The 112,978-nt window shown below is 71.5% G+C and carries 103 protein-coding genes, 5 pseudogenes and 1 riboswitch; of the genes and pseudogenes, 53 read left to right on the forward strand and 55 right to left on the reverse strand.

What is annotated here, in order from left to right:
* Positions 1-339 precede the first annotated feature (339 nt).
* On the reverse strand, positions 340-981 hold the full coding sequence (locus ACIQOU_RS31390; protein ID WP_401542205.1) for a DNA-3-methyladenine glycosylase: 642 nt from the start codon (positions 979-981) through the stop codon (positions 340-342).
* A gap of 136 nt (positions 982-1,117) precedes the next feature.
* On the opposite strand from ACIQOU_RS31390, the gene ACIQOU_RS31395 reads away from it, so the two are divergent.
* The 3 genes from ACIQOU_RS31395 (at position 1,118) to ACIQOU_RS31405 (ending at position 3,139) form a co-directional block, all read left to right on the forward strand.
* The gene (locus ACIQOU_RS31395) at positions 1,118-1,900 is read left to right on the forward strand and encodes a sporulation protein (protein WP_401542208.1); all 783 of its coding nucleotides are present in this window, start codon (positions 1,118-1,120) and stop codon (positions 1,898-1,900) included.
* A 43-nt stretch (positions 1,901-1,943) separates the two neighbouring features.
* The gene (locus ACIQOU_RS31400) at positions 1,944-2,483 is read left to right on the forward strand and encodes a YbhB/YbcL family Raf kinase inhibitor-like protein (RefSeq protein ID WP_401542211.1); all 540 of its coding nucleotides are present in this window, start codon (positions 1,944-1,946) and stop codon (positions 2,481-2,483) included.
* A 152-nt stretch (positions 2,484-2,635) separates the two neighbouring features.
* Positions 2,636-3,139: an HNH endonuclease gene (locus ACIQOU_RS31405; protein ID WP_401542214.1), complete on the forward strand. Its 504-nt coding sequence runs from the start codon at positions 2,636-2,638 to the stop codon at positions 3,137-3,139.
* Between the two features lie 60 nt (positions 3,140-3,199).
* Here ACIQOU_RS31405 and ACIQOU_RS31410 read toward each other — a convergent pair whose 3' ends face one another.
* The 3 genes from ACIQOU_RS31410 to ACIQOU_RS31420 all read right to left on the reverse strand — a co-directional run bounded on the left by ACIQOU_RS31410 (position 3,200) and on the right by ACIQOU_RS31420 (position 5,553).
* Positions 3,200-4,147, reverse strand: coding sequence for an SPFH domain-containing protein (locus tag ACIQOU_RS31410; protein ID WP_401542217.1), 948 nt, complete (start codon positions 4,145-4,147; stop codon positions 3,200-3,202).
* Between the two features lie 130 nt (positions 4,148-4,277).
* Positions 4,278-4,706 carry an NfeD family protein gene (locus tag ACIQOU_RS31415; protein ID WP_401542220.1) on the reverse strand — a complete coding sequence of 143 codons (429 nt, stop codon included), beginning with the start codon at positions 4,704-4,706 and terminating at the stop codon, positions 4,278-4,280.
* Between the two features lie 49 nt (positions 4,707-4,755).
* A complete protein-coding gene (locus tag ACIQOU_RS31420) occupies positions 4,756-5,553 on the reverse strand; it encodes an ABC transporter ATP-binding protein (RefSeq protein ID WP_401542223.1) in 798 nt (265 codons plus the stop codon).
* Between the two features lie 136 nt (positions 5,554-5,689).
* On the opposite strand from ACIQOU_RS31420, the gene ACIQOU_RS31425 reads away from it, so the two are divergent.
* Entirely contained in the window at positions 5,690-6,472 is a 783-nt protein-coding gene (locus ACIQOU_RS31425; RefSeq protein ID WP_401542226.1) for a hypothetical protein, read from the forward strand.
* 226 nt (positions 6,473-6,698) lie between these two features.
* Here the strand turns inward: ACIQOU_RS31425 and ACIQOU_RS31430 are convergent, their stop codons facing one another.
* The 4 genes from ACIQOU_RS31430 to ACIQOU_RS31445 form a co-directional block, all read right to left on the reverse strand.
* Positions 6,699-6,938, reverse strand: coding sequence for a chaplin (locus tag ACIQOU_RS31430; RefSeq protein WP_401542228.1), 240 nt, complete (start codon positions 6,936-6,938; stop codon positions 6,699-6,701).
* Positions 6,939-7,119: 181 nt separating this feature from the next.
* Positions 7,120-7,365, reverse strand: a complete 246-nt coding sequence (locus ACIQOU_RS31435; protein WP_401542231.1) for a chaplin — start codon at positions 7,363-7,365, stop codon at positions 7,120-7,122.
* A 166-nt stretch (positions 7,366-7,531) separates the two neighbouring features.
* Positions 7,532-8,173 carry a response regulator gene (locus ACIQOU_RS31440; protein ID WP_401542233.1) on the reverse strand — a complete coding sequence of 214 codons (642 nt, stop codon included), beginning with the start codon at positions 8,171-8,173 and terminating at the stop codon, positions 7,532-7,534.
* The gene (locus ACIQOU_RS31445; protein WP_401542236.1) at positions 8,166-9,311 is read right to left on the reverse strand and encodes a GAF domain-containing sensor histidine kinase; all 1,146 of its coding nucleotides are present in this window, start codon (positions 9,309-9,311) and stop codon (positions 8,166-8,168) included. Before ACIQOU_RS31445 ends, ACIQOU_RS31440 begins: the two co-directional genes overlap by 8 nt.
* Positions 9,312-9,631: 320 nt before the next feature.
* Between ACIQOU_RS31445 and ACIQOU_RS31450 the strand changes: the two genes are divergently transcribed.
* The 3 genes and pseudogenes from ACIQOU_RS31450 (at position 9,632) to ACIQOU_RS31460 (ending at position 12,453) form a co-directional block, all read left to right on the forward strand.
* Entirely contained in the window at positions 9,632-10,324 is a 693-nt protein-coding gene (locus ACIQOU_RS31450) for an SDR family NAD(P)-dependent oxidoreductase (protein WP_401542582.1), read from the forward strand.
* Positions 10,324-11,402 (forward strand): annotated as a pseudogene (locus ACIQOU_RS31455) (S-adenosylmethionine:tRNA ribosyltransferase-isomerase). Before ACIQOU_RS31450 ends, ACIQOU_RS31455 begins: the two are co-directional and overlap by 1 nt.
* A 304-nt stretch (positions 11,403-11,706) precedes the next feature.
* A complete protein-coding gene (locus tag ACIQOU_RS31460; protein WP_401542239.1) occupies positions 11,707-12,453 on the forward strand; it encodes a transglycosylase SLT domain-containing protein in 747 nt (248 codons plus the stop codon).
* Between the two features lie 89 nt (positions 12,454-12,542).
* Here the strand turns inward: ACIQOU_RS31460 and ACIQOU_RS31465 are convergent, their stop codons facing one another.
* Entirely contained in the window at positions 12,543-15,065 is a 2,523-nt protein-coding gene (locus ACIQOU_RS31465) for an FHA domain-containing protein (RefSeq protein WP_401542241.1), read from the reverse strand.
* Positions 15,066-15,551: 486 nt separating this feature from the next.
* On the opposite strand from ACIQOU_RS31465, the gene serB reads away from it, so the two are divergent.
* The gene (gene serB, locus ACIQOU_RS31470) at positions 15,552-16,769 is read left to right on the forward strand and encodes a phosphoserine phosphatase SerB (protein ID WP_401542244.1); all 1,218 of its coding nucleotides are present in this window, start codon (positions 15,552-15,554) and stop codon (positions 16,767-16,769) included.
* A gap of 503 nt (positions 16,770-17,272) precedes the next feature.
* Here the strand turns inward: serB and ACIQOU_RS31475 are convergent.
* The 4 genes from ACIQOU_RS31475 to ACIQOU_RS31490 all read right to left on the reverse strand — a co-directional run bounded on the left by ACIQOU_RS31475 (position 17,273) and on the right by ACIQOU_RS31490 (position 19,863).
* Entirely contained in the window at positions 17,273-17,791 is a 519-nt protein-coding gene (locus tag ACIQOU_RS31475; RefSeq protein WP_401542247.1) for a SixA phosphatase family protein, read from the reverse strand.
* 52 nt (positions 17,792-17,843) lie between these two features.
* Positions 17,844-18,062 (reverse strand): hypothetical protein, encoded by a 219-nt coding sequence (locus ACIQOU_RS31480; protein ID WP_401542249.1) that lies wholly within the window; start codon positions 18,060-18,062, stop codon positions 17,844-17,846.
* A 238-nt stretch (positions 18,063-18,300) separates the two neighbouring features.
* Entirely contained in the window at positions 18,301-18,417 is a 117-nt protein-coding gene (locus ACIQOU_RS31485; RefSeq protein WP_401542252.1) for an SGM_5486 family transporter-associated protein, read from the reverse strand.
* A gap of 48 nt (positions 18,418-18,465) precedes the next feature.
* Entirely contained in the window at positions 18,466-19,863 is a 1,398-nt protein-coding gene (locus ACIQOU_RS31490; RefSeq protein WP_401542255.1) for a CynX/NimT family MFS transporter, read from the reverse strand.
* Positions 19,864-19,933: 70 nt separating this feature from the next.
* On the opposite strand from ACIQOU_RS31490, the gene ACIQOU_RS31495 reads away from it, so the two are divergent.
* Complete coding sequence (locus ACIQOU_RS31495) at positions 19,934-20,623, forward strand: FadR/GntR family transcriptional regulator (RefSeq protein WP_401542257.1); 690 nt, start codon at positions 19,934-19,936, stop codon at positions 20,621-20,623.
* On the opposite strand, the gene ACIQOU_RS31500 is transcribed toward ACIQOU_RS31495, so the two are convergent.
* The 3 genes from ACIQOU_RS31500 to fabG form a co-directional block, all read right to left on the reverse strand.
* The gene (locus ACIQOU_RS31500) at positions 20,604-20,945 is read right to left on the reverse strand and encodes a hypothetical protein (protein WP_401542260.1); all 342 of its coding nucleotides are present in this window, start codon (positions 20,943-20,945) and stop codon (positions 20,604-20,606) included. The genes ACIQOU_RS31495 and ACIQOU_RS31500 overlap by 20 nt on opposite strands.
* 204 nt (positions 20,946-21,149) lie before the next feature.
* Complete coding sequence (gene fabI, locus ACIQOU_RS31505; protein ID WP_401542263.1) at positions 21,150-21,917, reverse strand: enoyl-ACP reductase FabI; 768 nt, start codon at positions 21,915-21,917, stop codon at positions 21,150-21,152.
* Positions 21,918-21,920: 3 nt separating this feature from the next.
* Positions 21,921-22,625, reverse strand: coding sequence for a 3-oxoacyl-[acyl-carrier-protein] reductase (fabG, locus tag ACIQOU_RS31510; protein WP_401542266.1), 705 nt, complete (start codon positions 22,623-22,625; stop codon positions 21,921-21,923).
* A 299-nt stretch (positions 22,626-22,924) separates the two neighbouring features.
* Between fabG and ACIQOU_RS31515 the strand changes: the two genes are divergently transcribed.
* Genes ACIQOU_RS31515 through tyrS form a run of 3 tightly spaced genes read left to right on the forward strand, consistent with a single transcriptional unit; the run spans position 22,925 to position 27,153 of the window.
* A complete protein-coding gene (locus ACIQOU_RS31515; protein ID WP_401542585.1) occupies positions 22,925-24,448 on the forward strand; it encodes a TldD/PmbA family protein in 1,524 nt (507 codons plus the stop codon).
* Positions 24,445-25,839, forward strand: a complete 1,395-nt coding sequence (locus tag ACIQOU_RS31520) for a metallopeptidase TldD-related protein (protein ID WP_401542269.1) — start codon at positions 24,445-24,447, stop codon at positions 25,837-25,839. The genes ACIQOU_RS31515 and ACIQOU_RS31520 overlap by 4 nt, the downstream gene beginning before the upstream one ends.
* Before the next feature lie 45 nt (positions 25,840-25,884).
* Complete coding sequence (tyrS, locus tag ACIQOU_RS31525) at positions 25,885-27,153, forward strand: tyrosine--tRNA ligase (RefSeq protein ID WP_401542271.1); 1,269 nt, start codon at positions 25,885-25,887, stop codon at positions 27,151-27,153.
* A 78-nt stretch (positions 27,154-27,231) separates the two neighbouring features.
* Here tyrS and ACIQOU_RS31530 read toward each other — a convergent pair whose 3' ends face one another.
* Complete coding sequence (locus tag ACIQOU_RS31530) at positions 27,232-27,519, reverse strand: GlsB/YeaQ/YmgE family stress response membrane protein (RefSeq protein WP_401542273.1); 288 nt, start codon at positions 27,517-27,519, stop codon at positions 27,232-27,234.
* Positions 27,520-27,763: 244 nt separating this feature from the next.
* Between ACIQOU_RS31530 and ACIQOU_RS31535 the strand changes: the two genes are divergently transcribed.
* Both ACIQOU_RS31535 and ACIQOU_RS31540 read left to right on the forward strand, forming a co-directional pair.
* Positions 27,764-28,162: a DUF3099 domain-containing protein gene (locus ACIQOU_RS31535; RefSeq protein WP_401542276.1), complete on the forward strand. Its 399-nt coding sequence runs from the start codon at positions 27,764-27,766 to the stop codon at positions 28,160-28,162.
* Between the two features lie 284 nt (positions 28,163-28,446).
* A complete protein-coding gene (locus ACIQOU_RS31540) occupies positions 28,447-28,665 on the forward strand; it encodes a hypothetical protein (RefSeq protein ID WP_401542278.1) in 219 nt (72 codons plus the stop codon).
* Here ACIQOU_RS31540 and moaA read toward each other — a convergent pair whose 3' ends face one another.
* The 3 genes from moaA to ACIQOU_RS31555 all read right to left on the reverse strand — a co-directional run bounded on the left by moaA (position 28,666) and on the right by ACIQOU_RS31555 (position 31,778).
* Complete coding sequence (moaA, locus tag ACIQOU_RS31545; protein ID WP_401542281.1) at positions 28,666-29,655, reverse strand: GTP 3',8-cyclase MoaA; 990 nt, start codon at positions 29,653-29,655, stop codon at positions 28,666-28,668.
* A 150-nt stretch (positions 29,656-29,805) separates the two neighbouring features.
* Positions 29,806-31,425, reverse strand: a complete 1,620-nt coding sequence (locus tag ACIQOU_RS31550; RefSeq protein WP_401542283.1) for a cation acetate symporter — start codon at positions 31,423-31,425, stop codon at positions 29,806-29,808.
* A complete protein-coding gene (locus ACIQOU_RS31555; RefSeq protein WP_401542286.1) occupies positions 31,422-31,778 on the reverse strand; it encodes a DUF485 domain-containing protein in 357 nt (118 codons plus the stop codon). The genes ACIQOU_RS31550 and ACIQOU_RS31555 overlap by 4 nt, the downstream gene beginning before the upstream one ends.
* Before the next feature lie 277 nt (positions 31,779-32,055).
* Between ACIQOU_RS31555 and ACIQOU_RS31560 the strand changes: the two genes are divergently transcribed.
* The 5 genes and pseudogenes from ACIQOU_RS31560 to ACIQOU_RS31580 all read left to right on the forward strand — a co-directional run.
* Positions 32,056-33,606: a S8 family peptidase gene (locus tag ACIQOU_RS31560; RefSeq protein ID WP_401542288.1), complete on the forward strand. Its 1,551-nt coding sequence runs from the start codon at positions 32,056-32,058 to the stop codon at positions 33,604-33,606.
* A 217-nt stretch (positions 33,607-33,823) separates the two neighbouring features.
* Positions 33,824-35,353 carry a S8 family peptidase gene (locus ACIQOU_RS31565; protein WP_401542290.1) on the forward strand — a complete coding sequence of 510 codons (1,530 nt, stop codon included), beginning with the start codon at positions 33,824-33,826 and terminating at the stop codon, positions 35,351-35,353.
* A 133-nt stretch (positions 35,354-35,486) separates the two neighbouring features.
* Positions 35,487-36,305 (forward strand): annotated as a pseudogene (locus tag ACIQOU_RS31570) (CoA transferase); the annotation flags it as partial.
* Between the two features lie 131 nt (positions 36,306-36,436).
* Complete coding sequence (locus ACIQOU_RS31575; protein WP_401542292.1) at positions 36,437-37,102, forward strand: DUF4158 domain-containing protein; 666 nt, start codon at positions 36,437-36,439, stop codon at positions 37,100-37,102.
* A gap of 1,166 nt (positions 37,103-38,268) precedes the next feature.
* Positions 38,269-38,967, forward strand: a pseudogene (locus ACIQOU_RS31580) (Tn3 family transposase); the annotation flags it as partial.
* A gap of 626 nt (positions 38,968-39,593) precedes the next feature.
* On the opposite strand, the gene ACIQOU_RS31585 reads toward ACIQOU_RS31580, so the two are convergent.
* Positions 39,594-40,499: an NADP-dependent oxidoreductase gene (locus ACIQOU_RS31585; RefSeq protein ID WP_401542295.1), complete on the reverse strand. Its 906-nt coding sequence runs from the start codon at positions 40,497-40,499 to the stop codon at positions 39,594-39,596.
* Between the two features lie 360 nt (positions 40,500-40,859).
* Between ACIQOU_RS31585 and ACIQOU_RS31590 the strand changes: the two genes are divergently transcribed.
* The 3 genes and pseudogenes from ACIQOU_RS31590 to ACIQOU_RS31600 all read left to right on the forward strand — a co-directional run.
* The gene (locus ACIQOU_RS31590) at positions 40,860-41,216 is read left to right on the forward strand and encodes a MerR family transcriptional regulator (protein ID WP_401542297.1); all 357 of its coding nucleotides are present in this window, start codon (positions 40,860-40,862) and stop codon (positions 41,214-41,216) included.
* Positions 41,217-41,445: 229 nt separating this feature from the next.
* Positions 41,446-41,745, forward strand: coding sequence for a recombinase family protein (locus ACIQOU_RS31595; RefSeq protein ID WP_401542299.1), 300 nt, complete (start codon positions 41,446-41,448; stop codon positions 41,743-41,745).
* A gap of 358 nt (positions 41,746-42,103) precedes the next feature.
* Positions 42,104-42,763: pseudogene (locus ACIQOU_RS31600) on the forward strand (CoA transferase); the annotation flags it as partial.
* Positions 42,764-42,833: 70 nt separating this feature from the next.
* Here the strand turns inward: ACIQOU_RS31600 and ACIQOU_RS31605 are convergent.
* Entirely contained in the window at positions 42,834-43,880 is a 1,047-nt protein-coding gene (locus ACIQOU_RS31605) for a zinc-dependent alcohol dehydrogenase family protein (protein ID WP_401542587.1), read from the reverse strand.
* Between the two features lie 121 nt (positions 43,881-44,001).
* A complete protein-coding gene (locus tag ACIQOU_RS31610; protein WP_401542302.1) occupies positions 44,002-44,715 on the reverse strand; it encodes a VIT family protein in 714 nt (237 codons plus the stop codon).
* A 259-nt stretch (positions 44,716-44,974) separates the two neighbouring features.
* Between ACIQOU_RS31610 and ACIQOU_RS31615 the strand changes: the two genes are divergently transcribed.
* The 4 genes from ACIQOU_RS31615 to ACIQOU_RS31630 all read left to right on the forward strand — a co-directional run bounded on the left by ACIQOU_RS31615 (position 44,975) and on the right by ACIQOU_RS31630 (position 49,511).
* A complete protein-coding gene (locus ACIQOU_RS31615; RefSeq protein ID WP_401542304.1) occupies positions 44,975-45,958 on the forward strand; it encodes a DEDDh family exonuclease in 984 nt (327 codons plus the stop codon).
* 129 nt (positions 45,959-46,087) lie between these two features.
* Positions 46,088-46,885 carry an SURF1 family protein gene (locus tag ACIQOU_RS31620; protein ID WP_401542306.1) on the forward strand — a complete coding sequence of 266 codons (798 nt, stop codon included), beginning with the start codon at positions 46,088-46,090 and terminating at the stop codon, positions 46,883-46,885.
* Positions 46,886-46,963: 78 nt separating this feature from the next.
* Positions 46,964-48,751, forward strand: a complete 1,788-nt coding sequence (locus tag ACIQOU_RS31625; protein ID WP_401542309.1) for a glycoside hydrolase family 15 protein — start codon at positions 46,964-46,966, stop codon at positions 48,749-48,751.
* Positions 48,752-48,755: 4 nt separating this feature from the next.
* On the forward strand, positions 48,756-49,511 hold the full coding sequence (locus ACIQOU_RS31630) for an SDR family oxidoreductase (protein ID WP_401542312.1): 756 nt from the start codon (positions 48,756-48,758) through the stop codon (positions 49,509-49,511).
* 98 nt (positions 49,512-49,609) lie between these two features.
* Here ACIQOU_RS31630 and amaP read toward each other — a convergent pair whose 3' ends face one another.
* Genes amaP through ACIQOU_RS31655 form a run of 5 tightly spaced genes read right to left on the reverse strand, consistent with a single transcriptional unit; the run spans position 49,610 to position 51,922 of the window.
* A complete protein-coding gene (amaP, locus tag ACIQOU_RS31635) occupies positions 49,610-50,197 on the reverse strand; it encodes an alkaline shock response membrane anchor protein AmaP (RefSeq protein ID WP_401542314.1) in 588 nt (195 codons plus the stop codon).
* Positions 50,194-50,841: a DUF6286 domain-containing protein gene (locus tag ACIQOU_RS31640; RefSeq protein WP_401542317.1), complete on the reverse strand. Its 648-nt coding sequence runs from the start codon at positions 50,839-50,841 to the stop codon at positions 50,194-50,196. Before ACIQOU_RS31640 ends, amaP begins: the two co-directional genes overlap by 4 nt.
* Positions 50,838-51,221, reverse strand: a complete 384-nt coding sequence (locus ACIQOU_RS31645) for an Asp23/Gls24 family envelope stress response protein (protein ID WP_401542319.1) — start codon at positions 51,219-51,221, stop codon at positions 50,838-50,840. The genes ACIQOU_RS31640 and ACIQOU_RS31645 overlap by 4 nt, the downstream gene beginning before the upstream one ends.
* The gene (locus ACIQOU_RS31650; protein WP_401542322.1) at positions 51,218-51,403 is read right to left on the reverse strand and encodes a hypothetical protein; all 186 of its coding nucleotides are present in this window, start codon (positions 51,401-51,403) and stop codon (positions 51,218-51,220) included. The genes ACIQOU_RS31645 and ACIQOU_RS31650 overlap by 4 nt, the downstream gene beginning before the upstream one ends.
* A gap of 30 nt (positions 51,404-51,433) precedes the next feature.
* Entirely contained in the window at positions 51,434-51,922 is a 489-nt protein-coding gene (locus ACIQOU_RS31655) for an Asp23/Gls24 family envelope stress response protein (protein ID WP_401542324.1), read from the reverse strand.
* Positions 51,923-52,008: 86 nt separating this feature from the next.
* Between ACIQOU_RS31655 and ACIQOU_RS31660 the strand changes: the two genes are divergently transcribed.
* The gene (locus tag ACIQOU_RS31660) at positions 52,009-52,728 is read left to right on the forward strand and encodes a nucleopolyhedrovirus P10 family protein (protein ID WP_401542326.1); all 720 of its coding nucleotides are present in this window, start codon (positions 52,009-52,011) and stop codon (positions 52,726-52,728) included.
* Between the two features lie 64 nt (positions 52,729-52,792).
* Here the strand turns inward: ACIQOU_RS31660 and ACIQOU_RS31665 are convergent, their stop codons facing one another.
* The 7 genes from ACIQOU_RS31665 to ACIQOU_RS31695 form a co-directional block, all read right to left on the reverse strand.
* Complete coding sequence (locus ACIQOU_RS31665) at positions 52,793-53,596, reverse strand: enoyl-CoA hydratase/isomerase family protein (RefSeq protein ID WP_401542329.1); 804 nt, start codon at positions 53,594-53,596, stop codon at positions 52,793-52,795.
* Between the two features lie 123 nt (positions 53,597-53,719).
* A complete protein-coding gene (locus ACIQOU_RS31670; protein ID WP_004002281.1) occupies positions 53,720-53,941 on the reverse strand; it encodes a helix-turn-helix domain-containing protein in 222 nt (73 codons plus the stop codon).
* Positions 53,942-54,311: 370 nt separating this feature from the next.
* Positions 54,312-55,910 (reverse strand): ABC-F family ATP-binding cassette domain-containing protein, encoded by a 1,599-nt coding sequence (locus ACIQOU_RS31675; RefSeq protein ID WP_401542332.1) that lies wholly within the window; start codon positions 55,908-55,910, stop codon positions 54,312-54,314.
* Positions 55,911-56,002: 92 nt separating this feature from the next.
* Complete coding sequence (locus tag ACIQOU_RS31680; protein ID WP_401542335.1) at positions 56,003-56,761, reverse strand: hypothetical protein; 759 nt, start codon at positions 56,759-56,761, stop codon at positions 56,003-56,005.
* Positions 56,762-57,076: 315 nt separating this feature from the next.
* On the reverse strand, positions 57,077-58,477 hold the full coding sequence (locus ACIQOU_RS31685) for a hypothetical protein (RefSeq protein ID WP_401542338.1): 1,401 nt from the start codon (positions 58,475-58,477) through the stop codon (positions 57,077-57,079).
* A gap of 181 nt (positions 58,478-58,658) precedes the next feature.
* A complete protein-coding gene (locus ACIQOU_RS31690) occupies positions 58,659-59,786 on the reverse strand; it encodes an alpha/beta hydrolase (protein WP_401542340.1) in 1,128 nt (375 codons plus the stop codon).
* A gap of 586 nt (positions 59,787-60,372) precedes the next feature.
* Entirely contained in the window at positions 60,373-61,230 is an 858-nt protein-coding gene (locus ACIQOU_RS31695) for a class II aldolase/adducin family protein (RefSeq protein ID WP_401542343.1), read from the reverse strand.
* 510 nt (positions 61,231-61,740) lie between these two features.
* On the opposite strand from ACIQOU_RS31695, the gene ACIQOU_RS31700 reads away from it, so the two are divergent.
* From ACIQOU_RS31700 to cobI, 10 genes are all read left to right on the forward strand, one after another.
* Positions 61,741-62,481, forward strand: coding sequence for a lysozyme (locus tag ACIQOU_RS31700; RefSeq protein ID WP_401542346.1), 741 nt, complete (start codon positions 61,741-61,743; stop codon positions 62,479-62,481).
* Between the two features lie 143 nt (positions 62,482-62,624).
* Positions 62,625-63,878 carry an anion permease gene (locus ACIQOU_RS31705; RefSeq protein WP_401542349.1) on the forward strand — a complete coding sequence of 418 codons (1,254 nt, stop codon included), beginning with the start codon at positions 62,625-62,627 and terminating at the stop codon, positions 63,876-63,878.
* Positions 63,879-63,916: 38 nt separating this feature from the next.
* The gene (locus ACIQOU_RS31710; protein WP_401542351.1) at positions 63,917-64,138 is read left to right on the forward strand and encodes a hypothetical protein; all 222 of its coding nucleotides are present in this window, start codon (positions 63,917-63,919) and stop codon (positions 64,136-64,138) included.
* A 162-nt stretch (positions 64,139-64,300) separates the two neighbouring features.
* A riboswitch (cobalamin riboswitch) is annotated at positions 64,301-64,443 on the forward strand.
* Between the two features lie 93 nt (positions 64,444-64,536).
* Complete coding sequence (locus ACIQOU_RS31715) at positions 64,537-65,481, forward strand: cobalamin biosynthesis protein (protein ID WP_401542354.1); 945 nt, start codon at positions 64,537-64,539, stop codon at positions 65,479-65,481.
* Complete coding sequence (locus ACIQOU_RS31720; RefSeq protein WP_401542356.1) at positions 65,478-66,986, forward strand: cobyric acid synthase; 1,509 nt, start codon at positions 65,478-65,480, stop codon at positions 66,984-66,986. Before ACIQOU_RS31715 ends, ACIQOU_RS31720 begins: the two co-directional genes overlap by 4 nt.
* Complete coding sequence (gene cobN, locus ACIQOU_RS31725) at positions 66,983-70,651, forward strand: cobaltochelatase subunit CobN (RefSeq protein ID WP_401542359.1); 3,669 nt, start codon at positions 66,983-66,985, stop codon at positions 70,649-70,651. The genes ACIQOU_RS31720 and cobN overlap by 4 nt, the downstream gene beginning before the upstream one ends.
* Positions 70,648-72,684, forward strand: a complete 2,037-nt coding sequence (locus ACIQOU_RS31730) for a putative cobaltochelatase (RefSeq protein WP_401542362.1) — start codon at positions 70,648-70,650, stop codon at positions 72,682-72,684. The genes cobN and ACIQOU_RS31730 overlap by 4 nt, the downstream gene beginning before the upstream one ends.
* On the forward strand, positions 72,684-73,283 hold the full coding sequence (gene cobO / locus ACIQOU_RS31735; protein WP_401542364.1) for a cob(I)yrinic acid a,c-diamide adenosyltransferase: 600 nt from the start codon (positions 72,684-72,686) through the stop codon (positions 73,281-73,283). Before ACIQOU_RS31730 ends, cobO begins: the two co-directional genes overlap by 1 nt.
* Complete coding sequence (locus ACIQOU_RS31740; RefSeq protein ID WP_401542366.1) at positions 73,277-74,767, forward strand: cobyrinate a,c-diamide synthase; 1,491 nt, start codon at positions 73,277-73,279, stop codon at positions 74,765-74,767. The genes cobO and ACIQOU_RS31740 overlap by 7 nt, the downstream gene beginning before the upstream one ends.
* Positions 74,764-75,495 carry a precorrin-2 C(20)-methyltransferase gene (gene cobI, locus ACIQOU_RS31745; RefSeq protein ID WP_401542369.1) on the forward strand — a complete coding sequence of 244 codons (732 nt, stop codon included), beginning with the start codon at positions 74,764-74,766 and terminating at the stop codon, positions 75,493-75,495. The genes ACIQOU_RS31740 and cobI overlap by 4 nt, the downstream gene beginning before the upstream one ends.
* Positions 75,496-75,512: 17 nt before the next feature.
* On the opposite strand, the gene ACIQOU_RS31750 is transcribed toward cobI, so the two are convergent.
* Positions 75,513-76,241: a ZIP family metal transporter gene (locus tag ACIQOU_RS31750; RefSeq protein ID WP_401542372.1), complete on the reverse strand. Its 729-nt coding sequence runs from the start codon at positions 76,239-76,241 to the stop codon at positions 75,513-75,515.
* 414 nt (positions 76,242-76,655) lie between these two features.
* Here ACIQOU_RS31750 and cobM point away from each other — a divergent pair, with 414 nt between their 5' ends.
* The 6 genes from cobM to cobC are packed head-to-tail and all read left to right on the forward strand — an operon-like array spanning position 76,656 to position 83,027.
* Positions 76,656-77,474, forward strand: a complete 819-nt coding sequence (gene cobM, locus ACIQOU_RS31755; RefSeq protein ID WP_401542374.1) for a precorrin-4 C(11)-methyltransferase — start codon at positions 76,656-76,658, stop codon at positions 77,472-77,474.
* Entirely contained in the window at positions 77,471-78,775 is a 1,305-nt protein-coding gene (cbiE, locus tag ACIQOU_RS31760; protein ID WP_401542376.1) for a precorrin-6y C5,15-methyltransferase (decarboxylating) subunit CbiE, read from the forward strand. The genes cobM and cbiE overlap by 4 nt, the downstream gene beginning before the upstream one ends.
* Positions 78,772-80,454 carry a precorrin-3B C(17)-methyltransferase gene (gene cobJ, locus ACIQOU_RS31765; RefSeq protein WP_401542379.1) on the forward strand — a complete coding sequence of 561 codons (1,683 nt, stop codon included), beginning with the start codon at positions 78,772-78,774 and terminating at the stop codon, positions 80,452-80,454. The genes cbiE and cobJ overlap by 4 nt, the downstream gene beginning before the upstream one ends.
* Positions 80,451-81,038 (forward strand): precorrin-8X methylmutase, encoded by a 588-nt coding sequence (locus tag ACIQOU_RS31770; RefSeq protein ID WP_401542381.1) that lies wholly within the window; start codon positions 80,451-80,453, stop codon positions 81,036-81,038. The genes cobJ and ACIQOU_RS31770 overlap by 4 nt, the downstream gene beginning before the upstream one ends.
* Complete coding sequence (locus tag ACIQOU_RS31775) at positions 81,035-81,967, forward strand: sirohydrochlorin chelatase (protein WP_401542384.1); 933 nt, start codon at positions 81,035-81,037, stop codon at positions 81,965-81,967. Before ACIQOU_RS31770 ends, ACIQOU_RS31775 begins: the two co-directional genes overlap by 4 nt.
* Entirely contained in the window at positions 81,957-83,027 is a 1,071-nt protein-coding gene (cobC, locus tag ACIQOU_RS31780) for an Rv2231c family pyridoxal phosphate-dependent protein CobC (protein WP_401542386.1), read from the forward strand. Before ACIQOU_RS31775 ends, cobC begins: the two co-directional genes overlap by 11 nt.
* Positions 83,028-83,077: 50 nt before the next feature.
* Here cobC and ACIQOU_RS31785 read toward each other — a convergent pair whose 3' ends face one another.
* The 5 genes from ACIQOU_RS31785 to ACIQOU_RS31805 form a co-directional block, all read right to left on the reverse strand.
* The gene (locus ACIQOU_RS31785; RefSeq protein ID WP_401542389.1) at positions 83,078-83,992 is read right to left on the reverse strand and encodes an SCO1860 family LAETG-anchored protein; all 915 of its coding nucleotides are present in this window, start codon (positions 83,990-83,992) and stop codon (positions 83,078-83,080) included.
* Positions 83,993-84,391: 399 nt separating this feature from the next.
* Positions 84,392-85,483 (reverse strand): amidohydrolase family protein, encoded by a 1,092-nt coding sequence (locus ACIQOU_RS31790; protein ID WP_401542391.1) that lies wholly within the window; start codon positions 85,481-85,483, stop codon positions 84,392-84,394.
* A gap of 24 nt (positions 85,484-85,507) precedes the next feature.
* Entirely contained in the window at positions 85,508-86,323 is an 816-nt protein-coding gene (locus tag ACIQOU_RS31795; RefSeq protein ID WP_401542394.1) for an amino acid ABC transporter ATP-binding protein, read from the reverse strand.
* Positions 86,320-87,147 carry an amino acid ABC transporter permease gene (locus tag ACIQOU_RS31800; protein WP_401542396.1) on the reverse strand — a complete coding sequence of 276 codons (828 nt, stop codon included), beginning with the start codon at positions 87,145-87,147 and terminating at the stop codon, positions 86,320-86,322. The genes ACIQOU_RS31795 and ACIQOU_RS31800 overlap by 4 nt, the downstream gene beginning before the upstream one ends.
* On the reverse strand, positions 87,144-88,025 hold the full coding sequence (locus ACIQOU_RS31805) for an ABC transporter substrate-binding protein (protein ID WP_401542399.1): 882 nt from the start codon (positions 88,023-88,025) through the stop codon (positions 87,144-87,146). Before ACIQOU_RS31805 ends, ACIQOU_RS31800 begins: the two co-directional genes overlap by 4 nt.
* Positions 88,026-88,112: 87 nt before the next feature.
* Between ACIQOU_RS31805 and ACIQOU_RS31810 the strand changes: the two genes are divergently transcribed.
* The 6 genes from ACIQOU_RS31810 to thpD all read left to right on the forward strand — a co-directional run bounded on the left by ACIQOU_RS31810 (position 88,113) and on the right by thpD (position 93,273).
* Positions 88,113-89,213, forward strand: a complete 1,101-nt coding sequence (locus ACIQOU_RS31810) for a pyridoxal-phosphate-dependent aminotransferase family protein (RefSeq protein WP_401542402.1) — start codon at positions 88,113-88,115, stop codon at positions 89,211-89,213.
* 43 nt (positions 89,214-89,256) lie between these two features.
* A complete protein-coding gene (locus ACIQOU_RS31815) occupies positions 89,257-89,784 on the forward strand; it encodes a DinB family protein (protein WP_401542405.1) in 528 nt (175 codons plus the stop codon).
* Positions 89,785-90,092: 308 nt separating this feature from the next.
* Positions 90,093-90,599 carry a diaminobutyrate acetyltransferase gene (gene ectA / locus ACIQOU_RS31820; protein ID WP_401542407.1) on the forward strand — a complete coding sequence of 169 codons (507 nt, stop codon included), beginning with the start codon at positions 90,093-90,095 and terminating at the stop codon, positions 90,597-90,599.
* A gap of 61 nt (positions 90,600-90,660) precedes the next feature.
* On the forward strand, positions 90,661-91,932 hold the full coding sequence (gene ectB, locus ACIQOU_RS31825; protein WP_401542410.1) for a diaminobutyrate--2-oxoglutarate transaminase: 1,272 nt from the start codon (positions 90,661-90,663) through the stop codon (positions 91,930-91,932).
* A gap of 42 nt (positions 91,933-91,974) precedes the next feature.
* Positions 91,975-92,379 carry an ectoine synthase gene (locus ACIQOU_RS31830; protein WP_401542413.1) on the forward strand — a complete coding sequence of 135 codons (405 nt, stop codon included), beginning with the start codon at positions 91,975-91,977 and terminating at the stop codon, positions 92,377-92,379.
* Positions 92,380-92,385: 6 nt separating this feature from the next.
* Positions 92,386-93,273: an ectoine hydroxylase gene (gene thpD / locus ACIQOU_RS31835; protein ID WP_401542416.1), complete on the forward strand. Its 888-nt coding sequence runs from the start codon at positions 92,386-92,388 to the stop codon at positions 93,271-93,273.
* Between the two features lie 83 nt (positions 93,274-93,356).
* Here the strand turns inward: thpD and ACIQOU_RS31840 are convergent, their stop codons facing one another.
* From ACIQOU_RS31840 to ACIQOU_RS31850, 3 genes are all read right to left on the reverse strand, one after another.
* Positions 93,357-94,406 carry an aminotransferase class V-fold PLP-dependent enzyme gene (locus tag ACIQOU_RS31840; protein WP_401542418.1) on the reverse strand — a complete coding sequence of 350 codons (1,050 nt, stop codon included), beginning with the start codon at positions 94,404-94,406 and terminating at the stop codon, positions 93,357-93,359.
* A gap of 129 nt (positions 94,407-94,535) precedes the next feature.
* The gene (locus ACIQOU_RS31845; RefSeq protein WP_401542421.1) at positions 94,536-95,255 is read right to left on the reverse strand and encodes a DsbA family oxidoreductase; all 720 of its coding nucleotides are present in this window, start codon (positions 95,253-95,255) and stop codon (positions 94,536-94,538) included.
* Positions 95,256-95,617: 362 nt separating this feature from the next.
* Positions 95,618-97,147: an aldehyde dehydrogenase (NADP(+)) gene (locus tag ACIQOU_RS31850; RefSeq protein WP_401542424.1), complete on the reverse strand. Its 1,530-nt coding sequence runs from the start codon at positions 97,145-97,147 to the stop codon at positions 95,618-95,620.
* A gap of 133 nt (positions 97,148-97,280) precedes the next feature.
* Between ACIQOU_RS31850 and ACIQOU_RS31855 the strand changes: the two genes are divergently transcribed.
* From ACIQOU_RS31855 to ACIQOU_RS31870, 4 genes are all read left to right on the forward strand, one after another.
* Positions 97,281-98,054 (forward strand): IclR family transcriptional regulator, encoded by a 774-nt coding sequence (locus tag ACIQOU_RS31855; protein WP_401542427.1) that lies wholly within the window; start codon positions 97,281-97,283, stop codon positions 98,052-98,054.
* A gap of 126 nt (positions 98,055-98,180) precedes the next feature.
* On the forward strand, positions 98,181-99,641 hold the full coding sequence (locus tag ACIQOU_RS31860) for a peptidoglycan D,D-transpeptidase FtsI family protein (RefSeq protein ID WP_401542430.1): 1,461 nt from the start codon (positions 98,181-98,183) through the stop codon (positions 99,639-99,641).
* A 331-nt stretch (positions 99,642-99,972) separates the two neighbouring features.
* Positions 99,973-100,539, forward strand: a complete 567-nt coding sequence (locus ACIQOU_RS31865) for a SigE family RNA polymerase sigma factor (protein ID WP_401542432.1) — start codon at positions 99,973-99,975, stop codon at positions 100,537-100,539.
* Entirely contained in the window at positions 100,536-101,372 is an 837-nt protein-coding gene (locus ACIQOU_RS31870) for a hypothetical protein (protein ID WP_401542434.1), read from the forward strand. Before ACIQOU_RS31865 ends, ACIQOU_RS31870 begins: the two co-directional genes overlap by 4 nt.
* Positions 101,373-101,423: 51 nt before the next feature.
* Here ACIQOU_RS31870 and ACIQOU_RS31875 read toward each other — a convergent pair whose 3' ends face one another.
* From ACIQOU_RS31875 to ACIQOU_RS31925, 11 genes and pseudogenes are all read right to left on the reverse strand, one after another.
* Positions 101,424-102,221: an HAD family acid phosphatase gene (locus ACIQOU_RS31875; RefSeq protein WP_401542436.1), complete on the reverse strand. Its 798-nt coding sequence runs from the start codon at positions 102,219-102,221 to the stop codon at positions 101,424-101,426.
* A 150-nt stretch (positions 102,222-102,371) separates the two neighbouring features.
* Positions 102,372-103,487, reverse strand: a complete 1,116-nt coding sequence (locus ACIQOU_RS31880; protein ID WP_401542438.1) for a right-handed parallel beta-helix repeat-containing protein — start codon at positions 103,485-103,487, stop codon at positions 102,372-102,374.
* Between the two features lie 41 nt (positions 103,488-103,528).
* Positions 103,529-104,596 (reverse strand): annotated as a pseudogene (locus ACIQOU_RS31885) (pectinesterase family protein).
* A 2-nt stretch (positions 104,597-104,598) separates the two neighbouring features.
* Complete coding sequence (locus tag ACIQOU_RS31890; protein WP_401542441.1) at positions 104,599-105,735, reverse strand: pectinesterase family protein; 1,137 nt, start codon at positions 105,733-105,735, stop codon at positions 104,599-104,601.
* A gap of 102 nt (positions 105,736-105,837) precedes the next feature.
* On the reverse strand, positions 105,838-107,154 hold the full coding sequence (locus ACIQOU_RS31895; protein ID WP_401542443.1) for a polysaccharide lyase family 1 protein: 1,317 nt from the start codon (positions 107,152-107,154) through the stop codon (positions 105,838-105,840).
* 18 nt (positions 107,155-107,172) lie between these two features.
* Positions 107,173-107,970: a rhamnogalacturonan acetylesterase gene (locus ACIQOU_RS31900; RefSeq protein ID WP_401542446.1), complete on the reverse strand. Its 798-nt coding sequence runs from the start codon at positions 107,968-107,970 to the stop codon at positions 107,173-107,175.
* A gap of 124 nt (positions 107,971-108,094) precedes the next feature.
* Positions 108,095-109,432, reverse strand: a complete 1,338-nt coding sequence (locus ACIQOU_RS31905) for an ABC transporter substrate-binding protein (protein WP_401542448.1) — start codon at positions 109,430-109,432, stop codon at positions 108,095-108,097.
* The gene (locus tag ACIQOU_RS31910) at positions 109,344-109,766 is read right to left on the reverse strand and encodes a hypothetical protein (RefSeq protein ID WP_401542451.1); all 423 of its coding nucleotides are present in this window, start codon (positions 109,764-109,766) and stop codon (positions 109,344-109,346) included. The genes ACIQOU_RS31905 and ACIQOU_RS31910 overlap by 89 nt, the downstream gene beginning before the upstream one ends.
* Positions 109,766-111,082 carry a Gfo/Idh/MocA family protein gene (locus ACIQOU_RS31915; RefSeq protein ID WP_401542454.1) on the reverse strand — a complete coding sequence of 439 codons (1,317 nt, stop codon included), beginning with the start codon at positions 111,080-111,082 and terminating at the stop codon, positions 109,766-109,768. Before ACIQOU_RS31915 ends, ACIQOU_RS31910 begins: the two co-directional genes overlap by 1 nt.
* A 32-nt stretch (positions 111,083-111,114) precedes the next feature.
* Complete coding sequence (locus ACIQOU_RS31920) at positions 111,115-112,014, reverse strand: carbohydrate ABC transporter permease (RefSeq protein ID WP_401542457.1); 900 nt, start codon at positions 112,012-112,014, stop codon at positions 111,115-111,117.
* A complete protein-coding gene (locus tag ACIQOU_RS31925; protein ID WP_401542459.1) occupies positions 112,011-112,946 on the reverse strand; it encodes a carbohydrate ABC transporter permease in 936 nt (311 codons plus the stop codon). Before ACIQOU_RS31925 ends, ACIQOU_RS31920 begins: the two co-directional genes overlap by 4 nt.
* Positions 112,947-112,978 lie beyond the last annotated feature (32 nt).

Here is a 112,978-nt window from a genome sequence, read left to right on the forward strand (position 1 = left end):
TGCGTTTCCGACTCTATCAGATCTTTCCGATCCGATTTCCTCGGTGCTTTCCAGGTTCTTCGCTTTCGCGCTTTCCCTTTCCGGCGGTTCCGACTCTATCAGATCCTTTCGGGCCTGATTCCCTGTCGGCGGGGCCTTTCGACATTCACTACGTTAGACGATTCCCTCGGCAGCTCATAATCGAGCCCCCCGGATTCGAATTCAGGCATGCGGGCACACCAAAATTCGACCCCGTCAAAGGGTGTGTCTTCTCGTAGTGGTTTGGCCGCTTCCGGCTGCTGGCGAACGCCGTACCCGGTTCAGCGGCTCGGACTACATTACGCAGCCCCCCAAGGTGCGTCAACTTGGCCGACGCTTCGGCGTATGGGCCCGATAAGGGCTCACCGTCGGGTCGTTGGTGATCCAGAAACGCCAGGGGTGGACGGCGCCCGCGCCGGAGACTCCGGTACGCGGACCGCTGCTCACCTGGTCGGACGGGCCCGGCGTGCCCGCGAGGACCCGCAAGGGGGTGTCGGCGGTGGTGCACGCGTCCGTGCCGTCCAGGGCTCGGTCCACGCCCAGGGCGGTGGCCAGGCGGGCCGGTCCTTTGGCCAGTTCTTTGTCATTCCGGGCCGAGAGCCGACGTTTGCGGGCCAGTTCGGCGCCCTCGATGATCTCGCCGCCCCGGAGCAGGACCCCGCTCGGCCTGCCCTCGGGGCCGCAGACGAAGTTCATGCAGTGCCACATGCCGTAGGTGAAGTAGACGTACACGTGTCCGGGTGGGCCGAACATCACCTTGTTGCGGGGTGTGCGTCCCCGGTAGGCGTGGGAGCCGGGGTCGTTGGGGCCGTCGTAGGCCTCGACCTCGGTGAGGCGGAGGGTGATCGGGCCGTCCGGGGTCGTGCGGACCAGGACACGGCCCAGGAGGTCGGGGGCCACCTCCAGGACGGGGCGGTCGAAGAACTCCCTGGGCAGTGGCATACGGTCCGGGGGCGTGATCATGGCCCGTCAGCGTAGTCCAGGCGCCGGCCGCGACGGATCGTCAAGATTCCGTCACTTCATGGGCACAGGGGCACGGAACCGGACGTGTCCGGATCGCGTTTGTAGGGATCAAGGGTTCACACGCAGAAGGAGAGACATGGCGTTCAAGAAGCTGCTCGCGAGTCTGGGGGCCGGCGGAGCTTCGGTGGAGACCGTACTCACCGAGGTGAACGTCGTTCCGGGCGGTGTCGTCCAGGGTGAGGTGCGGATTCAGGGCGGGTCCGTGAACCAGGACATCGAAGGCCTGTCCGTGGGCCTGCAAGCCAGGGTCGAGGTCGAGAACGGCGACCAGGAGTACAAGCAGGACATCGAGTTCACGAAGGTACGGCTCGGCGGCGCCTTCGAGTTGCAGGCCGGAGCTGTACACGCGGTGCCGTTCGGGCTGGAGATTCCCTGGGAGACGCCGGTCACGACGATCGACGGGCAGTCGCTGCGCGGGATGAACATCGGGGTGACGACCGAGTTGCAGATCGCCCGGGCCGTGGACTCCAGCGACCTCGACCCGATCAACGTGCACCCGATGCCGGCGCAGAAGGCCATCCTGGACGCCTTCATCCAGCTGGGCTTCCGGTTCAAGAGCGCCGACCTGGAGCGCGGTCACATCCGGGGCACGCGGCAGACACTGCCGTTCTACCAGGAGATCGAGTTCTACCCGCCGTCGCAGTACCGCGGGCTGAACCAGGTCGAGTTGAGCTTCGTGGCCGATGAGCACGCCATGGACGTCGTGCTGGAGATGGACAAGAAGCCGGGGCTGTTCAGCGAGGGGAGCGACACCTTCCGGTCGTTCCAGGTGGGGCTGCACGACTTCCACGGGACCGACTGGGCGGCCTACCTCAACCAGTGGCTGTCCGAGGTCGGCAGCAAGCGCAACTGGTTCTAGGCTCGGAACTGCTGATTCCAGTTAACGATCAGGAGGTACCGAGGTGACCGAGCTGAAGCGGCGACCGCTCCCCCATGACTTCCACCCGCCCGTTCCCGCGTTCACGGTGACGAGCGAGGATGTCGCCGAGGGCGGCACGCTCAAGGACGCTCAGGTCTACGCGGCCGGGAACACCTCGCCGCAGCTGCGGTGGGAGGGCTTCCCGCCCGAGACCAAGAGTTTCGCCGTGACCTGCTACGACCCGGACGCCCCGACGGGCAGCGGGTTCTGGCACTGGGTGCTGTTCGACATCCCGGCGTCCGTGACGGAACTGCCGGTCGGTGCGGGCAGCGGCACGTTCGAGGGGCTGCCCGCGGGCGCGATCCAGGCGCGCAACGACTACGGCAGCAAGGACTTCGGCGGTGCGGCCCCGCCGCCCGGCGACGGATCGCACCGTTATGTGTTCACCGTGTACGCCGTGGACGAGGAGAAGCTCGGCCCGGATGCCGACGCCTCGCCCGCGTTCGTCGGATTCAACCTGCGGTTCCACGCGATCGCGCGGGCGCAGTTGATCGGTGAGTACGAGATTCCCGCGGAGGGCTGAGCAAGCCCGACGTTCACGGAACGTTTGCCCGCCTCTGGTCATGGAAGTGATCAGAGGCGGGCATCTTTATTGCGTTGTCCATCTCGGCGCGCCCGTCCAGAGTTGATCCAAGCCCGCCGGGGGTGGGCAGGTGCGCATGGGAGGTGGGCTGGATGCGGGACACGCTGGTTCTGAACGCGAGTTTTGAACCGCTGTCGACGGTCACGTTGAACCGAGCCATTGTTCTGGTGCTCCAGGACAAGGCCGTCGTCGAGCAGGCCCACCCCGAACTGCGGATGCGCGGGGCGGCCGTGGACATACCGGCGCCTCGGGTGATCCGGCTGTGCCGGTACGTCCGGGTGCCGTTTCGCAGACGGGCGCCCTGGTCGCGGCGCGGGGTGCTGGTCAGGGACCGGCACCGGTGCGCGTACTGCGGTCGGCGGGCGACGACCGTGGACCATGTGGTGCCGCGGGCGCAGGGCGGTGCGGACTCGTGGCTGAACACGGTGGCTTCGTGCGCCGAGGACAATCACCGCAAGGCCGACCGGACGCCGGAGCAGGCGGGGATGCCGTTGCTCCGGCCGCCGTTCGAACCGACGCCCGCCGACGCGATGTTGCTGTCGCTCGGGGGCGGGTTCGAGGAGCTGCCCGACTGGTTGGCCCGGGACGCCGCGTAACTCCACGCCCCGCAAGGGCTCCCCGCGCCCCTGGTGAGGGGCGCGGGGTGGGTGATGCGGTCAGTCGATCGCCGGCTTCTCGCGGCGCTCCGTCGACTGCTGCTGGGGGATGTTGCCGCCGCCGTTGCCGCCGAGTCCGCCGAAGTTCCCGAAGGCTCCGGAGAGGCCCTTGAGGGCGTCGCCGATCTCGCTGGGGACGATCCAGAGCTTGTTGGCGTCGCCCTCGGCGATCTTCGGAAGCATCTGGAGGTACTGGTAGCTGAGCAGCTTCTGGTCCGGGTCGCCCGCGTGGATCGCCTCGAACACCGTACGGACGGCCTGGGCCTCACCCTCGGCGCGCAGCGCGGCGGCCTTGGCCTCACCTTCGGCGCGCAGGATCTGCGACTGCTTCTCACCCTCGGCGGTGAGGATCGCGGCCTGCCGGGTACCTTCCGCGGTGAGGATCGCGGCGCGCTTGTCACGGTCGGCGCGCATCTGCTTCTCCATCGAGTCCTGGATGGAGGTCGGCGGCTCGATGGCCTTCAGTTCCACGCGGTTGACGCGGATGCCCCACTTGCCGGTGGCCTCGTCGAGGACGCCGCGCAGGGCCGCGTTGATCTCCTCACGGGAGGTGAGGGTGCGTTCCAGGTCCATGCCGCCGATGATGTTGCGGAGCGTGGTGACCGTGAGCTGCTCGATCGCCTGGATGTAGCTGGCCACCTCGTAGGTGGCGGCCCGCGCGTCGGTCACCTGGTAGTAGATGACGGTGTCGATGTTGACGACCAGGTTGTCCTGGGTGATCACCGGCTGCGGGGGGAACGGCACGACCTGTTCACGCAGGTCGATGCGGTTGCGGATGGTGTCGATGAACGGCACGACGATGTTGAGGCCCGCGTTGAGGGTGCGCGTGTAGCGGCCGAAGCGCTCCACGATCGCCGCGCTGGCCTGTGGGATGACCTGGATGGTCCTGATCAGGGCGATGAAGACCAACACCACCAGAATGATCAGGACGATGATGACCGGTTCCATCGACTTCCCCGTACCCTTCTCCGCTTCGGCGCTTTCGGCAGATCTTATGCCTGATGAAGATCTTGCCGGTCGAGTCTGACAGACCGTCGGGCAACTCGGGTGCCGTTCGGCTCACTTGAGTCCTGCGAGGTCAGATGACGATCGCCGTCGCCCCCTCGATCTCGACCACATCGACTTCCTGGCCTGTTTCGTAGGCACGGTCGACGTCGAGCGCGCGGGCCGACCACACCTCACCGGCGAGTTTGATCCGGCCGCCCGCCCCGTCGACGCGTTCCAGCACGACGGCCTGTCTGCCGCGCAACGCGTCGATGCCGGTGGCGATCTGGGGGCGGTTGCGGTGCCGGTTCGCGATGGGCCGGACGACGGCGATGAGGGCGACGGAGACCACGGCGAAGACGACGACCTGGAGGACCCCTCCGCCACCGAGCCCGGCGACGCCCGCTGCGGCTACGGCGCCCACGGCCAGCATGCCGAACTCCGGCATGGCCGTCACCACGAGCGGGATACCCAGTGCCGCCGCGCCGACGAGCCACCACACCCATGCGTCGATGTCGTTCACGTCGCCCATGGTAGGTCGCCAACTCCCCTTGCGGACAGGGTGCGATGCGTCAGCTCAGGGGCAGACCGCGGGCCGTCCAGCGTTCGCCGACCTGCTCGACGACGAGCGGGAGGCCGAAGCAGAGAGAGAGGTTGCGCGAGGTCAGCTCCAGCTCCAGGGGTCCGGCGGCGAGAACCTTGCCACGACGGATCATCAGAACGTGGGTGAAGCCGGGGGCGATCTCCTCGACGTGGTGGGTGACCATCAGCATCGAGGGGGCGATCGGGTCGCGGGCGAGGCGGCCGAGGCGGCGGACCAGGTCCTCGCGGCCGCCGAGGTCGAGGCCCGCGGCGGGCTCGTCGAGCAGCAGCAGTTCGGGGTCGGTCATCAGGGCGCGGGCGATCAGGACCCGCTTGCGCTCGCCCTCGGAGAGGGTGCCGAACTTCCGGTCGAGGTAGTCGCTCATGCCGAGGCGGTCGAGGAAGGCGCGGGCGCGCTGCTCGTCGATCTCCTCGTAGTCCTCCTGCCAGGTGGCCGTCATGCCGTACGCGGCGGTCAGGACGGTCTCCAGGACGCTCTGGCGCTTGGGGAGTTTGTCGGCCATGTTGAGGCCGGCCATTCCGATGCGGGGGCGCAGTTCGAAGACGTCGGTGCCGGGGCGGCCGAGGGTCTCGCCGAGGATGGTGGCGGTGCCCTTGCTGGGGTAGAGGTAGCTCGACGCGAGGTTGAGGAGGGTGGTCTTGCCGGCGCCGTTCGGGCCGAGGATGACCCAGCGCTCGCCTTCCTTGACCGACCAGGAGACCTGGTCCACCAGAGCCCGGTCCTCGCGGACCACGGATACGTCCTGAAGCTCCAGAACATCGCTCATGAGCGCGTTGTCTCCCCTTAAGTCTGACCGGTTCGGCGTCTCGGCGGTCGCGGGCGCCTGTGGGCGCCGCCCTCGAAGAAATCTACGCCACCGCTCCCCCGGTCCCATCCATCGGTCCGGTCCTTAGTCTGGAGGCATGTTCTCGGAACCACGTTCAGGACGCCTTACGGCGTGGGGAAACGCACTATTGGCCGGACTTGTCTCGCCGGACGACGCCGTCTCGGCGGTCGTCGGTGATGACGCTCTGCATCGGATGGAGGGGCTGCCCGGTGAGCCCGGGTCTGTCGGTCTGACGCTGGCGCTGGGGCGGCTGCGGTCGCTCGGGGTGAGCGGGCTGCGGATGGCGCTGCCGGTGCCCGGGCATCCGCTGGGGCTGAGCGGGCCGCCGGAGTTCAACGCGCGGGCGATGGAGGCGGCGGAGGCCGTGGTCTGTCACGGGGCGGCGCTGGGGCTGGTCCCCGAGGTGTCCGCGGTCGGGCCCGAGGGCGATCTGCATGTCGAGGTCGTCTGGCACTGTCTGCCCGTCCGGGAGGCGCCGCCCGCCGATGTGCCGTCGTTGGGGGAGGCCGAGCGGGAGTTGGCGGAGGCGTTGCGGGACGCGACCGAGGTGCTCTCGCGGCTGGACGTCGCCGGGTCCGGGCCGGTGGCGGAGGCGGCGATCGCCGCGTACCGGGCGCGGGCGGAGCGGGGGCGGGAGGCGTTGGCGCCGGGGTATCCGCCGCGGGCGGCGCGGGTGCTCGAACTGGCGGACCGGGTGGGCACGTTGGTGTCGTTGGCGCGGGAGCACGGGCATGGGGGTGCGGTGAGCGCGGGCGAGATGGCGGCGCGGGTGGTGGCTCTTGCTCCGGTGGAGCGGACGGCTCGGCGGGCTGTTGTCGCCGCGTACAACTCCGTTGTGGAGGAACGGCTACGAGGGTGACGTCCGTCGGGGGAGGCTGCGTGAGTGCAGCGGGCGTCTCCCTGGGGGCTGAAATGAGGCTGGCCTGCGCTTCCTCGCTCGGGTGCAAGGCCCTGTCCTCAAACGCCGGACGGGCTGGTGGGTGGACCCGAAGCAGGGCCCTCGAGGTGGTCCCCCGTTGTCGCGCGCCAAAAAGGCCCCGCCAGTCTTCGTTGACTGGTGGGGCCCCTTGTGCTTCGGGGTGGCGTCAGTGGTTGATGCCGTTGTTGCCGAAGGCGGGGTTCAGGAGGCCGATGACGTTGATGCTGTCGCCGACGACGTTCACCGGGATGTGGACAGGGACCTGGATGGTGTTGCCGGCGACGACACCAGGCGACTTCACGGCCGCGCCGTCGGCACCCGCGTCGGCGACAGCGGCGCCGGCGGAAGCGCCAGCGGCGACGCCGGCGACGGTGAGGGCCACGGCAGCCTTCTTGGCGATGTTCATGGGAAGCGTTCCTCCTGCTGTTATTGCGAGTCCGACCCGGCCGCGGGCCGTGCGCTGAACAACGTGGGAGCGGGAGGGACGGCACGGGGAGGGGGCGCCAACCGTCCGTTCGGATCAGTCGGAGGACAATCGGAGGAAAACCGGACCGGCCTCCCGGGTGGTGCCGGGAGGCCGGTGGTGGTCAGCGGTTGAGGCCCAGGTTGCCGAAGGCCGGGTTCAGCACGCCGATCACGTTCACGCTGTTGCCGACCGCGTTCACCGGCACGGCCACCGGGACCTGGATGACGTTGCCCGAAACGACGCCCGGGGAGCCCTTGGCCTCGCCGCCGGCCCACGAGCCGTCGGTCGCGGAGGCCAGGCCCGCACCGGCGGCGACCAGCCCGCCGGCCACCATCGTCACGGCCGCTGCCTTCTTCAGGTTCTTCACTTCTGCGTCCTCCTAGCGATCGCCGCGACGGTCGCCGCGGCACGCACTGGAGAACGCCCGGGGTCCGGGGAGGTTGCGCCATTCGGGGGACATTCCCACGACGGTATGAATCTCTGCCCCGAGCGGAACCTTTCGGGTGGGCGTGCGCCCGCTGTCGCGCCCCTGGTCAGCCCGCCGCTCCGTGGCGTACCGCCCACAGGGCGGCCTGGGTGCGGTCCGCGAGGTCGAGCTTCATCAGTATGTTCGAGACGTGGGTCTTGACGGTCTTCTCGGAGAGGACGAGGGCGCGGGCGATCTCGCGGTTGGAGCGGCCGTCCGCGATCAGGCAGAGCACCTCGCGCTCCCGTTCGGTGAGCGAACCGGCTCTGCCCTGGCCGGAGTTGGCCTCCTCCTGGGACAGGAGGGCGTCGGCCACCTCGGGCTGGAGCAGGATGTGACCGGCGTGGACGGAGCGGATGGCGCCGGCCAAGGCGTCCGGGTCCACGTCCTTGTAGACGTAACCGGCGGCGCCCGCGCGCAGTGCCGGGACCACCGTGCGCTGTTCGGTGAAGCTGGTGACGATCAGCACGCGCGCGGGGTTGTCCAGCTCGCGCAGTCGGCGCAGGGCCTCGACGCCGTCCATGCCGGGCATCTTGACGTCCATGAGGACGACGTCCGGTTTCAGTTCCTCGGCGCGGGCGACTCCTTCCGCGCCGTCGGCCGCCTCGCCGACGACCTCTATGTCGTCCTGTACTTCGAGGAAGGTGCGCAGGCCCCGGCGGACCACCTGATGGTCGTCGACCAGCAGCACCCTGATCGCTTCAGCCACCGGGCACCTCCATCTCGATCGTGGTGCCCTTGCCGGGCTCCGATTGCACGGTCAGTGTGCCGCCGACGCCACTGGCCCGGTCCCGCATGGAGACCAGGCCCAGATGGCGTCCGGCGCGGCGGGTGGTGTCCGGGTCGAAGCCCTTGCCGTCGTCGGTGACGCGCAGCACGGCTCCCCCGCCGCTGCGGCCGACGGTGACGTCGACGTGGTCGGCCCCGGAGTGCCGCAGGGCGTTGTGCAGGGCTTCCTGGGCGACCCGCAGGAGGGCTTCCTCCTGGGCTGCGGGCAGGGCGCGGAAGCCGGTGCTGGTGAACGTCACGCGCGCGCTGTGGGCGCGGTCGAGGACGTGGATCTGGGTGCGCAGGGTGGCGAGGAGGCCGTCCTCGTCGAGGGCTGCGGGGCGCAACTCGACGACGGCGGCGCGTAGTTCGTCGGCGGCTTCGGCGGCGAGGGCGGCGACCTGCTGGAGTTCGCCCTTGGCGCGGGCGGGGTCGCGGTCGACGAGGGTGGCGGCGGCCTGGGCGGTCAGGCGCAGGGAGAAGAGCTTCTGGCTGACCGCGTCGTGCAGCTCGTGGGCGAGGCGGGAGCGCTCCTCGGCGATGGTCAGCTCGCGGCTGCGTTCGTAGAGGCGGGCGTTGGTGAGGGCGATCGCGGCGTGCTGGGCGAGGAGCGCGAGGAGGTCCTCGTCCTCCTCGGTGAAGCCGCAGGTGCCGGTCGGCCTGGCGCAGTTCTTGTTGGCCAGGAAGAGGGCGCCGATCACCTCGTCGCCGTCCCGGATGGGCAGGCCCAGGAAGTCGGACATGTCGGGGTGGGCGGGGGGCCAGCCCTCGAAGCGCGGGTCCTTGCGGACGTCGGCGAGGCGCTCGGGCTCGGCTCCGTGGAGCATCGCGGCGAGGATGCCGTGCTGGCGTGGGAGGGGGCCGATGGCCTTCCACTGTTCGTCGCTGACGCCGTCGACGACGAACTGGGAGAAGCCGCCGTGGTCGTCGGGGACGCCGAGGGCGGCGTACTGGGCGTCGAGGAGCTCGCGGGCCGAGGCGACGATCGTCTTGAGGACGTCGCGCACCTCAAGATGCCTGCTCATGGCCAGCAGCGCGGAGCTGACCGCGGCGAGGCCGGACCGTGGACCGTGACTCATGACCTCACGGTACCGGCGGGGTCCGACAGTGGGGATCGGGCCGACGGCGGCCTCGGTCTGGTCCGGTCGCCCTAGGCCGGGTCCTAGTCCTGTAGTCCCCGGGACGGCGGGGGTAGGGCGAACGGCCCCGGTGGTCGCGACCCGCGCCCGAGGCGGGGCGGGCGGCGCCGTTCCTAGCGTGGAGGCACGTCGATCGGCGATGCGTGGACGGCGTTGACGACGTTGATGCCATTGCCGCCATTGATGCCGTCGTCAGCTCCGTCAATGTGATCAATGCGGTCAACATAGACAACATGGACAACGAGGGGACACGGGTCAACATGCCGGTAGCGATCATCACGGGGGCGTCGAAGGGGCTGGGGCGGGCGCTGGCCGAGGGGCTGGTGGAGCGGGACTGGGATCTGGTGCTGGACGCGCGGACGGAGCCGGCCTTGGCGGAGGCCGCCCGGAGCCTGGCCGGGTACGGCACGCGTGTGCTGGCCGTCGCCGGGGATGTGACGAACGCCGGGCACCGGGCGGAGCTGGTGGCGGCGGCGCGGCGGCTGGGCGGGGTGGATCTGCTGGTGCACAACGCGAGCGCGCTGGGCGCCGAGCCACTGACACCGCTGGTGGAGCTGCCGGTGGCGGGGCTGCGGCGGGCGTTCGAGGTGAACGTGGTGGCGGCGCACGGGCTGGTCAGGGAGGCGTTGCCGCTGCTCAGGGTGGCGCGGGCGGGTGCGGTGATCGTCGTCGGGTCGGACGCGGCGGTGACGGCGTACGGGACGTGGGGCGGGTACGGGGCGTCGAAGGCGGCTCTGGATCAGCTCGCGGCCGTGCTGGGGGTGGAGGAGCCGGGGCTGCGGGTGTGGGCGGTCGACCCGGGTGACATGGCGACGGACCTGTACGCGGCGGCCGTGCCGGGCGACGACGGGCCGCGTCCGGCGCCGGAGGCGGTGGTGCCGGCGTTTCTGCGGCTCCTCGACGCGCGTCCGGCGAGCGGGCGGTACCTGGCCGCGTCGCTGCTGGAGGCGTGATGACGCTCGCGCTGAGGGTTCCGCGGGAGCTGTCGGCCCGGGTGCCGGTCGAGCAGCGGGGGCCGGGGCTCGGCCGGGACGCGGTGCGGCTGCTGGTGTCGCGGGGGTCGGAGGTGTCGCATCACGTGTTCCGGGAGCTGCCGGGGTTGTTGCGGGCCGGGGATCTGCTGGTGGTGAACACGTCGGCGACGCTGGCGGCCGCGGTGGACGGGCGGCTGGGGCACGCGCGCGTGGTGGTGCACTTCTCCACGCGCGGGGACGACGGGCGGTGGGCGGTGGAGCTGCGGGAACCCTCGGGGGACGGCACCACGCGGGCGCGTGCGGGCGGTCCGGCGGGCGGACGGGTGCGGCTGGCCGGGGGTGGGCGGCTGGTGCTCGATGAGCCGCTGAGCGGGCGTGGGGACCGGTTGTGGTGGGCGCGGGTGTCGGGGGCGGAGGTGCTGGAGGTGCTGCGGGAGCACGGGCGGGCGATCCGTTACTCCTATACGGAGCGCGATCAGCCGTTGCCGGCGTATCAGACGGTGTTCGCGCTGCCGTCCGCCGACGGGGCGGGGAGCGCGGAGATGCCGAGCGCGGGTCGGCCGTTCACGGCGCGGCTGGTGGCGGTGTGGTGCGGCGGGGGGTGTGGTTCGCGCCGGTGACGTTGCATACGGGGGTGGCGTCGGCGGAGGTGCACGAGCCGCCGTATCCGGAGCGGTTCGCGGTGCCGGAGGCGTCGGCGCGGCTGATCGGCGCGGTGCGGGCCGGTGGCGGGCGGGTGGTGGCGGTGGGGACGACGGCCGTGCGGGCGGTGGAGTCGGCGGCGGGTCCTGACGGTGTGGTGCGTGCGGGTGCGGGGTGGACGGACCTGGTGGTGACGCCTGAGCGCGGGGTGCGGGTGGTGGACGGGCTGCTGACCGGGCTGCACGAGCCGGAGGCCTCGCATCTGCTGATGCTGGCGGCGGTGGCCGGGCGTGCCGCCGTGGAGCGTGGGTATGAGGCGGCACTGCGGCGGCGGTACCTGTGGCACGAGTTCGGGGACGTCCCTCTCCTCCTCCCGGATGAGGACCCTCACGCAGAGCGTTGCGTCAGCAACTAGTGGTGAGAACAGGCCCTCGGCCATGTGAGCCCGCGCATAGGGCGCACATCACCTACGAACGGGCATAGTGGACGAGCCTGTCTGGATTGAGCGGGCATGACGTTCCTGTCTGTCCTGATTTGCCCCTCCCCGTTCCACTACCCAGCTTCGTACGTCACACCTTTGCCAGGGGATTTTGCGGCCGCTAACAATGGCTCTCGTCGCTCGCGCCGTGGGTATCCGCCCACGGCGTTCGCACGGGAGGACCCGAGTCCCCCGCAGGACAGAAGAGCGACCTCCGCGCTATTCGAAGAGGTCCGTAGCCATGCCTAAGAACAACCCCACCCGCGGCCGAGGTCGCGCGCTGACCCGTCACCACAAGATCGCGATCGCCGGCGTCGCCACCCTCGGTGCCGCCGCCCTCGCCTTCAGCGCGGTGCCGAGCAACGCCGAGCCCACCACGAGCGAGGCCGCTTCCTCGGCACAGGCGCACATCGCGTACAGCACCAAGCCGATCAAGGACGTCAAGGCGAGCGTCACCGACCAGCTGGCCAGCGCCAACCTGAAGGCCGACGCCCTCAAGGCGAAGCAGAAGGCCGCGCACGCCGCCGCCAAGAAGCACGCCGCCGCCAAGAAGAAGGCCGCCGAGGCCGCCGCGAAGAAGAAGGCCGAGGCCGCCCGCAAGGCCAAGCAGACCGCGAGCCGCTCCGCCGAGCGCGCCACGGTCAAGCCGGCCGCGGCGAAGAGCTACGGCAACAACCTGAACGGCTGGATCAACGAGGCCCTCAGCATCATGAAGGCCAAGGGCATCCCCGGTTCGTACAACGGTCTGTACCGCAACATCATGCGGGAGTCCTCCGGCAACCCGAACGCCATCAACGGCTGGGACATCAACGCGATCAACGGCATCCCCTCCAAGGGCCTGCTCCAGGTGATCCCGCCGACGTTCAACGCGTACCACGTCTCCGGTACGTCGACGAACATCTACGACCCGGTCGCCAACATCACCGCCGCCGCCAACTACGCGGCCGACAAGTACGGCTCGATCGACAACGTCAACAGCGCGTACTGAGGTCAGCGCGGACCTCTGCTGCACGTGAACGCCGAAGGGCGGCACCCTCTGCCGGGTGCCGCCCTTCGCGCCGTTGCCGCGCTCTTTCGTTACTTGCGCATGACCTCGGGCTCGTGGCGGCGCAGGAAGCGGGCCACGAAGAAGCCGCAGACCACACCGAGGACGATCAGGCCGATCATGTCCATGCTCCAGGTGCCGACGGTGTGCTCCCACAGCGGGTCGTTGCTGTCGCCCTTGTCGGGCGGGCTGATCCGGTTGAAGTCCAGCGTGGCGCCCGCGGCGGCCACCGCCCAGCGGGACGGCATCAGATACGAGAACTGGTTGACGCCGACCGCGCTGTTCAGCGCGAACAGGCAGCCCGTGAAGACGATCTGGATGATCGCGAACATGACCAGCAGCGGCATCGTCTTCTCGGCCGTCTTCACCAGCGACGAGATGATCAGGCCGAACATCATCGCGGTGAAGCCGAGCGCCATGATCGGCACCGACAGTTCGAAGAGCGTGGCGCTGCCGAAGATCAGGCCCTGCTCCGGCAGCTCCCGGTTGGAGAAGCCGATGACGCCGACCAGCAGGCCCTGGAGCACGGTGATGGTGCCGAGCACGAAGACCTTGGACATCAGGTACGCCGAGCGGGACAAGCCGGTGGCGCGCTCCCGCTCGTAGATGACCCGCTCCTTGATCAGCTCGCGGACCGAGTTGGCCGCGCCCGCGAAGCAGGCGCCGACGGCGAGGATCAGCAGCACGGTGGTGGCCGTGCCGTTGGGGATGATCTGGCCGGTTCTCGGGTTGACCGGGTTGGGCAGCAGCCCCTTGTCCGGGCTGATGAGCAGGCTCACCGCGCCGAGCACGGCCGGCAGGATCACCATCAGCGCCAAAAAGCCCCGGTCGGAGACGATCACCGACACATACCGGCGGACCAGGGTGAGGAACTGGCTCATCCAGCCCTGCGGCTTCGGCGGCCGCAGCGTCTGCACCGGCGGCCCCTGCACGGGCTGCGGGGCGACGGAGTCGATGTCGGCGGCGTACATCTGGTAGTGCTGCGAGCCCTTCCAGCGGCCCGCCCAGTCGTAGTCGCGGTAGTTCTCGAACGCGGAGAAGACATCGGCCCAGGTGTCGTAGCCGAAGAAGTTCAGCGCCTCGTCGGGCGGCCCGAAGTAGGCGACGGCGCCGCCCGGTGCCATCACCAGCAGCTTGTCGCAGATCGCCAGCTCGGCCACCGAGTGGGTGACCACCAGGACGGTACGGCCGTCGTCGGCGAGGCCGCGCAGCAGCTGCATGACGTCACGGTCCATGCCCGGGTCGAGGCCGGAGGTCGGCTCGTCCAGGAAGATCAACGACGGCTTCGTGAGCAGCTCCAGGGCCACCGAGACGCGCTTGCGCTGGCCGCCGGAGAGGGAGGTGACCTTCTTCTCCTTGTGGATGTCGAGCTTCAGCTCGCCCAGCACCTCGTCGATGCGGGCGTTGCGTTCGGCGGCCGTGGTGTCGGCCGGGAAGCGCAGCTTGGCCGCGTACTTGAGGGCCTTCTTGACGGTCAGCTCCTTGTGCAGGATGTCGTCCTGCGGGACCAGACCGATGCGCTGGCGCAACTCGGCGAACTGCTTGTAGAGGTTGCGGTTGTCGTAGAGGACGTCGCCCTGGTTGGCGGGCCGGTAGCCGGTGAGCGCCTTGAGCAGGGTCGACTTGCCGGACCCGGACGGGCCGATCACCGCGATCAGCGACTTCTCCGGGACGCCGAAGGAGACGTCCCGCAGGATCTGCTTGCCGCCGTCGACCGTGACGGTCAGATGGCGGGCCGAGAACGACACCTCGCCGGTGTCGACGAACTCCTCCAGACGGTCGCCGACGATCCGGAAGGTGGAGTGGCCGACGCCGACGATGTCGGTCGGGCCGAGCAGCTGCGTGCCGCCCTTGGGGATCGGCTGGCCGTTGACGTAGGTGCCGTTGTGCGAACCGAGGTCGCGGATCTCCATGCGGCCGTCGGGCGTCGCGCGGAACTCGGCGTGCAGGCGCGACACCTGGAGGTCCGAGACGACGAGTTCGTTCTCCAGGGCGCGGCCGATGCGCATCACGCGGTCGACCGAGAACTGGTGGAACGTCGTCGGGCTGCGGTCCCCGTGGACCGGCGGCGCCCCCGCGGCTCCGCCGGACCCCTGCTGCGGGGGAACGTGCGACCCGGACTGCTGCCAGTCCTGCTGGGGAACGGCGTCGTACGGCTGGGCCGCCGGTGCCTGCTGCGCCCAGCCGGGGCCCGCGCCCTGCGCCGCGTACGGCTGGGCCTGGGCCTGGGCCTGGGCCTGGGGCTGAGCCTGCGGCGTGACGACGGCGGCGGAGACGCTCACGCGCGGGCCGTCGGTGGCGTTGCCCAGGTGGAGGGCGGTGCCGGGGCCGATCTCGGTGCGCTGGACCCGGTGGCCCTGCACGAACGTGCCGTTGGTGCTGCCGTGGTCCTCAAGGACCCAACCGCGGCCGTCCCAGCTGATCGTGGCGTGACGCCAGGAGACCCGGGCGTCGTCGAGCACGAGGTCACCCTGCGGATCACGTCCGAGGGTGTAGGTCCTGGACGCGTCGAGCGTCCAGGTACGTCCATTCGATTCCAGTACGAGTTCCGGCACGCCAAGCCCCACTGAGTAGTCCCCCGAATTACCCCCAACGCAGGGAGTCTAGGGATGTCGAACATCGTCGGGAACTATTTCAGGCTCGCCCCCTTGTCCGAAAGTCGGGCCTTGTGAAAACCACGTAGGTACTCCGTGGGCGAGCGGGAGTTGGGGGCGGTGCGCGGGGGGAAGCGGGCGGTCCGTGGGGGCCGCGAGTGGGCGGCCCGGCCGTCGTGTCCGACCGACGTGTCCGGCCGACGTGTCCGGCCGTCGTGTCCGGCCGACGTGTCCGGCCGACGTGTCCGGCCGACGTGTCCGGCCGACGTGTCCGGCCGTCGTGCGGGTGTTGTCCCGTTTGACCCGAGAACGGCGGTGAGGTGGCCGTGTCCGGGAGCGGCACCGGTGCGTGAGGGGGCCGTCGGGCCGGTGTCATCCCCTGTTTCCTGTCCGTCAGACGGACCGCGGGGGCGGGGGGCACGGGGTGCCGGATACGGTGGGTCCACCATGAGCGCTTCGCAGACTTCGTCCTCGGACGCCCCCACCCTCCTCGTCAAAATCTTCGGCAAGGACCGGCCCGGTATCACGGCCGGCCTCTTCGACACCCTCGCCGCCTTCTCCGTCGACGTGGTCGACATCGAGCAGGTCGTCACCCGTGGTCGCATGGTGCTGTGCGCCCTGGTCACCGCGCCGGACACGGGAGCGGAGGGGAACCTGCGGTCCACCGTCCACAGCTGGGCGGAGTCGATGAAGATGCAGGCCGAGATCATCTCCGGCCTCGGTGACAACCGGCCGCGCGGGCTCGGCCGTTCCCTGGTCACCGTGCTCGGCCACCCGCTCACCGCCGAGGCGACGGCCGCCATAGCGGCCCGCATCACCCGCACCGGCGGCAACATCGACCGTATCTTCCGGCTCGCCAAGTACCCCGTCACCGCCGTCGAGTTCGCGGTCTCCGGCGTCGAGACCGAGCCGCTGCGCACCGCGCTGGCCACCGACGCGGCCGCCCTCGGCGTGGACGTCGCGGTCGTCGCCGCCGGGCTGCACCGCCGGGCCCAGCGGCTGATCGTGATGGACGTCGACTCGACGCTCATCCAGGACGAGGTCATCGAGCTGTTCGCGGCGCACGCCGGGTGCGAGGACGAGGTCGCCGAGGTGACGGCGGCGGCGATGCGCGGGGAACTGGACTTCGAGCAGTCGCTGCACGCGCGCGTGGCCCTGCTGGCGGGGCTCGACGCCTCGGTGGTGGAGAAGGTGCGCGCGGAGGTGCGGCTGACGCCGGGTGCCCGCACGCTGATCCGGACGCTGAAGCGGCTCGGCTACCAAGTGGGCGTCGTCTCCGGCGGGTTCACCCAGGTCACCGATGATCTGCGGGAGCGGCTCGGGCTCGACTTCGCCCAGGCCAACACCCTGGAGATCGTCGACGGCAAGCTGACCGGGCGGGTCGTCGGCGAGATCGTCGACCGGGCGGGCAAGGCGCGGCTGCTGCGGCGGTTCGCGGCGGAGGCGGGGGTTCCGCTGGCACAGACCGTCGCGATCGGTGACGGGGCGAATGATCTGGACATGTTGAACGCGGCGGGGTTGGGGGTTGCGTTCAACGCGAAGCCGGTTGTTCGGCAGGCGGCGCACACCGCGGTGAACGTGCCGTTCCTGGACACCGTGCTGTATCTGTTGGGGGTCACTCGGGAAGAGGTTGAGGCGGCGGATACGCACGACGAGGAGCACTGAACGGGGGCTCGCCGCCCGTCCGCCCTGGTGTCCCCGTGTTGGTGCGGCCGTCTCTGGGGGCTGCGCCCCCAGACCCCCGCTTCGGCCTGGACGGCCTCGTCCTCAAACTCCCCCAGAGGGGGGACCCCCACGGGCTGAGTGGCGTCGGCCTGCGTCTCCTCGCTCGGGTACAAGACCCTGGGGGCTGCGCCCCCAGTCCCCCGCTTCGGCCTGAACGGCCTCGTCCTCAAGCTCCCCCAGAGGGGGGACCCCCACGGGCTGGGTTTGGCGGCCTGCGTTTCTCGGCGACGCACAAGACTCTGGGGGCGCTGCCCCCAGACCCCCGTTCGGCCTGAACGGGCCTCGTCCTCAAGCTCCCCCAGAGGGGGGACCCCCACGGGCTGGTTGATGCGGCCCGCGCTCCCAGGCCCGAGGGCACAGTCCCCTCGTCCTCCAAGTCCGGACAGGCTGATGAGGCGCCCAGGGCCCCGCATGGAGATGCCGTCGGGGCCCTGGGCTGGGGGTTATTCCGTTGGGGCCCAGAAGTCCAGGAGGGTGGCTGTTGCTGGTTCCAGGGACTTCCAGGGGGTTTCGAAGGAGAGGACGGCGAAGGCTCCGGCGGGGAAGCCTCGGCGGGTGAGGCGGTCTCGGGTGTCGCCCTCGGAGGCGCCTGCGAGGATGTCGGCGAGGCTCTGGATGCCTGGGTTGTGGCCGATGAGGACGGTGTTGGTGACGTCGTCCGGGGTTTCGTTGAGCAGGGCGATCAGCTCGCCCGGGGAGGCGTCGTAGATCCGCTCCTCGTAGACGGTCCTGGGCCGCTGGGGGAACTCGTGGACCGCCAGTTTCCAGGTCTCGCGGGTCCGGGTCGACGTGGAGCAGAGGGCCAGGTCGAGGGGGATTCCGGTGTCGGCCAGTCTGCGTCCGGCGGCGGAGGCGTCCAGACGGCCCCGCTCGGCGAGGGGGCGCTCATGGTCGGTCACCTGCGGCCAGTCGGCTTTCGCATGCCGGAAGAGGACGATCCTGCGGGGTTCTGCGACGCTCATGGCATCCAGCTTCGCATGAAACAGGCCACAGGGCTCTGGGAGTTGGTGTGCATCAGCTGTGACGATCGGCGGTCAGCAGGTGCTGGGCGCGCTCGACGAGATGGGTGATCGCCGGATCGCCGGTCGCGGCCTGGGCGTCGGTGGGGTTGAGCATCAGGGCGAGCAGGACGACGAAGGCGAGCGCCGGGAGGGCCAGGGCCCACCAGGGCAGGCGGATGTCGATGCCGCCCGAGGCGGCCCGGTGGGTCCGGGTGGGGGTACTGGCCGACATCGCTGCCTCCGCTGGGCTCCGAACGGATCTGGTCCGTGGGCCGCGCTCACGTCTCGCGGCCACCCTTCGAAGCTACGGAATCCGCGGCCCCCAACCCATCCGGGATTCCACCCACTTGACCCTGATACCCGCCCCTAGGGGATGGTGGGGGCAACCCCACCCTCGGGCGGCCGAGCGCGGTCATGCCGAGGGGCCGACAGGGGCCTGTCGGCCGGTCCCGGGGAGGCTTGTCCGCCGGTCAGGGGGACGCGATCGTCGCGATGACGGCGATGATCACGAAGATCGCGAAGAACGATCCGAAGACGAGGAGCATCTTCTTCTGGCCGTTCTGGGGGTTCGGGTCGAGCGCTGGCATGCCGCAAGTCTCGCACCCCCGCCCGGGGCCGGACGCCCCGGGGTGAGGTCAGCGGGCCGCCTCGTCCTCCACCGTGCGCTTGCGTCCCGCGAGCACGCCGAACGCCATCTGCGGCACCATCAGGCCCGCCATGAGCGCGATCGGCACACCCCAGCCGCCGCTGCTCTGGTAGAGGACGCCGACCAGGAGCGGGCCGGGGATGGAGATCAGGTAGCCGACGCTCTGCGCGAACGCCGACAGCTGGGCGACGCCCATCCCGGTGCGGGAGCGCAGGCCGACCATCGTGAGGGCGAGTGGGAAGGCGCAGTTGGCGATGCCCAGGAGCAGGACCCAGGCCCAGGCACCGGCGGCCGGCGCGAGGTAGAGGCCCGCGTAGCCGGCGAGGCCGCAGAGGCCGAGGGCGACCACGACGGGCCCCTGGTGCGGCAGCCTCGTCGCCACGCGCGGGATGACGAAGGCGAGCGGCACGCCCATCGCCATCGTCACGGCGAGCAGCAGACCGGCGGTCGAGGCGGAGACGCCCGCGTCCCGGAAGATCTGCGGCATCCAGCCCATGGTGATGTAGGCGGCGGTGGCCTGGAGCCCGAAGAAGACGGCGAGCGACCAGGCGGTCCGGCTGCGGGTCATGCGCAGGGCGGGCGGGGTGGCTCCGCGCGCGGGGATGCCAGCGGGGATGTCACGGGTGGGGGTGGGCGTCGCGGGGGCGAGAGGTGTTTCCGTCGCCTGCACGCGCGTGTGCTTCTCGCGTCGCGGCGCCTCTCGTCGTTGCCGTGTGTTCTGGTCACCGCCTTGGTCGCGGACGAACGGGAGCCACGGCAGGATCGCCGCCGCCGCGAGGGCCGCCCACACCGTGAGGCCGGGGCGCCAGCCGCCCAGGGCGTGGGTGAGCGGCACCGAGACGGCCGCCGCGACGGACGTGCCCAGGGAGAGCGCCATCGAGTACAGGCCGGTCATGGAGCCGACCCGGTCCGGGAACCAGCGCTTGACGATGACCGGCATCAGGACGTTGCTGACGGCGATGCCCATGAGGGCGAGGGCGCTGGCGGCGAGGAACCCGGCGGTGCCGCCCGCGTAGGGCCGGATCAGCAGGCCCGCGGTGATGGCGACCATGCCCGCGCAGACCACCGTGGCCGGGCCGAACCGGCGGGCCAGGCGCGGGGCGGTGACGCCGAAGACGGCGAAGCAGAGCGGCGGCACCGAGGTGAGGACGCCGGCCAGGCCGCCGCTCATGCCGAGTCCGTCGCGCACCTCTTCGAGGAGGGCGCCGAGGCTGGTGATGGCGGGCCGGAGATTCAGGGCGGTCAGCACGATGCCGACCATGAGCAGGCGCGTCGTCCACGCGCGCGGGGCGGTGTGGGCCGGGGCGACCTCCGGGATCGCCTGTGGGGTGCGTATGTACGGGGACGTCATCGTCCGGGTTTCCTTGCGCGGCATGAGGCCCATCATAGAATGATGGGATGATTGGTTGTCCATCCCCGGGGCGCCGACGTCCGCCCCGGCCGTGCGAAGGTGTGCCATGCCCTTGACCCACCCGCGCCGTTCGGCGCTGTCCGAACAGGTCATCGCCGCGCTGCGGAACCAGATCACCTCGGGCGAGTGGCCGGTCGGATCGCGCATCCCGACAGAACCCGAGCTGGTCGAACAGCTCGGCGTCGCCCGCAACACCGTCCGCGAGGCGGTCCGCGCGCTCGCGCACAACGGCCTGCTGGACATCCGCCAGGGCTCGGGCACCTACGTCGTGGCGACCAGCGAGCTGGCCGGCGTGATGCACCGCAGGTTCGCCGAGGCGGACCCCCGGCACATCGCCGAACTGCGGTCCACCCTGGAGTCGTCGGCGGCCCGGCTGGCAGCCGAGCGGCGCACCGAGAAGGACCTCAAGCAGCTCGACACGCTCCTGGCACGGCGCGAGCAGGCCTGGGCGTCCGGCGACGCGGAGGCCTTCGTGGCGGCCGACACCACCTTCCATCTGGCGGTGGTGTCCGCCTCCCACAACGACGTGATCACGACGGTGTACGCGGATCTCAGCCAGGTGCTGCTGTCCTGGCTGCGCGACGACATCGGCGGCGCGTTGACGCCGGAGACGTACATGGAGCACGCCCAGCTGGTCGACGCGATCCGCGCGGGTGACGCCGAGGCGGCCGGCGCGAAGGCGGCGGACTATCCGTCCCCGTGCCGTCCGGGCCGTTTCAGCGCTTCTGGTGGCTGATCCAGACCACGCCGATCTCCTTCCAGCACCGGCCGGTCAGCCGTACGGTGGCGGCCGGTCCTGCGTCGACGGGGCTGCCGTCGGCGTTCAGGTCCCACCAGTGGGCGCACTTGATGTGCAGGCTGACGCGGTCGGTCTCCGGATACGGGTTGTGGCAGTACGCGCTCACGTGGGAGCCGGTCACCCGGGTATGGCACTCGGCGCCGAACGGCCGCTCCGGGGCGGGCTTCTTCACGCGCGCGTGCGGGGCCGCCTCGTACGACAGGGACAGCAAGAGGGCGACGGCCACGCCGACTGGGGCCAGGCTCCTGGACAGGCGCACAAGGAAGACCTCCTCGGGCCGTGCTGGAGGGGGGAACCGCGCGGGGGACACGTACGGCGGACGTGACTCAAGAGTGCGCGCCCACCACCCCTCGCCGCCCGGTCGGCTGACCCGAACGGGTGAAACGGCACCGTCGGTCCGCCCGGCATGGACGAGGGCCCGCACCTGGTCGGGTGCGGGCCCTCTCGGTCCTTCGGGCGGGTGTCAGGCGCCGATGGCGTGCAGGCCACCGTCCACGTGGATGATCTCGCCGGTGGTCTTCGGGAACCAGTCGCTCAGCAGCGCGACGATGCCCTTGCCGGCGGGCTCCGGGTCCTTGAGGTCCCACTCCAGCGGCGAGCGGCTGTCCCAGACGGCGGCCAGGTCGCTGAAGCCCGGGATGGACTTGGCGGCCATGGAGCCGAGCGGGCCCGCCGAGATGAGGTTGCAGCGGATGTTCTGCTTGCCCAGGTCGCGGGCGATGTAGCGGCTGGTGGCCTCCAGGGCCGCCTTGGCCGGGCCCATCCAGTCGTACTGCGGCCACGCGTACTGCGCGTCGAAGGTGAGGCCGACGACGGAGCCGCCGTTCTGCATCAGCGGCAGGCAGGCCATCGTCAGCGACTTCAGGGAGTACGCGGAGACGTGCATGGCCGTGGCGACGGACTCGAACGGCGTGTTGAGGAAGTTGCCGCCGAGCGCGTCCTGCGGGGCGAAGCCGATGGAGTGCACGACGCCGTCGAGGCCGCCCAGCTCCTCGCCGACGATGTCCGCCAGGCGCCCGAGGTGCTCGTCGTTGGTGACGTCCAGCTCGATGACCTTGGTGGGCTTGGGGAGCTTCTTGGCGATGCGCTCGGTCAGCGTGGGCCGCGGGAACGCGGTCAGGATGATCTCGGCGCCCTGCTCCTGGGCCTGCTTCGCGGCGTGGAAGGCGATGGAGGACTCCATCAGCACACCGGAGATCAGGACGCGCTTGCCCTCAAGGATTCCGCTCATGGTTCAGTGACCCATTCCCAGTCCGCCGTCAACGGGAATGACGGCTCCAGTGATGTACGAGGCGTCGTCCGAGGCGAGGAACCGCACCGTCGCGGCGATCTCCTCGGGCTGCGCGTACCGGCCGAGCGGCACCTGCTTGACGATGCCCTCGCGCTGCTCGTCGGTGAGCACCTTGGTCATGTCGGTGTCGACGAAACCGGGCGCGACGACGTTGAAGGTGATGTTGCGGGAGCCCAGCTCACGCGCGAGGGAGCGGGCGAAGCCGACCAGACCGGCCTTGGAGGCCGCGTAGTTGGCCTGGCCCGGGCCGCCGTACAGGCCGACGACCGACGAGATGAGGACGACGCGGCCCTTCTTGGCGCGCAGCATGCCGCGGTTGGCCCGCTTGACCACGCGGAAGGCGCCGGTGAGGTTGGTGTCGATGACCGAGGTGAAGTCCTCCTCGGACATGCGCATCAGGAGCTGGTCCTTGGTGACTCCGGCGTTGGCCACGAGCACCTCGACCGTGCCGTGCTCGGCCTCGATCTCCTTGTAGGCCTGCTCCACCTGCTCGGTGTCGGTGATGTCGCACTTGACGGCGAGGAAGCCCGCCGGCGGTTCGCCCGAACGGTAGGTGATGGCGACCTTGTCACCGGCGTCGGCGAACGCGCGGGCGATGGCGAGGCCGATGCCCCGGTTTCCTCCGGTGACGAGAACCGAGCGGCTCAACGGATCACCCTTTCGTCAATGGTCTGGTAGCCCCGCCCGAACACCTGCTTGACAGGCGGCTGCTTCGAAAACCTATCGGTACCGGCCCGGCCGCGGAGAATCGGGCACCGACAGGGACGTAACGGAGTCACTGTGGGGTCCCTACAGTTTTACGCCGTGTCGCGTACTCCCGTCGCAGCCCGCTGTCCGTCCCGTCGCGCACCGTTGTCAGTGCCGCGCGCCATACTGCATTGCGGCGCGTCCACGTCCTGCGGCCTCCGCCTGAGAGAAGAGCACTCGTCGACTTGGGGGAACCACCTGTGGTCCACGGCATCGATCCGACCTTCCTGGCGCTGCCTCTGCGCGCCCTCGCCGACGCCGCGTTGGCCCGCGCGCGTGCGCTCGGCGCCGACCACGCCGACTTCCGGTTCGAGCGGGTGCGCAGCGCGTCCTGGCGGCTGCGGGACGCCAAGCCCGCCGGGTCGTCGGACACCACCGACCTCGGGTACGCGGTCAGGGTGGTGCACGGCGGCACCTGGGGGTTCGCGTCCGGCGTGGATCTGACGATGGACGCGGCGGCCAAGGTGGCCTCCCAAGCGGTGGCGATGGCCAAGCTGTCGGCGCAGGTCATCAGGGCGGCCGGGGCCGACGAGCGGGTCGAGCTGGCCGACGAGCCGGTGCACGCCGAGCGGACCTGGGTGTCGTCGTACGAGATCGACCCGTTCACCGTGCCCGGTGAGGAGAAGTCGGCGCTGCTGGCCGACTGGAGCGCGCGGCTGCTCGGCGCGAGCGGCGTCAACCACGTCGACGCCTCGCTGCTCACCGTGCACGAGAACAAGTTCTACGCGGACACCGCGGGCACCGTGACCACGCAGCAACGCGTGCGGCTGCACCCGCAGTTGACGGCCGTGTCGGTGGACGAGTCGAGCGGCGAGTTCGACTCCATGCGCACCCTCGCGCCCCCGGCCGGACGCGGCTGGGAGTACCTGACCGGCACCGGCTGGGACTGGGACGGCGAGCTGGAGCGCATGCCCGGCCTGCTCGCCGAGAAGATGCGCGCCCCGAGCGTCGAGGCGGGCCTGTACGACCTGGTCGTCGACCCGTCCAACCTGTGGCTGACGATCCACGAGTCCATCGGCCACGCCACCGAGCTGGACCGCGCGCTGGGCTACGAGGCCGCCTACGCCGGTACCTCCTTCGCCACCTTCGACCAGCTCGGCAAGCTCAGGTACGGCTCCGATCTGATGAACGTCACCGGGGACCGCACCGCCGAACACGGCCTGGCGACCGTCGGATACGACGACGAGGGCGTCGCGGGCCAGTCCTGGGACCTCGTCAAGGACGGCACCCTGGTCGGCTACCAGCTCGACCGCAGGATCGCGCGGCTGACCGGCTTCGAGCGCTCCAACGGCTGCGCCTACGCCGACTCCCCCGGACACGTGCCCGTGCAGCGGATGGCCAACGTGTCGCTGCGGCCCGATCCGGCGGGGCTGTCCACGGAGGACCTCATCGGCGGCGTCGACCGCGGGATCTACGTCGTCGGGGACCGGTCGTGGTCGATCGACATGCAGCGGTACAACTTCCAGTTCACCGGGCAGCGGTTCTTCCGGATCGAGAACGGGCGGATCACCGGTCAGCTGCGGGACGTCGCCTATCAGGCGACGACCACCGACTTCTGGGGCTCGATGGCCGCCGTCGGCGGTCCGGGGACCTACGTCCTCGGCGGCGCCTTCAACTGCGGCAAGGCCCAGCCCGGCCAGGTGGCCGCCGTGTCCCACGGCTGCCCCTCCGCCCTCTTCAAGGGCGTCAACATCTTGAACACCACCCAGGAGGCCGGTCGATGAGCGTCCGTACCCAGAAGCCGCACGAGATCGTCGAGCGGGCGCTTGAGCTGTCCACCGCCGACGGCTGTGTCGTCATCGCCGACGAGGAGTCGTCCGCCAATCTGCGCTGGGCGGGCAACACGCTGACCACGAACGGCGTCACGCGCGGGCGCACGCTCACCGTCGTCGCCACCGTGGACGGCGCGCAGGGCACCGCCTCGGGCGTCGTCTCCCGGTCGGCCGTGACCGTGGACGAGCTGGAGTCCCTGGTGCGGGCCGCCGAGGCCGCCGCGCGCGGTGCGGGGCCCGCCGAGGACGCGCAGCCGCTGGTGACGGGGGTGCCGGTGGCGCCGGACTTCACGGACGCGCCCGCCGAGACCACGTCGGCCGTGTTCGCCGACTTCGCGCCCGCCCTGGGCGAGGCGTTCGCCCGCGCGCGTGCCGGTGGCCGGGAGCTGTACGGCTTCGCCAACCACGAGCTGGTCACCAGCTACCTCGGCACGTCGACGGGGCTGCGGCTGCGGCACGACCAGCCGGGCGGCACGCTGGAGCTGAACGCCAAGTCCCCCGACCGCACCCGTTCGGCGTGGGCGGGCCGGGCCACGCGTGACTTCAAGGACGTCGATCCGGCGGCGCTGGACGCGGAGTTGGCCGTTCGCCTCGGCTGGGCCGAGCGGCGCGTGGAACTGCCCGCCGGGCGGTACGAGACGCTGCTGCCGCCGACGGCGGTGGCGGACCTGCTGATCTACCAGTACTGGTCGCAGTCGGGCCGGGACGCGGCCGAGGGCCGCACAGTGTTCTCCCGGCCGGGCGGCGGCACCCGGATCGGCGACCGGCTCGCCGAGCTGCCGTTGACCCTGCGCAGCGATCCGAACGAACCCGGCCTGGAATCGGCGCCGTTCGTGCTCGCGCACTCCTCCGGCGGCGATCAGTCGGTGTTCGACAACGGCCTGCCGATCGGTGCCACCGACTGGATGCGCGACGGCGAGCTGACCCGGCTGACGACCACCCGGCACAGCGCGGGCCTGACCGGCCTCCCGGTGGCGCCGACCGTCGAGAACCTCGTTCTGGACGGCGGCGGCGACCGCTCCCTGGACGAGATGGTCGCGGCCACCGAACGCGGGCTGCTGCTGACCTGCCTCTGGTACATCCGCGAGGTCGACCCGGCGACCCTGCTGCTGACCGGCCTGACCCGGGACGGCGTGTACCTCGTGGAGAACGGCGAGGTGACCGGGGAGGTCAACAACTTCCGGTTCAACGAGTCCCCGGTGGACCTGCTGCGCCGGGCCTCGGAGGCCGGGCGCACGGAAAAGACGCTGCCCAGGGAGTGGGGCGACTGGTTCACTAGGGCGGCGATGCCGGCGCTGAGGGTGCCGGACTTCAATATGAGCTCTGTCAGTCAGGGCGTATAACCTCGTACCCGCTGACCTGACCAGACCCTAGGAGATACGAGAACCGTGACGGACATCGTCGACGAACTGAAGTGGCGCGGGCTGATCGCCCTCTCCACCGACGAGGACGCATTGCGCAAGGCGTTCGCGGACGGTCCTGTCACGTTCTATTGCGGCTTCGACCCGACCGCGCCCAGCCTGCACCTCGGCAACCTGGTGCAGATCCTCACGATGCGCCGCATCCAGCAGGCGGGCAACCGTCCGCTGGGCCTGGTCGGGGGCGCCACGGGCCTGATCGGCGACCCGAAGCCGAACGCGGAGCGCACGCTGAACGCGCCGGAGACCGTCGCGAACTGGGTGGAGCGGCTGCGCGCGCAGATCGCCCCGCTCCTCGACTTCGAGGGCCCGAACGCGGCGGTGATGGTCAACAACCTGGACTGGACCCAGCCCATGTCGGCCATCGAGTTCCTGCGGGACATGGGCAAGTACTTCCGGGTCAACAAGATGATCGCCAAAGAGGCCGTCGCCCGGCGGCTCAACTCCGACGCGGGCATCAGCTACACCGAGTTCAGCTACCAGATCCTCCAGGGCATGGACTTCCTGGAGCTGTACCGGCGCTACGGCTGCACGTTGCAGACCGGCGGCAGCGACCAGTGGGGCAACCTCACCTCGGGCACCGACCTGATCCACCGGGTCGAGCCGGACGCGGCCGTGCACGCGCTGGGCACGCCGCTGATCACCAAGGCGGACGGCACCAAGTTCGGCAAGACGGAGTCCGGCACGGTCTGGCTCGACCCGGAGATGACGACGCCGTACGCGTTCTACCAGTTCTGGCTGAACGCGGACGACCGGGACGTCTCCAAGTTCCTGCGCATCTTCAGTTTCCGCTCGCACGCGGAGATCGAGGAGCTGGAGCGGCAGACCGAGGAGCGTCCGCAGGCGCGGGCTGCCCAGCGGACGCTGGCCGAGGAGCTGACGACGCTGGTGCACGGAGCGGACCAGACGGCCGCGGTGGTCGCCGCGTCGAAGGCCCTCTTCGGCCAGGGTGAGCTGGCGGATCTCGACGAGAAGACGCTCGCCGCGTCGCTCACCGAGCTGCCGCTCGTCCAGGTCACCGAGCTGGCTCCGGTCGTCGACCTGTTCGCCGAGGTCGGCCTGGTGGCCAGCAAGTCGGCCGCCCGCCGCACGGTGAAGGAGGGCGGCGCCTACGTCAACAACGTGAAGGTCGCGGCCGAGGACGCGGTGCCCACCGCGGCCGACCTGATCCACGGGCGGTGGCTGGTGCTGCGGCGCGGCAAGCGCAACCTCGCCGCCGTCGAGGTGACGTCGGCGTAACGGGGTTACCGGCGACGTGAGGGGGCGCGGGACCCGGTGAGGGTCCCGCGCCCCGGTGCGTCCCGGTGCCACGGCGGCTCAGGTGCGCATGCTGCGTTGCTTGCGCTTGCCCAGCGTCGCCATGTACAGCATGTCGCCGACGGCCACGATGATGATCGCGGCGATCAGCTGGAAGGCGTGCCGGGTCCAGTCGATACCCGATGTGGCCGCGACACCGGCCGCCCGCGCGACGGCGTTGCCGACGATCGCGCCCAGCATGCCGAAGATCGTCGTCAACCACAGGGGGCTGTGCTGCTTGCCCGGGATGATCGCCTTGGCGATCAGGCCCAGCACGAATCCCACGATGATCGCCCACAACCAGCCCATGGCTGCCTCCTCGTACGGCTCGATGCCAGCTTCTCGCCCAGTGTCGGCCCGTGGGTCCTACGGCGCATGTCGGGCGCGGCCGTACGGAGCGCGGCCCGGTCCTGTCGGTCCCGGACGAGGGTGACCCGCTCTCGTGGCCGGACGGGGTGCGGCGTACCGTAAGAGCTGCCCGGAGACACCCCTGACCGGAGGCCGACCGGGCGTGGGCCGGGGAGAGTCCGATGCGGGCGGATGGTGGAACGTGATGCGGAAGCGGCAGGGCGATGGCAACGGCCAGGTGTTCCGGATCACCGGGGCCCGTACCGGGCTCGACGAGGACGTACGCGGCCGGCAGCGCCGGTACATCATCTCCATGCTGATCCGCACCCTCTCCGTGATCCTCGCGACCACGCTGTGGAACGTCGAACGGCACGTCGCCGTCGTGGCGTTGGCGCTGGGGATGCTGCTCCCCTATGTCGCCGTGGTGATCGCGAACGCGGGCCGGGAGAACGCGCCGGGGCTGCCCTCGACGTTCGTGACGGCTCCGACCCGGCCGATGCTCGCCGGGTCCGGGCCGGACGACGGCCGCGCGGACGCCGTTGCGGAGGATGTTCCGGACGGGCGTGCGCCGGGTGCGCGCAGTGCACCGCGGGAGCCGGCCTGACCTTCCGGGAACGGTCTCCCGGCCTTCCGAGGGTGGGCCGAGGAGGGTGCCGAGATGGCCGGAAAGCGGAAGTCAGGCGCCCGCCAAGCTCAAGAAAAGCTCAGATCAATCATGTTGTTCCGGTGCCGGGCGGCGGGTCTCCCGTGACATACTTCCAAAGCGCTCCGCATCCCCCGTCGGAGCGACGGACCGACGCCGGGCAGCTCCCCCCGTGGCTGCTCGGCGTCGCCTTTGCGGGTGGCCGTGCCGCCGCGAACCTCCCCCCCTCTCTGCGAGACGAACCTGTGAGTGACGAGACCCCGATCTGCTCCGCCAAGGGCTGCCGTGCCGCCGCCGTTTGGGTGCTGGCCTGGAACAACCCGAAGCTGCACACCCCTGACCGGCGCAAGACATGGCTGGCGTGCGAGGAGCACCGGGATCATCTGTCGCAGTTCCTGGATCTGCGGGGCTTCCTGAAGGACGTCGTCCTGCTGTCGGAGTGGGAAGCGGACGCGGGCTCCTAGTCAGCCGCCGATCGCGGACATCGGGCGGTCCGGCTGGAGGAAGGTCGGATCGTCCAGGCCGGAACCGGCCTTCTTTCCCCACATGGCCTCGCGCCAGATCCGGGATATCTCCTCGGCGGGGGCGCCGGAGCGCAGGGCCGCGCGCAGGTCGGTCTCCTCGCGGGCGAAGAGGCAGGTGCGTATCTGGCCGTCGGCGGTGAGGCGGGTGCGGTCGCAGGCCGCGCAGAACGGGCGGGTGACGGAGGCGATCACGCCGACGCGGTGCGGGCCGCCGTCGACGGTCCAGCGCTCGGCGGGCGCGGCGCCGCGCGCCTCGGCGCCCTCGGGGGTCAGCTCGAAGCGGGTGCGCAGCGAGGTGAGGATGTCGTCGGCGGTGACCATGCCGTCGCGCTTCCAGCCGTGCTGGGCGTCCAACGGCATCTGCTCGATGAAGCGGAGTTCGTAGCCGTGCTCCAGAGCCCAGGCCAGCAGGTCGGGGGCCTCGTCGTCGTTGCGGCCCGGCATGAGGACCGCGTTCACCTTGACCGGGGTGAGGCCGGCCTCGTGGGCGGCGGCGAGGCCGTCGAGGACGTCGTGCAGGCGGTCCCTGCGGGTGAGGGCCTTGAAGACGTCGGGGCGCAGGGTGTCCAGGGAGACGTTGACCCGGTCGAGGCCGGCCGCCTTGAGGGCGCGGGCGGTGCGCTTGAGGCCGATGCCGTTGGTGGTCAGGGACATGCGGGGGCGGGGGGTGAGGGCGGCGACCCGCTCCACGATGCCGACCAGGCCAGGCCGCAGCAGGGGTTCGCCGCCGGTGAAGCGGACCTCCTCGATGCCCAGGGAGGTGACGGCGATGTCGATGAGGCGGACGATCTCGTCGTCGGTGAGCAGGTCGGGCTTGGCGAGCCACTTGAGGCCCGCTTCGGGCATGCAGTAGGTGCAGCGCAGATTGCACCGGTCGGTCAGCGAGACCCGCAGGTCGGTGGCGACCCGGCCGTAGGTGTCGACGAGCACGTGCGCCCCCTTCCTCGTCGTAGGTCCGGTCCTGATCCGTCGTCTTCGAGCCTACGCGACCCCACTGACAGTGACAGGGCCCGATCCCACGAGGAACGGCTCGGCCGCGTCGTAGGAGCCACGACGCGGCCGGGACGGGGCGGGCGGTGCTCAGTGGGCGCCGGTGCCGGTGAGGGAACGGACCTCCAGTTCCGCGTACTTGCCCTGGTCGGGCTCCTCCTTGGAGAGGTAGGTGCCGAGAACGCCGAGCAGGAAGCCGACCGGGATCGAGATGATGCCGGGGTTCTCCAGCGGGAACCAGTGGAAGTCGACGCCCGGGAACATCGAGGTGGGCTTGCCGGAGACGACCGGCGAGAACAGCACCAGGCCGACCGCGGTGACCAGGCCGCCGTAGATCGACCAGAGGGCTCCTGCCGTGGTGAACCGTTTCCAGAAGAGGCTGTAGAGGATCGTCGGCAGGTTGGCGGAGGCGGCGACCGCGAAGGCGAGGGCGACCAGGCCCGCGACGTTCAGGTCACGGGCGAGGGCGCCCAGCACGATGGAGACGGCGCCGATGCCGACGGTGGCCCAGCGGGCGGCGCCCAGTTCCTCCTTCTCACTGGCCTTGCCGCGCTTGATGACGTTCGCGTAGATGTCGTGGGCGAACGACGAGGACGAGGCCAGGGTCAGGCCCGCGACGACGGCGAGGATGGTGGCGAAGGCGACGGCGGAGATGGTGGCGAGGAGGATCGCGCCCCAGTTGGAGTCGGTTCCGCCGAGGTGCAGGGCGAGCAGGGGCGCGGCCGTGTTGCCCGCCTTGTTGGAGGCAATGATCTCGCCGGGTTTGATCAGCGCGGCGGCGCCGAAGCCGAGTGCCAGGGTCATCAGGTAGAAGGCGCCGATCAGGCCGATCGCCCAGATCACGGACTTACGGGCGGCCTTGGCCGTCGGGACCGTGTAGAAGCGGATCAGGATGTGCGGCAGCCCTGCGGTACCCAGGACCAGGGCGATGCCCAGGGAGAGGAAGTCCAGTTTGGTGGTGCCGGTGGCGCCGTACTTGAGGCCGGGCTCCAGGAAGGCGGAGCCCTTGCCGCTGTTCTCGGCGGCGGAGCCGAGCAGGTCGGAGACGTTGAAGTGGAACTTCAGCAGGACCAGGAAGGTCAGCAGGAGGGCGCCGGCGATCAGCAGGACGGCCTTGACCATCTGGACCCAGGTGGTGCCCTTCATGCCGCCGATCGTGACGTACACGATCATCAGGAGCCCGACCAGGGCGACGATGCCGATCTTGCCCGCGTCGCTGGTGATGCCGAGCAGCAGGGAGACCAGGACGCCCGCGCCGGCCATCTGCGCGAGCAGGTAGAAGATCGAGACGACGATGGTGGAGGTGCCGGCCGCGGTGCGTACCGGGCGCTGGCGCATCCGGTAGGCGAGGACGTCGCCCATGGTGTAGCGGCCGGAGTTGCGCAGCGGCTCGGCGACCAGGAGCAGGGCGACCAGCCAGGCGACCAGGAAGCCGATGGAGTACAGGAAGCCGTCGTAGCCGAAGAGGGCGATGGCGCCGGCGATGCCGAGGAAGGACGCGGCGGACATGTAGTCGCCGGAGACGGCTAGTCCGTTCTGGAATCCGGTGAACTGCCGTCCGCCGGCGTAGAAGTCGGCGGCGTCCTTGGTCTGCCGGCCGGCCCAGACGGTGATCACCAGGGTCGCGGCGACGAACACCGAGAACAGGGTGATGATCAGCGTCCGGTGGTCGCTGGCCGCTCCGGCGGCCAGGGTGATGGCGGGGCTCATACGCCGTCCTCCATGCGGGACTTGATCTCCTCGGCCCTGGGGTCGAACGTCGCGGCGGCGTGCCGCGCGTACCACCAGGCGATGAGGAACGTGGTGAGGAACTGGGCGAGGCCCAGGCCGAGGGCGACGTTGATGTTGCCGAACAGCTTGGTGCCCATGAAGGCGCCCGCGTAGTTGGACAGCAGGACGTACAGCAGGTACCAGGCGATGAAGGCGACGGTCAGCGGGAAGGCGAAGCCGCGGTACGAGGTGCGCAGTTCGACGAACTCCGCGCTCTTCTGCATCGCCACGAACTCCTCGGTGGGCGGGAGTCGGTCTGGCGTCTTGGACGGTGGCTGTGTCTCGGTGGCCACGGAGTCTCCTCGCGTTGCGGGTGCTGGTGGGACAGCGGACGGGCGGGGTCGTGCTCCCTGTTCAAGGGCACGGCGCGGTGCGGGGGCAGGTTCACCGCTCTTTCAACTCCCTCTGCCGTGACCAGGTCACCGTCTTGCCGTGGCCAGGTCACCGGCGAAAGGTCATTGCTGGCCGGGGAGTTGGGGAGATAGCTTCGACCTGCACTGTTGGTCATGTACCTGCCCAGACGGCACCTGTGTCCCGGGCGGGTTCGTACTCGGATGTTGTGGAGACCCCATGGCTCATCTGCCTTCCAGACGCCGCCTCGCCCTCGCCGTGCCGGTCGCGCTCTCGCTGACCGCCTCGCTCGGTTTCCTGCCCACGGCGGCGCAGGCCGCGCCGGGCGCGGGGGCGGGCGCGTCGGCCGTGTCGACGTCGACCGCGCGGGGCGCCGACGCGGCGACCTACGCCTATCTCGTCAACACCCGGCCGGACGTCAAGACGGTCACGTCGGTCAAGAAGGCGATCCATGCGGCCGGGGGTTCGGTCGTGGCGGCGTACGAGAAGATAGGCGTGATCGTCGCCCGCTCCGCCGACCCCGACTTCGCGCGCGGGATACGCACGGTGCGCGGGGTGCAGTCGGCGGGCGCCTCCCGGACCTCTCCGGTGGCGGCGGCCGCGACGACGGACGAGGGCGCGGCGCAGGTCCTCTCCAGGGCGGAGGCGGCGAAGATCGCGGGGGCCTCGGCGAGCGGCCAGGAGCCGCTGGAGGCCGACCAGTGGGACCTGCGGGCGATCGGCGCCGACCGGGCCGCGCGGATCGACCCGGGCAGCAAGAAGGTCACCGTCGCCGTGATCGACACCGGCGTCGACGACACCCACCCCGACCTCGCGCCCAACTTCTCCGCCTCCCAGTCGGCGAACTGCGCCAGCGGCAAGGCGGACACCACCTACGGTTCCTGGCGTCCGGTGGACGCGGACCACTACCACGGCACGCATGTGGCGGGCGAGATCGCGGCGGCCCGCAACGGCGTCGGCGTCGCCGGTGTCGCGCCCGGCGTGAAGGTCGCGAGCATCACCGTGGCCCAGCCGGACGCCGACTCGCTGTTCTTCCCGGAGAGCGTGGTGTGCGCGTTCGTGTTCGCCGCCGACCATGGCGTCGAGGTCACCAACAACAGCTATTACGTTGATCCATGGATGTACAACTGCATGGACGACCCGGACCAGCGCGCCATCGTTGATTCGGTCAATAGGGCTCAGCTGTACGCGCAACGCAAGGGCACGCTCAATGTGGCCTCGGCGGGCAACTCCAACCACGACCTCGACGCCGACGCCATCCTCGACACCTCCAGCCCCGACGACTCGACGCCCCTGAACCGGACGATCGACCCGCACGAGTGCTTCGACCTGCCGACCCAGCTTCCCGGCGTGGTCACGGTCAGCGCGACCGGCGTCAACGGGACCAAGTCGTACTACTCCAGCTACGGCGCCGGTGTGGTCGATGTCGCGGGGCCGGGCGGCGACAGGTACCAGATCCCGGACACGCCGTCGCAGAACGGCCGCATCCTGTCCACCCTGCCGAACAACGCCTACGGGTTCCTCCAGGGCACCTCGATGGCGGCGCCGCACGTCGCGGGCGTCGCGGCGCTGCTGAAGTCGACGCACCCGCACGCCTCCCCGGCCCGCCTCCAGCAGCTCCTGAAGGCGCAGGCGGACAACCCGGGCTGCCCGACCGACCCGTACGACGGGGACGGCGACGGCGTGGTGGACGCCACCTGCGTGGGCGGCAAGCGCGTCAACGGCTTCTACGGCTCCGGCGTCGTCAACGCGCTGCGTGCGGTGAAGTAGCCCGCTCAAGGAGCCCGTTGACCTAGCCGGCCCTGCCCGGGGGTCACGGCCCCGGGGTTCCCGCCCGTCCACCTGGACCAGGTGGACGGGGTGGACGGGGTGGACCAGATGGTCGATATGGATCGCGTCGCATGGATGACCTGGACCATATGGACACCATGGACCGCCGTGTTGCTGGTACCGCTCGTTCCGCGAACGAAACTGGAGACATCCCCACATGACAGCGCCTCACCCCCGGCTGCGCCGCGCGATCACGTTCCCGCTCGGCATGGCCATGGCGACGGCCTTCGCCTTCCTGCCGAACCTCACGGCCGTGGCGGCCACCGACGCCCCGGTCGCCACGCCGGCCACCGTGAGCGACGGCACCACGCTCAGCTATGTCGTCAACGTCCGCCCCGGGCACGGCCCTTCGGGGATCGCGAAGAGGGCGATCGAGCGGGCCGGCGGCACGATCGTGACGTCGTACGACGAGATCGGCGTGATCGTCGTCCACGCGGCGGACCCCGACTTCGCGCGGACGATCCGCCGGGTGCCCGGGGTCGAGTCGGCGGGCAACACCCGCACCGCGCCGCTGCCCGCCCAGTCGACGGCCGACGAGGGCGCGCCGAGGGCGCTCACCGCACAGGAGCTGGGGGACGTCCACGCGACCGGCGGGCAGGACCCGTTGGAGCCGTTGCAGTGGGACCTGGGGGCCATCAAGGCCGACCAGGCGCACGAGAAGTCGCTGGGCAGCCCGAAGGTGACCGTCGCCGTGATCGACACGGGCGTCGACGACACCCACCCCGACCTCGCGCCCAACTTCGACCGGAAGGCCTCCGTCAACTGTGTCTCGGGCAAGCCCGACACGACCGACGGCGCCTGGCGGCCGACCGCCGAGGAGAGCCCGCACGGCACGCACGTGGCCGGTGAGATCGCCGCCGCCAAGAACGGCATCGGCGTGACCGGGGTCGCGCCCGGTGTGAAGGTCGCCGGCATCAAGGTGGGCACGACGGACGCGTTCTTCTACGTGGAGGCGGTGGTCTGCGGCTTCGTGTGGGCGGCCGAGCACGGCGTCGATGTCACCAACAACAGCTATTACACCGACCCTTGGTACTTCAACTGCACGACCGACCCGGATCAGAAGGCGCTCGTCGACGCCGTCGGCCGGGCCACCCGGTACGCGGAGCGCAAGGGCGTGGTCAACGTCGCCGCGGCCGGCAACAGCCGCTACGACCTCGCCGCCGACGAGATCACCGACCCGGCCTCGCCGAACGACGGCACGCCCGGGGACCGGGTGATCGACCCGAGCGAGTGCCTGGATCTGCCGACCCAGTTGCCGGGCGTGGTGACGGTCGCGTCGACCGGCGCGAAGGACCTGAAGTCGTCCTTCTCCAACTACGGCCTCGGTGTCATCGACATCGCCGCGCCCGGCGGGGACACGACCGCCTACCAGCCCCCGGCCTCGCCGGCCACCAACGGGGCGATCCTGGGCCCGCTGCCCGGCGGCACATGGGGCTACATGGCCGGCACCTCGATGGCGTCGCCGCATGTCGCCGGGGTGGCCGCATTGATCAAGTCAACCCATCCGCATGCCTCGGCGGCCCTGGTGAAGGCCCTGCTGTACGCGGAGGCCGACGCGACGCCGTGCACCGACCCGTACGACATCAACGGCGACGGCAAGGTCGACGCGGTGTGCGAGGGGGCGAGGAACTACAACGGCTTCTACGGCGTGGGCATCGCGAACGCGTTGGCGGCGGTGACGCGGTAGGGCGATAGCGCGATAGGGCTGTAGCGCGGCAAGAGGGGGCCGGACGGGGGCAGGAACGCCCGGCCGGCCCCTTCGCGCTGCCATCGTCCACTGCGGTCAATAGTTGATTGAATCAATACTGCATAGCGAAGTCATGACTGGTATCAACATTGGAATCAATGATGGATTCCATGCCGACATCAGGACGGTCTGGTCAACCCTCGGCGGCGATCCAGCACTGACCTCTCATGTAGCGACCGTCGTCCGCCGTGACGTGCTCCACGCGCGGCTTCCCGTCAGGGAGTTGGCCCGAATCTGCGTCGCCGCGTGCGCCCTGGTCGCCGCCGAGCTGGGGGCGCGGCGCGCCGGTGCCGCCGAGGTGCCGTCCGTGCGGGTGGACGACGGGGCGGTGGCGACGGCGTTCACCAGTGAGCGGCATCTCCGCGTGGAGGGGCGGGCGCCGGTCACGTTCGCCCCGTTGTCACGGTTCTGGCGGACGGCCGACGGGTGGGTGCGCACGCACGCCAACTACCCGCATCACCGAGCCCGGTTGCTGGCCGCACTGGGCGTCCCGGATCACCTGGACACGGTGGAGGTGGATGACGTGGATGACCTGGATGACCTGGATGACGTGGTCGCCTCGGACGCCGTGGGCCGTGTCGCCGTAGTGCTCGCCGAGCGCACGTCGGCCGACGTCGAGGACGCGGTGTACGCGGCCGGCGGGCTGGCCGTGGCCCTGCGCACCCCGGCACAGTGGGCCGCACACACGCAGGGTGCCGAGGTGGTCCGGCGCCCGCTGGTGGAACGCGGTCGGCTGGACGCGGCCCCGGCACGCACGCGTACCGGCGTGGAACCCGGCGCCGTCGCCCTGCCCGCGGCCGGGGTGCGGGTGCTCGACCTGACCAGGGTCATCGCCGGTCCGGTCGCCACCCGGACACTGGCTCTGCTGGGCGCGGACGTGCTGCGTGTGGACGGGGTATCGCCGAGGTGAGCCCAGAAGGGGCCATGGGATGATCTTGAAGCTGTGAGGGCCCGGCCCGTCACCCGTTCGGCTCAGTGTCGTTGGTGGTGATGTTGACTGTCGTCTGGGGCCTGGGGTGGGTTGTGACCTCGGTCGAACGGACCGCTTATCCGCAGTTCACGCGGCTGATCACCGCGTATGAGCTGCATCTGTTCTTCTCACCGACTCGCGATGAGCTGGAGTGGGCCGCCGACCGTACGGACAGCGATGAGCATCTGCTGGCCCTGCTGCTGACGCTGAAGTCGTATCAGCGCATGGGGTGCTTCCCGAAGGTGGAGGACATCCCGGAGGCGGTGGCGGAGTTCGTGCGGCGGGCGGTGGAGCTGCCGGAGGGCACGCTGCCGGTGTACCGGTCGGCGAAGACCATGAAGAACCACCGGGGGCTGGTACGGCAGCGGGTCGGCGTGGCCTACGACCAGGTGCGGGCCCGGCGGATCGCCGAGGAGTCGATCCGCAGGGAGGCGGCGTCGAAGAACCGGCCTGCGGATCTGATCAACATCGCGTTGGAGAAGGTGGTGGAGGCCGGGCTGGAGCTGCCGGCGTTCTCCACCTTCGACGCGATGGCCTCGACCCTCCGCAAGGAGGTGAACGCCGAGATCTGCGGGGGTCTTCACGACCGGATGAGTGCGATCGAGCGGGCGGGGCTGCTGTGCGGCTGCTGCGGCTGCTGCGGCTGCTGCGGCTGCTGCGGCTGCTGCGGCTGCTGGAGGAGCGCGAGAGCGACGGCACGACCCTGTACAACCGGTTGAAGAAGCCCGCCCAGGGCCCGACCTGGTCGCACTTCAAGAACCTGGCCAAGCGGCTGGAGTGGGTGGACGGGCTCGGGGACACGGGCGTGTGCCGCGACGACCTGGCGACGATGTTCTGCAAGCGCGTGGCGATGAAGATCAAGAAGGCCAAGGCGGAGCTGGAGGAGATCCGGCTCGCCGAGCGGGAGATCGTCGAGGCCCTGATCGGGAACTACCGCACCGTGCTCAAGCACATCGACGAGGGCGGCCCGGCCCAGGAGGCGTTGGGGAAGGCCGCGGCGATGACCGCCGAGGCCCGTCAGGCTCTGGAGGGCCTGGACGAGGAGGCGTCGGTGGACGGGGTCGCCGCGCGGCTTGAGGGCAGGGTCTCCCCGGCAGTCCTCGACCTGGTGAAGGCACAGATGGTGCAGGCCAGCGGGTTCGGCGCGGTCACGAAGGCCGTGGAAGGCTTCGGCGGGTTCGCCAAGGAGTACGAGCAGATCGAGAAGGTCTCCGCTCACCACGGCAACTTCTGGGAGGTGCTGCTGTACGGGCAGATCGGCCGGGACAGGGCGGTGATGTTCGACCTGGCTGAGAAGTTGGAGTTCACCGCGACGTCGGAGGACGGGCGGGTACTGGACGCGCTCGCGCACGCCCGGCGGCACCAGGCGGCGCGCGGCGAGTACATCAGCGCCCTGGGCGAGGACGGCCGCGCGGTGGACATCTCCTTCGCCACCCAGAACTGGCAGAAGGCCGTCCTCGACAAGACCCGGCCTGGGCGGTTCGTCCGCAAGCACTTCGAGGCGATGGTCTTCACCGCGCTCGCCGAGGAACTGCGCACCGGCGACGTCGCGGTGGTGGGCTCCGAGGAGTACGCGGACTGGTCCACGCAGCTGCCGGCCTGGGAGGCCGTCGAGGAGAAGCTGGCGTCCTACCTGGTGGAGGTCGGCCTGTGTGAGGAAGGCGAGGCGGGCGAGTTCGACGCTGCCTTCTTCCGCCGGCGGCTGGAGGACAAGCTGCGCGACGCCGCCGCTGCGGCGGACGCCGGGTACCCGGACAACGAGGGCCTGGTCAACGACTCGGAGACGGGCATCCCGTCGCTCAAGGCGCACCGGGCGGAGGGGCAGCGACCGTCTGCCAAGCGGCTGGAGGAGGAGATCAAGGCCAGGATGCCGGAGCGCTCCCTGATGGGGATTCTGGCCCGCACGGCGTACTGGGTGGAGTGGTGGCGCCGGTTCGGCCCGGCCTGCGGCAACGAGCCCAAGCTTCAGGACCCCTTCGGCAGGTATGTGATCACCACGTTCGTCAAGGGCGCCACCATGGGCCCGTACGAGGCCGCCCGCCACATTCCCGGGGTGAGCGGGCACGAGCTGGCGTACACGGCGAACCGGCACGTCTCCCTGGTGCTGCTCAACGAGGCGATCGCAGACCTGGTCAATGCCCACGCCCGCCTCGACATCTCCCAGGCGTGGGGCGACGGCACCGCGGTGGCCGCCGACGGCACCCACATGGACACCTACCTCGACAACCTGCTCGCCGAGACGAGCGTGCGGTACGGCAAGCCGGGCGGGATCGCCTACCACCACGTCTCGGACACCTACATCGCGCTGTTCACGCACTTCATCCCGTGCGGGGTGTGGGAGGCGGTCTACATCATCGAGGGTCTGCTGAAGAACACGTCCGAGGTGAAGCCGACCCCCGTGCACGCGGATACCCAGGGCCAGTCCCAGCCGGTGTTCGCGCTCGCCCACCTGCTGGGCTTCCGCCACCTGATGCGGGTGGCCGTCTCCGTACGCGAGGGCGCCATCTCTTCTTCCACGCTGCTCAAGCGGCTGCGGTCGGGCTCCCAGAAGAACGCCACCTACGCCGCCTTCCGCGAGGTCGGCCGCGTGATCCGCACCGTGCAGCTGCTGCGCTACCTCTCGGACGCGCCGCTGCGCCGAACCGAACCCGAAAGCGGACCTTCTCCGATACCTGCAAGAGGCGCGTGACGCCCTGTTGTGGAAGCTCGATGGGAACCCGTCTTTGAACTTCGAGTTGCTGGCCGGGCGAGTCTTCCGACGCGAAACCCAAAGTGGTGCCGTTCGCCAAGCATGGCGAACGGCACCAGAGGGCGAGGAGGAGAACTACTTACCCAGCCAGTAGCGGACGGCCATCCGATCTACGCCACCTTCTCGGGTGAATCCGGCTTCCGCTCGGTCGCCAGCCGGGATCAACTGTCGGGCGGCCTGTCGGAGGCCAGCCAGCGCCACGACTTCGGCGGCTCGGGGCCGCGGCGCGGTCGGCAGTCAGAACCCGTATGTGAACCCCTCTCACGGGGCTGCTGAAGCTGGATGAGGCTAGTGCCCCGTGGACGACGGCTCATGTGCCACGTGCGGTGCCCGAGTGGGGGCGGCCTGCTTGACGAGGCGCCATGGAGATCGGCCCGCTCCGGACCGCCCGCTCGCCGGTACCGATCGAGGGCACGCCCGCCACGCACCTCGTGGGCCTGTTCAGATACAGATCGGCCTGTTCAGATGCAGATCACGATCTTCCCTCGGGTGCGCCCACGCTCGGCGTGCGCGTGGGCGTCGGCGATCCGCTCCAGGGGGTAGGCCTGTTCGATACGGGGTGTGTAGCGGCCTTGCCCGCCCAGTTCCGCCGCCGCGGACAGGAGAGTGGAATCGTTCTCCGCGTTGACCACATGCGTGCCCAGGCGCTGCCCGCCCGCGTGGTCGGCGACCGTCGCGACGCGCTTCGGGTCACCTGTGATCGCGACGAGGTCGTCCAGCGATCCGGAGGCCGCGGTGTCGAGCACGATGTCGACTCCGCGCGGGGCGAGAGCGGACAGACGCTGCGCGAGGCCGGGGCCGTAGGTGGTGGGAACGGCGCCGAGTGCGGTGAGGAACTCGTGGTTGCGTTCACTGGCTGTCCCGATCACAGTGGCACCTTGCGCCACCGCGATCTCGACCGCTGCGCTGCCCACGCCTCCGGCGGCGCCCTCGACGAGAAGGGTGCGCCCCGCGAGGGAGCCGAGCGCGTCGAGCCCACGCATCGCGGTCACTGACGCGAGACCGGCACCAGCGGCCTGCTCGTCGCTCCACGTGGCGGGGGTGTGCGCCCAGGCCGAGAGGATGAGCAGCTCTGCGGTCGCCCCGGTGACACCGCCCAGTCCGAAGACACGGTCGCCGATGCTCACCCCCTGCACCCCGTCGCCGATCTCGTCGACCACACCGGCGCCGTCGCGCCCGGGAATGGCGGGCAGCTCCAGCGGAATCAGCTGGTGCAGGGCGCCGGCGCGCAGCTTCCAGTCGATGGGATTGACGCTGGCCGCCGCGACACGGACACGGATCTCACCGGGTCCGGGGTGGGGGTCGGGGGCCTGCTCGATCACCAGGCTCTCCACTCCGCCGTATTCGTGGAACCGGGCTGCGCGCATAATGGTCTGCCTTACTTTGACGGGCCGGAATGACGTGTTCATCCGACGCTCGTCACTCTAGAACCTGACGTTGACGTGAGGTGCAAGCCGCAACTGCCGCCCGGCCGGAGGAGGGCAGGCGCGGATGGGCGAGGCTGCCGAGCGGGCGGGGGTGAGCGTGGGGGCCTGCGCCACTACGAGGGATCACGCCGCCCGTCACGGTCGACACCCATGTGCCCTCGGGTCCGCCACCCGGGTCATGATCAATCTCGGCGCCGGCAACGGTTCGATCAGCCCCCAGGGCTGCCCCCCGGAGCCGGTATCGCTAGCCTGAACTTGACGTCAACGTGAGGTACGAGCGGGAAGGGAGTGACCTGCGTCATGCGCATCGGACAGCTTGCCAGGCGGTCAGGGGTCAGCGTGCGGGCCCTGCGCTACTACGAGGAACAGCGGCTCCTGGAATCGGCGCGGACGCCCGGTGGGCAGCGTGACTATCCCGACGAAGCCCTGGAGCGGGTCCAGCTCATCCAGGACCTCTTCGCGGCCGGCCTCTCCAGCCGTACCGTCGTCGAACTCCTGCCGTGCGTGAGCACCGGCGTCGCGACCCCCGCCATGCTCGACCAGCTCATCATCGAACGCGACCGCATCGCCGCACGCATCCAGGACCTGACCCGGGCCAAGACCAAACTCGGCCGCGTGATCGAGAATGTGACCGCGGCGAGCGTGGCGCGGGACTGATCAGCCCGTCGCGAGGGGTGGGGCCCCGACCTATCCGGCATCTACCGGGCACTGGCCGGCCACGGGAAGCCCCAGGCATATCCGGAGGCCGTCGAAACAACGCGATCGGTCACGTCCCGTAGATCACCCTGCGAGGCCGCACGGACCCCGCAGGGCCTTCAAAAAACCCTTCAAAAACCCGGGTGCTTCAAGAACCTCGGACCACCGTTTTCTCACATGATCTGGGGTCATGAGCGCTCTTCCGGAACCGTCCGGTCACCCCGAATTCCTCGTCGCCGAGCCGCTCGTCCGCACCGAGATCAACATCGGGTACGCACGGGTGTCCAGCGGCGGACAGAAGCTCGACCGGCAGATCGACGCCCTCACCTCCGCCGGATGCCGGAAGATCTTCTCGGACAAGAAGTCCGGCAAGAACGCGCTCCGCCCGGAGCTCAAGGCGTGCCACGCCTTCCCGGGCACCCTCTACAACCACATCCCCGACCTGCGCGACCTGCGCGCCGTCCCCCGCCAACTGGAGGCCGGCTCATGAGCAAGACCCCCCGGACACCGGCCGTCCAGGCGCTGACCGTCGGCGAGTTGTGCCAGGCCCTGGCGGCGCACGACGACACCCCGCTCCGCGTCAACGTCCCCGACGAGGAACACCCCATGGATGTCGCCGACGACCGGTACGTTGCCACCGCGGCCGAAGTGGACAAGGGCACGCAGAGCGATCACCCGTATCACTTCACCGGCCGCAACGGTGCACGTCCCTCATGGGTGCCGTCCCAGATACAGCAGATGACGGCGCAGGGTCGGCTCGACCTCAAGCCTGTTCGCCGAGTCAGGCCGGGCCTTCACAGCTTCAAGATCATTCCATGGCCCCTTTTGGGCTCGCCTCGGCGATACCCCTGGACGCCCCGCACCTGCCCGAGCTGGCCGACCAGCGCGCCGACACGGGGTTCGGGAGACGGTCGGCGCTGCTCGAACTGGGCGTGGACAGACGGGCGTTGGAGGAGTAGCTGACGGCGGCGGACGTCGTCGTCACCGGGTATCGGCCGGGGGCCCTGGACCGGTTCGGGCTGTCGCCGGAGGCGTTGGCCGAGCGGCGGCCCGGGGTGGTCGTGGCGCAGTTGTCGGCGTGGGGCGCGGCCGGGCCCTGGGGTGGGCGGCGGGGCTTCGACAGCCTCGTGCAGGCGGCCACCGGGATCGCCGTCGCCGAGGGGTCGGCCGAGCGGCCGGGTGCGTTGCCCGCGCAGGCCCTCGACCACGGCACGGGGTATCTGCTGGCGGCGGCCGTGCTGCGGGCCCTCACCGAGCGGCACGAGGAGGGCGGCGGCCGGTGCGTGCGGGTGGCGTTGGCCCGGACCGCCGGGTGGCTCCAGCACGGCATCGCACCGGACGCGGAACCGGGAGCGCCGGACGCCGGTCCTGACAGCTGGCTGGCCGAGCGGGACAGCGCGCTGGGACAGCTGCGGTACGCGCTGCCACCGGTGTCCTGGACGGGCGGCCCGGCCGACTGGGCGGGTCCGCCGACGCCGTGGGGCACGGACCCCGCCCGCTGGACGTGAGCCCGCGCGCGGGGCGGCCACAGACCCGCCCGTCGACGTGCTGCGTCCGGCAACCCCGTTCAGGGGCGGGTCAGTCGGTGGTGACGAGGACCTTGAGGGCGGTGCGTTCGTCCATCGCGCGGTAGCCCTCGGGGACGCCCTCCAGGTTGACGGTGAGGTCGAAGACCGGGGAGGCGTCGACGGTGCCGTCGAGGACGTCGGGGAGGAGTTCGGGGAGGTACGCGCGGACCGGCGCGACGCCGCCGCGCAGGGCGACGTTCCGGTTGAACATGACCCGCAGGTCGACTCCGGTGCCGCTGCCGTGCGGGGCGCCGACGTAGCCGATGGCGCCGCCGTCGCGCGCGATGTTCACGGCCGTGCGCATCGACTGCTCGGTGCCGACGGCCTCGACGACGGCGTGCGCGCCCTGGCCCCGGGTCAGTTCGCGGACGGCCTCGACGGCGGCGTCCCCGCGTTCGGCGACGACGTCGGTGGCGCCGAAGCGGCGGGCGAGGTCGGTGCGGGCCTGGTGGCGGCCGAGGGCGATGATCCGCTCGGCGCCCAGGCGTTTGGCGGCGAGGACGGCGCACAGGCCGACGGCGCCGTCCCCGACGACGGCGACCGTGGCGCCGGGTACGACGCCCGCGCCGAGGGCGGCGTGGTGGCCGGTGCCGAGGACGTCGGAGAGGGTCAGCAGGGAGGACAGCAGGTGGTCGTCGGAGGCGGCGTCCTTGGGCAGTTGGACCAGGGTGCCGTCGGCGAAGGGCACCCGGACGGCCTCGCCCTGGCCGCCGTCGTAGCCGACCGCGCCCCAGAAGCCGCCGTGCTCGCAGGAGGTGGTGAGGCCCTCACGGCAGTAGTCGCAGACGCCGTCGGACCAGGTGAAGGGTGAGACGACCAGGTCACCGCGGCGCACCGAACCCACCTCGGAGCCGGTCTCCTCGACGATCCCGAGGAACTCGTGCCCGATCCGCTGCCCCGGCTTCCGCTCCGCCTCGCCCCGGTACGCCCACAGGTCGCTGCCGCAGATGCAGGCGCGCAGCACCCGCACCACGGCGTCGGTGGGCAGCTGCACGACCGGCTCGGGAACGTCCTCCACGCGCATGTCGAACGGGGCGTGGATGGTGGTGGCGCGCATGGCGGGGTCCTTCTGGTGCGGTGATCCGGTGCGGCTGATGTCGTGCGGGCGCCCGGAGTGTGGAGGGGGCACGCACTTCACCGTACGCCGTCGCGGCCGCCCGGCGCGCAGGGGGCGCAGGTCAGGCGCCCGCCGCCCCCAGGAGCGCCCCGGCCGCGTAGGTGACGCCCATCGCGAGGGCGCCGCCGAGGACGTTGCGCAGGACCGCACGGGCGGGTGCGGTGCCGCCGAGCCGGGCGCTGCTCCAGCCGGTGAGGGTGAGGGCGGCCAGCACGCAGCCGACGGTGACGGGCAGCCGTCCGCCGGCCGGGGGCAGGACGATCGCCAGCAGCGGCAGCAGGGCACCCGCCGTGAACGCCAGGAAACTCGCCCACGCGGCGTGCCACGGGTTGGTCAGCGCGTCGGGGTCGATGCCCAGCTCCACGCGCGCGTGGGTGCGCAGAGCGTCCCGTTCGGTGAGCTGGACGGCGGCCTCGTGGGCGACCTGCCGGGACAGCCCCCGGGCCTGGAGCATCTCGGTCAGTTCCTCCAACTCGGCGTCCGGCTGCTCGCGCAGTTCGCGCCGTTCGGTGGCGAGGGCGGCGAGTTCGGAGTCGCGTTGCGCGGAGACGGACACGTACTCGCCGGCGGCCATCGACATCGACCCGGCGAGCAGTCCGGCGAGCCCGGCCGTCAGCAGGGCCGCGCGGTCGTCGGTGGCCCCGGCGACGCCGACGACGAGTCCGGCGGTGGAGACGATGCCGTCGTTCGCACCGAGCACAGCGGCCCGCAGCCAGTTGAGCCGGGAGCCGAGGGCACCGTCGTGGGCCTCGCCCGCGTGGGTCGGTTGGGTCATACCGGGAGGATGACACCGGCGGGGCCGACGACGCCGTATCGACGCTCCCCGCGGGCCGGGTGACGGGCCGACCGGAACGGCGTGTCCGACGGCCGTTCAACGGTCGTCCAGGGGACGGAAGTTGACTCGGGTGCCGGTTCCGCTCGCGCGTACAGGCGTGCCCGGCGTCACCACGCTGTGCGAACGGGCCCTCGGGGTACGGTCGCTGACCGGCCCTCGGGGACGCGACTGTCAGTGGTGGCCCGTATCCTCGTGGACCATGCTCGAAGACCTCACGACCGCAGCGTCCGCCCCGACTCCGTGGCCGGCCGGGTATCCGCAGGGATACGCGGTCGTCGACGTCGAGACCACAGGGCTGGCCAGGGACGACCGGATCATCTCGGCGGCGGTCTACCGGCTGGACGCGCGCGGTGAGGTCGAGGACCACTGGTACACGACCGTCAACCCGGAGCGCGATCCGGGGCCGGTGTGGATTCACGGGTTGACGAGCGACGTGCTGGCGGGCGCGCCGCTCTTCGCGGACGTCGCCGAGGAGTTCGCGTCCCGGCTCGCGGACCGGGTGCTGGTCGCGCACAACGCGGTCTTCGACTGGCAGATGATCGCCCGGGAGTACGCGCGGGCCCGCCGCGAGGCGCCGGTGCGGCAGCGGCTGTGCACCATCGCGCTCGCCAAGGAACTCGCGCTGCCGCTGCCCAACCACAAGCTGGAGTCGCTGGCCGCGCACTTCGGCGTGGTGCAGCAGCGGGCGCACCACGCGCTGGACGACGCGCGCGTGCTGGCGGAGGCGTTCCGGCCGAGTCTGCGGGCGGCGGCGGCCAACGGGGTCCGGCTGCCGTTGCACGAGTGCCGGCCGCTGACGGAGTGGTCGGACCGGCCCGCGCCGCAGATCGGCAGGCAGGCGTCCGGCGGCTACCGGCAGACCAGTTGGCGTCCGGCGCGCAAGCGTCCGGTGTGCCCGTACCCGAACCCCGGCCGGTACGAGGACGGCAAGCCGCTGCGGCAGGGCATGCGGGTGGCGTTCTCCGGGGACACCTCCGTCGAGCGTGACCTGCTGGAGGACCGGGCCGCCGAGGCCGGTCTGCATGTGGCGACGAGCCTGTCCCGGCTGACCAGTCTGCTGGTGACGAACGACCCGGACTCGGGCACCTCCAAGGTCGTCAAGGCCCGCCAGTTCGGCACCCCGGTCGTCGACGAGGCGGCCTTCGGGCAGCTCCTGCGCGACGTGGCCCCGGCCGACGAGTGAGCCGTTGATCCCCGGTGTCTGACGGCGACCGCCCACGCGCCGGGGCCGACGACGAACCGCCGGAGCCCCGCACCCGGCGAGGCGGTACCCGGGCGAGAGGGGTGGGCGACCGAGTTGTACGGTCGTGGGGTGTACCGCTTCCTGTTGACCCGCCAGTGGGTGATCCTCACGCTCGTCGCGATCGCGCTCGTCCCGACGATGATCGAGCTGGGGTTCTGGCAGCACAGCCGGTACGAGCTGCGCAGCACGCGCAACCAGCGGGTCTCCGACGCGCTGCACGCCGACCCGGTGCCCGTGGAGAAGCTCACCTCCCCCGGGCACGCCGTCGCCACGAAGGACAAGTACCGCACGGTCACCGCGACCGGCACCTTCGAGACCGGCCAAGAGGTCGTCGTCCGGCGCCGCGTCAACGAGGACGACGAGGTCGGCTACCACGTCCTGACCCCGTTCCGGCTGACGGACGGCAAGGTCGTCCTCGTCAACCGGGGCTGGATTCCGTCGGACGCCTCGCAGACCGCGTTCCCGAAGATCCCCGCGCCGCCCGCCGGACGGACCACCCTCACCGGGCGGTTGATGGCCGACGAGACGACCGCGGCGAGCGGCATCAAGGACCTGCGGGGCCTGCCCGACCGGCAGATCATGCTGATCAACAGCGCGGAGCAGGCGCGTCGGCTGCACGCCGAGGTGCTCGGCGGGTACGTCCAGCAGACGGCGCCCGATCCCAAGGGCGGCAGCCCGGAGCAGATCTCCGACCCGGGGCAGGAGGACGCCCCGCTGAACTACGCCTACATGATCCAGTGGTGGCTGTTCGCCGCGGCCGTCCCGGTCGGCTGGTGGGTGCTGGTGCGCCGGGAGCGCCGGGACCGTCTTGAGGCGGCCGCCTCGGCCGCGGAGAAGCCGGCCGAACCCGAACCGGCCGCCGTGTAGCCGATCTCTCACCGGTTCCCTAACCCGCCCGGCCCCCTCGCCTGATTGGCGCACCCGTCCTGCGGGAAACCGCACCCCGTGCATCAGCTCATCGAGGATTACGCCCTCATCGGCGACGAACAGACGGCAGCCCTGGTCGGCAGGGACGGTTCCGTGGACTGGCTCTGCCTGCCCCGGTTCGACTCGGCGGCCTGCTTCGCGCGGCTGCTCGGCGACGAGGAGAACGGCCACTGGAGAATCGCCCCGAAGGGCGTCGACGGCGTCTGCACCCGGCGCGCCTACCGTCCCGGCACGCTCGTGCTGGACACCGAGTGGGAGACCGACGAGGGCGCGATCCGGGTCACCGATCTGATGCCGCAGCGCGATGTCGCCCCCGACCTCGTGCGGATCATCGAGGGCGTCCGGGGCCGGGTCACCGTCCGCAGCACCCTGCGGCTGCGCTTCGACTACGGGTCGATCATGCCGTGGATGCGCAGGTCCGACGGCCATCGGGTGGCCGTCGCCGGGCCCGACTCGGTGTGGCTGCGCACGGTGCCCGACGTGCACACCTGGGGCGAGGACTTCGGCACCCACTCCGAGTTCACCGTGGCGGAGGGCGAGTCGGTGGCGTTCGTGCTGACCTGGCACCCCTCGCACGAGCCGCGACCGGCGATAATCGATCCGCACGAGGCGCTGCGGGCCAGCGTCGCCGACTGGCAGGCCTGGTCCGACCGCTGCCGCTACCAGGGCCCGCACCGGGACACCGTGCTGCGGTCCCTGATCACCCTCAAGGCGCTGACGTACGCGCCCACCGGCGGCATCGTCGCCGCCGCCACCACGTCCCTGCCCGAACAGCTGGGCGGGGTCCGCAACTGGGACTACCGCTACTGCTGGCTGCGCGACTCCACCCTCACCCTCGGCGCCCTGCTGTCCGCCGGTTACGTCGAGGAGGCCGAGGCCTGGCGCAACTGGCTGCTGCGCGCCGTCGCGGGCGACCCCGCCGACCTCCAGATCATGTACGGCCTCGCGGGCGAGCGCAGACTCCCGGAGTTCGAACTGCCGTGGCTGTCCGGTTTCGCCGGCTCGACACCGGTACGGATCGGCAACGGCGCCGTCGACCAGGTCCAGTTGGACGTGTACGGCGAGGTCATGGACTCGCTCTGGCTGGCCCGGCATTCGGGCCTGTCGGGCCGGCCGCACATCTGGTCGCTCCAGCGGGCGCTGATGGAGTTCCTCAGCACGGCGTGGCGGGAGCCGGACGAGGGGCTGTGGGAGGTGCGCGGCGGGCGGCGCCACTTCGTGCACTCCAAGGTGATGGTGTGGGTGGCCGTCGACCGCGCGGTGCGCACCCTGGAGGAACGTCCGGACCTGGAGGGCGATCTGGAGGGCTGGCGGGCGCTGCGCGAGGAGGTGCACCGGGAGGTGTGCGAGAAGGGCTTCGACCCGGCGCGCAACACGTTCACGCAGTCCTACGGTTCCGCCGAACTCGACGCCTCTCTCCTGCTCATCCCCCGCGTCGGCTTCCTGCCCCCGGACGACCCGCGCGTGATCGGCACCGTCGACGCGATCCGCCGCGACCTCGACCACCAGGGCCTGGTCCTGCGCTACAGCGCCGGGACCACCGATGTCGACGGGCTGCCCGGCGACGAGGGCGCCTTCCTCGTCTGCTCGTTCTGGCTCGCCGACGCCCTGCACCTGACCGGCCGCACCGAGGAGGCCAAGGAATTGTTCGAACGGCTGATCGGGCTCGTCAACGACGTGGGGCTGCTGTCCGAGGAGTACGACCCGGTGGCCCGCCGTCAGCTCGGCAACTTCCCGCAGGCCTTCAGCCATATCGGCCTGGTCAGCACCGCCCTCGCCCTGTTCGGCGAGGAGGAGGCAGGATAGGGGCATGGATCTTGGACTGAAGGACCGGGTGTACGTCGTCACCGGGGCCACCCGCGGCCTCGGCAACGCCACCGCGCGTGAGCTGGTCGCGGACGGCGCGAAGGTGATCGTCTCCGGGCGCGACGAGAAGCGGGCCGTGGAGGCGGCGGCCGAACTGGGCCCGAACGCGGTCGGCGTCGGCGTCGACAACGCGGACGCCGACGCGCCCGAGCGGCTGATCTCCGCCGCCCGCGAGCACTTCGGGCGGTTCGACGGGCTGCTCATCAGCGTCGGCGGGCCGCCGGCCGGGGTCACCTCCGACCTCACCGACGCGCAGTGGCAGGGCGCGTTCGAATCGGTGTTCCTCGGGGCGGTGCGGTTGGCGCGGGCGGCGGCCGCGGAACTCGACGCCGGGGGCGTCATCGGGTTCGTGCTGTCCGCGTCCGTGCACGAGCCGGTGCCGGGGCTGACCATCTCCAACGGGCTGCGGCCCGGGCTCGCCGGGTTCGCGAAGTCCCTCGCGGACGAGGTGGGGCCGCGTGGGGTGCGGGTGGTGGGGGTGTTGCCGGCGCGGATCGACACGGATCGCGTGCGCGAGCTGGACGGGTTGTCTGCCGACCCTGCGGCTACGCGGGTGGCCAACGAGTCGCGGATTCCGTTGCGGCGGTATGGGACGCCGGAGGAGTTCGGGCGGGTGGCCGCGTTCTTGCTGTCGCCGGCGGCGTCTTATCTGACGGGCATCATGGTGCCGGTCGATGGGGGGACTCGGCGGGGGGTCTGAGCGGGGGTGAGGCGGGGGTGGGTGTGCGCAGTTCCCCGCGCCCCTTGGGGCGCTTCTGCTCGCGGCGAGTCAACCCACCCGTCTGTCCCCTCCCCCGTTCAGTTGACCCTCTCCGGGCGGTGTTTGGCTGCCTTGATGTGGATTGTTGTGGGGAGGGAGTTCAGGCCGGTTGAGGACTGGGCTGGGGTGAGGGCTGTGGTGGTGAGGGTGTGGAGGGTGGTGCCGGGGTCGGTGTGGGGTTCCAGGAGGAGGCTCACGTGGGCTTCCGGCGCCGTGCGGCGGCCTGTCAGGCGGACGTGGGTCGCGCGGACGCCGTCCAGGTAGGACGTCTGGCCGGCGAGGGCGTCCTCCAGGGCGCGGCCGCGCAGCAGGGCGCTCTCGCCGTCGCCGGTGTCGATCAGGACCTCGCCCAGGCGTCGGCGGCGCAGGACCGCCGAGAGCCACCACAGGGCGAGCAGGACGAGAACCGCGAGGATCGCGAGGACCGTCGGCCACCACCAGCCGTCGGACCGCCAGCGGGTGCGCGCGGCATCGCTGAGCAATACGTCGTGCCGGTCGCCGTAAACCCACCACGCGGGCGGTTTCGCGCCGAGCCCGACGGCCAGCACCGAGCCGCCCGCCAGGAACAGCACCAGTCCGACGAGCCCGATCAGTACCCGGTTCACGCTGCTGAGCACGGTCCTCATCCCTTCTTTCCGGGGCGCCGGACGCGGACCGTGAGCCGGGGCGGCCTGGCCAGGCCGAGGCCCGCGATCGCTTCGGTCAGCGCGGCTTCCAGGTCGGCGCGGACGTCCTCAAGGCCGCGGAAGTGCGAGACGGCGCGGACATCGGCGCGGGTGCGGGTCGTGCGGACCCGGGCCGACTGGACGCCGGACACCTCCATCGCGCGGTCGCGCAGGACCAGGGCGGCCGCGTCCCGGTGCAGCCCCGCGCGGACGTCGGGGTGGAGGTGGCGCATCGGCAGCACCGCGCGCAGTCCCGGCGTGACGGCGAGGACGATCAGCCAGACCCCGAGGGCCGTGACGATCCCGGCGCCGACCAGGACCCAGACGCTGTCCAGGGGCCGTTCGGCGAGTTGCCGGGCCAGGGTGCGGCGCCAGTGCATCGCGGGGTGGTGGGTGCGGACGGCGGCGAGGTCGTAGAGGAACACCCCGGCGGCGGCCAGGAGCAGCAGGGCGAGGAGGCCCGCCGGGACGCGGCGCGCCGACCAGAAACGGCCCTCGGTGACGTCCCCGCCGTCGAACACGGGCGGGGGTGGTGCGGTGCCGGGGGTCCGTTCGACGACCGGCAGTCGTTGTGTGGGGTCGTCCGAGCCCTGGGGCTCGCTCATCGCGTCCTCCCCTGTGCCGCGCCGTGGGCCGGGGCCAGATGCAGCCGCTCCACGTGAACGGCGACCTCCGCGACCTCCATGCCCACCAACGCGCCTACCCGCTCGGTCACTTGTCGACGCACCTCGGCGCAGCGGGCGCCGATGGCGCACGGGTAGTCGAGTTCGAGGTGGACCCGGACGTGGGCGGTGTGGTGGTGGACGACCACCGTGGCGTGCGGGGGCACCGTGTCCGGGGTGAGCGGGCCGATCGCCTCCCGGGCGGCCTGCCCGGCGATCTTGGCGACCACCCGGTCGGCGATCCGGTCCGCGCCCCGCTCCCCCGCCGGGACGACGAGCGGGTCGGTGTCGAGGTCGTCGGGGTCATCGGTCACCGGGGTCACCGGCGTCGGTCGTCACGCGTGCGGAAGAAGTCACCGACGTCCAGGTCACCCTCCAGGAACCGGCCGACGAAGAATCCGACGGCGCCCAACGCGGCCACCAGCAGGAACGCGCCGAAGCCGCCGAAGTATCCGGCGAATCCCAGCGCCATTCCGGCGATCATGCCGACCACGGCCATGTTCATGCTGTGTCCCTCCGCTCGTCAGCAGACACGTCACTGAATCCGGGGTTCGGGTTCGTCGTCCTCCTCGTCGGGGAGCTTCACGTCGCTCACCGCGATGTTGACCTCGACGACCTCCAGGCCGGTCATCCGCTCGACCGCCGCGATGACGTTCTCGCGCACGTCCCGGGCGACGTCGGTGATGGAGACGCCGTAGTCGACGACGATCTCCAGATCGAGCGCGGTCTGCACCTCCCCGACCTCGGCCTTGACGCCCCGGGACACCGACTTGGTGCCGCCGGGCACCCGGTCCCGGACGGCGCCGAAGGTGCGGCTGATGCCGCTGCCCATGGCGTGGACGCCGAAGACGTCCCGGGCGGCGAGACCGGCGATCTTCTCGACGACGCCGTCAGCGATGGTGGTGCGCCCGCGCGCGGAGGCGTCGCCGCCGCCGCGCCGGGTGACCCTGCGGGGTGGTTCCAGGCCGCCGTCGAGGCTCTTGGTCCGGCTCTGGGCGCGGTTCTGTTCCGGGGTGTCGGTCATGGCCGTACGTCCCTTCGGTCGTCGTCCTGGGACCACCGTATGCGCGGTTGCCTGGCGGCGCGCCGGGGATGCGGCAGGGTGGGGGAATGACGGCGGACCGGTGGACACGTGCGGTGCGGGAACAGGTGGGGCTCGGCAGGCTGCTGCCGCTGGGCGGAGCGCGGGACGGCGCGTGGATCACGGAGGCGGCGGCCGGGGCGGTGCTGCGCCGGGCGGCCGGTGCGGTGGCGGGCGTGCGGCTCGGGCGGCTGCGGATCGGGCTCGTCGATCCGGCGGACGTCGTCGAGCCCGTCGTTGCCCCGCCGCCGAGTGCGCTGTCGCCGGGTCCGTTGCGGCTGACGGCGGACTTCACGGCGACGGCGGCCGAGCCCCTGCCGACGGCGGCGGACCGGCTCCGGGCGGTGCTGGCGGACGCGGCCGGTGCCCGGTTGGGGCTGGCGGTGGTGGAGGTCGACCTGCGGGCGACGGCGCTGCTCGACGAGGAGCCGCCGCCCGCCTCCGACCAGCCACCGGCGGCGCCTCGGATGCTCCGGTCGGCTGACGCGGAGGAGAAGCGGGCGGCGCGGGTCGCGGCGGCGGTGCCGGGGGTGGCGGAGCCGGAGCCCGGGGTGCGGCTCGCGGAACGATCGCTTCCGGCGGCGTCGGGGGGCCCTGCGGACGGGTTGCCGCGCCGCCACGCGCGCGTGGAGATCGCCGTGGCCGCCGGTCACCGGGCCGTGGAGGTGGCCCGGGAGGTCCGGCGGGCGGTGTCCGAGGCGCTGCCCGACCACCCGACCGTGGCTGTCCTGGTGACGACGGTCGGGTGAAGGCTGCTCGGTGACTGCCCTCCAGTGAACGGGCGGTCAGTCACCCCAGGCGGTGAACGGGCGGTCAGTCGCCGAGGCCTGCCAGGTCGCGGAGTCGGCGGGCCTGGGCGGCGCGTTCCGCGGTGCGTTGGGCGTCGTAGGTGCGGTCGGCGGCGCCCTGGAGGAGGGCCTTGGTCTCGATGAGCGCGTCCCTCGGGGCGGCCAGCAGGGCGGCGGCCAGATCCTGGACGGCGGCGTCGAGCTGGTCGGCGGGAACGGCGAGGTTGGCGAGGCCCGTCGACACGGCTTCCTCGGCGAGCACGAAGCGGCCCGTCGCGCAGATCTCCAGCGCACGGGCGTAACCGACCAGGTTCACCAGCGGGTAGGTGCCCGTCAGGTCGGGAACCAGGCCGAGGCTGGTCTCGCGCATGGCGAACTGCACGTCGTCGGCGACCACCCGCAGATCACAGGCGAGGGCGAGTTGGAAGCCCGCGCCGACGGCATGACCGTGCACGGCGGCGATGGAGACGAGGTCGCTCCGGCGCCACCAGGTGAAGCCCTCCTGGAAGGCGGCGATGCTCGCGTCGAGTTCCGGGTCGCTGCTGTTCGCGAGGTCGAGAAGGCTCGGTTCGCCCTCGATGCCCTCCGGCGCGAACATCTGCCGGTCGAGACCGGCCGAGAAGGACCGGCCGTCGCCGCGCAGCACGACGACCCGGACCGACCCCGGCAGCAGCCGCCCGGCCTCGGCGAGCGCCCGCCACATCGCGGGGCTCTGTGCGTTGCGTTTGGCCGGGACGGCCAGCGTCACCGTGGCGATCGCGTCGTCGACGGTGAGCCGTACGCCGTCCTTGTCGAGTACCGGACCGGGGTCCTGGGCGGGCGATGCCATGGAATGCCTCCGATGGGTGCGGTCAGCAGTGCTCACAGAGCTAAGTGACTGCACAGTAACCACCCGGTCGATCAGTGCACCGACCGGGTGGCCACCATCGAAGCCGATGGGCCGCCCGGGGAGTCAGGACGAGGCGGCCTTCTTGCCCCGCGTCGCCCCGCCGCGTCCCCGCAGCGTGACGCCCGACTCGCTGAGCATCCGGTGCACGAACCCATACGAGCGGCCGGTTTCTTCGGCCAGCGCTCGAATGCTCGCACCGGAGTCGTACTTCTTCTTCAGGTCTGCCGCGAGCTTGTCGCGCGCGGCGCCGGTCACCCGGCTGCCCTTCTTCAGAGTCTCGGCCACCCGTGCCTCCTCATGCGGAAGTGCGCTCTGGTCTTCTCATGATCACCCCTCGACGGCTTCATGGCCACCCATTCGGCAAGGTCCATGGGACAGGCTTTTGACGACAGGAGCGCGTCCCCACATACGGAATCTCATATTCCGGAGGACTTTGTTCGCACCACCGAACGACTTCTTCCAAGAAGTGCCAGGTCAGCGACGTGCGACGGCCGGGCCCCTCTCGGTAAGGGACCCGGCCGGAAAATCGCCGCAGGACACACCTCGGTACGAGGAGATCTCACACAGATGGTGGATCACCCATAGGCCGAATGATCCATACGCAGTGGATCAGTCGATCCATCCGCTGTGGATCAGTCCTTCGGGGTGCGTTTCGTCAGGCGAGGGAGACGAGGTCGGCGTAGTCGGCGCCCCACAGGTCCTCGACGCCGTCCGGCAGCAGGATGATCCGCTCCGGCTGGAGCGCCTCGACGGCGCCCTCGTCGTGGGTGACGAGGACGACCGCGCCCTTGTAGGTGCGCAGCGCGCCGAGGATCTCCTCGCGGCTGGCGGGGTCGAGGTTGTTGGTCGGTTCGTCGAGGAGCAGGACGTTGGCCGAGGAGACGACGAGGGTGGCGAGCGCGAGCCGGGTCTTCTCGCCGCCGGACAGGACGGAGGCCGGCTTGTCGACGTCGTCGCCGGAGAACAGGAACGAGCCGAGCGTCTTGCGGACCTCGACCAGATCGAGGTCGGGTGCGGCCGAGCGCATGTTCTCCAGGACGGTGCGGTCGGGGTCGAGGGTCTCGTGCTCCTGCGCGTAGTAGCCGAGCTTGAGTCCGTGGCCCTCGATGACCTCGCCGGTGTCGGGCTTCTCGGCGCCGCCGAGCAGGCGCAGCAGGGTCGTCTTGCCGGCGCCGTTCAGGCCGAGGATGACGACGCGCGAGCCCTTGTCGATGGCCAGGTCGACGTCGGTGAAGATCTCCAGGGAGCCGTACGACTTCGACAGGCCCTCGGCCATGAGCGGGGTCTTGCCGCAGGGCGAGGGCTCCGGGAAGCGCAGCTTGGCGACCTTGTCGGAGACCCGCACCGCGTCCAGCCCGGCGAGCAGCCGGTCGGCGCGCTTGGCCATGTTCTGCGCGGCGACCGTCTTGGTGGCCTTGGCGCGCATCTTGTCGGCCTGCGAGTGCAGGGCGGCGGCCTTCTTCTCGGCGTTCTGCCGCTCGCGCTTGCGGCGCTTCTCGTCGGCCTCGCGCTGCTGCTGGTAGAGGCGCCAGCCCATGTTGTAGATGTCGATCTGGGCGCGGTTGGCGTCCAGGTAGAAGACCTTGTTGACGACCGTCTCGACCAGTTCGACGTCGTGGGAGATCACGATGAAGCCGCCGCGATAGGTCTTCAGGTAGTCGCGCAGCCAGATGATCGAGTCGGCGTCGAGGTGGTTGGTGGGCTCGTCGAGCAGCAGGGTGTCCGCGTCGGAGAACAGGATGCGGGCCAGCTCGATACGGCGGCGCTGACCGCCGGAGAGGGTGTGCAGGGGCTGGCCGAGCACCCGGTCGGGCAGGTTGAGCGCGGCGGCGATGGTGGCGGCCTCGGCCTCGGCGGAGTAACCGCCCTTGGTGAGGAACTCCGTCTCCTGGCGCTCGTACTGCCGCATCGCCTTGTCGCGGGTGGCGCCCGAGCCGTTGGCGATGCGCTGTTCGTTCTCGCGCATCTTGCGGATCAGGACGTCGAGGCCGCGCGCGGAGAGGATGCGGTCGCGGGCGAGGACGTCGAGGTCGCCGGTGCGCGGGTCCTGCGGCAGGTAGCCGACCTCGCCGGAGCGGGTGACGGCACCGCCGGCGGGCTGGCCCTCACCGGCCAGGACCTTGGTGAGGGTGGTCTTGCCGGCGCCGTTGCGGCCGACCAGGCCGATGCGGTCGCCCTTGGTGATGCGGAAGGACGCGGACTCGATGAGCACACGGGCACCGGCACGCAGCTCGATACCGGAGGCGGAGATCACGGACAGACTCCAGGGCGGAAAGTGACTGACGGATGGGCGGCTGAGGACGGTCCCGCCGTCTAATGCGCGAGGAGAAAGGCCATGGGACAAGTCTAACGGGGCCTCGCAAGGGCTTTTCCTGCCTCCCGCACTCCGGCCCGGCCGACGGGGCGGTCGTTGCCGAGCGGGGTGCGGTGCGGGGCGATGCGTCCGAGGTCGTCCAGGGCGACGACCTGCGCGGTCCAGGCGTCGTCCGCGCAGGGCTGGGCGAGCAGCAGGGCTCCGGAGTGACGCATCCCACGTGGGGGGGCGAAGGCGCACCCCTCGGTGGCGGGCAGCGTCCAGCGCAGGTCGCCGTCGCTGAGGCGGTAGGCGAGGACGAGGTCCGGGGTGACGACGGCGAGGATGCCGTGGCCGAGCGGGCGCAGGACGCCGGTGCCGCCCTGGGCGGGCAGCCAGTGGCCGCCGGCGGGGAGGGTGCGGTGCCAGCGGACGGCGGGGGCGTGCGGCCAGGGGGCGACGGCGGTGACGGTTCCGTCGTCCCAGAGGGCGAGGGCGGCCTCGCGCGCGTGCAGGGCGTCGAGCGGCCGGCGCCCCGCACGCGCGTACCGCCAGCGCAGGCCGCCGGTGACCCGGTCGTACGCCTCGACGGCGGCGCCGCGGGCGATCACCTCACCGTCGGCCACGCGCGTGTGCCCGACGGTGAGGTGATCGCCGTAGGGGGCGGGCCGCAGGTGATGGGCGGCGAGGAGAACGCCCACGGCGAGCAGCAGCGCGAGGACCCGGACACGCCGGGGAACGGACGGCGGGCTGCCCTCGGGCCGGTTCCGTACGCGCCGCACCCCGACGGCCCCGGCCTGCGGTACGCCCACCGCACCCCCTCGGAAGTTCCCCGACACCCACCGATCCGATCCGGCGCACAGTAGCCAGGCGCGCGGTCCGCATCCCGACCACACGACCGGAACACGACGCCAGGAACGGGGCCTGTCCCCCGTTCGGCGGGGGGCGGGAGAGATCGGTGCCCGCGGGCGGGTGGGGTGTCGGCGCCAGCGGGATGCCGTTCTCGGCGGGATGCCGTTCTCGGCGGGGTGGCGGGCAGGGGCGTGGCATCGGGTGGGCGGGGCGAAAGGCGTCGGTGCCCTCGGGTCGCGGGGGCCGAGGGCATCGTTGGCCGTGGTGGGGGGGGGTCAGTTGCCGCCGGTGTGGACCTGGAAGGCGGCTCGGCGGACTGCCTTGGCGAGGGCCGGGTCGGGGTGGGCGGCGGCGAGGGCGACCAGGACCTGCACGGTGCGGGGGTGCCCGACGGCGCGCACCTCGGTGAGCAGGGCGGGGACGGTCGGTTGGATGGCGGATTCCAGGTGGCGGACGAGCATCGGGGCCTCGCCGTGGTCGGCCACGGCGGCGGCGGTGTCGACCCAGAGCCAGGTGGCCTCCTCCCGGGTGAGCACCTCGTGGGCGTCCTCGGGGTCGATGCCGTCGTGCTCGGCGAGCCAGAGCAGGGCGTAGGGCCGCAGGGCGGGTTCGTCGGCCACGGAGCGGACGTCGGGTTCGGCGGGGGCGCCGACGACGCGCAGCGCCTCGAAGGCCAGGCCGCGCAGCAGGGCGTCCTCGCCCCGGGCGGCGGCGAGCAGTTCGGTGACGGCGCCGCCGACGGTGCGGGCGGCGAGCCAGGCGCGGTACTCGGCGCGGGCCGCGTTCGGGCGGAGCTGGGCGCAGCCGCGGAGCATGTCCTCGGCGCCCTGTTCGATGTTCCCGGCGGGGCTCTGCGCGGCGACGCAGATCTGCTCCAGTTTGACCCAGACCGCCCAGTTGCCCAGCGGGGTGAGGGTGGCGTGGCCGTCGCCGCAGGTGAGGGCGCCGACGGAGGCGAGGGCGTGCAGCGCCCAGTCGAGCAGGGGGGCGAGCGGGGTGTCGTCGGGCACCGGCTGCGGGGCGGGCTCGGGCTGCGGGCCGTAGGGGATCTCGCAGCGCTCGGTGCGCAGTTCGTGGACGCGCTGCTCCAGCAGGTCCAGGAGCTGGGCGACGGGCACGGGCCCGGCGGAGAGCTGGAGGAAGGAGAGCACCTGCGGCATCGCCGAGACGACCTCGGAGACGGCGGCCGGCTCGGGCTGGGCGGGTTCCGGACAGGCGAGCGACCAGGCGTCGAAGAGCGCCACCCAGCCACGGAGAACGGCGCTGTCGTCGCGGTTCCAGGCGCGCAGCCGCCAGCCGGGGCGGGCGCGGTCGCCGTGCACCTCGACGAGTCCGGCCAGCCGGGCGGTGTCCCAGTCGGCGCGGACCTGAGCGCTGGTCAGGCCGAGTTCGTCGGCCGCGCGTTCGGCGGTCGGCTCGGCGAGGGTGGCCTTGCCGTCGGCGGTGGCACCGGAGCCGCCGGGGCCGAGGGCGGTGTCCGCCCAGCGGGCGACGCGGGCCGCGCCGGCGAGTTGGGAGCGAGCCAATCTGGCCAGTTCCGCGGGGGCCGGCGTGCCCTCGGGAGGGCGGGGCGCGGGGCGGCGGGTGCGCCGCTGGTTCACAGCTCTGGGGGCGGCGGCCAGGGGTCGGGGGCGGACGAGTCGAAGCCTGGAGTCGCGCGGGATACGGGACGTCACGGGTGCAGTCTTCCGGTTGACGGTCCGAAAACCCAAACGGAAGGTCACCGCGGGCGACGGACAGGGCCAACGCACCAGGCCCGGCGGGCGGCCCCGCACCGGGATCGGGCCGGTTGTACAGCGTTGAAACGGAATGCCGGGAGGCCGTTCGCGCCGGGCCCGTGCGGCCGTTCCGCGACGGTCACATCAGGGGCGTCAGGAAACGGCGCAGTGCCTCTTCGTACGCCGTCGGGTCGGCGTTCCACATCGCCGCGTGCGGGGCGTCCGGCACCGGCAGGAGGGTGACCAGATCCGGCCGGTCGGCGGCGAGGCGGCGGGAGTGCGCCCAGGGGGCCAGGGTGTCGCCGGGGCCGTGCAGGATCAGTGTCGGGACGGCGAGCCCGCCGGGTTCGGCGGCCTGGGCGGTGCGCTCGCCGCGCAGGCCGGTGCGGCCCTGGGCGGCCCGGACCGCGAGGGGCAGCAGGGCGCCGGGGGTGTGCCGGGCGGTGGCGAGGGCGCGCAGGGTGGCCGACCAGTCGAGCACCGGGGAGTCCAGGACGAGGCCGGAGATCCGCTCCCGCAGCGCGGAGTGGGTGGCGGCGAGGAGCGCCATGGTGGCGCCGGTGGACCAGCCGAGCAGCACGACGCGGCGGGCGCCGTGCTGGACGGCGTGCCGGATCGCGGCGTCCAGGTCGCGCCACTCGGTCTCGCCGAGGTGGTGCAGCCCGTCCGGCGAACGGGGTGCGCCGGTGTCGCCCCGGTACGCCGGCGTGAGCACCGGGAACCTCATACGGTGCAGCAACTCCATGACGTTCAGGGCGTGTTCGCGGTCCGCGCCGAGGCCGTGCACGGCGATCACCCAGGTGTCCCGGGGGCCCGGCACGAACCAGGCGGGCAGCGGGCCGAGTTCGCCGGGGAAGGCGACGGTGGTGTGGTCGAGGCCGAGGGCGGTGGTGGGGTCGCCGGTGTGCAGGTTGGGGACGAGCCACATGCGGTCGCCGGTCCGCACGGTGCCGCGTGTGACGCGGTCCAGTCGGCGGACGACGGTGTCCGCGGGGTGCGGCGCGGTGTCGAGGACGGGGCCCACGACGGCGTGGGTGTCGGCGCCGGCCAGGCCGTAGGTGCCGGGGCGCTGCGCGGCGAGGGCGCGGGTGAGGGTGATCCAGTCGTCGCCGGTGGCGTGCACGGTGAGGCGGGGTTCGGTGGGGAGGCGGCCGTCGCCCGGTGTCTTGAGGGCGGCGTCGCTGGCGTAGCGGCCTGCGGCGACGCTGGCTGCTGCTGCGGCGAGGGTGGCGGTGAGGGCTGTGGCTGCGGCCTTGACTGTGCGCACGGGGTCAGTCTCCCGGCGAACCCCGTCCCCGGCCAGCGGGGGGAGGGTGCCGGGGGGTGGGGGGAACGTGAGCGTTCGGGTGCGGCGCCGGGGGGCGGGGCGGTTATCGGTGCGTGCGGCGCCGTGGGGGCTGGGCGCGCAGTTCCCCGCGCCCCTGGGGTGGGCTCCGTGAGCCGGGGGTTTCAGGAGGGCTGCGTGGCCTGGTCGCAGGGCCCGGGGGGCTGAGGGATTCGGTCCGTGTGGCGCCATCGGGGCTGGGCGCGCAGTTCCCCGCGCCCCTGGGGTGGGCTCCGTGAGCCGGGATTTCCAGGGAGCCTGCGTGGCCTGGTCGCAGGGCCCGGGGGGCTGAGGGATTCGGTGCGTGCGGCGCCGTGGGGGCTGGGCGCGCAGTTCCCCGCGCCCCTGGGTGGGTGGGGGTGGGGCGGGGTTTGTAGGGCGCCCGGTGTCCTGATGGCCAGGGGCGGGGTTTGCAGGGCGCTCGGTGTTCTGGTGCCTAGGGGTGGGGTTCGTAGGTAGCCCGGGTGTGCTGATGCCTGGGGCGGGGGTTTCAGGAGGGCTGCGTGGCCTGATGGCGGGGTTGTTGGGGTTAGGGGTGTTGGCCGTAGGCGTTGAGGTGGGTTGCTGATTCTTCGAGTTGGGCCGGGGTGAGGAGGGACGGGGTCAGGGAGGGGATGGCGGAGGCTGTCAGCCAGAGGTGGGACATCCACTCCAGTTGGGCCGTGCGGTCGAAGGCCTGGTCGAGGTGGGCACCGTAGGCGACGGTGCCGTGGTTCTGGAGGAGGCAGGCGCTGCGGCCTTCCAGGGCCCGGAGCATGTTGTCGGCCAGTTCGTCCGTGCCGTAGGTCGCGTAGGGGGCGACCCGTACGGGGCCTCCCAGGGCCGCGGTCATGTAGTGGACCGGCGGCAACTCTGTGACCAGCGTGGAGACGGCGGTGGCGTGCACGGCGTGGGTGTGGACGACCGCGCGGGCGTCGGTGGTGCGGTACACGGCGAGGTGCATGGGCAGTTCGCTGGTCGGGACCAGCCTGCCGAGGACCTGGCGGCCGTCGAGGTCGACGCCGGTCACGTCGTGCGGCGTGAGCCGGTCGTAGGGCACCCCCGACGGAGTGACCAGCACGGTGTCGCCGACCCGGACGGAGACGTTGCCCGAGGTGCCGACGACCAGGCCGTCGGTGACGGTGCGGCGGGCGGTGGCCACCAGGGCGTCCCAGCCCCGCGCCTCGTCGTCCCGTACGGGTCTGACGTCGTCGTCCCGTACGGGCCCGGGTTCCTCCCGTGCAGGCCGGGCTTCGTCCCGTAGGGGAGACCCGGAGGCCCCTGGGGCACGTAGGTCGCCTTGAGGACTCCCGGGGTCCCCTACGGGGCTCCCGTACGTCTCCGGTACGTTCTCCCGCTCGCCCCGTCGGTCCTGCCGGTCCTGCCGGTCCCGTCGCCGCTCAGCCATGCGGCCGATCCTGCCAGCCGGGGGCCGCCTCCGGGACGGGTCCGGGGGATTTCAGGGGGCGCATCCGGGCCACTTTCAGGGGTGCATCGGGGCCGTACGGGGGGCTACTCCCGGGCTGGTCCAGGGGCGCGTCGGGGCCCGCAGCAGAGCTACTCCCGGGGCCGCTCCAGACTCACGGCGAGACCCGCACCAGGGTTGCTCCCGGGGCCGCTCCAGGACTGCTCCAGAGCTACCCCGTGCTACTTCACGGCCGCCTCCGGGCCGCCCCCAGGCCGCTCCAGAGCCACCCCAGTGGCTACTCCACGGCCGCCCACGAGCCGCCCCCCGGCCGCCCCAGCGCCGCTCCCCCCGGCGGTCCCCGCGTGCAGCGCCGCCCCTGCCGCGCTGGCGGTCCGTGAGGCGGCTTGGCGCGCCACGCCGGTTTGTTGGGGGCGATACAGATGATCATTTGGTGATCTTCCAGTAGCGTCCCGGGTGATTTGTCGTCCACGTCAGTATTACGGGGGATAAATGACCTACAGCCGTGCCCGGATGGGTGTCGGGGGTCTGGTGGCGCTTGCCGTCGTGGCCGTCGGTCCTGGTCAGCAGGGGGCCGCCGCGTCGGCCTCGGGGGTGGTGAAGCTGCCTCGGGGGCATGACGTGTCATCGCATCAGAAGACCGTGAACTGGTCGAAGGCGCGGGCCAGGGGGGCGCGGTTCGTCTACGTCAAGGCGACCGAGTCCACGACCTACCGCAACCCCTACTTCACCGCCCAGTACGGGGGCGCGGGCGGCGTCGGCATCCTGCGCGGGGCGTACCACTTCGCGCGGCCGAACACGTCGTCCGGTGCCCGGCAGGCCGCCTACTTCGTCCGCAACGGCGGGGCCTGGAAGGCCGACGGGCGCACGCTGCCGCCCGCGCTCGACATCGAATACAACCCGTACGACGCGAAGCACCGCTGCTACGGGGTCGGCAAGAAGCGCATGGTGCGCTGGATCAAAGCGTTCAGCGCCGAGGTCGACCGGCTCACCGGGCGCCCGCCGGTGATCTACACGACCGTCAACTGGTGGAAGACCTGCACCGGCAACAGCCGGGCGCTCACCGCCAACCCGCTGTGGATCGCCCAGCCCGGCTCCAAGGCGGGCCCGCTGCCGGGTGGTTGGCCGTACTGGACCTTCTGGCAGCACGCCACCAAGGGGGCCCTGCCGGGCGACCAGAACCTCTTCAACGGGAGCGCCGCGCAGCTGACGAAGTTCGCGCGCGGCGGGTAGCCGAGGGGCGAGTGGGGTGCCGGAAGCGGACGGCGTCATACCCGTAGGACACGGTCACCCTGCGGCCCGTCTCAGTTCATCTTCCGTTCATCCACATTGCCTACGTTCATCGCGCCAATGACTTCGAACGATTGCCTGGGTAAATGGAAAACTTCTCGCTGATCCTCGCGATTGTGGTCGTCACCGCACTCGCGTTCGATTTCACGAACGGTTTTCACGACACCGCCAACGCGATGGCCACCACCATCTCGACCGGTGCCCTCAAGCCCAAGGTCGCGGTGGCCATGTCGGCCGCGCTCAACCTTGTCGGCGCCTTCCTCTCCGTGGAGGTCGCCAACACGATCTCCAAGGGTCTCGTCGACGAGACCGGCATCCGTCCCGAGGTCATCTTCGCCGCCCTGGTCGGCGCGATCCTCTGGAACCTGCTGACCTGGCTCGTCGGGCTCCCGTCCTCCTCGTCGCACGCCCTGATGGGCGGTCTGATCGGCGCCACCATCGCCTCGGCCGGCACCGGCGCGGTCCACGGCGACGTGCTCGTCACCAAGGTGCTGATCCCGGCGCTCGCCGCCCCGGTCGTCGCGGGGGTCGCCGCGTTCCTGGCGACCCGGCTCTCCTACACCCTGGGCAAGAAGGCCGACGGCAAGGCCGCCACGAAGGGCTACCGGACCGGCCAGATCGCTTCCGCCGGCCTGGTCTCGCTGGCCCACGGCACCAACGACGCGCAGAAGACGATGGGCATCATCACCCTCGCCCTGATCGCCGGCGGCGCCATCTCCCCCGCCTCGGACCCGCCCATCTGGGTCATCCTCTCCGCCGGTCTCGCCATCGCGGCCGGCACCTACCTCGGCGGCTGGCGCATCATCCGCACCATGGGCACCGGCCTCACCGACCTCCAGCCGCAGCAGGGCTTCGCCGCCCAGACCAGCGCGGCCACCGTCATCCTGGCCTCCTCCCACCTCGGCTTCTCCCTCTCCACCACGCACGCCGTCTCCGGCTCCGTGATGGGCGCGGGCCTGGGCCGCAAGGGCGGGGTGGTCCGCTGGTCGACGGCGACCCGGATGTTCGTCGCCTGGGGCCTGACGCTCCCGGCCGCCGCCCTGGTGGGCGCGCTCGCCGAGTACGTCACCGGCCTGGGCGACTGGGGCACCGCGCTGGTCGCCGTCTTCCTCATCGCCTCCAGCGCGGCGATCTGGAAGGTCTCCCGGCGCGAGGTCGTCGACCACCACAACGTCGTCGACGAGAGCGCCGCCGCCGAACCGGCCGGTGTGGTCACCCAGGCGATCGCCGCCGTCAGCCCGCCGCCCGCGGGCACCGTCGGTGACGATCTGACGGCCACCATCCCGGGCCCGCCGCCCACCGCAACCACCGCCGAACCGGCTCCGCCGGCCGCCGTCTGATCCGCTGAACCCCCGCTGATCCCCGCGAAGGAAGCAACATGAAGATCGACTGGGCGGCCCTCGGCTCCGTCTTCGGCGTCAGCCTCGTGGTCACCGTGGCCATGGTGGCCCTGTTCACCCTCGGCATCATGGGCCTCTCGCGCCGCGAGCGCGCCACCGCCGAGGGCGGGGCGGCGCCGCTGGCCGCCACCGGCGCCTACGTCTGCTTCGCCGCGTGCGCGGCCGGTGTGGCGTACGGGATCTCCCTGATCGTGGCCTGAATGGCCTGAACCGATCGCGATCCGACGCGATCGCGACCTCCGCGACACCGGTTGGGGTGCGGGACGGAACACCGTCCCGCACCCCACCGTCATGTCGCCCCCGCGAGCCGCCGTGTGTGGGCCTCAGCACACTCCTTCGCCGCAGGTCAACAGCAAGTTGACTGCCGTTGTGGAGCGTGGTGGACTGCCGGGGCCAGCTACGGCGGCACGAGAGGAAGCCGGTGCGAATCCGGCGCGGTCCCGCCACTGTCACCGGGGTAGTAACCCCCGGGAGCCAGGAACTCTCACCGCCGGTCTCGTCGAACCAGGGCGTGGACACCCTGAGTGAGGACACATTCGCCATGCGCGGCATCCGAACGAACCCGAGCGCCCTGCCCGCCCCCACGGCCGACTGACCCGTGCGTGCCGATCGCGTCTTCGCGTACGGCGCCGCCGCCGGCCTCCTCGGCGACCAGCTGCTCGGCGATCCGCGCCGGGGGCATCCGGTCGCCGCGTTCGGGCGGGCCGCCGGTGCCGTGGAACGGGTGCTGTGGCGGGACCATCGGGGGTGGGGCGCGCTGCACACCGCCGTGTGCGCCGGTGGCGCCGTCGCCCTCGGGGCTCTCGCCGCGCGTGCCCTACGGGATTCCCGTACGGGTTCCCTCGCCCTGACCGCCGCCGCCACCTGGGCCGTCGTCGGCGGCACCTCGCTGGCCCGGGAGGCCAGGACGGTCGGGCGCGCCCTGGAGGCCGGTGATCTGGCCGGGGCGCGGGCCCGGCTGCCGCATCTGTGCGGGCGCGACCCGCAGGCCCTGGACGCCGACGCCCTCGCCCGCGCGGTCGTCGAGTCCGTCGCCGAGAACACCTCGGACGCCGTGGTGGGCGCGCTGGTGTGGGGCGCCGTCGCCGGGGTCCCCGGGCTGCTCGGGTTCCGGGCCGTCAACACGCTGGACGCCATGGTCGGCCACAAGTCGGCCCGGCACCGCCGTTTCGGCTGGGCCTCCGCGCGCCTCGACGACGTCGTCGGCTGGCCAGGGGCGCGGCTGACGGCCGTGCTCGCCGCCGTCGCCGGGAGTGATCCGCGCGGGGCGCTGCGGGCCTGGCGGGCCGATGCCGCGAAGCATCCGTCGCCCAACGCGGGCCCGGTGGAGGCGTCGTTCGCGGGCGCGCTCGGGGTGCGGCTCGGCGGCACCCTCGCCTACGCGGGCCGCGTCGAACACCGGCCGGTCCTCAACGGCGCCGTGGGGCGCCCCGTCACCGTCCCCGACATCGAACGGGCCGTACGGCTGTCCCGGCGCGTCGGCCTGCTCGCCCTCGGGGTCAGCGCGGCCGGCCGTCTCCTGGTGAAGGGAGGCAGGTCATGAACGGTGGTCTGCTCGTCGCGGGCACCACCTCCGACGCCGGCAAGAGCGTCGTCACGGCGGGGATCTGCCGGTGGCTGGTGCGCCAGGGCGTGAAGGTGGCGCCGTTCAAGGCGCAGAACATGTCGCTGAACTCGTTCGTGACGCGCGAGGGCGCGGAGATCGGGCGGGCCCAGGCCATGCAGGCGCAGGCGTGCCGCGTCGAGCCGACCGCGCTGATGAACCCCGTGCTGCTCAAGCCGGGCGGCGAGCAGAGCAGCCAGGTCGTGCTGCTGGGCAAGCCGGTCGGCGAGATGAGCGCGCGCGGCTATCACGGCGGCCGGCAGCAGCGGCTGCTGGGGACGGTGCTGGACTGCCTGGCCGAACTGCGCGCCGACTATGACGCGGTGATCTGCGAGGGGGCCGGGTCGCCCGCGGAGATCAATCTGCGGCGCACCGACATCGTCAACATGGGGATCGCGCGCAACGCCGGGCTGCCCGTGCTGGTCGTCGGTGACATCGACCGGGGTGGCGTCTTCGCCTCCTTCTTCGGGACCGTCGCGCTGCTCTCGCCCGAGGACCAGGCGTGTGTGGCCGGGTTCCTCGTCAACAAGTTCCGCGGCGATGTCAGCCTGCTGGAGCCCGGCCTCGACATGCTGCACGGCCTCACCGGGCGTCGTACCTACGGGGTACTGCCGTTCCGGGACGGGCTCGGCATCGACGAGGAGGACGGACTCGGGGTGTCCCTGAGAGCGGCCGTGCGCGAGTCGGCCGTCACACCGCCGGTCGGCGCCGAGGTACTACGGGTAGCGGTGTGTGCCGTGCCGCTCATGTCGAACTTCACCGACGTGGACGCCCTCGCCGCCGAACCCGGGGTCGTGGTGCGGTTCGTGGACCGGCCCGAGGAGCTGGCCGACGCCGACCTCGTCGTCGTTCCCGGAACGCGCGGGACCGTGCGGGCGCTGGAGTGGCTGCGCGAGCGCGGGCTGGCCGGGGCGCTGCTGCGGCGGGCCGCCGAAGGGCGCCCGGTGCTGGGGATCTGCGGCGGCTTCCAGCTGCTCGGCGAGCACATCGAGGACGACGTCGAGAGCCGCCGGGGTCATGTCGACGGGCTCGGCGTGCTGCCCGTGCGGGTGCGGTTCGCCCGCGAGAAGACCCTCACCCGGCCCACCGGCACGGCCCTCGGCGAGCAGGTCGACGGGTACGAGATCCATCACGGGGTCGCCGACGTCACCGGCGGGGAGCCCTTCTTGGACGGGTGCCGGGTCGGCTCCGTCTGGGGCACCCACTGGCACGGCTCGCTGGAGTCGGACGGCTTCCGGCGGGCGTTCCTGCGCGAGGTGGCCGCCGCCGCGGGCCGCCGCTTCGTGCCGGCGCCCGACACCTCGTTCGCCGCGCTGCGCGAGGCGCAGCTCGACCGGCTCGGCGATCTGATCGAACAGCACGCGGACACGGACGCGCTCATGCGGCTCATCGAGTCGGGCGCGCCACTAGGACTGCCTTTCATTCCACCGGGAGCGCCCGCATGAGCACAGTGTTGTTGTTGTCGACCGCCGACACGGACCTGCTGGCGGCCCGTGCCTCCGGCGCCGGCTACCGGATCGGCAACCCGACCCGGGTGGACGTGGCCGAGGAGCTGCCCGCGCTGCTCGACGGCGCCGACCTCGCCGTCGTCCGGCTGCTCGGCGGCAAGCGGGCCTGGGAGGACGGGCTCGCCGCGCTGAAGGCGTCCGGGGTGCCGACCGTGCTGCTGGGCGGGGAGTCCGTGCCGGACGCCGAGCTGATGGCCGAGTCGTCGGCGCCGGCCGGGGTCGTCGCGGAGGCGCTGCGCTATCTCGTCGAGGGTGGCCCCGACAACCTCACCGAACTCGCCCGGTTCCTCTCCGACACCGTGCTGTTGACCGGCGAGGGGTTCGTGGAGCCGCGCACGATGCCGGAGTTCGGGGTGCACGGCGAGCGCGCGTTCGTCGAGGGCCGCCCGACGGTCGGCGTGCTCTTCTACCGGGCCCACCATCTCTCCGGCAACACCGGCTTCGTGGACACCCTGTGCGACGCGATCGAGGCGCGCGGCGCCAACGCCCTTGCCGTGTACTGCGGTTCGCTGCGCGGCGCGGACGCCGGGCTGTACGAGATCCTCGGCCGGGCCGACACCCTGGTCGCCACCGTCCTCGCCGCCGGAGGCACGCACGCCTCGCATGCCTCGGCCGGCGGTGACGAGGAGGCCTGGGACATCGGCGCCCTCGCCGACCTCGACGTGCCGGTGCTGCAAGGGCTCTGCCTCACCTCGTCCAAGAGCGCCTGGGAGGCGTCCGACGCGGCCCTGTCCCCCATGGACGCGGCGATGCAGGTCGCCATCCCGGAGTTCGACGGCCGCGTCATCACGGTCCCGTTCTCCTTCAAGGAGCAGGGTCCCGACGAGGTCCCCGTGTACGTCGCCGACCCGGAGCGGGCCGCGCGGGTCGCCGGGATCGCCGTACGGCACGCCCGGCTGGGGTACAAGCCGAACGCCGAGAAGAGGCTCGCGCTCGTCTTCACCGCCTACCCGACCAAGCACTCCCGGGTCGGCAACGCCGTCGGCCTGGACACGCCCGCCTCCGCGATCCGGGTCCTGGACGCGCTGCGGGACGCCGGGTACGGGGTCGACGGACACCCGGACAACGGCGACGAGTTGATCCACCGGCTCATCAACGCCGGTGGCCACGACGTGGAATGGCTGACGGAGGAGCAGTTGGCGGCCGCGCCCGCCCGGGTGCCGCTCGCCGACTACCAGGCCTGGTTCGAGAAGCTCGACCCCGAACTCCGGGACGCCATGAGGGAGTCGTGGGGGGAGCCGCCGGGGAACCTGTACGTCGACGGCGACGAGATCGTCCTCGCGTCCCTCCAGTTCGGGAACGTCGTCGTGATGATCCAGCCGCCGCGCGGCTTCGGCGAGAACCCGATCGCGATCTACCACGACCCCGACATGCCGCCGTCGCACCACTACATGGCGGCCTACCGCTGGCTGGAGGCCGCATCCGATCAGGGCGGCTTCGGCGCGGACGCGGTCGTCCACATGGGCAAGCACGGCACGATGGAGTGGCTGCCCGGCAAGGGGCTCGGCCTCAGCGGCGGCTGCGCGCCCGACGCCGTGCTCGGTGAACTCCCCCTGATCTACCCGTTCATCGTCAACGACCCCGGCGAGGGCACCCAGGCCAAGCGGCGCGGGCACGCCACCGTCGTCGACCATCTGGTGCCGCCGATGGCCCGCGCCGACACCTACGGCGACCTGGCCAAGCTGGAGCAGCTCCTCGACGAGTACGCGCTCGTCTCCGATCTGGACCCGACGAAGGCACCGGCCGTCCGGGCGCAGATCTGGACGCTGGTGAAGGCGGCCGAGCTCCATCACGACCTGCATGTCGAGGACCAGCCGGACGACGGCGACTTCGACGAGTTCGTCATGCACATCGACGGCTATCTCTGCGAGATCAAGGATGTGCAGATCCGCGACGGCCTCCACGTCCTGGGCGGCGGCCCGGTCGGTGAGGCCCGCGTCAACCTGGTGCTCGCCGTGCTGCGCGCCTCCCAGGTGTGGGGCGGCCAGGCCAACGCCCTGCCGGGTCTGCGGGCCTCGCTCGCCCAGCATTTCGGCCTGGTCGAGAAGGAGTTGCTGGCCGAGCCGGGGGCGCCGGTGAAGGTGCCGGCCGAGCTGACGGAGCTGGTCGACGGGCCCGCCCGCAGCGCCGCCGACGCGATCGACCTGCTGGAGCAGCTGTGCCGGCGGCTCGCCGAGGGCATGGAGGAGCGGGGCTGGCGGACGGCCGCCGTGCCGGCGCTGGTGAGTGAGGTGCTCGGCGTCGAACTCCCGGACGCCGTCGCGGTGTTGGCGTTCGCCGGTGACGAGGTGGTGCCGCGTCTGGTCCGTACGACGGACGAGATCGACCACATCCTCAAGGCCCTGGACGGCGGTTACGTCCCGGCGGGTCCTTCGGGCTCCCCGACCCGCGGTCTGGTCAACGTCCTGCCGACCGGCCGCAATTTCTACTCGGTCGACCCCAAGGCCATTCCGTCCAGGCTGAGTTGGGAGGTCGGCCAGGCGCTCGCCGACTCCCTCGTGCAGCGCTACCTCCAGGACACCGGTGCGTATCCGACCTCCGTCGGGCTCACCGTCTGGGGCACGTCCGCGATGCGCACGCAGGGCGACGACATCGCCGAGATCCTCGCCCTGCTGGGCTGCCGCCCGGTGTGGGACGACGCGTCGCGGCGGGTCACCGGCTTCGAGATCGTGCCGGTCGAGGAGTTGGGGCGGCCGCGCATCGACGTCACCGTGCGTATCTCCGGGTTCTTCCGGGACGCGTTCCCGCACGTGGTCGGGTTGATCGACGACGCGGTGCGGGCGGTGGCCGAGCTGGACGAGCCCGCCGAGTCCAACTACGTGCGGGCGCACGCCGATCAGGACACCGCCGAGCACGGTGACCGGCGCCGGGCCACGGCCCGGATCTTCGGCTCCAAGCCGGGTGCGTACGGGGCGGGGCTGCTGCCGTTGATCGACGCGCGCAACTGGCGTTCCGACGCCGACCTCGCCGAGGTCTACGCCGTCTGGGGCGGCTACGCCTACGGGCGCGGTCTCGACGGGCGGGCGGCGCGCGGGGACATGGAGACGGCGTTCAAGCGGATCGCGGTGGCGGCGAAGAACGTCGACACGCGCGAGCACGACCTCGTCGACGCCGACGACTACTTCCAGTACCACGGCGGCATGGTCGCCATGGTGCGGCACCTGACGGGCACCAGCCCCGAGGCGTACGTCGGTGACTCGGCGACGCCGGACCAGGTCAGGACGCGCACGCTCGGCGAGGAGACGCACCGCGTCTTCCGGGCGCGGGTCGTCAACCCCCGGTGGATGGCGGCCATGCGGCGGCACGGCTACAAGGGTGCCTTCGAGATGGCGGCGACCGTCGACTACCTCTTCGGGTACGACGCGACGGCCGGGGTCGTCGACGACTGGATGTACGAGAAGCTGTCGGCCGAGTACGTCTTCGACGCGGAGAACCAGGACTTCATGAAGAAGTCCAACCCGTGGGCGCTGCGGGGCATCACCGAGCGGCTGTTGGAGGCCGCCGAACGGGGTCTGTGGGCGGAGCCCGACCAGGAGACCCTGGAGCGGCTCCGGGCGACCTACCTCGAACTTGAGGGCGATCTGGAGGGCGACGACAAGTGAGTACTCCCTTTCCGTTCACGGCCGTTGTCGGCCAGGACGATCTGCGGCTCGCGCTGCTGCTGAACGCCGTCTCGCCGGCCGTCGGCGGGGTGCTGGTGCGCGGCGAGAAGGGCACCGCGAAGAGCACCGCCGTGCGGGCGCTGTCGGTGCTGCTGCCCGAGGTCGCCGTGGTGCCCGGGTGCCGTTTCTCGTGTGCGCCGGCCGCGCCCGACCCGGCGTGCCCGGACGGGCCGCACGAGCGCGGGCCCGGGGCCCAACGCCCGGCGCGGATGGTGGAGTTGCCGGTCGGCGCGTCCGAGGACCGGCTCGTGGGGTCCCTCGACATCGAACGGGCGCTGTCCGAGGGCGTGAAGGCCTTCGAGCCCGGCCTGCTGGCCGACGCGCACCGGGGCATCCTCTACGTCGACGAGGTCAACCTCCTCCACGACCATCTCGTGGACCTGCTGTTGGACGCGGCCGCGATGGGCGCCTCCTATGTGGAGCGGGAGGGCGTCTCCGTCCGGCACGCCGCGAAGTTCCTGCTCGTCGGGACCATGAACCCCGAAGAGGGCGAACTACGCCCGCAGTTGCTCGACCGGTTCGGGCTCACCGTCGAGGTCGCCGCCTCCCGCGAGCCCGACCAGCGGGTCGAGGTGGTCCGCAGGCGGCTGGCCTACGACGACGATCCCGAGGGCTTCGTCGCGCGGTGGGCCGACGAGGAGTCCGCCGTACGCCAACGGGTCGTCGCGGCGCGGGAGTTGCTGCCGTCGGTGCGGCTCGGGGACGCGGCGCTGCGGCAGATCGCGGCGACCTGTGCGGCGTTCGAGGTGGACGGCATGCGGGCCGACATCGTGATGGCGCGGACGGCGACGGCGCTGGCCGCGTGGGCGGGGCGCACCGAGGTGCTCGCCGAGGACGTGCGGCAGGCCGCGTTGCTGGCGCTGCCGCACCGGCGGCGGCGAAATCCCTTCGACGCGCCGGGACTTGACGAGAACAAGCTCGACGAGACGCTGGAGGAGTTCTCCGGCGACGCCGACGGCGACGGCGGCAGCGACGACAACGACCCCGACCCCGACCCCGACGACCACGGTCCCGGTGGTGGCGGCGGGCAGCCCACCCCGGACGACGGCGGACCGCGGGACGGCGACGAGGCCGCGCAGCCGGAGGCCGGGCAGGGCGGCGCCCCGCAGCCCTCCCCGTCCGGCGCGGGCGAACGGCAGCCGGCCCGGGCCTCGGAGCCGTTCCGTACGAAGGTGTTGAGTGTGCCGGGGATCGGCGAGGGCGCGGCCGGGCGGCGCTCCCGGGCACGGACCGAGCACGGCCGGACCACCGGTGCCCGGCGGCCCCAAGGGGCCCTGACGAAGCTGCACTTGACGGCGACCGTGCAGGCGGCGGCGCCGCATCAGCGGGCGCGCGGCCGGTCGGGTCCTGGGCTGGTGGTGCGGCGGGACGATCTGCGGCAGGCGACGCGGGAGGGGCGTGAGGGCAACCTCGTGCTGTTCGTCGTGGACGCCTCCGGGTCGATGGCGGCGCGGCAGCGGATGAGCACCGTGAAGGGCGCCGTGCTGTCGCTGCTGCTCGACGCGTACCAGCGGCGGGACAAGGTGGGTCTGGTGACGTTCCGGGGTGCGGGCGCGGAGGTGGCGCTGCCGCCGACGTCGTCGGTGGACGCGGCGGCGGTCCGTCTGGAGTCGTTGCCGACGGGTGGGCGGACGCCGCTGGCGGCCGGGCTGCTCAGGGCGCACGACGTGCTGCGGGTGGAGCGGCTGCGGGACGTCCACCGGCGGCCCCTGGTGGTCGTGGTGACCGACGGGCGGGCCACCGGTGGGCCCGAGCCGGTCGCGCTCGCGGGGCGGGCGGCGCGGCTGTTCGCGGCCGACGGGACCGCGTCGGTGGTCGTGGACTGCGAGTCGGGTCCGGTGCGGCTGGGGCTCGCCGGGAAGCTCGCGGGTGAGCTGGACGGGGTCGCGGTGACGCTGGACGAGTTGCGGGCGGACGCGCTCGCGGGTCTGGTCAGGGATGTGCGGGGAACGTCGTCGAGGAGGGCCGCGTAGTGCCGCAGGGGCAGCCGAGTTCGGTACCGGACGACGGTCTGACGACCCGTCAGCGTCGTAACCGTCCGCTGCTGATCGTGCACACCGGCGTCGGCAAGGGGAAGTCGACGGCGGCCTTCGGGCTCGCGCTGCGGGCCTGGAACCAGGGGTGGCCGATCGGCGTGTTCCAGTTCGTCAAGTCGGCGAAGTGGAAGGTCGGCGAGGAGCGCGCGCTGCGGGTCCTCGGGGATTCCGGCGAGGGCGGCTCGGTCGCCTGGCACAAGATGGGCGAGGGCTGGTCGTGGGTCCAGCGGGACGACCAGATGGACAACGAGGAGAAGGCCCGGGAGGGCTGGGAGCAGGTCAAGCGTGACCTGGCCGCCGAGGCCTACCAGCTGTACGTGCTCGACGAGTTCGCGTACCCGATGCACTGGGGCTGGATCGACACCGACGAGGTCGTCGAGGTGCTGCGTGACCGTCCCGGCACCCAGCATGTGATCATCACCGGGCGCAACGCGCCTGAGAAACTGGTCGAGTCGGCCGATCTCGTCACCGACATGTCGAAGGTCAAGCACCCGATGGACGCGGGGCAGAAGGGCCAGCGGGGCATCGAGTGGTGACGTCTTCCGTACCCCGGCTGGTCATCGCCGCGCCCGCGTCGGGCAGCGGCAAGACCACCGTCGCCACGGGGTTGATGGCCGCGTTCGCCGCGCGCGGGCTCGCCGTGTCCCCGCACAAGGTCGGGCCCGACTACATCGACCCCGGGTACCACGCGCTCGCGACCGGGCGGGTGGGGCGCAACCTCGACGCGTATCTGTGCGGGCCCGAGTTGATCGGCCCGCTGTTCGCGCACGGGGCGCGCGGGTGTGACGTCGCCGTCGTCGAGGGTGTGATGGGGCTGTTCGACGGGGCCGCAGGGGAAGGGGAGTTGGCGTCCACCGCGCAGGTCGCGAAGGTGTTGCGGGCGCCGGTGGTGCTGGTCGTGGACGCGTCGTCGCAGTCGCGGTCGGTGGCCGCGCTGGTGCATGGGTTCGTGTCGTGGGACCCCGAGGTGCGGATCGGGGGCGTCATCCTCAACAAGGTGGCGTCCGATCGGCACGAGGTGCTGTTGCGGGAGGCGTTGGACTCCGTCGGGGTGCCGGTGCTCGGGGTGTTGCGGCGGGCGGTTCAGGTGGAGACGCCGGCTCGGCATCTGGGGCTGGTGCCGGTCGCTGAGCGGGGTTCGGTGGCGGTGGAGGCCGTCGCTGCGATGGGCTCGCAGGTGGCCGCTGGGTGTGATCTGGGTGCGCTTCTTGCGTTGGCACGCGGTGCTGGGGCCCTGGCCGGGGTGGCTTGGGATGCGGGGGCTGCGCTTGCGTCTGAGGCCGGGGATGTCGCCGGCGGGCTGGATGATGCTGGCCTGCGCTTGCCTGGCGCCGAAGAGACCTGGGGGCTGCGCCCCCAGACCCCCCTTCGGCCTGGACGGCCTCGTCCTCAAGCGCCGGACGGGCTGAAAAGCACCAAGCCACTCGTCGCCGTTGCCGGTGGGGTTGCGTTTACCTTTTCCTATGCTGAGCAGGCTGAGTTGCTTGTGGCTGCTGGGGCTGACGTTGTTGTTTTTGATCCGTTGCGGGATGAGGCGTTGCCCGAGGGGGTCTCCGGGGTCGTCATCGGGGGTGGGTTTCCCGAGGTGTATGCCAGTGAGCTGTCCGCCAACGAGGCGCTGCGGGGGGCCGTCGGCTCGGTTGCCGCGCGGGGGGCGCCGATCGCCGCCGAGTGTGCCGGGTTGTTGTATCTGTGCCGGGAACTCGACGGGCTGCCGATGTGCGGGGTCGTCGACGCGAAGGCTCGGATGACGGAGCGGCTCACCCTCGGGTACCGGGACGCCGTTGCCGTGAGTGACAGTGTGCTGGCCCCGGCGGGAACCCGGATGCGGGGGCACGAGTTCCATCGGACGGTCGTCGAACCCGGGGCGGGGGCGACTCCCGCGTGGGGGATGCGGAACCCCGAGCGGCGCGTCGAGGGGTTCGTGGAGGACAGTGTCCATGCAAGTTATTTGCACACGCACTGGGCGGCAGAGCCCGGTGTGGCCCGTCGGTTCGTGGAGAGGTGCCGCACGTCATGAGCAGCAGACTGGTCGGAGTCGGGGTCGGCCCCGGTGACCCCGAACTGGTGACCGTGAAGGGCGTCAACGCGCTGCGCGCCGCCGCCGCCGTCGTCGTTCCCGTGATGGACAACGGGGAACGGGGGCGCGCGGAGGCGACCGTGCTGCACTACGTGCCCGCCGAGAAGGTCGTCCGCGTGGTGTTCGCGCTGAACGAGCGCAGCGACCGGGCCCGCCGCGAGGCCGCCTGGGACGCCGCCGGGGACCAGGTCGCGCAGCTGTTGCGCACCCAGGGTTCCGTCGCGTTCGCAACCATCGGTGACCCGAATGTGTATTCGACGTTCACCTATCTGGCGCAGACCATCGCCGAACTGGTGCCGGGCACCGTCGTGGAGACCGTGCCCGGGATCACCGCGATGCAGGACCTCGCCGCCCGGTCCGGCGCCGTGCTCACCGAGGGCACCGAGCCGCTGACCCTGGTGCCGGTGACCGCCGGTTCCGCCGTCCTCAAGGAGGCCCTGGCCGGGCCGGGAACCGTCGTCGCCTACAAGTTCGGGCGGCAGGCCGGCGAGGTCGCGGAGGCGCTGCGCGAGACCGGGCGGCTCGACGACGCGGTGTGGGGCTCGGCGCTCGGGCTGCCCGAGGAGTCGATCCGCCCCGCCGCCGACCTCGACGGCGCCCCGCTGCCCTACCTGTCGACGCTGATCGCGCCCGCCCGGCGCGACGGAGGGCGTGGCGGCAAACTGTGACCCCCTCCCCCGGGCCGTCAGCCGGCGACGCCCACCACCAGCCAGATGAACCCCACCCCCGCGACCGTGCACAGCAGGGTGGAGCGGGCCGGGTGTTCGTGGTGGGCCTCGGGCAGGATCTCGGCGGCGGCCAGGTAGAGGAGCACCCCGCCGAAGAACCCGAGATACCCGCCGAGGACGACCTTGGGGATCGTGACGAACGCGGTCGAGGCGGCGCCCACGACCGGTGCCGCCGCGTCCGCGAACAGCATGACGAGCGCCTTGCGGCGGGCGTTGCCGTACAGGCTGGTCAGCGTGTACGTGTTGAAGCCGTCCGCGAAGTCGTGGGCGACGACGGCCAGGGCGACCGCCGCGCCCATGCCGCCGCCGACCTGGAAGGCCGCGCCGATCGCGACGCCGTCCATCGCGCTGTGCCCGACCATCGCACCGGCCGCGGTGAGGCCCACCTCGGGCGCGCGGCCGTGCGGTTCCTCGCCGCCGTGCGCGGCCTGCCGGGCCGCCAGCAGCCGTTCCACCAGATGGGCCAGGAGGAACCCGGCGACGAACAGCAGCAGCGCCGCCGGTACGCCGAACACCTCGGTGCCGGCCGCCTTCAGCGCCTCCGGCAGCAGATCGAGGCCGACCACCCCGAGCATCAGTCCGCCGGCCAGGCCGAGGACCAGATGGCGGCGGTCGGTCACCCGCTGCGCCGTCCACCCTCCGGCCAGCGTCATCAGGAACGCGCCGAGCGCGACAAGGACCGCCATAGGCCCCTTGCTATCCGATCAACCGACCTTCGCGCACCTTCGGGGGCGGGAACAGACGCGGGGGTGGGGGTGGCGGGGGCCCGTTCGAGGCCTTCGGCGCGGGCGGCGGCCTCGGGGCGGGCGGTGGGTCCGGGGCGGGCGGGGGGTTCGGTGGGTTCCGGGGGTCCGGTGGGTTCCGGGCACCGGCCCCTAGGGGGCCTAGGGGGTGTGACCCCCGGGTTCTTCCGGGGGCTGGGCCCGTAGTACCCCTAGTACCTGCTTCGTCCGGGACCCGCATCGTCGTTCCGCTCGATCCGTCCGCGCATGTACCGCATGCGCCACCTGCACCGTCCGCCTCACCTGCCTCACCTGCCTCACCCGCAGATCCGCCGCTTCACGTGCACCCCGCACACCCCCCAGAGAGGACCCCATCCCATGGCCGACGCCCCTACCGGCAAAGTGACGTTCGTCGGTGCCGGTCCCGGCGCCGCCGACCTGCTGACGTTCCGCGCCGCGCGGGCCATCGCCGACGCCGATGTCGTGATCTGGGCCGCGAGCCTGGTGCAGGCCGAGGTTCTCGACCACGCGCGCGCGGGCGCCGAGATCCTCGACTCGGCGACGATGTCGTTGGAGGACGTCGTCGCCGTCTACGAGCGCGCCCACCGCGACGGCCTCAAGGTGGCCCGCATCCACTCCGGTGACCCCGCGCTGTGGGGCGGCACGCAGGAGCAGCTCGACCGGTGTGACGTGATCGGCGTCGCGACCGAGGTCGTGCCCGGTGTCTCCGCGTTCTCTGCGGTCGCCGCGCTCGCGGGGCGTGAGCTGACCATTCCCGAGGTGGCGCAGTCGGTCGTGCTGACCCGGCTCGGCGGCGGCAAGACGCCGATGCCGCCCGGCGAGGAGGTGCGTGAGTTCGCCCGGCACGGCACGACCATGGCGATCTTCCTGTCGGCGGCCCGCAGCGGTCAGCTGGTCCGGGAGCTGCTGGAGGGCGGCTACCCGACGACCACCCCGGTCGTCGTCGCGTATCAGGCGACCTGGCCCGAGGAACTGATCGCGCGCTGCACGATCGAGACGCTGGAGGAGACGGTCAAGGAGCACAAGCTCTGGAAGCACACGCTCTTCCTGGTCGGCCCGGCCCTTGAGGCGCACGGCACCCGTTCGCACCTCTACCACCCCGGGCACTTCCACGGGTACCGCAAGGCCGACCCGCAGGCCCGGCGGGCGTTGCGCGAACGAGGTGCCAGCACGTGATCACCGTCGTCGGTATGGGGACGGGGGCTGCGATCACCGAGGGGCCTACGGGGCTTACGGGTCTTACGGGGGGCGCGGGTACTACAGGTGTTCCGGGTGCTGGTGGTCCCCTCGATGTGCTGGCCGGGGCCGAGTTGGTGGTCGGAGGGCGGCGGCATCTGGAGGCCGTGCGGGTGCCCGTAGGGGTACGGCAGGTGGTGCTCGGGGCGTTGGCTCCGGCGCTCGACGTCGTCGCCGGGTATGTCCGTGACGGGCGGCGCGTGGTCGTGCTGGCCTCGGGGGACCCCGGGTTCTTCGGGATCGTGCGGGCGTTGGCGGAGCGGTTCGGGGCGCAGGCGCTGGAGGTGCGGCCGGGGGTGTCGTCGGTGGCGACGGCGTTCGCGCGGCTGGGGCTGCCCTGGGACGACGCGGTCGTGGTGAGCGCGCACGGGCGGGAGCTGCGCACGGCCGTGCAGGTGTGCCGGGCGCGGCCCAAGGTGGCCGTGCTGACCGGACCGGGCGCGGGGCCCGCCGAGTTGGGCGCCGCGCTGCCGGGTGACCGGACGCTGGTGGTGGCGAGTGCGCTGGGCGATCCGGTGCGGGAGCGGGTGGAGCGGGTGACGGCCGCCGAGGCCGCCGTCCGGGACTGGGGAACGGCGGTGAGTGTCGTCGTCTGCCTGGACGAGACGCGGGCGCTCGGTGCCGTGCGGACGGTCGCGGGACCGCAGGCCTCGCCCGCCCGATGGGCCCTGGACGAGGGGGAGTTCGGGCACCGTGACTCGATGATCACCAAGTTCGAGGTGCGGGCGCTGGCGCTGGCCAGGCTCGGGCCGCGCCTGGGTGAACTGGTGTGGGACGTCGGTGCGGGCTCCGGCTCGGTGGCCGTGGAGTGCGCGCGGTTCGGGGCGGCTGTCGTCGCCGTCGAGAAGACCGCCGACGGGGTCGAGCGGATCGCCGCCAACGCCTCGGCGCACGGTGTCGAGGTCCAGGTGGTGCACGGCGAGGCGCCCGGGGCGTTGGCCCAACTCCCCGATCCGGACGCGGTGTTCGTCGGGGGCGGGGGGCGGGAGCTGCCCGCCGTCGTCGCCGCGTGCGCCGCCCGGGCCCGGCGGGCGGTGGTGGTGGCGCTGGCCGCCCTGGACCGGGTCCCGGCGGCGCGGGCGGCGCTCACCGACGCCGGATTCTCGTGTGACGGCGTGCTGTTGCAGTCGTCGCGGCTCGCCCCGCTGCCCGGTGACGTGACCCGGCTCGCGGCGACCAACCCCGTTTTCCTGCTGTGGGGCGAACGGCCCCGCGCGACCGTAGAAGGAGTTGCTCAGTGATCGGCCTCATTTCCGCCACCGCGGCAGGGGCGGCGGCGCGCGACCGGCTGGCCGCCGCGTGGCCGGAGCGGACGCGCGTGTACGAGGGTCCCGTCGGGGACGCCGTACGGGCCGCGTTCGCGCAGTGCGAGCAGGTGGTGTGCTTCCTGGCGACCGGTGCGGTGGTGCGTCTGATCGCCCCGCTGCTCGGCGACAAGACGTCCGACCCGGGTGTGGTGTGCGTCGACGAGAGCGGCCGGTTCGCCGTGTCGCTGGTCGGCGGGCATGGCGGCGGCGCCAATGAACTCGCCCGCGAGGTGGGCGAGTTGCTCGGTGCGCTGCCGGTGGTGACGACGGCGACGGACGCGGTGGACGTGCCCGGGCTCGACACCCTGGGCCTGCCGGTCGAGGGCGCCGTCGCGGCCGTTTCGCGGGCGTTGCTCGACGGTGAGCCGGTCGCGCTGGACGCCGAGGTGAGCTGGCCGTTGCCGCCGCTGCCGGTGGCCGAGGCGGGGGCGTACACGATCCGGGTGACCGACCGGGACGTCCAACCCGGCGCCCAGGACGTGCTGTTGCGGCCGCCGACGCTGGTCGTCGGGGTCGGCGCCTCCAAGGGCGCGCCCGTCGACGAGGTGCTCGACCTGATCGGGACGGCGTTGCGGGAGGCGGGTCTTTCGGCGCGGTCGGTCGGCCAACTGGCCACCGTGGACGCCAAGTCCGAGGAGCCCGGCATCGTGGCCGCCGCCGAACGGCTCGGTGTGCCGCTGGTGACGTACGCCGCCGAGGAGTTGGCGGGCGTCGAGGTGCCGAACCCGTCCGCCGCGCCGCTCGCCGCCGTCGGCACCCCCTCGGTCGCCGAGGCCGCCGCACTGGCCGGCGGGGGTGAACTCCTCGTGCCCAAGCGGAAGTCGGCGGCCGTGCCCGCGATGGCGACCTGCGCGGTGGTGCGGCGTCCCGGGCGCGGGCGGCTCGCGGTGGTCGGGCTCGGCCCTGGCGCCCGGGACCTGCTGACGCCACGCGCGAAGGCCGAACTCCGGCGCGCCGCCGTGCTGGTGGGGCTCGACCAGTACGTGGACCAGATCCGTGATCTGCTGCGGCCCGGCACCCGGATTCTGGAGTCCGGGCTCGGCGCCGAGGAGGAACGCGCCAGGACCGCCGTCGCCGAGGCGCGGGCGGGGCGGGCGGTCGCGCTGATCGGCAGCGGGGACGCGGGCGTGTACGCGATGGCCTCTCCGGCCCTCGCGGAGGCCTCGCACGACATCGACGTGGTCGGTGTGCCGGGCGTGACGGCCGCGCTGGCCGCTGGGGCGGTCCTGGGGGCGCCGCTCGGCCACGACCATGTGTCGATCAGCCTCTCCGACCTGCACACACCGTGGGAGGTCATCGAGCGGCGGGTGCGGGCGGCGGCCGAGGCGGACCTCGTGGTGACGTTCTACAACCCCCGTTCCCGGGGCCGGGACTGGCAGTTGCCGAAGGCGCTCGCGATCCTCGCCGAGCACCGTGAGCCGCGCACGCCGGTCGGTGTCGTGCGCAACGCGTCGCGGGCCGACGAGTCGAGCAGGCTGACCACCCTGGGCGTGCTCGATCCGGCGTGGGTCGACATGATGACCGTCGTGACCGTGGGCAACACCGCGACCCGTGAGATCGCGGGCCGTATGGTGACCCCGCGCGGCTACCGCTGGCAGGAGGACCCCCGGTGAACCGTGTGATCCACCCGATCGAGCAGGAGTCGTTCCGGCGGCTGCGCTCCCGCCTCGACACCTCTCAACTCCCGCCGCTGACACGGGCGGTGGTGGAGCGGGTCATCCACTCCGCCGCCGACCTCGACTACGCGCGCGACCTGGTGCTGGCCGAGGCCGACCTGGCGCCCGCGCACGCCGCGCTGCACGCCGGGGCGCCGGTCGTCGTCGACGTCGAGATGGTCGCCGCCGGCATCACCCGCCGGGACACCGTCTGCCGCCTCAAGGACGCCAAGTCCGGTCCGGGCCTTACCCGTTCGGCGCACGCGATCCGGCTCGCCTACGAGCAGGTCGGCCCCGGCGCCCTCTGGGTGATCGGCTGCGCGCCGACCGCCCTGGAGGAACTGCTCACCCTGAACGCCGCTCCCGCACTCATCGTCGGCCTGCCGGTCGGCTTCGTCGGGGCGGTCGAGTCCAAGGCCGCGTTGCGCGAGAGCGGGCTGCCCGCCGTGAGCAACGTGTCCGAGAAGGGCGGTTCGGCGGTCGCCGCCGCCGCGCTCAACGCCCTGCTGTACCACCCGATTCGCACCGAGGAGAAACCGTGACCACCCCGCCGCCCGCCCTGCTCATCGCCGGCCACGGCACCCGGGACGAGGCCGGAGCCGAGGCGTTCCGCGACTTCGTACGGGAGTTGGGGGACCGCCACCCCGAACTGCCCGTCGCGGGCGGCTTCATCGAGCTGTCCCCGCCGCCGCTCGGCGACGCCGTCACCGAGCTGGTGGAGCGTGGCGTACGTCAATTCGCCGCCGTTCCGCTGATGTTGGTGTCCGCCGGGCACGCCAAGGGCGACATCCCGGCCGCGCTCTCCCGCGAGAAGGAACGCCACCCCGGCATCTCCTACACCTACGGGCGCCCGCTGGGCCCGCACCCGGCGCTGCTGAACGTGCTGGAGCGGCGTCTTGACGAGGTGCTCGGCGCGGCCGGGCGCTCCCCCGCCGACCGGGCCGATGTGACGGTGCTGCTGGTGGGGCGCGGTTCGACCGACCCGGACGCCAACGCCGAGGTGCTCAAGGCGGCCCGGCTGCTGTGGGAGGGGCGCGGGTACGCGGGCGTGGAGACGGCGTTCGTGTCGCTGGCCGCGCCGGACGTGCCCAGCGGCCTGGACCGGTGTGTGCGGCTCGGTGCGAAGCGGGTCGTGGTGCTGCCGTACTTCCTGTTCACGGGCATCCTGCCGGAGCGGGTGCGGCAGCAGGCCGAGGGCTGGTCGGCGGCGCACCCGGAGATCGACGTGCGGTGCGCGGACGTCATCGGGCCCGAGCCGGAACTCCTCGACCTGGTGATGGAGCGCTACCGGGAGGCCGTGCGCGGGGATCTGCGGATGAACTGCGACTCGTGCGTGTACCGCATCGCGCTGCCCGGCTTCGAGGACAAGGTGGGCCTGCCGCAGCAGCCGCACTTCCACCCGGACGACGACGGCCACCACCACGACGGTCACCACCACGGGCATCACGGTGATCACGCGCATGCCCACTGAGGGCGGCGCCGGGCACGATCTGCGCCACCACGGCGACGCCGAAGTCCGTGACGGCGGTGCGGCGTTGGTCGACCTCGCGGTCAACGTCCGTGCGGACACGCCCCCTTCGTGGCTGCGGGAGCGCCTCGCCGCCTCGCTGACGACGCTGGCCGCCTACCCGGACGGGCGGGCGGCCCGCGCGGCGGTCGCGGCGCACCACCGACTCCCGGTGGAACGGGTGCTGTTGACGGCCGGTGCCGCCGAGGCGTTCGTGCTGCTCGCGCGGGCGCTGAAGGTGCGGCGACCGGTCGTGGTGCACCCGCAGTTCACCGAGCCGGAGGCGGCGCTGCGGGACGCCGGGCACAGCGTGGACCGGGTGCTGCTGAGGGCCGAGGACGGGTTCCGGCTCGACCCGGGCGCCGTTCCCGAGAGCGCCGACCTGGTGGTCGTGGGCAACCCCACCAATCCGACGTCGGTGCTGCACCCGGCCGGTGTCCTGGCCGAACTGGCGCGTCCGGGGCGGACGTTGGTGGTGGACGAGGCGTTCATGGACGCGGTGCCGGGTGAGCGGGAGGCGCTGGCCGGGCGGACGGACGTGCCCGGTCTTGTCGTGCTGCGCAGCCTGACCAAGACCTGGGGTCTGGCCGGGCTGCGCATCGGCTACGCGCTCGCCGCCCCGGAGACGGTCGCGGAGCTGGCGCGGGCCCAGCCGCTGTGGCCGGTGTCCACGCCCGCGCTGGCCGCCGCCGAGGCCTGTGTGAGCCCCCGCGCCGTCGCCGAGGCGGCGCACGCGGCCCATCGGATCGCCGCCGACCGCGCCCATCTCGTCGCCGGGCTGGGCGCGTTGGCGGCGCACGGGGTCACGGTGGCCGGTCCGGCCGAGGGTCCCTTCGTGCTGGTGCGGCTCCCCCGGGCCGCCGAAGTGCGCCGGTGCCTGCGGGAGTTGGGGTTCGCGGTGCGTCGCGGGGACACGTTCCCGGGGCTGGACGCCGACTGGCTGCGGCTCGCGGTCCGGGAGCGGGCGACGACCGACGTGTTCCTGCGGGCACTGGAGCGGGCGGTCACGACGGCACGGGGGTGAAGGGGCTTCCGCGTCGACTCACGTGCTGCGGGCGCCTGTCGGTCGCCGGGTCAGCTCCTGCGGCGGCGGGCCAGCACCAGCGCTCCCCCGCCGACGACGACCAGGGCGGCGGCCCCGGCGGCGATGTAGGGCGTCGACGCGTTGCCGCCGGTCTCGGCGAGGTTCGCGTCCGAGGTGCCGCCCTGCGGCTCGGTGTCCCCGGCGGGTTGCGCGCTCGCCGGTGCGGGGCTGGGCGACGCGGGTGCGGGCGGGGTCTCGCAGGTGGCCTGGGCGAGGGTGAGGGTGCCCTCGACCTCGGCGACGTTCAGCTTCAACGGGTTGATGGAGACCTTCAGTTCGAGGGCGGTCGCGGCGGCCGTGCGGGAGGTGTGCTCGGCCTTCGACAGGTCGAGCCGGACCTCGCCGACGCCGGGCACCTGGACGTCGGTCGTGCCGCCGACGGTCAGGGTGACCTTCTTGCCGAGGACGGTGACCGCGCCGAGCAGCCGGGACGAGGCTACCGGTGTCTTCCCGACCTCGCAGACCGCCTCGGAGGTGACCTGGTCGACCTCGATCAGGGAGAGCAGGGGCAGCCCGGGGACGTGCAGGCGGGCGTGGGCGAGGCGCGTGGAGCCCTCGGCGCGGCGGGCGGTGACGTCGGCCTTCGCGGAGGCGACGTCGGCGCGCAGCACGCTGAACGGCCGGCCGCCGTCGACGCCGTCCAGGCTCGCGGTGAGCGAGGTCCGCTCCGAACTGCGGGGCGCCTGGACCTCGTTGAGCGAGAGGGCGAGGGGGACGTTCACGGTCTTGTTGAGCAGCGAGACGTCGAGGCCGGTGCGCAGGACGACGGCGCTCGCGCGGCCGTGGCCGGTGGTGGCCTGGGCGGAGCCCGCGCCGGCCAGCGCCGCGGGACCTGCGGCCAGGGCCGTGGCCGCCGCGACGGTGGCGAGACGGCGTGCGGGCATACGGAAGTTGGTGCCGTTCAAGGTGGTGGGACCCTCACTGGAGACGTGCTGGGACCCGGAAAGAATTACGCACGAAGAGTGAACAGTCAGCTTTCCTCCGTGACTTCACTCCAACGTGGGGTTTCCGTGAACGCATTCGAATCCTGCGGCCCGGCAGTCCCCGGTTTCACCGCAGCGCCGCACCCTGTGCGAATACGGGAGTTGACGCCCCGGCGCGCGAGACGGGGTGCACAACGCGCGGCACGGGTCGGAGGTCACGCGACGTCAACACGGGGACGAGCCGAGCACGGGGGCGGGGGCCGTGGCGTACGGGAACGCCCGTAGGGGGACGCCCGTAGGGGGACACCCTGGGGGAACTCCCGTAAGGGAAGGGGCTCCCCTACGGGGCTTCCCGTACCCCCGAGGGCTCCCTCCCCCGGGCTACCCCGCCACCCTCCCGTTCACCACCACCCGGCGCGGTGCCGCCAGGACCCTGACGTCGGCCCGGGGGTCGGCCTCGTAGACCACCAGGTCGGCCGGGGCGCCCTCGGTCAGTCCGGGGCGGCCGAGCCAGCTGCGGGCGGACCAGGTCGTCGCGGCGAGGGCGTCGACGGCGGGGATGCCGGCGGTGACCAGTTCGGCGACCTCGGCCGCGACCAGGCCGTGCGGGAGCGTGCCGCCCGCGTCGGTGCCGACGTAGACGGGGATGCCGGCGTCGTAGGCGGAGCGGACGGTGTCGTAGCGGCGGGCGTGCAGTCGGCGGATGTGGGCCGACCAGCGCGGGAACTTGGTGTCGCCGCCCGCGGCCAGGTCCGGGAAGGTCGCGATGTTGACGAGGGTGGGGACGATCGCGACGCCGTGCTCGACGAAGAGCGGGATCAGGTCGTCGGTGAGCCCGGTGGCGTGTTCGACGCAGTCGATGCCCGCCTCGATCAGATCCCGTAGGGGGTCGGTGGCGAAGCAGTGCGCGGTGACCCGGGCGCCGAGCCGGTGGGCCTCGGCGATCGCCGCCTCGACGGGCTCGCGCGGCCAGCAGGCGGAGAGGTCTCCGAGGTCGCGGTCGATCCAGTCGCCGACCAGTTTGACCCAGCCGTCGCCGCGCCTGGCCTCCTGGGCGACGTAGCTGACGAGGTCGTCGGGTTCGATCTCGTGGGCGTATCCGCGCAGGTAGCGGCGGGTGCGGGCGATGTGCCGGCCGGCCCGGACGATCTTCGGGAGGTCGTCGCGGTCGTCGATCCAGCGGGTGTCGGAGGGCGAGCCGGCGTCCCGGATCAGCAGGGTGCCGGCCTCGCGGTCGGTCAGCGCCTGCCGCTCGGCGGTGTCCCGGTCGACGGGCCCGTGCGCGCCGAGCCCGACATGGCAGTGCGCGTCGACCAGGCCGGGCAGGGCCCAGCCCTCGACGGTGCGGACGTCGCGGGCGCCGACGGGACGGTCGTAGCCGATCCGGCCGCCGACGACCCACAGTTCGTCGCGGATGTCGTCGGGCCCGACGAGGACCCTGCCCTTCACGTGCAGCACCGGGTGATCACTCATGCACCGCACCTTAGTGAGCGTCCCCTAGGGGATGGTGCCCTCCCCCTGACCGGGCTCCTGACCGGGCTCCTCCCCGGTGGTGTCGGGCACCTCGGCCATCGCGGGGTCGAGCAGGCGGGCGAGGAAGTCCCGGGTACGGGTGTGCCGGGGGGCGCCGATGACCTCGGCGGGGGTGCCGTCCTCCACGACGACGCCGCCGTCCATGAAGACGACCCGGTCGGCGACCTCGCGGGCGAAGCTCATCTCGTGGGTGACGACCATCATCGTCATGCCCTCGCGGGCCAGCATCCGCATGACGGCGAGGACGTCACCGACCAGTTCGGGGTCGAGGGCCGAGGTCGGTTCGTCGAACAGCATGACCTCGGGGCCCATCGCCAACGCCCGGGCGATGGCGACGCGTTGCTGCTGGCCGCCGGAGAGGGCGGCGGGGTAGGCGTCCGCCTTCTCGGCGAGTCCGACCCGGGCCAGGTTCGCGGCGGCGACCTTCGCGGCCTCGGCCTTGGAGCGGCCCAGCACCCGGCGTTGCGGCAGGGTGAGGTTCTCGGCGGCCGTGAGGTGCGGGAAGAGGTTGAACTGCTGGAAGACCATGCCGATCCGGCGCCGCACGGCGTCGATGTCGACGTCCGGGTCGGTGAGTTCGGTGCCGCCGACGAAGACCTTGCCCCGGCCCGGCTCCTCCAGGAGGTTGACGCAGCGCAGCAGGGTCGACTTGCCGGAGCCGGAGGGGCCGATGACACAGACCACCTCACCCTGGCGGACCTCCAGATCGATGCCGCGCAGCACCTCGTTGGCGCCGAACGCCTTGTGCAGGCCCTGGACCTGGATCTCGACGCGGCTCATCGCACGGCCTCCTGGGCCTTGGTCTCCATCCGGCGCACGACGAAGCCGAGCGGGACGGTGACCAGCAGGTAGCACAGCCCGGCGACCAGGATCGGGGTGGAGTTGGCGGTCTGGCTGGCCAAGTCACGGCCGTACTTGGACAGTTCGCGCTCCTCCAGGGTGACGCCGAGGAACAGCACCAGTGAGGAGTCCTTGAAGAGCAGGACGAGTTCGTTGGTGAGCGGCGGCAGGATGATCCGGAAGGCCTGCGGGACGACGATCGAGACCATGGCCCGCGCGGGCGAGAACCCCAGTGAACGGGCCGCCTCCAGCTGCCCCTTGGGGACCGCCTGGATGCCGGCGCGGATCGTCTCGGCCATGTAGGCGGCGGCCACCAGACCGAGCGCGAGCGCGACCTTGCCGTAGGTGCCGCCGGGGATCTCGGTGCCCGGGAAGGCGAGCGGCACGGCGACGCCGATGAAGATGAAGATGAGCAGCGCGGGCAGCCCCCGGAAGATCTCGATGTACACCCCGGCGAACCAGCGGTAGGGGCCCACCGACGACAGCCGCATCAACGCCATCAGCATGCCGAGGACCAGGCCGACGACGAACCCGGACAGCGTGTACAGCACGGTGTTCTTCAACGCCATCGTGATGACGTCGGGGAACATCTGCCGGGCGATGTCGCCCTGCGCGAACTGGTTCTTCAGCCGCCCCCAGTCCGCCGACACGGCGAAGGCGATCACGGCGGCGACGAACACCGCGTACTGCGCCCCGCGCGACAGGCTGCGTTTCTGACGCCGGGTCAATCCCTTTTTGCGAGGCTGGAGTTCGGCGTCGGTCATGAGGCGGAGGGCGAGGCGACGGCGGCGTCGTAGGGGCCGATCCACTTCTCGTACAGCTTCTTGTAGGTGCCGTCGGCCTTGGCCTCGGTGATCGCCTTGTTGACGGCGGCGAGCAGCTTGGTGTTGCCCTTCTTCACCGTGAAGCCGTACTTCTCACCGGTGTCGATGGTGTCGACGACCTTGAAGGCACCGGCGTTGGCCTTGTTCTTGAGCCAGCCCTCGACGACCGGGTAGTCGATGACGACGGCCTTGACCTGGCCGGTGCGCAGCCCGTTGAGGACGGCGTCGGAGGACTCGAAGGAGACCGGGTCCAGGCCCTTGCTCTTGGCGTAGTCCTCGCCGGTGGTCTGGGCCTGTGTGCCCACCTTCTGTCCCGTGAGGCCGGCGAAGGAGGTGATGCCGCTGTTCTTGTCGGCCAGGACGGCCTGGGTGGCGTCGAAGTACGGCTCGGAGAAGGCGACGTTCTTCGCCCGTTCGGCGGTGATGGTCATGCCGGCGGCGGCCAGGTCGCACTCACCGGAGTTGAGGAAGGCGCCGGTCTTGAAGTTCTCGAAGGGGGTGTCGAGGATCTGCTGCTTCACCCCCAGGTTCTTGGCGACCAGGTCGATGAGGGAGACGTCGAAGCCCTGCACCTTGCCGTCGATCTCCGACTGGAAGGGCGGGTAGGGCAGGTGGGTGCAGGTGGTGAGCTGACCGGCCTTGACCAGCTCGACGCCGCCGGCCGCGGTCTTCGAGGCGCCGGAGCCGCTGCCTCCGGACGAGCAGCCGGCGACCAGGACCAGGCCTGCGGTGGCGGTCGCGGCGGCCAGGACCCGGGGTCTGTGTCCGAAGGGGGTGTGCACATGGCCTCCTGGGCGCGTGGCGTCCTGGGCGTTCATGGGACCTCCTGTGGGGAAACGGTTCGGCGCGTTTTACTCTCGTCACCTCTACCCCGTCCTACCCGTGAACAAGAAGAGAGCACCGCCGTGACACATCCGTTCCTGGACCTGGCCCCCCTGAGCGCGGCCCGCTTCGCCTCGATCGAGGACCGTGTGGCGCGGCTGCTGGGCACCGAGCAGGACGTCGTGATCATGCAGGGCGAGGCGCTGCTGCCGTTGGAGGGGGCCATCCGGGCCACCGCCGGGCCCGGGACGACCGCGCTGAACGTCATCACCGGCCCCTACGGGCAGACCTTCGGGAACTGGCTGCGGGACTGCGGGGCCACGGTGGTCGACCTGGCGGTGCCCTTCCACACGGCGGTCACGGCCGCGCAGGTCAGGGCCGCCTTCGCCGCGCACCCGGAGATCGACTTCGTGTCGCTGGTGCACGCGGAGGCCGCGACCGGCAACACCAACCCGGTCGCCGAGATCGGCGAGGCCGTACGGGAGCAGGGGGCGCTGTTCTACCTGGACGCGGTGGCGTCCATCGGGGCGGAGCCGGTGCTGACGGACGCGTGGGGCGTCGACCTGTGTGTGATCGGGGCGCAGAAGGCGATGGGCGGCCCGGCGGGGGTGTCGGCGGTGTCGGTGAGCGAGCGGGCGTGGGCCCGGATGGCGGCGAACCCGGGGGCGCCGCGCCGCTCCTACCTCTCGCTCCTCGACTGGAAGGAACGCTGGATCGACGGCGGCCGTACGGCGTTGCTGCACGCTCCGGCGCAGTTGGAGATGCTCGCGCTTGAGGCGTGCGTGGAGCGGATCGAGGCGGCGGGCCTGGAGACGGTGATGGCCCGGCACCGGTCGGCCGCGGCGGCGGTCCGGGCGGGTGCGGCGGCGCTGGGCGGCGGCCTGGAGCCGTATGTGCACGCGGCGGGGGACGCGGCGCCGGTCGCCACGACGCTGCGGACGCCGTCCGGGGTCGTCGCCTCCGAGCTGGTGGCCCGGGCCCTGGAGACGGACCCGACGCTGCCGCTGGCCGCCGGTGGCGGTGCCCTCGCCCGGGAGATGATCCGGGTCAACCACTACGGGCCGGACGCGACCCCGGGCGTGGTCCGGGCCGCCCTGACCGCCCTCGGCACGGCCCTCGCGGAACACCGCACCGGGGTGGACGTGCCGGAGGCCCTGCGGGCGGCGGAGAAGGCGTGGGGGTAGGGGGACCGCACCCCGCACCCCCGCCCCGTGTCAGGCTGCCCCCATGAGTGATGAGACGACACCCACACTGCCCGACGGCCGTCCGATCCCCGTGCTGACCGGGGACGAGCGGCCCATGCTGGAGAGCTGGCTCGACTTCCATCGGGCCACCCTCGCGCTGAAGTGCGCGGGGCTGGACGACGCCCAGGTGCGGACCGCGTCCGCCGGGTCGTCGGAGCTGACGTTGCTCGGTCTGGTGCAGCATCTCGCCGAGGTGGAACGGACCTGGTTCCAGCGGGTGGTGGCCGGACTCGACGTGCCCCCGGTGTTCGACACGGAGAACGGGTACGTCCTCGATCCCGCCCGGGGTCTGGACGAGGCGCTGGGTGCCTGGCGCGAGGAGATCGCGCGGGGCCGGGAGCTGTGCGCCGGGCGGTCCCTCGACGACGTCGGGCGGATCACCGTCGGACCGATGACCGGGGCCGAGGTGAGTGTGCGGTGGGTGCTGATCCATCTGATCGAGGAGTACGCCCGGCACAACGGCCACGCGGACATCCTTCGCGAAGGTATCGACGGAGTGACCGGAGCCTGAATTCACGGGCGTAATTCGCAATTCTTTTTCAGGGTAGCTTCCCATATTCTTCTGCCCGCTTTTCCCGGACCTAAACACCACGGTTCCGCGAACGTTCGGCGGAGTAATTCTGACAGATCTCGTGAGGGTTGCGACGTTGTGACGCGTTCCACATCTCGCCCGTTTTGTGCGGCATTTCCCGTGCAAAATGGGCGTTTTCGCGCCCGGAACAGCGCACCCCTCGCGCCCGCGTGATAACACAGCTGCCGCACGATCTCACCCCCCACTCGCCATGCATTTTTTAATGCTCACGGGTAAGTTCAATTTGCATGACTGCCGCACAAGCAGAACTGCAAATCGACCGTCCGTCATTGGCGGACGGCGCCGCGCTGTGGCGGATAGCCAAGGACTCGAAGGCACTGGACCTGAACTCGTCGTACAGCTATCTGCTGTGGTGCCGCGACTTCGCGGCGACCTCCGCGGTGGCCCGCGCCGAGGGCGGAGAGCCGGTCGGGTTCATCACCGGATACGTACGGCCGGACCGTCCGCACACCCTGCTCATCTGGCAGGTGGCGGTCGACGAGAGCCACCGCGGACGCGGGCTGGCGGGCGCGCTGCTCGACGGCCTGGCCGCCCGCACCGTCGCGGAACTCGGCATCACCACCGTCGAGACCACCATCACGCCGGGCAACACCGCCTCCGAACGACTGTTCGAGTCGTTCGCCGAGCGCAACGACGCGCGTCTGGAGCGGGAGGTGCTCTTCGGCACCGGACTGTTCCCGGACGAGCCGCACGAGCCCGAGGTGCTGCACCGCATCGGCCCGCTGGCCCCCTGATCTTCTTCCGCACACCCGCTGATCTCCCGCCGACCCCCACGTACCGAGGAGCGATTTCGTCGTGACCATCACCCAGCCCGACCTCAGCGTCTTCGAGACCCTTGAGTCGGAGGTGCGCAGTTACTGCCGCGGCTGGCCCACGGTGTTCGACCGAGCCGTCGGCAGCCGGATGTACGACGAGGACGGCCATGAGTACCTCGACTTCTTCGCCGGCGCCGGCTCACTCAACTACGGGCACAACAACCCGGTGCTGAAACGGGCGTTGATCGACTACCTGGAGCGGGACGGTGTCACGCACGGGCTCGACATGTCGACGACGGCCAAGCGCGCGTTCCTGGAGTCCTTCCAGAACCTGGTGCTGCGCCCGCGCGACCTGCCCTACAAGGTCATGTTCCCGGGCCCGACCGGCACCAACGCCGTGGAGTCCGCGCTGAAGCTGGCCCGCAAGGTCAAGGGCCGCGAGGCGATCGTGTCCTTCACCAACGCCTTCCACGGCATGTCGCTGGGCTCGCTCGCGGTGACCGGCAACGCCTTCAAGCGGGCCGGTGCGGGCATCCCGCTGGTGCACGGCACGCCGATGCCGTTCGACAACTACTTCGAGGGCAAGATCCCGGACTTCCTCTGGTTCGAGCGGCTCCTGGAGGACCAGGGCTCGGGCCTCAACAAGCCGGCCGCCGTGATCGTCGAGACCGTGCAGGGTGAGGGCGGCATCAACGTCGCGCGCCCCGAATGGCTGCGCGCGCTGGCGGAGTTGTGCGAGCGGCAGGACATGCTGCTGATCGTCGACGACATCCAGATGGGCTGCGGCCGCACCGGCGCGTTCTTCTCCTTCGAGGAGGCGGGCATCGTGCCGGACATCGTCACCGTCTCGAAGTCCATCAGCGGCTACGGCATGCCGATGTCGCTGTGCCTGTTCAAGCCCGAGCTGGACATCTGGGAGCCGGGCGAGCACAACGGCACCTTCCGTGGCAACAACCCCGCGTTCGTCACCGCCACCGCCACCCTGGAGACCTACTGGTCGGACGGGCCCGCGATGGAGAAGCAGACCCGCGCCCGCGGTGAGCAGGTCGAGCGCGAACTCGCCGCCATCGCCGAGGAGAACCCGGGCGCCGTCAAGGAGTTCCGGGGCCGCGGACTGGTGTGGGGCATCGAGTTCAACGACAAGGAGCGGGCCGGCCGGATCGCCCACCGGGCCTTCGAACTCGGCCTGCTCATCGAGACGTCGGGCCCGGAGAGCGAGGTCGTCAAACTCCTCCCGGCGCTCACCATCACCGCCGACGAGCTGGCGGAGGGCCTCAGCGTCCTCGCCCGTTCCGTCCGCGAGACCGCCTGACACACCGTCAGGAACCTTTCACCTAGGAGGCATCGCCACACCGTGATCGTCCGTTCGTTCAAGGAGATCGAAGGCACCGACCGGCATGTGAAGGCCGCGTCCGGCACGTGGGAGAGCAAGCGCATCGTCCTCGCCAAGGAGAGGGTCGGCTTCTCCGTGCACGAGACGATCCTCTACGCGGGCACGGAGACGTCGATGTGGTACGCCAACCACATCGAGGCCGTCGTCTGTGTGGCGGGCGAGGCCGAACTGACCGACGATGAGACCGGGAAGAAGTACACGATCACGCCCGGCACGATGTACCTCCTCGACGGGCACGAGCGGCACACGATGCGGATCAAGGAGGACTTCCGCTGCATCTGTGTCTTCAACCCGCCCGTGACCGGCAGGGAGGACCACGACGAGAACGGCGTCTACCCGCTGCTCACCGAGGACGAGGAGGTCTGAGGCAGCATGACCACACTCACCGACCTGTATCCCAGCCGCGGCACCACCGAGGTGTCCGTCCCGCGCCAGGACCCGGTCGTCTGGGGCGCTCCGGACACCCCCGGACCGCTCTCCGGCACCGACCTGCACGGGTTCGAGCGGGACGGCTTCCTCGCCATCGACCAGCTCATCAACGATGACGAAGTCGCCGTCTACCGGCAGGAGTTGGACCGACTGGTCACCGACCCGGCGATCCGGGCCGATGAACGGTCGATCGTCGAACCGAAGTCCCAGGAGATCCGTACGGTCTTCGAGGTGCACCGGATCAGCGAACTCTTCGCCCAACTGGTGCGGGACGAGAGGGTGGTGGGCCGGGCCCGGCAGATCCTCGGCTCGGACGTGTACGTCCATCAGTCGCGGATCAACGTCAAGCCCGGTTTCGGGGCCAGCGGTTTCTACTGGCACTCGGACTTCGAGACCTGGCACGCCGAGGACGGGCTGCCGAACATGCGGACGGTGTCCGTCTCGATCGCGCTGACCGAGAACCACGACACCAACGGCGGCCTCATGATCATGCCGGGGTCGCACCGCACGTTCCTGGGCTGTTCGGGGGCGACCCCGAAGGACAACTACAAGAAGTCGCTCCAGATGCAGGACGCGGGGACACCGTCGGACGCGGCGCTGACCGCGATGGCGAGCGACTACGGCATCAAGTTGTTCACCGGGAAGGCCGGTTCGGCGACCTGGTTCGACTGCAACTGCATGCACGGTTCGGGTGACAACATCACGCCGTTCCCGCGCAGCAACGTGTTCATCGTCTTCAACAGCGTGGAGAACGCGGCCGTGGAGCCGTTCGCCGCGCCGGTCAGGCGCCCGGAGTTCATCGGCGCCCGGGACTTCACGCCGGTGCGCTGAACTCCGGCCCGCACCAGGCGCGTTGTGACGCCGCCCGCTCCACGACGGAGCGGGCGGCGTCGCCGTTGCCCCGGCCTGGCAGGTCAGTCGGCCAGGGCGGCGAGGAGCCGGTCGACGTCGGCGGCGGTGTTGTAGAGGTGGAACGCCGCCCGCAGCTTGCCGGCCCGGTCGGAGACCTCGATCCCGGCGGCGCTCAACTCCCCTTGCCGGTGCCCGAGTTCGGGTACGGACACGATGGCCGACCCGGGTGACGGGATCGGCCGGTGCCCCAACTCCCGCAATCCGTCCCGGAACCGGTCGGCGAGGGCGAGATCATGGGCGCGTACGGCGTCCAGGCCCAGTTCCGTGAGGAGTTCGAGGGAGCGGCGGGCGCCGGCGTAGGAGAAGAGCGCCGGGCTCTCGTCGAACCGCCGTGCGGAGTGGGCGAGTTCCTCGACGGGCCCGTAGCAGGAGTCCCAGGGGTGTTCGCCCGCCACCCATCCGGCGAAGACCGGGGTGAGCCCGCCGAGGTCCGCCGGGACGACGAGGAAGGCCACGCCTCGCGGGCAGGTGAGCCACTTGAAGCCGACGGCGGCGCAGTAGTCGTAGGCGTCCGCGTCGAAGTCGAGCCAGCCGACCGCCTGGGAGGCGTCGAGGTAGGTGCGGGCGCCGTGCGCGCGGGCCGCCGCCCTGATCGCGGGCAGGTCGGCCACCTTCCCGTCGGCGGACTGGACGGCGCTGACCGCGACCAGGGCGGTGCCGGGCCGCACGGACTCCGCGACCCGCTCCAGCGCGACGGTCCGCACCTTGAGGTCGCCGCGGATGTGGAAGGGGTTCACGACGGAGCTGAAGTCGGCCTCGGCGGTGAGGACTTCGGCGCCGGACGGCAGGGACGCGGCGATCAGCCCACTGTAGACGGCGACGGAGGCACCGGCCGCCACCCTGCTCCCGGCCACGCCGACCAGGTCGGCGAAGAGCGCGCGGCTTACCTCGACGTCCGTGAACATGTCGGTCGGCTGCCCGACCGACGCGGCCTCGACGGCGGTCCGCATCGCGGTGACGGTACGGACGGGCAGCAGACCGGTGCTCGCGGTGTTCAGGTAGGTGTTGTTCGGGGTGAACTCGGCACGGACGAGGCTCGCGAAGGTCTCCATGCGTCCACTCTGCGGCCAAGCCCACCGGCCAGTCCACGGCGCGTCCCGACACAACCCTGACAGACCCCTACAGGGTTCCCCTGACGACCGCTGAAGCATCGCCTCTCACCTGGGCTTTCGTCCCGGCGTTCACGCCTGCGGCACGGCACACCCGTCCGGCCCACAGGCCTCGGCGCCGTCGCCCGCGTCGATCGGCTTCAGGGGCGTGTGCTCGTCCCATGCCCGGGTGAGGGCCTGGGCGAAGACCTCGGCGGGCTGGGCGCCGGAGATGCCGTACTTCCGGTCGAGGACGAAGAACGGCACTCCGTTCGCGCCCAGCTCGGCGGCCTCGCGCTCGTCGGCGCGGACGTCGTCGGCGTACGCGTCCGGGTCGGCGAGGACCGCGCGGGCGGCGTCGGCGTCGAGGCCCGCGGCGACGGCCAGCTCGACCAGCCGTTCGTCGCCCTCGGTGAAGAGGGAGCGTTCCTCGGCGAAGTTCGCCCGGTAGAAGAGCTGGATCAGCTCGTCCTGGCGGCCCTCGGCCTTGGCGAGGTGCAGCAGCCGGTGCAGGTCGAAGGTGTTGCCGTGGTCGCGGCCCGAGGTGCGGTACGCCAGCCCCTCGGCGGCGGCCTGCGCGCCGAGGTTCTCCTCACCGGCCTGCGCCTGCGCCTCGCTCATGCCGTACTTCCGGGTGAGCATCCGGATCACCGGCTGGACATCGCCCTTGGCCCGCCCGGGTTCCAACTCGAACGACCGATGAACGACCTCGACGCCATCCCGATGCGCGAACCCGCCCAAAGCCGCCTCAAACCGGGCTTTCCCCACATAACACCAGGGGCACGCTATATCGGCCCAAACTTCAACCCGCATCGTCCCAACCCACTCCACTCACGGCACCCGGAGCAACCCTCCGCACAAGACCTGAGCGCCCACCGGCCGCCGTTTCATTCCCACCAGCTCCGGCACCACTGCACGACACCCCGGCGCCACTCCAAACACCGGCCGACCTCAGCCCACCCAGGGGCGCGGGGCTGTGTCATCATGCGGCTCCGCCGCGCGGGCACGACAACACCGGCGCCACTCCAAACACCGGCCGACCCCAGCCCACCCAAGGGCGCGGGGCTGTATCAACATGCGGCTCCGCCGCGCGGGCGCGACCAGCCACAACGGACCGCTCGCCCGCCACACACCCCGCGCCCCCACGGCGCAACCGCCCCCAGCCGAGCCGGAGGCTAACGCTCCAGACGCCCGTCGACCCGCCGAGGCAGCGCCAATGGATTACCGTCCCGCAATTCCACCGGAAGCAACGCCTCGGGCGTCCCCTGATACGCAACCGGCCGCAGCCACCGCTCAAGAGCCGTCCCGCCCACAGACGTCGACGTGGACGTCGTCGCCGGGTACGGCCCCCCGTGATGCTGAGCCGCCGCGACGGCAACCCCCGTCGGCCACCCATTCACGAGCACGCGCCCAGCGATCGCCGTCAACGACCCGAGCAGCTCGACACCCCGCCCCTCCCCCGCGGCCTCCTCCACCGACAGGTGAACCGTCGCCGTGAGATTCCCCGGCAGCCGCGCCAGCACGGCCTCCGCCTCCGCGTCGTCGGCGTACCGCGCGAGCACCGTCACCGGCCCGAAGCACTCCTCAAGGAGCAGGTCGTACGCCCCCTCGGCGACGAGCTTGCCCGCGTCCACCGTGAGGAACCCCGCGCTGACCGTGTGCTCACCGCCCGCCCCGGGCGTCACCGGGGAGTCGACCTCGGGCAGCGCGCCCCGCTCGGCGACCCCGGCGAGGAAGTTGTCCCGCATCCGGTGGTCGAGCAGGACCCCGGCCTCGGTGTCGCTGACCGCGTCGGTGAGCGACTTGACCAGCCGGTCACCGGCGGCGCCGACCGGCGCGAGCACCAGCCCCGGCTTCACACAGAACTGCCCGACGCCCAGCGTCATCGACCCCGCGAGCCCCGCGCCGATCGCCTCGGCGCGTTCGGCCGCCGCGGCCTCGGTGATGACGACGGGGTTCAGGGAGCCCAGCTCGCCGTGGAAGGGGATCGGCGTCGGCCGGGCCGCCGCCGCGTCGAACAGGGCGCGTCCGCCACGCACCGAGCCGGTGAAGCCGGCCGCGGCGACGAGCGGGTGCTCGACCAGCGCGACGCCCGCCTCGAAGCCGTGCACCAGACCGACGACGCCCTCGGGGATGCCGTGCGCGGCGGCGGCCCGGCGCAGCACCTTGGCGACCAGCTCGGACAGGGCCGGGTGGTCGGGGTGGGCCTTGACGACGACGGGGCAGCCGGCCGCGAGGGCGCTGGCGGTGTCGCCGCCGGCGACGGAGAAGGCGAAGGGGAAGTTCGACGCCGAGTAGACGGCGACGACGCCCAGCGGCACCTTGTAGCGGCGCAGGTCCGGGATGGGCGGCGTAGCGGTGTCGTCGGGGTGGTTGATGATGACGTCGAGGAAGGCACCCTCGTCGACGATCGCGGCGAAGGCCCGCAACTGGTAGCAGGTGCGGGCGAGTTCGCCGGTGAGCCGGACGGGCCCGAGCGCGGACTCGGCGTCGGCGGTCTCCACGAGCCCGTCCTTGGCCGCTTCGAGCTGCTCGGCGGCGCTGCGCAGGAAGGCCGCGCGGACCGTGCGGTCGGCGAGGGAGGCGCGGGCCGCGTGCGCCGCGCGGACGGCGGCGTCCACCTCCTGGGCCGTGGCCTCCACCGCGACCTGCTCCCGCTGCTTCCCGTTCCGGGGGTCGACGCTCCAGACTGGTGCTGCTGCCACCGGGGGTCCCTCCACAGATGTTTTGCCGGGGTTTCGGTTCCTCCACCAGCGGCGTTCGATATGCTGAACGCTGTCTCTGCTGGTGAATATGCTGTTGGAGACTATTTCCCGTCGAACGAAGGGGTCAAGGGCGATGTCGGCAGCCGAGACAGGCGGCGGGGCGCAGGTCAAGTCCGCGGTACGGACCGTTGAATTGCTGGAGTACTTCGCCGGCCGTCCCGGAATGCACTCGCTGGCGTCGGTCCAGGAGGCCGTCGGCTATCCGAAGTCCAGCCTGTACATGTTGCTGCGCACCCTGGTCGACCTGGGCTGGGTGGAGACGGACGCGACGGGCACCCGGTACGGCATCGGGGTGCGCGCGCTGCTGGTCGGCACCTCCTACATCGACGGCGACGAGGTCGTCGCGGCGGCCCGGCCGACCCTGGACCGGCTCTCGGACGACACCACGGAGACCATCCACCTGGCCCGTCTCGACGGCACGAACGTCGTCTACCTCGCCACCCGCCAGTCCCAGCACTATCTGCGCCCCTTCACCCGGGTCGGCCGCCGGCTGCCCGCGCACTCCACCTCGCTGGGCAAGGCGCTGCTGAGCACGTACCCCGACGAGCAGGTCCGCACGATGCTCCCGGAGACCCTGCCGGCCCTCACCGAGCACACCCTCACCGACCGGGAGAAGCTCATCGAGGAGCTGCGCCAGATCCGCGAGCAGGGGTTCGCCGTGGACCGCGAGGAGAACACGCTGGGGCTGCGCTGCTTCGGCGTGGCGATCCCGTACCGCACCCCGGCCCGGGACGCGATCAGCTGCTCGGTGCCGGTGGCGCGGCTCACCCCGGCGCACGAGCAGCTGGTCAAGGACGCGCTGTTCGACGCGCGGGACCGGCTGACGCTGGCGACCCGGCGGCTCTGAGCGCCGCGTACGGCGGGCTCGGCCCGCACTCTCCTGACGGGCTCGCCGCTCACGTCGTATGAGCGCCGGATGAGAAATCCGGCCAGAGGGGAACGACCCGCACATCCCGTACGTCTTGTCATCGGGATGAACAAGACGATCAGGCGAGTCTCCGTCTTCGTGCTGTTCCTCGTGTTCGCTCTGCTGCTGCGGGCGACCTGGGTGCAGTTCTACGAAGGCCAGGCCCTCGCAGACGACAGCCACAACCGGCGCAACGCGATCAAGACCTACGCGGACCCGCTCGGCAACATCATCGTGGGCGGACAGTCGATCACCGGCTCCGCGCGCACGTCGGGCACCAGCGACCTGGCGTACAAGCGCACGTATCTGCACGGCAGTCTGTACGCGGCGGTGACCGGCTACGCCTCGCAGGCCTACGCGCCGACGCAGCTGGAGGGCATCTACGCCGACCTGCTCAACGGCACCGACAGCCGCCTGAAGACGGTGATGGACACGATCACCGGGGCCCGCGCGACCCCGGGTGACGTGGTCACGACGATCGACCCGGACGTCCAGAAGGCGGCGTACAGCGCGCTGGGCGGCAACAAGGGCGCGGCCGTCGCGATGGACCCGAAGACGGGCAAGATCCTCGCGGTCGTCTCGACCCCCTCGTACGACCCGTCGACGCTCACCGACGCGAACACCGCCGGGACGGCCTGGAAGAAGCTGAACGCGGACACCGACAAGCCGCTCACCAACCGCGCGCTGCGCCAGCCGCTGCCGCCGGGATCGACGTTCAAACTGGTCGTGGCGGCGGCCGCGCTGGAGGACGGGCTCTACCCGAACGTCGACACCAGGACCACGAGCCCGGACCCGTACCGGCTGCCGGGCACCGTGCAGGACCTGGGCAACGAGAGCGCCTCCGCCCCCTGCGAGAACGCGACGATCCGCACCGCGCTGCGCTACTCCTGCAACACCGTCTTCGCCAAGATGGCCGTCGACCTCGGCCAGGACAAGGTGAAGGCGATGGCCGAGAAGTTCGGCTTCAACGACGATCAGCTGGACGTGCCGGTCCGCGCGTACACCAGCGTCTACCCCTCGGGCATGGACAAGTCGTCGACGGCCCTGACGGGTATCGGCCAGTACGACGTGACGGCGACGCCGCTCCAGATGGCCATGGTGTCGGCGGCGATCGCCAACGGCGGCAAGCTGGTCGCGCCGCACATGGTCGCCCAGATCACCGACAGCGGGGGTGACGTCCTCAAGGACTACGACGACGAGGCGTCCACCAAGGAGATCGTCAGCTCCGCCACGGCCGAGCAGCTCCAGTCCGCGATGCAGACCGTCGTCAAGGACGGCACCGGCACCAACGCGCAGGTCAGCGGGGCGACGGTGGGCGGCAAGACGGGGACCGCCCAGCACGGCGAGAACAACAGCAAGACGCCGTACGCCTGGTTCACCTCGTACGCCAAGTCCGACACCTCGGGTCAGGAGGTCGCGGTGGCGGTCGTCGTCGAGCAGTCGGACGCGGCGCGCTCCGAGGTGAGCGGCAACGGTCTGGCCGCCCCGGTGGCCAAGGCCATGATGCAGGCGGCCCTCAAGAACTGACCCCGCCGGGAATCGACCCCCTCGGTACGGCTCCCCCGAGCTGTCCCCATCGCGGCCACCGGAGCGACCGGTGGCCGCGATGTCGCGTTTCGGCCAAATATCGCTCCCCACAGGCCTGTTGATCAGGGACGAGGGCTGGCCGGATTTGTTCCGTCACGGAACTCCTTCACCTTTTCGCCGTGTTGCGCAAAAGTGGTCGGCAGGCCAGACGGCGTTCGAACCCCCGTACGGGGAACGTTCGTTGATCACTGCTACGCTTCCGCATCTCGCCCGGGCCACCCCCGGACGTACACAGGTCATCCGCAGGACACGCACACACGAGAGGTACCCCGTGGGCACTGTCGTCGACGACGCGGCCTCGGCGGAGTTCCATGCCTTTTTCGAACGTCATTACGCCGAACTCTCCCGTCTCGCACGCCTGTTGACCGGCGAGCCGGATGCCGCCGACGATCTGGCGGCGGACGCGCTGCTCGCCCTGTGGCACCGCTGGGACCGGGTGCGGGCCGCCGACCATCCGGTGGCCTACGCCCGGGGCGTCGTCGCCAACCTGGCGCGCACCCGCATCCGCAGCGCGATCCGGGAACGGCGGCGGATCTCCCTGTTCTGGTCGCAGCGCGAGGAGAGCGTCGAGAACCCGGACGTGGCCGGCGTCGTCGATGTCCAGGAGGCGCTGCGGGGACTGCCGTTCCGCAAGCGGGCGTGCGTGGTGCTGCGGCACGCGTTCGACCTGTCGGAGAAGGACACCGCGCTCGCCCTCGGCGTCTCCATAGGTACCGTTAAGAGCCAGACATCGAAGGGGATGGCCGAACTGCAACGGCGGCTCGGTCCCCGGGACGTCCCGCGGCAGGTGCACGCCGCGATGGCGCGTGGCGGCGAGAGCGGAGGACCGGACCGATGAGGCAGGACGTGCACGACGCGTTGCGCGCCCGGCTGCACGAGACGGCCGGGGCCCATGAGCCCGACCGGGCCCGCATCCTGGCCCGGATCGAACGGGGCATGACGGAGCAGCACGACCACGACCACCACCACCGGGCCACCCGGTCGCCGGTGTGGAACTGGGCCCGGGTGGCGGGCGCCACCGCCGCGGTCGCGGGCATGCTCGCGGCCGGCGGGTACGCGGTGGCGTCGGCGGTGCGCAGCAACCCTCCGCAGCAGCAGTCGGTCGCCGTCTCGCCGACCCCGCCCGCCCCGTCGCCGGACGCGACCAGCCGTGCCCCCGAGCCGCCCGCCGCCTCCTCGCCGGCCGCGCCGACCCGGCCGGCGGCCCCGCATCCGTCGGCGCCGACGATGTCCCCCTCGGCCCCCGCCGCCACCGACTTCAGCACCGGGGCCGCGCAGGACGGCCCGCTGCGGTCGGACGGTGTCGTCGACCCGCACAGCAACGACTTCTGGGCGCAGAGCAACCTCACCCTCCGTACGACGGAGCAACTGACGTCCCTGACCATCGAGTTGAAGGTGGCGCAGAGCGGCGGGGTGACCTCGACCGGTGCCTGGCGTTCGCTGCCCGAGCAGGACTTCACGCAGACCACGCGGGAGAGCGACGGCTTCGTCGTCTACACCTGGACCCTGAAGGCGGACCGTACGGTGCCGCCCGGCACCTGGGTGTTCGCCGGTCAGTACAACCACGAGCGCGGCGGCCGGGACGCCCGCGCCGACGCCTACACCATCACCGGCACGGCGGACGGCGGGCGGCGGCGCGTCGAGGGCGACTTCGCGGCCTCCGGCAGCTGAACGCGCCCCGCCCGGCGCCGGGGCCGGACGGGGCGGGAGTCGGACGGTCCGTCAGCTGACGAAGTACGTCGGGTTCGGCAGCTTGTAGGTGCGGTCGGCGTAGCCGCCGTCGAGGTCGGAGTACTGGTCGCCGAAGGTGGCGATGATGTCGTACCCGAGGTCCTTCTCGATGTGCTTGCGGGTACCGGACTTGTACTGCACGGTGGTGCAGGTCCAGCTCCCCGCGGTGGCACAACTCGCCAGGTACGACGGCGGGTTGGCCGCGTCCTTGAGGAACATGTGCCCGGCGTCGAGGTTGACGTCGGCGCCGACCTTCTTCAGGTTGGCGACGGCGGCGGTGCGCTGCGCCTCGCTCAGGCCCGAGTTGTAGAAGACCTCGACGCCCTTCTTCGCGGCGTACCGGACGAGTTCGGGGCTGCCGAACACCTCGGGGCGGTCCGCCTTGTTGACGTACGCGGCCCAACTGGCCGAGCTGTACGTGTAGTTGTACCGCTTCTCGTAGTCGAGGCTGAGCAGCAGGGTGTCGTCGATGTCGAAGACGACCGCGGGCTTCTCGCCCTGGTGGTGGGCCTTGCGGGCGGCCGCGTCGATGTACTTCCGGGCGGCGGCGTCGACGCGGGCCAGGTCCTTGGCGTAGGGGCTGGTCGGCGAGGCCTGGTAGACGCCGTCGGCGTCGGCCGTGGTGCCGTAGTAGGTGTCGATGTCCTTCACCAGGAGCCCGATGTTGTAGGGCTCGTGGGTGGAGTTGGCCGTGGTCTGACCGGCCGTGGCGGCACCGGCGCCGTAGAGACCGGCGCCGGCGACGGCACAGGCGGCGGCGATGGCCGCGAAACGCAGTGGCTTATGCATGACACGAGTTCTACGCGCGTCACCCCGGTGGGCGCGAGGCCCGTTGCCTGATCGATATCGCACGGTCGGGCAAAGATCGGGTCAAGCGCCCCGGGGCCCGGCCGGTGGCGGGGCTGTTCAGCCGGTGGACCCGGCCGGGCCGTGGTGCGTTCAGTCCATGGTGGCGCCGATGGTGCTGGAGCCGGTGGTCAGGAACGTGGTGGCGGGCAGGGTGCCGCTGGTGGAGCGGGCGTTGTAGGTGCTCGACGCGTCCGTGGACACGAAGGACGGTGTGCCGATGCCGGAGTCCCAGTTGTTCCCGGCCGAGACCACCGAGGACCCCTTGTTGACGGTGCCGCTGCCGTTGCCCACGGCGAGGTTCTTGCCGAGCCGGGCGGAGCTGGTGGCGAAGTAGTAGCCCCAGGCCTTGTTGGCGTAGGACGTGGTGCGGTTGAGGACCAGGGCGCCGGTGTTGGAGTTCTCGGTGAAGCCGTTGCCCGCGTTGCCCCAGGAGGCCGAGTTGTTGATGACGTGGGCGATGGACTCACCGGCGCCGCCCAGCTTGAAGCCGTTGCCGTCCCCGGCGAACGCGGAGTCGGACCAGCGGTTGACGCCGTTGCCGAAGGCCCAGGTGTGCTCGACGGTGACGGGGGTGGTGAACGACCAGAAGTCGATCCCGTCGTCCGCGTTGTTGTACAGGCGTGCCCCGGTGACCAGGTTGCCGCTGCCGGAGCCGAACTTGATGGCGATGCCGTCGGCGTTCTCGCCGTGGGTGGCGGCGTCGTAGTTGCCGTAACTGTCGATGTTCCGGACGGTGTTGTTCACCGTGCCTGCGCCGGTGAGGGTGAACCCGGAGTCGCCGTTGTTGATGGTCTTGACGTTGTTCCAGGTGGTGCCGGTGCAGGACTGGCAGACGACGGCGCTGTCCGGGGAGTTCTGGAAGGTGAGGTTGGAGACGTTCCAGTAGCTCGCGGTCAGCTTGAAGATCCACTGGCCCGACGGCAGCGAGGACCCGTCGATCTTGACGCTCTCCGACCCGTAGGCCGTGAGGGTGATGGGCGCGGAGGAGCTGCCGTTGGTGGTCGACTGGAGGGTGGTGGTCGGGTAGTAGGTGCCGCCGCGCACCTGGATGACGGTGCCGGCGGTGGCGTTGGCGATGGCGCTGGTCAGGGCGGCCGAGGTGCTGACGACCACGGTGGCGGCGTGCGCCGGGGTGGCGGTCAGCGCGAGGCCGAGGGAGGCGGTGGTGAGGGACAGTGCCGTGAAGAGGCTCTTGATGCGACGCATGACGTGCGGGTCCTTTCGTCGGTCCAGAGCGAACGGGGAGTTCAACGGCGGTGCGGGGGACGCCAGGTGCCGAGGTAGGCCGCGGGGGTGTGCGCCTCGGCCTCGGTGGCGGTGAGCTGGGGCCGGTTGTGGGGGGCGGTGATCACCGCGCCCGGCCCGGTGTTGCGGTACTCGCGAAAGCGCATGGACTGCCAGGGGTAGGCCTCGCGCATGTCGGTGTAGGGGGCGTACGGGTCGATGCCGGGCCCGATCAGACTGTCCCGGACGACCAGCGAGGGCCGGGCGGTCGTCTCGTACGACGGCACCCAGGGCCGCGCCAGCTTGTAGGCGCCGTCCTCGGCGGCGGAGGTGAAGCGGGAGCGGACGGCGAGGAATCCGTGCGGGTTGGCGCGGGCCGTGGCGGGGGCGAAGACCATGCCCTTGGGGGTGAACGGCACGTCCCGGGCCAGGGTGTGGAAGCGGCAGCCGTCGAAGACGGCGGTGGCCCGCCCGAAGACGAAGTCGACGTCGCCCTCGATGTGGCAGCCGGTGAAGCGCATCCGGTCGAAGGCGTCCAGGGCGGTGGTGTCGGCGAACAGGGTGTCCTGGTGGGCCAGCAGCCGGACGTTGTCGACCTAGACGCGGTCGCCGGTGAGGTACGCGGCGACGGCCTGGGTGCCGGTGATCTCGGGGTGGTCGGCGCGCAGCCAGTCGTTGGCGAGGGTGAGGTCGCGGACGGTGAGCCCGGCGGCGGCCGAGGTGAACGTGGCCGAGCCCGCCGTGCCGTAGGTCCCCGAACCGTCCGGCAACGGGGTCCCGCCCGCGCGGTCGAGGACCAGGACGGCGGCCCCGGGATCACCGACGGCGCCCCGGATCGTCAGCTCCGTCTTCTCCGGCAAAACGGCGACGGCCTCGCGGTAGGTCCCCGGGTGGACGACGATCGTCCACCCGGGTCCGGTCACCGCGTCCACGGCCCGCTGCACGGAGTCCCCGGGCCGCACGTGCAGCACCCGGCGCCCCGACGGTGCCGCCCACGCGGGGGCGGCACCGAGGACCACGGGTACGACGGGCAGCGCGGATGCCGTGGCCGCCGTCGCCGCCGTGGTGAGGAACCCGCGTCGGGAGAGCATGGTCAGCTCGCCGTCCAGGGTGTCCAGGTGCCGAAGTAGGTCTCCCGGGTCGCCGTCCTGGCCTGGGCGGCGGTGAGTTGGGGCCGTTCGGCGGGGACGGTGATGGCGGCGCCGGGACCGGTGTTGAGGTACTCGGCGAACCGCTGGTTCTGCCACGGGTAGGCGTCCGCCATGTTGGTGTAGGGGCGGACCGCGTCGATGCCGGCGCCGAGCCGGGTGTCGCGGACGGTGAGCATCGGGCGGGCGGTGAGGTCGGAGCCGGGCACCCAGGGGCGGGCCAGCTTGTAGAAGGCGTTGGGGGCGGTGCTGGTGATCTGGCTGCCGGTGACCAGGAACCCGTAGGGGTTGTCGACGCCGGTGGAGGGCGCGAACACGAACCCGTAGGGGGCGCCCCCGAGGTCGGTGCGGTTCAGGGTGCGGAACTCGCAGCGTTCGTAGACGGCGGTGGACCGGCCGAAGACGAAGTCGACGTCGCCCTCGATGTAACAGTCCGCGAAGTAGTGGCGGGCGCTGGCGGCGACGGAGAGCGTGTCGGTGTACAGGGTGTCCTGGTGGCCCAGGAAGCGGCAGTGCGTGAACGCGCTCCGGTCGCCCTGCACCTTGAGGGCGACGGCCTGGGTGCCGGTGAAGTCGGGGTGGTCGGCGCGCAGCCAGTCGTTGGCGAAGGTGATCCAGCGGGCGGTGAACCCGGCGCCCTGCACGGTGGTGGTGGCCGATCCGGTGGTGCCGTAGGTGCCGCCGCCGGGCAGCGGGGTGCCGGCCGCGTTGTTGTAGACGATCACGACATCGGCCGGGTTCTGGGAGGAGCCGATCCAGGTGGCCTCGGTGCGGCTGGGGTCGAGCAGGACCGTCTCTCGGTAGACGCCGGGGGCGATGACGAGGGTCCGGCCGCTGCCGGTCGCCGCCGCCACCGCGGCCCGCACGGTGGTGAAGTCGCCCTGGCCGTGCGGGTCGACGTACAGCGTCCCGGCGTCGAGTCGGCGCGCCGGGGAGCCGTACCCGCCGAACGGGAGGCGTGCCTGGCCGGATAAGGCGGCCGAGGCGGGGGTGGCGGACAGGGCGAGGGCGGTACCCACTGCGGCGCCGGTCAGCAGGAAACCCCTGCGGGAGAGGGGGAGTTGGCTGTGGGGAGAGGTCATGCTGGTGCTCCTTGACGGTACTGCGGGGTGGGGTACGTGCGTGCTGTGGGGGTGGGCCGGGACGCCGTTCGCCCCGGCCCTGGGCACGCGGGGTGGTTCGGGTCAGCCGATCCGGCCGGCGCCCGCGCCCCGGCCGACGAGGCGCGGGACGTCCTTCGCCGGGTCGACCTTGGTGCGCAGGGTGGGCGTCCAGGTGGTGGCCGCGGTGAGGGTCTCGGCCGGGATCTGCGCGTTGTGGACGGCGATCAGGTCGGTCCGCTTGCCGTTGACGTAGTTGTCGGCTGCGGACAGCGTCGACTCGTTCCACTTCTTCAGGATCGAGCCCGCCCGCGCCCCCTCGGGGAGGGTGAACGCGTTGTGTTCGGCGACGAGTTGGGACTCCAGGCCGATGCCGTAGCTGTAGAGGTAGCCGTCCTCGGCGACGAAGTGGTTGTTGTAGGAGTCGACCTGTCCGAAGCGGACGCGCGGGGCGCGCTCGACCAGGTTGCTGAACAGGTTGTGGTGGAACGTGACCTTCAGGTGTCCCCGGTCGATGGCGGCGGTGGCGTCGCTGTCGCCGTTGCCGACCAGGATCGTCTTGTCGTGGTCGGCGAAGACGTTCCAGGACGCGGTCACGTGGTCGGAGCCCTTGACGATGTCGAGTTCGCCGTCGTGCCGTTCGTAGATCCTCCCGAAGTAGTACGGGAGGTCACTGTCGGGGTAGTCGCCGTCGGTGAAGGTGTTGTGGTCCATCCAGATGTGCGTGGCGCCGTAGAGGACGGCGCTGTCGTACTCGGAGTTCCAGTTGCCGTCGACGTCGTCGGTGGGGTCCCACTGCGGGAAGCAGTCGAGGGGGCTCTCGAAGGTCAGGTTGCGGACGATGACGTTGTCGACGCCCTTGACCTGGAGGCTGGCCCCCTTGAAGCCGGCGCCCTTGCCGACCCCGATGATCGTGGTGTTGGCCGGCACGAACGCCTTGATGTAGGCGTCCTGGCGGGCCTCCGACGCCCGGCGCAACCCCTCCTGGCTGGCGGCGGGTTCGGCGTCGAGGTTCTTCGTACGGCCCCAGACCTCCGGGTCGTAGGTGGCGAGGTAGCCGGCGAAGTCGTAGCCGTCCGCCGCGAACGCCGTGCAGTTCGGGCCGTCGGCGTCGATGGCGCCCACCACCTTGATGATCTTCGGCGCGCTGCCCCCGGCGGCCAGCGCCGCCTTGAACGCGTCCCAGGTCTTCACGGTGTACACGTGGGCGGCGTCGGCGGCGGCACCGCCGGTGGTGCCGGTACCGGCCGACGCCCAGCCGTCGCCGGTGGCCAGCACCTGGCGTTCGGGCGCGGTGCGGGCGGCGGGGTGCGCGGCGGCGGTGCCGGTGGCGGCCAGGACGAGGGCGGTGCAGCCCGCTAAGGCGCCTATGGCACGTGCATGACAGTTCGGGATACGCACGGTACGGCTCTCCTCCGGTTAGGCGGCCGCTGCGGGCGGCCAGGTGATCCAGGACGTCGGGATGTCGTCGTTCAGCCGGACGACGTCACGCGCGGCCAGCACCCTGGTGCGCAGCAGTTCCCGGGCGACCATCCGGGCCACGGCGATCGCGCCGGGCGGGTTGAAGTGGGTGTTGTCCTGTTCGGTGTCCGTCCAGTTGAAGTACGTCTTCGTCTCCTCCACCCCCAGCTCCTGCCACAGCGCGAGCGACAGCGCCTCGATGTCGAGCAGCGCCACCCGCTCCTGCTCGGCGAGTGCGCGCATCGCTGCCGGGTAGTCGCCGTGGCTCGGCGAAGCGTTGCCGTCGGCGTCGAACCTTCTGCGCTCGACGGGGGTGGCGAGCACCGGCACGGCACCCTTGGCGCGGGCGCCGTCGAGGTACTGGCGCAGATAGTCCTGGTACGTCGTCCAGGGCTCGGTGTAGCGGGTGGGGTCCTCGTCCTTCTCGTCGTTGTGCCCGAACTGCACGACGACCAGGTCACCGGGGCGCACCGCGTCGAGCAGCGCCGCGAGCCGCCCCTCGTCGACGAAGCTCTTCGAACTCCGCCCGTTCACGGCGTGGTTGACGACCTGCACCCCCTCCCCCATCAGGAACGGCAACGCCATCCCCCACCCGGTCTCGGGAGCCTCACCAGCAACCTTCTGAGCAGCAGTGGAATCCCCCGCGATAAAGAGACTCCGGCTCAGCTCCCTCCCCTCAGAAACACCCCCAGCCGCAACAACCAAGGGCACAGCAGCAAGAGCGGCACCGACTAATGACCTACGCGAAATCGACACAACCGTAAACCTCTCAACAAAGGAACGAACAAACCCACCAGGGGCGCGGGGCCGTATCGATGTGCGGCTCCGCCGCGTGGGCGCGACAAGCCCCCACCGGGCAGCGTTTTCCATACAACGGAAATCAGTGGTTTTGCTTCCAGTCGGCCTGAGCCTCATTCAACTGCTCGGCCAGCAGGTCCAGGAACGCCTTCGCGGACATCTTCCCGAGCATCACCTTCTGAAGGTTCGGCTCGTTGTCAGCCTTGGAAATGGTGTTCCAGTCGGGCAGATAATACGGCAGCTGCACGATCTTCGTACCCGCCCCGTTCAACGCGGCAGCGGCCAGCTTCGTCGGCTCGGCCGCCTGCACCCACGCGTCCTTCTGCGCCTCGGTGTTGGCGGGAATCTGCCCGGCCGCCTTGTTGAACTTGGAGTTCTCGGCGTGCGAGACGGCGAACTCCACGAACTTCCAGGCCGCCGCCTTGTTCTTGCTGGACTTGAAGACGCTCATCCCGTCGACCGGGTTGGAGACCTGCACCCGGGTGCCGTCGGCCAGGGTCGGATTGGGAAGTCCGCGGAACTTCTTCGGGCCCAGCGCTTTCAGGTGGTCCTGATAGGAACCGAGGTTGTGGCTGAGCATGCCGATGGTGCCGCTGTCCCACTGCGCGACCATCTTGGTGAAGTCGTTGTTGACGTCGGCGGACGGGGTGTCCTTCTTGTAGAGGGAGAGGAACTTCTCCAGTCCGGCGACGACTTTCGGGTCGTTCACCGTGGTTTTGTCGCCCTTCCAGAACGACGTGACGCCCGCCTGTCCGTAGGCCGCGTCCAGCGCCGGTGCGATGGACCCCTCGCCGCCCCGGGTGGTGAATCCGAACCGGTTCCTGCTCCGGTCGGTGAGCTTGTCCGCCGCCTCGTAAAACTTCTCCCAGGTGGTGGGGGCGTCCAGACCGGCCTGCTCGAACAGGTCGGTGCGGTACCACAGGGTGCCGTTGTTGGAGGAGGTCGGGATCTGGTACAGCTCCTTGCCGCCGCCCGCCGCCCGGCTGCTCTCCAGCAGGTTCTCGCTCAACCTGCCCTTCAGCGCGCTCTTCTCCAGCCGCCCGTCCAGCGGTTCGAGGGCGCCCTGCACGGCCACCTCGGCGAGCATCGCGGTGCCCACCCCGCCGACGTCGGGCAGGCCGCCGCCCTGGATGGCGGTGTCGTACTTGGACTGGGCGCTGGCGGCGGGAATCCCCACGTAGGTGACCTTGATGTCGGGGTTGGCCCGCTCGAAGTCGTCGATGACCTCCTTCCAGATGTCGGTGCGGACACCGCCGTTGTTGTCCCAGAAGGTGATCTCGCCCTTGCCCGAACCCTCGGCGCCCTTGTCGCCCGCCGCGCCGCTGCCGTCGTCACCGCAGGCGGTGGCGGTCAGGGCGAGCACGGACCCGAGGGCGACGGCGACGGCCGCGCGTCTGCTTCTGAGCATGCTGATCTTCATGGTCGGCTCTCTTCTTCTGGTTCCAAGGCAGCTGGCGGAGCGGGGGGTTGGGCGTGCGGTCGGGCCCGGTGACTACCGGGAGTCGATCCTGAAGCGGGTAAAGGTTGCCGTGCCGGCGTCCGGTCTGCTCGGCGAAGCGGTGGACGACCTGTGCGGTGCCGTCCGGGGCGCGCTTGAGCCCGATCCAGCCGAACGCGTCGCCGAGGACGGCGAGTCCGGCGCGGCTGCCGTGCGCCTCGGCCTCGCCCTCGGTCCGCGCGGTGAACACCCGGGGTGCGGCGGTGACGTTGGTGAGGCCCGCGACCCGCAGGACCAGGCTGTCGTCAGGGGGCATCAGGTGCTCACCTCTTTGGGGAGCGCCCAGGCGGCGCCCAGCTCGGAGTAGAGGGAGAGGGTGTCGGCGCAGGCCTCGACCAGGGCGTCGATCCCGGCCACCACCCGGCGCTGCTCCTCCGCGTCGAAGTGCCAGGCGTCCGACGGGAGTTGGGCCGGGTCGTCGGCCACCCTGATGGCCTCGACGACCTTCATGAAGGCGCCGGTCGCCGCCGGTTCGACAAGCAGGTCGGTGCCCTCGGTGAGGTGGCCGACGAGGTTCTCCAGCAGGTCGGTGCGGTCGTGGGCGGATTCCTCGGGGCCGTGCCCGGCGCGCTGGAGCAGCACCCGGTCCTGCTTGTACCAGTAGGTGATGCGCCCGCTGTGCCCGTGCACCACGACATACGGCTCCCCCGGCTGTTCGGCGCACAGGGTGGCGGCGACCGTGACGGGGCCGTGCGGGGTGCTCACCCGCACGCAGGAGGTGTCGTCGGACTCGATGGCGTTGGCGCGCAGCAGTTCGGTCTCGATGCCGGTGACATCCTCGGCGCGGGTGGTGCCGAGGAGGGCGAGCCCGGTGGCGACGGCGTGGGCGAGGGGGTTGGTGAGGACGCCGTCGACCACGTCGACGCCGTTCAGGCGCCGCTTCCCGGCCCAGGGGGCCCGGCGGTAGTAGGACTCGGCGCGGGCCCAGGCACCGGCGCCGCCGACGCCGACCACCTCGCCGATCGCGCCCTCGGTGATCAGCCGCCGGATCGCGGGCACGGCGTGCGAGCCGAGGGACTGGAAGCCGATCTGGCAGGCCACGCCCGCCGCCGCGACCCCGTCGGCCATCCGCTCGAACTCCGCGTAGGACGGCGCGGGCGGCTTCTCCAGCAGGAGGTGCACGCCCCGTTCGGCGGCGGTCAGGGCGAGGTCGGTGTGGGTGGGGATGGGCGTGCAGATCACGGCGATCCGCGCGCCGGTGGCGTCCAGGAGGGCCCCGAAGTCGGCGGACTGCTCGGGAACGCCGATCCCGTCCGGGAGTTCGTCGGCGGTGAGCGGCGTCAGCTCACAGACCCCGGCGAGCCGCACGAGCCCCCGCTCCTGGAGCCGCCGGATGTTGTCGAGGTGCCAGCGCCCGTGCCCTCGGGCCCCGGCGAGTACTACGGGTACGGGGAGGGCGAGGGTGGGGGCAGGCGTGGGGGTGGGGGCAGGGGCAGGGGCGGTGTCGGGGGCGCCGGTCCCTAGGGGGGCGGCGTGGAGGGGTACGGGTACTACGGGGTCCGCGGGGAGGGCGCCGGGTGCTACGGGGGCTACGGGCGCTACGGGCTCGGTGTGGTCGGCGTTGCTGGTCATGTCGTTCTCCTGGGGCCCGGGGAAAGGGGCCGTCATCCTTTCACCGCCCCCGCGCTGAACCCTGTGATCAGCCACTTCTGGATGAAGGCGAAGACGATCACGACGGGCACGGCGGCGATGATGCCGCCCGCGGCCAGGGCGCCCAGGTCCACGCTGTCCGCGCTCATCAGGGTGTTGAGGCCGACCGGGATGGTCTGTTTGGCCTGGTCGGAGAGGAACATCAGGGCGAACAGGAAGTGGTTCCAGGCGTGCACGAAGGCGAAGGAGCCGACGGCGATCAGTCCGGGCCGCAGCAACGGCAGGACGACGATCCGGAAGGCGGTGAACCGGTTGCAGCCGTCGACCCAGGCGGCCTCCTCCAGGGAGTAGGGGACGTTCCGGATGAACCCGCTGATGAGGATCATCGACAGCGGCAACTGGAACACCGTCTCGGCGATGACCACGCTGGCCAGCGAGTTGATCATCCGCAGCTGGGCGAAGATCTCGAAGAGCGGCACCAGGAGCAGCGCACCGGGCACGAACTGCGTGCACAGCAGGGCCAGCATGAAGCCCCGCTTGATCCGGAAGTCGAACCGGGCCAGCGCGTAGCCGCCGGCCAGCGCGACGCCGGTGGTCAGCACCAGGGTGGCCACGCCGACCAGGACGCTGTTCTGGAAGTAGACGCCGAAGGAACGTTCGTTCCAGACCTTCCCGAAGTGCTCGAACGTCATCGGCCAGGGCACCAGCGAGGTGGAGCCCGCGGGGCGGAGCGCGAACAGCAGAATCCAGTAGAACGGGACCAGGGTGAAGACCAGGTAGATCGAGAGCGGCAGATAGATCTGCCAGCGCGGGGCCTCGTCCCAGGGGCGGCGGCGGCCGGTCGGGCGCGCGGGGTCGGGGTCGGCCCTGACGGGGGCGGGGGCCACCGCGCGGCGGGCCTCTTCGGTGATCACTTGTTCTCGCCTCCGAACTTGCTCAGCCGCAGATAGACGATCGAGCAGAAGAGCAGGATCACGAACGCGACGGTGGTGAGGGCCGACGCGTAGCCGAAGTTGTGGGCGTCCACGCTGGTGTTGGCGATGTACAGCGGCAGCGTCGTCGTCTCCCCCGCGGGTCCGCCGCCGGTGAGGGTGTAGAGCAGGTCGACGTTGTTGAACTCCCACACCGCGCGCAGCAACGTCGACAGCACGATGGCGTCCTTCAGGTGCGGCAGCGTGATGTGGAAGAACTGCTTCAGGCGCCCGGCCCCGTCGACCTCGGCGGCCTCGTACAGGTCCTTGGAGACGGACTGGAGGTCGGCCAGGATGAGGATCGCGAAGAACGGCACCCCGCGCCACAGGTCGGCGACGATCGCCGCGGGGAACACGGTCGCGGTGTCCGACAGCCAGCTGGTGCCGTAGGTGCCGATGCCCGCGTCGGCGAGGTAACGGGTGATGCCTGTCTGGGAGTTGTAGAGGAGCACCCAGATCGCGGAGGTGAGGACGCCGGAGACGGCCCACGGGGAGAAGACCAGGGCGCGGCCGATCGAGCGGCCCACGAAGGTCTGGTTGACGATGAGCGCGAGGGCGAGTCCGAAGAGCAGTTGCAGGGTGACCTCGACGACGACCCACTGGGCGCTGAAGGTGAGGGTGCCCCAGAACTGCGGGTCGGCGGTGAAGGCGTGGACGAAGTTGTCGAGGCCCGCGAAGCCGTTGCGCCAGGGTTTGGTGGGGTTGTAGTTCTGCAAGCTGTAGTAGAAGACGCTGATGACCGGGTAGGCGATGAAGCCGAGCATCAGCAGGGCGGCCGGCGCGATCAACAGGTAGGGAAGCCTGCGCGGGGTGGCGGAGGCACGGCGTCGCCGGGGCGGCGCGGGCGGTTTCGCCACGGCTGCGGCTTGGGCCATGACTTCTCTCCGTTCTGGTACGACCTGCGGGC

The organism is Streptomyces sp. NPDC091279, assembly GCF_044757465.1.
Lineage (GTDB): Bacteria > Actinomycetota > Actinomycetes > Streptomycetales > Streptomycetaceae > Streptomyces.

Coding starts and splice junctions, on each gene's coding strand:
- ACIQOU_RS31390 (WP_401542205.1), bottom strand. CDS start 981: ATGATCACGCCCCCGGACCGTATGCCACTGCCCAGGGAGTTCTTCGAC.
- ACIQOU_RS31395 (WP_401542208.1), top strand. CDS start 1,118: ATGGCGTTCAAGAAGCTGCTCGCGAGTCTGGGGGCCGGCGGAGCTTCG.
- ACIQOU_RS31405 (WP_401542214.1), top strand. CDS start 2,636: ATGCGGGACACGCTGGTTCTGAACGCGAGTTTTGAACCGCTGTCGACG.
- ACIQOU_RS31410 (WP_401542217.1), bottom strand. CDS start 4,147: ATGGAACCGGTCATCATCGTCCTGATCATTCTGGTGGTGTTGGTCTTC.
- ACIQOU_RS31420 (WP_401542223.1), bottom strand. CDS start 5,553: ATGAGCGATGTTCTGGAGCTTCAGGACGTATCCGTGGTCCGCGAGGAC.
- ACIQOU_RS31425 (WP_401542226.1), top strand. CDS start 5,690: ATGTTCTCGGAACCACGTTCAGGACGCCTTACGGCGTGGGGAAACGCA.
- ACIQOU_RS31430 (WP_401542228.1), bottom strand. CDS start 6,938: ATGAACATCGCCAAGAAGGCTGCCGTGGCCCTCACCGTCGCCGGCGTC.
- ACIQOU_RS31445 (WP_401542236.1), bottom strand. CDS start 9,311: ATGAGTCACGGTCCACGGTCCGGCCTCGCCGCGGTCAGCTCCGCGCTG.
- ACIQOU_RS31450 (WP_401542582.1), top strand. CDS start 9,632: ATGCCGGTAGCGATCATCACGGGGGCGTCGAAGGGGCTGGGGCGGGCG.
- ACIQOU_RS31460 (WP_401542239.1), top strand. CDS start 11,707: ATGCCTAAGAACAACCCCACCCGCGGCCGAGGTCGCGCGCTGACCCGT.
- serB (WP_401542244.1), top strand. CDS start 15,552: ATGAGCGCTTCGCAGACTTCGTCCTCGGACGCCCCCACCCTCCTCGTC.
- ACIQOU_RS31475 (WP_401542247.1), bottom strand. CDS start 17,791: ATGAGCGTCGCAGAACCCCGCAGGATCGTCCTCTTCCGGCATGCGAAA.
- ACIQOU_RS31480 (WP_401542249.1), bottom strand. CDS start 18,062: ATGTCGGCCAGTACCCCCACCCGGACCCACCGGGCCGCCTCGGGCGGC.
- ACIQOU_RS31485 (WP_401542252.1), bottom strand. CDS start 18,417: ATGCCAGCGCTCGACCCGAACCCCCAGAACGGCCAGAAGAAGATGCTC.
- ACIQOU_RS31490 (WP_401542255.1), bottom strand. CDS start 19,863: ATGATGGGCCTCATGCCGCGCAAGGAAACCCGGACGATGACGTCCCCG.
- ACIQOU_RS31495 (WP_401542257.1), top strand. CDS start 19,934: ATGCCCTTGACCCACCCGCGCCGTTCGGCGCTGTCCGAACAGGTCATC.
- fabI (WP_401542263.1), bottom strand. CDS start 21,917: ATGAGCGGAATCCTTGAGGGCAAGCGCGTCCTGATCTCCGGTGTGCTG.
- ACIQOU_RS31520 (WP_401542269.1), top strand. CDS start 24,445: ATGAGCGTCCGTACCCAGAAGCCGCACGAGATCGTCGAGCGGGCGCTT.
- ACIQOU_RS31530 (WP_401542273.1), bottom strand. CDS start 27,519: ATGGGCTGGTTGTGGGCGATCATCGTGGGATTCGTGCTGGGCCTGATC.
- ACIQOU_RS31535 (WP_401542276.1), top strand. CDS start 27,764: ATGCGGAAGCGGCAGGGCGATGGCAACGGCCAGGTGTTCCGGATCACC.
- ACIQOU_RS31550 (WP_401542283.1), bottom strand. CDS start 31,425: ATGAGCCCCGCCATCACCCTGGCCGCCGGAGCGGCCAGCGACCACCGG.
- ACIQOU_RS31560 (WP_401542288.1), top strand. CDS start 32,056: ATGGCTCATCTGCCTTCCAGACGCCGCCTCGCCCTCGCCGTGCCGGTC.
- ACIQOU_RS31565 (WP_401542290.1), top strand. CDS start 33,824: ATGACAGCGCCTCACCCCCGGCTGCGCCGCGCGATCACGTTCCCGCTC.
- ACIQOU_RS31585 (WP_401542295.1), bottom strand. CDS start 40,499: ATGCGCGCAGCCCGGTTCCACGAATACGGCGGAGTGGAGAGCCTGGTG.
- ACIQOU_RS31590 (WP_401542297.1), top strand. CDS start 40,860: ATGCGCATCGGACAGCTTGCCAGGCGGTCAGGGGTCAGCGTGCGGGCC.
- ACIQOU_RS31595 (WP_401542299.1), top strand. CDS start 41,446: ATGAGCGCTCTTCCGGAACCGTCCGGTCACCCCGAATTCCTCGTCGCC.
- ACIQOU_RS31605 (WP_401542587.1), bottom strand. CDS start 43,880: ATGCGCGCCACCACCATCCACGCCCCGTTCGACATGCGCGTGGAGGAC.
- ACIQOU_RS31610 (WP_401542302.1), bottom strand. CDS start 44,715: ATGACCCAACCGACCCACGCGGGCGAGGCCCACGACGGTGCCCTCGGC.
- ACIQOU_RS31615 (WP_401542304.1), top strand. CDS start 44,975: ATGCTCGAAGACCTCACGACCGCAGCGTCCGCCCCGACTCCGTGGCCG.
- ACIQOU_RS31630 (WP_401542312.1), top strand. CDS start 48,756: ATGGATCTTGGACTGAAGGACCGGGTGTACGTCGTCACCGGGGCCACC.
- amaP (WP_401542314.1), bottom strand. CDS start 50,197: ATGAGGACCGTGCTCAGCAGCGTGAACCGGGTACTGATCGGGCTCGTC.
- ACIQOU_RS31640 (WP_401542317.1), bottom strand. CDS start 50,841: ATGAGCGAGCCCCAGGGCTCGGACGACCCCACACAACGACTGCCGGTC.
- ACIQOU_RS31650 (WP_401542322.1), bottom strand. CDS start 51,403: ATGAACATGGCCGTGGTCGGCATGATCGCCGGAATGGCGCTGGGATTC.
- ACIQOU_RS31655 (WP_401542324.1), bottom strand. CDS start 51,922: ATGACCGACACCCCGGAACAGAACCGCGCCCAGAGCCGGACCAAGAGC.
- ACIQOU_RS31660 (WP_401542326.1), top strand. CDS start 52,009: ATGACGGCGGACCGGTGGACACGTGCGGTGCGGGAACAGGTGGGGCTC.
- ACIQOU_RS31665 (WP_401542329.1), bottom strand. CDS start 53,596: ATGGCATCGCCCGCCCAGGACCCCGGTCCGGTACTCGACAAGGACGGC.
- ACIQOU_RS31695 (WP_401542343.1), bottom strand. CDS start 61,230: ATGGCTGAGCGGCGACGGGACCGGCAGGACCGGCAGGACCGACGGGGC.
- ACIQOU_RS31700 (WP_401542346.1), top strand. CDS start 61,741: ATGACCTACAGCCGTGCCCGGATGGGTGTCGGGGGTCTGGTGGCGCTT.
- ACIQOU_RS31705 (WP_401542349.1), top strand. CDS start 62,625: ATGGAAAACTTCTCGCTGATCCTCGCGATTGTGGTCGTCACCGCACTC.
- ACIQOU_RS31710 (WP_401542351.1), top strand. CDS start 63,917: ATGAAGATCGACTGGGCGGCCCTCGGCTCCGTCTTCGGCGTCAGCCTC.
- ACIQOU_RS31720 (WP_401542356.1), top strand. CDS start 65,478: ATGAACGGTGGTCTGCTCGTCGCGGGCACCACCTCCGACGCCGGCAAG.
- cobN (WP_401542359.1), top strand. CDS start 66,983: ATGAGCACAGTGTTGTTGTTGTCGACCGCCGACACGGACCTGCTGGCG.
- cobI (WP_401542369.1), top strand. CDS start 74,764: ATGAGCAGCAGACTGGTCGGAGTCGGGGTCGGCCCCGGTGACCCCGAA.
- ACIQOU_RS31750 (WP_401542372.1), bottom strand. CDS start 76,241: ATGGCGGTCCTTGTCGCGCTCGGCGCGTTCCTGATGACGCTGGCCGGA.
- cobM (WP_401542374.1), top strand. CDS start 76,656: ATGGCCGACGCCCCTACCGGCAAAGTGACGTTCGTCGGTGCCGGTCCC.
- cobC (WP_401542386.1), top strand. CDS start 81,957: ATGCCCACTGAGGGCGGCGCCGGGCACGATCTGCGCCACCACGGCGAC.
- ACIQOU_RS31790 (WP_401542391.1), bottom strand. CDS start 85,483: ATGAGTGATCACCCGGTGCTGCACGTGAAGGGCAGGGTCCTCGTCGGG.
- ACIQOU_RS31795 (WP_401542394.1), bottom strand. CDS start 86,323: ATGAGCCGCGTCGAGATCCAGGTCCAGGGCCTGCACAAGGCGTTCGGC.
- ACIQOU_RS31800 (WP_401542396.1), bottom strand. CDS start 87,147: ATGACCGACGCCGAACTCCAGCCTCGCAAAAAGGGATTGACCCGGCGT.
- ACIQOU_RS31805 (WP_401542399.1), bottom strand. CDS start 88,025: ATGAACGCCCAGGACGCCACGCGCCCAGGAGGCCATGTGCACACCCCC.
- ACIQOU_RS31815 (WP_401542405.1), top strand. CDS start 89,257: ATGAGTGATGAGACGACACCCACACTGCCCGACGGCCGTCCGATCCCC.
- ectA (WP_401542407.1), top strand. CDS start 90,093: ATGACTGCCGCACAAGCAGAACTGCAAATCGACCGTCCGTCATTGGCG.
- thpD (WP_401542416.1), top strand. CDS start 92,386: ATGACCACACTCACCGACCTGTATCCCAGCCGCGGCACCACCGAGGTG.
- ACIQOU_RS31840 (WP_401542418.1), bottom strand. CDS start 94,406: ATGGAGACCTTCGCGAGCCTCGTCCGTGCCGAGTTCACCCCGAACAAC.
- ACIQOU_RS31845 (WP_401542421.1), bottom strand. CDS start 95,255: ATGCGGGTTGAAGTTTGGGCCGATATAGCGTGCCCCTGGTGTTATGTG.
- ACIQOU_RS31855 (WP_401542427.1), top strand. CDS start 97,281: ATGTCGGCAGCCGAGACAGGCGGCGGGGCGCAGGTCAAGTCCGCGGTA.
- ACIQOU_RS31860 (WP_401542430.1), top strand. CDS start 98,181: ATGAACAAGACGATCAGGCGAGTCTCCGTCTTCGTGCTGTTCCTCGTG.
- ACIQOU_RS31870 (WP_401542434.1), top strand. CDS start 100,536: ATGAGGCAGGACGTGCACGACGCGTTGCGCGCCCGGCTGCACGAGACG.
- ACIQOU_RS31875 (WP_401542436.1), bottom strand. CDS start 102,221: ATGCATAAGCCACTGCGTTTCGCGGCCATCGCCGCCGCCTGTGCCGTC.
- ACIQOU_RS31880 (WP_401542438.1), bottom strand. CDS start 103,487: ATGCGTCGCATCAAGAGCCTCTTCACGGCACTGTCCCTCACCACCGCC.
- ACIQOU_RS31890 (WP_401542441.1), bottom strand. CDS start 105,735: ATGACCTCTCCCCACAGCCAACTCCCCCTCTCCCGCAGGGGTTTCCTG.
- ACIQOU_RS31905 (WP_401542448.1), bottom strand. CDS start 109,432: ATGAAGATCAGCATGCTCAGAAGCAGACGCGCGGCCGTCGCCGTCGCC.
- ACIQOU_RS31910 (WP_401542451.1), bottom strand. CDS start 109,766: ATGCCCCCTGACGACAGCCTGGTCCTGCGGGTCGCGGGCCTCACCAAC.
- ACIQOU_RS31915 (WP_401542454.1), bottom strand. CDS start 111,082: ATGACCAGCAACGCCGACCACACCGAGCCCGTAGCGCCCGTAGCCCCC.
- ACIQOU_RS31925 (WP_401542459.1), bottom strand. CDS start 112,946: ATGGCCCAAGCCGCAGCCGTGGCGAAACCGCCCGCGCCGCCCCGGCGA.